Source organism: Leptolyngbya sp. FACHB-1624 (assembly GCF_047649235.1).
GTDB classification, from domain to species: domain Bacteria; phylum Cyanobacteriota; class Cyanobacteriia; order Leptolyngbyales; family Leptolyngbyaceae; genus Leptolyngbya; species Leptolyngbya boryana.
Genome location: NZ_CP180258.1, coordinates 5,629,006 through 5,736,868 on the forward strand (window position 1 = coordinate 5,629,006; position 107,863 = coordinate 5,736,868).

Consider the following 107,863-nt stretch of genomic DNA (forward strand, 5'->3'; position numbering starts at 1 on the left):
AAATTGTTGGATACCTATCAAAACTCGGCATTACTGAGCTATACGCCTCACCGATCTTCAAAGCAAAATCTGGTAGCACTCACGGATACGATGTCGTTGATCCAACCCAGATTAATCCTGAGCTAGGAGGACAAGCAGCCTTTGATCAATTAGTTTCAAAGCTTCAGTCTTACGAACTCGGATGGCTGCAAGATATCGTGCCGAATCATATGTCCTATGACGCTAACAATTTCTATTTAATGGATGTTTTAGAGAATGGCTCAGATTCAGATTACGTACAGTATTTTGATTTGGCTTGGAATTCGCCGTTTGGAAGTAGCCAAGAGCCAATCTTAGCGCCTTTGCTTGGAGATTTTTATGGGTCTTGTCTAGAAAATGGCGATATTCAAATTCAATACGATCAAAACGGTTTAACTGTAAATTACTACAGCTTAAAAATTCCGCTCAAGCTTGAATCCTATTCAACTTTTATAGCAAGCAACTTAGGGAAACTCGCAAAATCTCTAGGTCGAAGACATCCCGATTTTGTCAAACTTCTAGCAGTTCTTTTCGTATTGAGGAGTTTGCCATCTGAATCAGGCGGCAAACAGCGACAAGACCAATCCGAATTTGTCAAAGGAATGCTTTGGGAGTTGTATGAAAGCAATTCAGAAGTCAAAGCTTTTATCGATGACAATATTCGATTCTTTAATGGAGAGGCTGGAAATCCTCGAAGCGTGGATCTCTTAGACAAACTACTTTCTGAACAGTTCTTCCGCTTGTCTTATTGGAAAGTTGGCGCAGAAGAGATTAACTACCGGAGATTCTTCACAGTCAATGAATTAATTTCTGTCAAAGTTGAAGAGCTAAAAGTCTTTAACGAGACGCATAATTTCCTCAGCCAGATGGTAGAACAGGGCAAATTTACAGGGTTAAGAATTGATCATATTGACGGATTGTATAATCCCAAAGAATATTTAGATCGTCTGAAAGAAAAGAATCCAGCAGCTTATATTGTCGCAGAGAAAATTTTGCAGCCTGGAGAAGATATCCCGAAGAATTGGAATATTCAAGGCACTTCAGGCTATGACTATTTGAACTATCTTAATAGCGTTTTCTGCGATGTTGAGAACGAGAAAGAATTTGACAAAATTTATCAGACGATTCAAGAGCGATCGCTTGATTTTGAGCAAGTCGCGCTTGAGAAGAAACATTTAATTCTCGATAAAAACCTGGCTGGAGATCTCGATAATTTAGCAGCACTTTTGAAAGACATTTCGCTCAAAGATCGCTATGGTAACGATTTCACCATTAATGGATTGAAACGAGCGATCGCCGAAGTTCTCACTCAATTTTCAATCTATCGAACTTACACAACCGAGGCAGGCGTATCCGACTCTGATCGCACTTATATTCAAACTGCGATCGAGACTGCGAGAGAAAACGCACCCTTCTCGCAAAAAGAGCTAGATTTCCTTGAAAAAGTACTACTACTTGACTATGACGACTCGCTAATTCAAACCGACAAAGACAAATGGCTTTACTTTGCTATGCGTGTACAACAGTACACTGGGCCACTGATGGCGAAAGGTGTTGAAGACACAGCATTCTATGTCTACAATCGCTTAATTTCACTCAACGAAGTTGGCGGCGATCCAGGTCGCTTTGGCATTAGTGCAGCAGAATTTCATCAGTTCAATCAGTATCGCCAACAGCATTGGCATACTGCCATGAATGCAAGTTCGACCCATGATACGAAGCGAGGTGAAGACATTCGCGCCCGCCTCAATGTGCTATCCGAAATTCCGGATGAGTGGCAAGCTCAACTACAGAAATGGCGCGATCTAAATGCAGAACATAAGGTACGTGGCAAAAGAGGTAACATGCCTTCTGCAAATGACGAATATGCTTTCTATCAAACGATTTTAGGAGCATATCCATTTCAGGAAAGCGAGATGCCTGGATTTGTCGATCGCATCGAACAATGTGCAATCAAATCGATTCGAGAAGCAAAAGTTCATACAGCTTGGCTGCGACCGAATCAACCTTACGAAGAGGCTTGCTCGAACTTTGTCAAAGCTATTTTAAACAGCGATCGCTTTCTCACAGAGTTTCTACCCTTCCAACAAAAAATCGCGCACTACGGACTGTTTAATTCACTGTCTCAAACCTTGATTAAGCTGACTTCACCAGGGATTCCCGATATTTATCAAGGATCTGAACTGTGGGATTTAAGTTTAGTCGATCCAGACAATCGTCGCCCGGTTGACTTTGAGCTACGCGCATCTTTTCTCGATGAGATTCAAGCCTCGACCGATCGTTTGTCTCTGATTCAGAAACTACTCGCAACCCGTCAAACTGGGCAAATCAAGCAGTTTCTCATTACCCAAGTTCTCAAACTTCGGAATCAGTATGCCTCGACTTTTCTCAACGGCGATTACCTTCCCCTTGAGGTAACTGGCAAATTCAAAAATCACATTATTGCATTTGCCAGAAAAGATTCAGAAAAAACGATCGTCACCATTGCTCCTCGATTCTTCAGTCGCTTGATTCAAGTCGAACAACTCCCGATCGCGGAAGTTTGGGAAGATACTGCGATCTCACTTCCGGGAACAAGTTGGCGAGATGAGATCGCCGATATCGAACATAATGGAGAAGCTGTATTCGTCAAAGATATCTTGAAGTATTGCTCGATCGCATTACTGCATGATTAGAAGAGGTTGGTGTGGATAAATGGCGGCTCATTCCTTGCATTGAGGCTTCTGGACAGGTGCAAATGGCGATCGATACCTGGTTACTCGAACAACATCGAATGCACCGTCATCCGCCAACTCTACGCTTCTATACTTGGTCGCCTGCTGCGATTTCTTTGGGCTATCATCAGCGTCAGTTTCCTGAATTTTGGAAGTCTTTAACTTGGCAAGGACAAGCGATCGAGCTAGTTCGTCGTCCTAGTGGAGGCAGAGCCGTTTTACATCAGGGAGATCTAACTTATGCCGTGATTACGTCTGGACTCGGCAGCAATCGAATGCAGGCATATCAAGCGATTTGTGAGTTTTTGATCCAAGGATGGAAGCAGCTAGGAATTGAACTCCAGTACGGCGAAGCAGGGCGCGGCTACATTCACAATCCAAATTGCTTTGGCACTGCGACTGGAGCCGATCTAGTAACTAAAAATGGCGTGAAATTGATTGGTAGCGCTCAACTGAGAAGAGATAACACGATCTTGCAGCATGGCTCAATGCGGATTAAACCGGATGCAAAATTGTTTGCTCAAGTGTTTGAACAAGAGATTGATGTGATTGATGTGGAAATGACGATCGAAACTCTGATAAATACGCTAAGTAAAGCTGCAAGAGAACACTTCAACATCGATTTTGTAGTGCAACCTCTTACCGATTCCGAATGGTCTGAGATCCTGACGACGTGAGAAGCCAGAGTGGGGGAATGGGGGAATGGGGAGAACTTAGCTCAGATTGCTTCCTATCTCCCTACTCCCTATTTCCCTACTTCCTATCAGATCGCAGTAACTTACTACAGACTACAGCGCAGCTACCAGCGCATCCCCAATCGCCTGACATCCCACCAGCGTATTGCCTTCCGACATAATATCGCCCGTCCGATAGCCTTGGTCTAGTACCTTCAGCACAGCTTGCTCAATATGAGTTGCTGCATCAGCTTGATTAAAGCTATAGCGCAACATCATTGCAGCACTCAAAACTTGAGCTAATGGATTCGCTTTATCCTGACCAGCAATGTCAGGCGCAGAACCATGAACAGGCTCATAAACTCCTGGCGATGAAGCCCCTAAACTCGCAGAAGGCAACATTCCGATACTGCCCGTCAGCATCGCTGCGGCATCAGAGAGAATATCGCCAAATAAGTTACTCGTGACAATCGTATCAAACTGCTTTGGCGCACGAACTAATTGCATTGCAGCATTGTCAACATACAAATGCGAGAGTTCCACATCCGGATATTCAATCGCGAGTGCAGTCATGCGATCGCGCCAAAGTTGCGACACTTCCAAGACATTTGCTTTATCGACTGAACACAAACGCTTCGATCGCTTTTGCGCCGTTTCAAACGCTACTCGACCAATGCGATCGATTTCTGATTCGGTATACGCCATCGTATTCACACCCCGTTTCTCACCCGTCTCCGTTGTGAAAATACCTCTAGGTTGACCAAAATAAATCCCACCCGTTAATTCGCGCACAACCATAATGTCAACGCCTTCAACGACTTCCCGCTTTAAAGTAGAAGCATCAATCAACTGCGGCAAAATCGTTGCAGGACGGAGATTTGCGAAAAGGTGTAAGCCCGATCGTAATCCTAATAATCCAGTTTCAGGGCGTAAATGGCGGGGTAAAGTATCCCACTTGTAGCCCCCGATCGCAGCGAGTAAAACCGCATCACTTTTCTTACAAGTTTCTAGAGTTGCAGCAGGTAAAGGTTCTCCAGTCGCATCGATCGCTGCTCCACCAATCAGTGCTTCTTGAAACTCAAAACTGAGATCAAATTTTTCAGAGATCGTTTTTAAGACCCGAACGGCAACTGCCATAATCTCAGGACCAATGCCATCACCGGGCAGAAGCGTGATGCGATACTGCTGTGTCATAGTGCGCGTTTAAAAGAGTAGCGCAAAGTATCATATCGCAAGACCATCAACTACTTGTCAGATTGATCTTTTTTCCAAGGATTTTTTGTCCCCATTTCTGTCCAAGCAGAAAAGATAAGATACAAAATTAGAACACCCGCACCAATCAGAAACGAAATTATTTCATCATTCATGGTTTAAAAGGTGTAATTTTCCCGCCCAATGCTTCAACGATCGTCGTTGTATTCGCTGCCATCATTTTGATATAAGTCTCGCCCTCACTACCCCGCGCTCCAATTGAGTCAGAATACAACTGGTTTGGAGCCAGTTTCACGCCCGCTTCTTGTGCCACTGTTTGAATCAAGGCAGGATTAATCGTAGTTTCTGCAAAAATGGCAGGAACACGAGCAGACTTAATCACTTGCACCAGTTTTTGCACAGTTTGCGCGCTCGGCTGTTCTTCGGTACTGATGCCGATTAAAGTGCCCATGATCGTTAAGTTGTAAGCTTTGCCATAATACTGAAACGCATCATGCGTCGTCACCAACCGCCGACTCTGCGCCGGAATGGTTTGCACCTGCTGCTTGATCCAAGTATCTAATCGATTCAGATCAGCAATTAAGCGATCGGCATTTTGATTGATTGTTTCTCGATCGTTCTGAGCTAATGGAATCAACGCATCTCGAATTGCAGCAGCCATTTTTGCCACATTCTGAACGTCTCCCCACACATGGGGATCTGGAACTTTCTGGCCTTCTTTTTCGAGTTGCAACGGCGGCACAACTTCCCCGATCGCAACTTGTTTGACATTTGCACCAGCCGCTTTCATCAAACGAATTAGGCCCGGCTCTAAGTTATACCCGTTGTAGAGAATTAAGTCCGCCTTCTCCATTGCTGCGGTGTCAGCCGGAACAGGCTCATACGTATGGGGATCGGCTCCGGGTTTGAGAATGCCGATGACCTCAATCGCTTCAGTTGCGATCGCTGTTGCCAAATCCGTCAAAATTGTACTCGTCGAAACGACGCGCGGTTTTTGATTTGCGGGACGTTCTGATTGACCACACCCATGTAGCCACGTTGCTACAAGACTGCTTACCAACAAGGCGTTAAACTGCCGCCGACCGGAAGTTCTCATAAACTAAAGCGAAAAATTTTCTTCGTCGTCAATCTGCACATCTAGGCTAGCAGACAATACTTCAGCAACCATTGCCTCAAGTTCTGCCACATTAATGCCGCGATTCGATTGCTCCTGCATCGGATTCGACAAAGGAATTAAGCGCAGTTGGCGATCGTCTTGAATTAAATCAAAATAGGAGTCCGCTTCAAGCTTGCTCAATTGCAAATAGTCAAAACTATGGACATTGAGATATAGCGCATGATTCGCAACCATGGTCGCGCGATGCGGATCGGCAAAAACTTCTAGGACACAGCCTTCTCCTTCGCTTCTGGTTTTGCCGTCTTGAATGTGGATGTAGCGAACCCGATTAAGATCAGTCAACACCCGTTGCATATCTTGCTTATCGACGATCGTGCCGTCATCGATAATACAGGGAGCGGGAATTCGAGATGGGCGGGAAAGTGAATCGTGACTCATGACAGCAACATAGTCGATGGGGGTTGGGTCGCACTCAACAAACCAAATCAGGCAAATGAAACCAGGCTCGATCTGTAACTTCAGTTAGATGCTTCCTAAAGCAATTATGGCTGTAAATCGCAAATGCGATCCTGCCAGAAGGTATTAGAAGTTTACGTTATGTAAATTAATTCTGAACAATGTTTACGAAAGTATTAAGTCAATGCCTTGCAGCGCTTACCTTTTATACATGTTTGCCGCTCCCAGTCTCTGCCAACTTAGAGTTTCGGGGGATTGCAAGATTCTCGCCTTTGGTCGGATTGACAATTGGTGGATTGATCGGCGGTTTAGATTGGGGTTTGGCTTGGCTCGGGATGCCGGTATTGACCCGCAGCGCGATCGATGTTGCAGCTTGGGTGGCGATTACAGGCGGATTGCATCTAGATGGCGCAATGGATACTGCCGACGGACTCGCCGTGATGAATCCTGAGCGCCGTTTAGAAGTGATGGCAGATAGCGCTACGGGCGCGTTTGGTGCGATGACTGCTGTGATTTTGTTATTGCTCAAAACTGTGGCATTGAGCGAAATTGCAACGGGTCGAGTTTGGATTTTAATGGCGGTTGCAGGCTGGGGACGTTGGGGACAGTTGATCGCGATCGCGAAATATCCCTATCTCAAACCCACTGGAAAAGGTGCATTTCATAAAGAAGCGATTGAGTCAATTTGGGAAGCGGTTCCGACGTTGCTGATTTTGATGGGATTTAGCTTGATGGTGCGTCCGGGCATGGTGATCGGTAGCGCGATCGCTGTTGCAGTCGGAGCTTTGCTCAATCGGAAGTTAGGCGGTCAGACCGGAGATACATATGGAGCGATCGTCGAATGGACAGAGGCTCTATTACTCTGCACGTTGACTATGCTGTAATTGAGTCCCACATTTTTTGCAGAAATTTGCATCAGAATCGTGAGATGCTAACCCACACTTTGAGCAAACCGTTTCAATTTGATTCGTTGTTTTGACGAGGCGTTTGATCAACTCCCCAAGCTGCCAAGGCACTAAAATTAGCCCTGTGAGAATCATCGAAATCGTGAGAAGCCGCCCAGTTTGAGAAACAGGTGTAATATCGCCCAGTCCTGCAGTTGAGATAGTCGAGATTGAAAAATAAACTGCATTCAGGAAAGTTGAAAACTGCGGATTTAAGGTGTGTTCGACTTGGTAAATTAAGCCAGAATAGACAAAAACAATTGAGAAGACGGTAAATAGAATTCGCGTGTAAATTGCGCTGTCTTCACTGCTGACATATCCGAAAATCGTTTTCCCTTGAATAAACCGAATTAGCCTCAAGATTCGGAACCAGCGGAATAATCTTAAATAGCCTGCATTTGCGCCGATCAAGAAAGGCGCGATCGACAATAAATCAATTATTGAATAAAGACTAAATATAAATTCTAATTTCTTTTCTGCACACCATATTCTTAAGCCGTATTCAATCACAAAGATCGCAAGAATTATGTTCTCAATTTCCGAAAGTGCTTCTCGAATTTCGCTCGGAATTGAATAAGTCTGAGCGACGAAAATGCCCGAAGAGACTAAAACAAGTGCTGTAATAAAAAGCGTGACGGCTCGCCCTAAAGGTGTCTCAATATCTTCTAAATAGAAAGCGACTTTCTCACGCAACTGCATCATAGTCATCAAAAATGCTGAAACTGATGCTGAATAACTTTTTTCCTGTTACACATTTTCAGAGATCCTCCGAGCTTCTCAATTTCACGGAGAAGCAGGAGAATCAAATTTGTGACCTGAGAAAATTATTCAACATCAGCCATTGTGACTTAAATTTCAGCATTGAGCCGTGCAAGGTTTTCAATGATCAACCAAGGATCAAAGCGCACCTTTGCCAACATTCAGCAGTTCCGCGATCGCGCGATGCTCCTCAGTTGGATGGCTAGGGAACTGATGTCGTGCATCCGTAATCAGCCAATCGAGCGATGCAGCTTGCACATCGATCGTCGCTCCCGTCTTATCAACACAATACCGACCAAACACCAATTTATCGACCAAACGCACGCCCGGTCCTAACCGCGAATAATCGAAAATCACACTATTATCGACCGTCGCTCCGCTGCACACCCAGCAGTTTGGTCCAATCATCGCCGGACCGACAATCTTTGCCCCGTCCTCAATGCAGGTCATACTGCCAATATAAACGGGACCTTGAATATCCACCTTGTCCCAGTTCACACAGACATTCAGACCCGTATAAACGCCCGGTGCAACTTCCTTGCCCGGAATCGGAACATTTTTCACTTCGCCTTGCAGCACGCTGCGAATGGCATGCCAGTAGTCTGGAACCTTCCCAATATCAACCCACTCAAACTCCATCGGCAGCGCATAGAACGGCGCATCCATTTCGACGAGTTTCGGGAACAGTTCGCCCCCAATGTCGTATTCCTGATTGGAAGGAATATAGTTAAAAATTTCCGGCTCGAAAATATAGATTCCAGTATTGATATTCGTACTCAGTGCTTCTTCAACCGAAGGCTTCTCCTGAAACGCCTTGATCTTGCCAGATTCATCGGTGACGACCACGCCATAGCTTGATACTTCTTCGCGCGGAACAGGTTTGGAGATAATGGTTGCGATCGATCCTTTTTCTCGATGCCACTTCACTGCCGCAGTCAAGTCGAGATCAATCAACGCATCGCCACACAAGACCACAAACGTATCATCAAAAAACGGCGAAAAGTCTTGAATCTTCTTCATTCCGCCCGCAGAGCCGAGCGCTTCCCCGATCAATTCACCATCGACAATACTGCCTTCAAACGAATAGGCAATCTCGACGCCGAAGCGTTGCCCATCGCGGAAATAATTCTCAATTTCATGGGCGAGGTGGCTCACATTGACCATGATTTGGTCGAAGCCGTGTTGCCGGAGCAACTCCAATAAAAATTCCATTACAGGCTTTTGCAGGATCGGAATCATGGGTTTCGGAGTCGTATAGGTAATCGGTCGAACTCTCGTGCCCTTTCCGGCTGCCAGAATCATGGCTTTCATAAATCGTTATTCTCCAACCCTACGCCATCAATTTTCATACGATCGCTTAACAAACTGGACAATTTGTTGCCTGATTCGGACTTAAATCAAGCCAGTCCACTCGCTGGAGCACGATCACTCCCCAGAGGTTTGTGCCAGACCGTCCCAATGTCAACCCTAACGTACCCAAGTTCATCTTGAATTCATCTGAAAGCCCAGTTTCTATCAAGATGCGATGAAGCATACAGTTGACCGATCGCTGACATTCTTGCATTATCGCTGATAGCTTCCGGAATCTATCAGTACGGATGATTTCTAAGCCTGAGAATCCGATGCAGATTCGCCCCATAAGCGTGACAAGTGTACGAGAATAGATATCCGGGACAACCGTCCTACCTGTCGATTTGCTCAGAGAGAAGAACACTGTGTCTCATACGATCGTTACAAATATCTGCGAAGGCGTTGCCGATTGCGTCGATGCTTGTCCAGTTGCCTGCATTCATGAAGGGCCTGGCAAAAATACAAAAGGCACAGATTGGTACTGGATTGATTTCACGACCTGTATTGATTGCGGGATCTGTCTCCAAGTCTGTCCGGTTGAAGGCGCGATCTTGCCCGAAGAACGCCCTGATCTGCAATCTACACCGCAGTAAGCGGCAATTCAAACCGCGCAATGTTTGAGTTGTAAAGGCTAAAAGAGTGGGGAGTGGGGAGTAGAAAAAATTACCCCCTACTCCCTACTCCCCACCCAATTTAGGACTGCCACAAGCCCTCAAGTCATCTGCAAACTTCCGCGAATGCCGAAGGATGTTAGAGTTGCTAATTGATCCTTCCGCATTTCGGTTCTTATGACCTCGCCAATTCTTGATGTCCAAAATGTTCACGCAGGCTATATAAAAGATCTCGACATTTTGCAAGGCGCAAACATGCGGGTGTATCCGGGTGAATTGGTGGCGATTATTGGACCGAATGGAGCCGGAAAGTCAACGCTGGCAAAAACCGTGTTCGGTTTGCTGACTCCCCATACGGGCAGCATTCATTTCAAAGGTCAGAATATTACTGGCTTGCGATCGGATCAGATCGTCCGCCAAGGCATGTGTTACGTTCCCCAGATCGCAAATGTATTTCCGTCGTTGTCGATCGAAGAAAATTTGGAAATGGGTGCATTTGTCCGCGATGAGCCTTTACAGCCGCTCAAAGATGAAATCTATATGCGATTCCCTCGCCTCGCAGAACGCCGGAAACAACGGGCAGGAACCCTATCGGGCGGAGAGCGGCAGATGTTAGCGATGGGAAAAGCGCTGATGCTGAAACCGAGTTTGCTGTTGCTCGATGAACCTTCAGCAGCATTGTCTCCCATTCTCGTCAATAGCGTTTTTGAGCAGATTCGCCAAATTAATCGCGATGGAACGGCGATCGTACTGGTCGAGCAAAATGCCCGGAAAGCTCTAGAAATGGCAGATCGCGGCTACGTTTTAGAAGCAGGACGCGATCGCTTTGAAGGCGCAGGCTCTGAGTTATTAAACAATCCCAAAGTGGCAGAACTCTATCTAGGAGCCGGAAAAGCTCACTGAGCGCAGCGCCTCGATAATTTTGATGTTCGCTTTCGGGAAAGGATAGTCTGATAATTCATCAACAGCGACCCAGCGAATCTCATCACATTCGATCGCTTGGGGTTCGCCTGCTAAATATTGACAGTGATGCACATTCAAGGTGACTCGAAAATGAGTGTAGGTATGATCAACGACGATAAGTTGTTCGCCTACTGCAATGTCGATCGCTAATTCTTCTCGGATTTCTCGCTGAATACATTCCTCGATCGTTTCTCCGGGTTCTAACTTTCCGCCCGGAAATTCCCACAATCCCCCGAGTAAGCCTTCGGGTTTTCGGCGATCGATTAAAATGCGCTGATCCTTCCAAATCACCGCAACACCAATAACTTTATGAGGAATCGCTGTACGAGTTTCTGACATAGGTAGCTCCGACTGAACTCCTAGATTGTAAGCCTTGCAGTGCGATCGCCAAGGACAAACCAAACAGGCTGGATTTTTCGGCGTGCAAACCGTTGCCCCTAAGTCCATCAATGCTTGGTTAAAATCACGCCCGTTTTCGGGATCAATCAATTGATCGGAAATCGCCCAGAGTTGCGTCAAAGCCTTATTTGGAACCTTGTCTAATGCAATCAGTCGCGCTAAAACTCGTTTGACATTGCCATCGAGAATCGAAATCGGTTGATCAAACGCCGCACTGAGAATTCCCCCTGCGGTCGTTCGTCCAATTCCAGGCAGTGCTTGGATGCTATCCAAATCAGTTGGAAACCCAGTTTCAGCAATTTGCTTTGCCGCCCGATGCAGATTGCGAGCGCGAGCATAGTAGCCTAAACCTTCCCAAGCTTTTAGCACTGTTTGCAATTCAGCATCAGCAAGACTCTGCACTGAAGGAAATTGTTGTATCCAGCGATCGAAATACGGGATCACCGTTTTCACCTGAGTCTGCTGAAGCATAATTTCCGAAATCCAGATCCGATAAGGATCTCGTGTCTCGCGCCAAGGGAGAGAACGCCCCGATGTTGCATACCAATCCAGTAAGCGCGATCGCAATTCAGACACCAAAAAATTCGGCAGAGAGAAACTCCCTGCCGAGCTAGAGGACTTTATCGATTTCTTATTGGACATCTGACCATGATTTTTCCAATGCCAACCGCTGTTCAGCGCTTTTCAGGAAGTATCCGCTCATCATTGCCGACGCGAGCAATCTGCCTAAAGACTCGCGGTTCGTCGTAATCATCACATCAAAACTTTCAGGAGGCAGACCGCCCAACAGCCCGATAATGTTGCGCTCCATCACTTGCAGCACTTCAGGTGAGGACGGCTTAGAAAGTTGAGCGATCGTTTCAGGCTCAAGCGACTGTACATATTGAAGCAGCTTACCGCTAGCATCGCCCGCACCTTGAAGAAACTCAGGAAGTTGATTAGAAGTATCGTTCACAGTCTGTACCTCGCAACTGAGGATCAAATTTCAATCTCGATTAACCTTACTTTAGCAAAGCACTTGCTGTGCCACAGTCAGTAGAACCGTACAGCCCAAGTTCGGACATAACGATGTTGAGAGTAGAAACTCGATCGCTCAACCAGCATCTACCCCGAGGTAGACAAAAATCCTTGCAAGATTCACCCAAAACAGCATTATGTATCCGTTGCTACATGAGAGTTATCAGGATTGTTTATGAGCAACAGAAACCTGGGAAAAATTAGCTAAAATTATTCATACAGTGAAATGTATTTCTCTGACCTGGGTTAACTAGGAAAGAATCAGGGCTTTCCTGCTGAACCTTATTGAGTTGGTTAAAACGCTCTATGCACATAGGTAGTGAGGCTACCGCTCCGAAACGATCGCATCCCGTATCTGCCAATTTTGTTGTCAATCTTGTTGGAACTGCGATCGCATTGATTACGTTGATTTTACCGATCGTGGTCATTTCCCACTACGCGCCAGAGAGTCCCCAACCCATACCCACCAAACTATCGAATTAATTGAAAAGATTCGGTTCGCACGACTTGCTTGATAAGACTTTTATCAGGCAGAATGAATTCACCTATACCCATCCTCCGTAGAATCGCTAAGATCGCAATATTATGAGGATAGGCGTTCATTCTGAGGCTGAAGTCCATGACATCTTATGCAACCTCGTCCGCTAGAGCCGACATGAGCGAGTTACGTCGCTTGAAGACCCTGCTACCCCCGGAACTGCAGAGCTGGGTCACGATCGAAACAACGACCGCGGTCAATCCTCCACTGATCACCTGTGAGGAAATCGGTCGGGATGAGATCGAGATCCAAATTGATATGCCGAAATGGGATCAGTTGGCGATCGACCAACGAAATCTCTTGTTTTGGCATGAAGTCGCGCGAGTTCAAGCGGACACGATCCCGAAAGACGGTTGGGAGATGGCAGCATTAGCGATCGGGCTTGGCGGCGCAGTCGGGGAACTGTGGGTACAAGATGGATTGTTATTGCTGTTAGCGATGGGGTTATCTGGTGTTGCTGGCTGGCGGCTCTATCAGAAGAACAACAGCGAGAAGAATGTCAAAGAAGCGATCGAAGCCGACGAGCGCGCTATCCAATTAGCAACTCGCTTTGGCTATACTTTGCCGAATGCTTACAAGAGTTTGGGCAGCGCGTTAAAGACTTTAATTGATCAAACTCCCAAAAAGAGACAGCGCGCAAAATATCAGGCGCGTCTGGATGCACTGAAGAAGAGTGCAGCAAAAGCCAAAGCGAAGATGCGATCGGCAGCTCCGGCAGATTTTTAGGGATCTTCTATCGCCCTACTCCCCCCCCAAAAGAATCAATCCTTCAAGGATGTAACGTATTTTGACCAACCGTTACATCCTTTTTTTCAGCCGCTCAGTATGATGGATCGCGAGGCGATTTACAAACGCCTGCATTGGTTTCAGGAGAGAGTATGGCATTTAATATCAATGCTTTAAGATTACCCGTGATTCAGCGTGGCTCGACTGGGGCAGCCGTTGGTGCATGGCAGCGATTTTTACAAGATCAAAATTTCCCGATCGGGGCTGTCGATAATGGCTTCGGTAGTGTGAGCGATCGAGTTACAAAAGATTACCAGCAAAAGAACGGTTTAATCGCCGATGGAATTGTGGGCAATGCGACCTATACCAAAGCGCTGAGTCAAGGATTTATCTATCGCGTCGCCGATCTAAGCGCAGCCATGTTGCTGAGTTATTTGAACTACGGTGCAGCAGAAGTGCGGGATTTACAGCGGAGCCTTAATGTCATTGGGCGGCTCAATCCAGCTTTAACCTTAGATGGAAATTTTGGGCTAGGTAGTACGAAAGGCATGACCGAAGCCTACAAAATTTTGGATGTGAATTTTCGACCTCGATTAGATGCTACGCTTTCAGCCGCAACAAAACAGAAGCTAGGTAGCGATTATGCGCCGGGGCTAGCAATTCTGACAGAGTATGCTCGACGGCAGAGAGCGAGGCTAAGCGGGGCGCAATGGGTACGATTTTTTCCCGCGAGTCAGTCGATCGATGATTTGGCATCTCCATTCCGTCAAAGAGTGCGCGCATTTGAAAAAGCGCTGAAAGATGCAGGAGCAGAGATCGAAGTTACGAATACCTACCGACCCCCTCAGCGGGCTTACATGATGCACTATGCGGTGCAATTGAACAATCGAGACTTTGCTCCGTGGGATGTGCCGCCGATGGTGGGAGTTGATATTGATTGGGTGCATTACACGGATGCGGCATCTTACCAAGCGGCCCGAGACATGGTGAACGCATTTGGCATTGGAGGCAATCCAGCCGCACTCCAGTCTCGACATACTCAGGCTTTAGCGATCGATTGGATCGTCACTTGGAAGCCCCCACTACGAATGCAAAATGGGAATGGACAAATGGTGACTGTTCCAGGAACCGGAGATGCAAGTCAGAATGCCACACTCTGGGAGGTTGGGGCAACGTTTGGGGTGTACAAATTAGAGTACGATCCGCCGCACTGGTCAGTGGACGGATTTTAACGAGTCTGCAAGATTCCCCATCGGCGGATCGGACTTCACTTGAGGCGATATCGCTCCAGGTAGGCTTGAATCCGCTGCATCAGATCGCGCCCATTGTTGTGATACACCACAGTGTGGTGCGTTCCGCTGACCCGCTCGATCGAGAAGTCCCCCTTGAAAATATTGTCCCAGAAGGCTCTTGGAGCTAATCTCGACTTGAGCGAACTCAATGCTGCCTCAAACATCACAACCCGCCCAGAGTAAGGCTGTATCTCATAGCTTTGAACAGCACGTTGAATGGGTTTAGCAGGGGGTAAATTGACTTTCACTACTCGACCCCCGGTTTTCTGAGCGATTTTTTGATCTTCGATCGCGTGCCAATGTCGATCGAAGGCTCCGAGAATGCGACGGCGAATACTAGTTGTGTAAAGAACTACATTGCGTGCCGTAAGTTTTTGGTGCTGATATTGAGGGACACCCGGTCCAAAGGTTTCTACTAAAATCAAGAGTGCAACCTCTTGACCCTGCGATCGCAACATTTGAGCAATCTCTAAGGCAACATAGCCCCCAAAACAATAGCCTCCAATAAAATACGGCCCTTCAGGCTGAATATCCCGAATGCGACCGACATAACCTGCCGCCCAATCTTTAATATGAGTCTCTGGGTTTGTGACTTGCTGATAGCCAGATTCCAGCGCAAAAAATGGCTGCTCCGGATCAAGATGCGGAAGTAAATCGCCATAGTTCTGACACCAGAAGAGCGGTGGTTTTTTCCCATTGAGCGGATTGATTTCGATAATTGCCCAGGGATCGATTTCTTGCCCATCTCGAATAATTTCGGCAAATTGGGCGATCGTAGGCGCTTGAAATAATGCAGCAACAGAAAACTGTCGCCCAAATGCTTTTTCCATCTGGTTGATCAGCTTCACCGCCGTAATAGAGTTGCCCCCTAAATCAAAGAAATTGTCCGTGGTCGCGATCGGTTGAATGTCTAATGCTTTTTCCCACATGAACATTAACTGCCGTTCCAGTGGATTCTGAGTGAGTTCAATGACATCATTACGCTCAACCCGAACGGCTTCCGGCATGGGCAAAGCTCGTCGATCGACCTTCCCATTTTGAGTCAAAGGAATTGCATCTAAAAATACGATCGCAGACGGAACCATGTACTCTGGCAGCTTCTCGCGCAGATGTTGTCGAACGTCATTTGCATCAAGTTTGGCTTGAGCCACAATATACGCGACGAGCCGTTTGTCTCCAGGTTGATCTTCTCGTGCCATGACGATCGCATCGGTAATCGATCGATGTTGTGAAAGCACACCTTCAATCTCACCTAGCTCAATTCGATAGCCTCGTACTTTGACTTGATGATCAATGCGTCCCAAAAATTCGATATTGCCATCTTCAAAGAAACGGGCGAGATCTCCAGTTCGATAGATTTTTGTACCGGGCACAAATGGGTTTGGCAGAAAGCGTTCTTCGGTTTTAACCGGATCAGTGTAGCCAACTGCTAAACAATCTCCTGCAATGTACAGTTCACCTGTCACGCCAATTGGGCAAGGGTTTAACTTGGCATCTAAAACATAGTACTGAGCATTCTGAATCGGTTTCCCATAAGGAATACTTTTCCAGTGCGGTTCAACGCGATCGATGCGATAGTAATTCGACCAAACTGTTGCTTCTGTTGCACCTCCCAATGACACGACTTCAACACCTGGAAATGTCGTTTGCAATGCAGTTGGGAGCGTCACTGGAATCCAATCTCCACTCATAAACACAAGCCGCAGTGAAGAGGGACAATCGAGCAGGGACGGGAAAAACGATGAAAGCTGCTGTAATGCTGGCGGAGCAGAATCCCAAAACGTAATTGGCTCTGTTTTGAGAAGATTGATCAATACTTGAGGATCGCGCACATCATCACTCGAAGCAATTTGAATCGAGCCGCCTGCTGCAAGCAATCCAAAGATGTCATAGACCGAGAGATCAAAGCAGAGGGAAGTAATGAATAAAACTCGATCTTGATGATTTACATTAAAGGTGCGATTCACCCATTCGATCAAATTGATCACAGGCTGATGCTTGACCACAACACCTTTTGGCGTCCCAGTTGAACCAGAAGTAAAAATTACATAGGCTGTATCTTCAGAAGTACAATGCAGCGGCAAATTCTCGATCGAGGATTGTTGAATGTCTGCTTGTGTGGAAACTTTGACATCTGAAAAAACTGGATAGTTCACATCTAAACAAACAAGATGCTGTAAATTCCGCAAATACAATGACTCAAGTATTGCAACGTAGCGCACTTGAGTGATGACAACTTGAACAGCCAGCGATTCCAGAATCCATTCGATTCGAGCAGGTGGGAAACTTGTTTCTAATGGAATATAAGCAGCTCCAGCTTTGAGAATACCAAGCAGCGTAGGAATCATTTCCAAGCCGCGATCGAGAAAGACTGCGACAAACTGTCCAGCCCCGACTCCTAGCGATCGTAGATAGTGAGCAATCTGATTTGCTTGCTGATTCAGCTCAGCATAAGTTAGCGATTGTTGTCGGAAGACTGTTGCGATCGCATTGGGTGTTTTTTCAACCTGTGCCTCGAAAAGTTGATGTAAGCATTGCTGCGCTTGATAGTCTGCAGCCGTTGCATTCCAATCAAACAACAGTTGATGGCGTTCAGCAGCTGTAATTAGCGGCAGGTCGGACAAGGATTGCTGCGGATTGGCAATCATTCCATGCAAGAGCACCTGAAGATGATCTAACATGCGTTTGATCGTCTCAGGGGTAAATCTTTCTCGATCGTAAGAAATCTGCAACTCTAAAGCTGTTCCTAAACTTGCAATTAAGACTAATGGAAATGAAGGTTGTTCAATCAGCTTAAAGGAGCGGTGTTTACCTTGTTTCAGGCGATCGTTAAAGTTCTCATGTTCAAAGACGACAATACTTTCAAACAATCCTGTTCCACGGGGGACATCACTCCAATCCTGCACCAGAGACAAAGGTGTATTTTCATGAGGACGGACAGCAAGATGTTGCGATCGCAGTGCTTGTAGCCAAGGTAAAACCGTTGTTTCGTCTGTAATCTCTACGCGCACAGGCAGCGTATTCATTATTAATCCAATGATCGAGTCGCCATCGGGAAGTAAAGATCGGCGACAAGCTCTTGTTACTCCAAAAACAATAGATGTTTCATTGCTATAGCGATGTAAGAGTAATGCCCAAGCAGCTTGAACTAGAGTATTTGGCGTGATGTGATGTTGCTGAGCGAATGATTTCAGTTGTGCTGTCAATGAGATCGAGCAGTTTAATCGAGCAGTTCCATGCCCAGATTGGGTCTGTGTTTGATGCAGTGATGGAGCATGCAGTAAAGGAGTCGGAGTTGTGAATCCCTTGAGCAAGTCTTGCCAATACGATTTGGAATGCGACCAGTCTTGCTGATGAAGCTGCTCAATGTAATCTTGATAAGAGCGACGTGCAGGAAGCGGTTGTGCTGGATTATCGTACAGAGCAAAGACTTCTTGCAGAATCTGCGTGATCGATCGCCCATCTAACAGAATGTGATGGAATGTCCAAACGAACTGATACACATCAGGGGCGGTTTGGAAAAGCACAAATCGCATTAATGACCCAGAGAAATCAAATCCATTTTGGCGATCGCAGCGTAGAAATGCTTTGAATTTCCGAATTTGCTGATCTGCTGTGTTCGATCGCCAATCGTGGTACTGGATGGTGATTTCATCGGCTGCTAGGACTTGCTGAATCGGCTCATTTTGTGCGTTCCACCCGAAGCGAGTTCTGAGAATGGGATGTCGATCGATTAGTTGCTGCCATGCTCGGGCGAAGCGATCAACCTCCAGATTCTCTTGTAGCCTGCAAACCACTTGTTCAATATCTACGCCAGAATTCGGTTCGTATCGGTGATGAAACAACATACCCTGCTGAATTGAAGAGAGCGCGTAAGTTGCTTCGACATGGGAAACTCTAGGTTGATCAACGGAATGATTTTTAGTGTGGGCAGAGGGAGAGATTGAAATTGAAGAAGCTGGGTAGGTTTGACTAGCTTTCGCTGTAAACATCGCATTTTCCGGATAGGGGTCAACTTGCGCTGTCTCACCCGATCAGACATGAGCGGGCTAAGCAGAAACGGCAAATAAAAGCAGGTTGAACTTGTCAATGTCTGAGTTCTGAGCAGTTTGTAAAATCGCTCGCAAAATACGTGTTATCACTGAGGAATCAGTCGATGAGCAGCAGCGAGGATTTACGATAAGTGGAACATCAGTAATTTATTACACGCAGGAAGTGATACTTACGTAAGTTCTGTTCTTCTTCACTGAGTCTTATTTAGGTTCGGTCGTTTCTTTACCAATTTTGAATAATTATTTTCAGCTCTTCATCAAGATGCGTCCGACTTAAAGAGTAGAAAATTGGAAGTGATCTTGTGTCAACGCGATAGAAATGAGTCTCAAATTTAGAATAGTGACGCAAAAAACGCGATCGAATCTTCCATTCGATCGCGCAGCAGCAAATCTCAGACTTCAAACCTTAGTACTCAAGAAACAGCATGTTCAAAGCTGAATCGGGAGCAGAATTTTTCTCAACAGAGACCAACTTAGGAGTAGACACTTGAGCGGATTGCTGCATCTCAGCAACTTGGCTTTCGAGGAAAGACAGGCGCTTTTGAATACGATGACGACGTTGTTCAATCGAATCCAGTTCACACTGGAGACGCTTTTTCTCGATCGATAGTTTGTACAGATTGAGATAAGCCGTTGCTTCAGTCTGGGGACGTGGCATCGTGCTGATCTTGGGGCGGGAGTCAGACAAAGAAATAGGACGCATGTAAGAAGACCACCTGATATGTAAGTTACAGAACTTACGCTAATATCTCGTCATCGTATTCGGACAGCAATTCACGCTCACGAGGGCATTGAGATCGTTACGTAACTTCCTTATTTGTAGAGTGCCTCAGCGTTTTTATTTAATAACAGATCCGCTTCATGATTTTTTTATAATCACTTTTTTAAAAAGCCGTGTTAGCTTAGTACATAAATACTGATATTTGTCTAGGCTTCAATCCTGGACAAGATGATTTGCGATGCGAACACCATTGTCTATTGAATCTGTTTTAGTCGATCGCTATTCCATTCTCAAGTTGCTTTACCTAGGAACAGTAGGCTGGGTGTATTTGGCGATCGATCAAACGACGAATAAGCTTTATGTTTTAGAAGAAACGACGACAGATTTGAATGAGCTTCAGGAGATTCTGACCAAATTAAACCTGCGGCATGTGGCGCAATATCAAGATGCGATCGTCGATTTTGATCGAGCCTATTTAATCCGAAATTATATTGAAGGACGCTCGTATCGAGAATTATTAGAACAGCAGCGCATCTTTTCTGAAACGGAAGTGATGCGTTTTTTGAAACAAGTCTTGTCGATTTTGCGATCGCTGTACCGTCTGAAAATTGCTCACTGTAGTATTTCACTCAATTCAATCATTCAGCGTGAAGATGGTTCGCTGATTTTGACAGAATTTACACAAGCTCATTTTGCGGAAACATTTGATCAGGATCTTTACTACTTAGCAGTAATCGCAATCGTGCTCTTAACCGGATGCGAACCCAAAGATCTCTATAATGAAGCGACAGGACAATGGGAATGGCAGGATTGGGAATCGGTTGATCCGCGCATTGTAAAAGTTCTCGATCGAATGTTGTCTGATCATCAACGCTATTCTTCTGCTGCAAAAGTGATGCAAGCATTGTTTACACCTGATCAGAAAGATATTGCTTCAATTGTTTTTACTTTTGTGTTGATCGGGCTAGCAGCAATTTCTGCATATCGCTTGATCAATCACCTATCTAATTTACAGCCTGAACTCGTCACACCTCCGATCGCAATAAAAGCCGACTCAGCACCACCTGAAACAGTGGCGCAACGTTCTAAACGCTTGAACGTTTCACAGCAGTTGCTTTCCCAAATTACCGAAGAAACTTCTCAATCTTCAGAAGCACTCCTCAAGCAACTAGAGCTACTCAGCAAAGAAGCTCGTAGAGGGATGGGAACTTACAAGAGAGTAAACTATGATGCTTGGCAATCTAAGCGAAGTGTTAACCTTAGCAATCGCGCTATTGAAACACTCACCGATGCTCAGTTTGTCGCACTTTTCCCTGACCAGCAAGGTAAGATGCTCAATCCAAGAACTTTCGGACAAGTTTGGTATGCGATCGCATTCGATCAGACAAAGCAAGCTAAATCCGAACTGATCTCGTCTCAAATGAGTGGAACACTCAAACAGGGAGTAGGTAAAGTTTACCGATCGCAATTCAAACAAGGGCAGACTATTGAGCTAAGCCTAAAAGCACCTGCGGGTCAAATCGCAATTTGGATGTTCTCAGCAGAAGCATCGCTCATTAAAAACTCTAACCAATCGACCTGGAGTGGAAAGATTCAGCGATCGGGAATCTATGAATTGATTGTTGCACCAACAAGTACAACCCCAGTTCAATACGAGCTACAAATTGATGCTGTTGCTCACTGAGCACCCTAGCAAATTTGCTATGTACACCAGTAGAGGCATTGAATAACAGCCACCTGATAGCTCTAACTAAACTTCCGAATTCTCGGACGATCAGTAATCTTATCCTGCGTAACTTGACGGGTCGCCTTAGCAGCCCGAACAACTCGAACATTTGCCCAAGCGATCGCGCGATATCCACTGTAAGTCCAATCATCTCGATAAATTGAAATGAGAAACGGGGCGCTAGTAGCCTTCCTAGCGTAAGTAATAAAGCGATTCATCGTACTAACTACCATCAACAGGGAATAACTTACAGACCGAGAGCTAGCTGCAATTCGGGAGATGCGCTAGCTGTCGTCGGCAACGGAGCCGGATCAAGATTCACAGCTGAACAATAGCGAGAATACGCACAGCGATCGCATTGTTTACCGGGTGTTGGTTCCCACGTCTGGTCTTGACGCAGGCGCACAGCTAAATCTGAAATCACAGCCTGTACTTGCTTCTTGTGGCGATCAGTTGCCTTAAAGCGAACCTTCTCAGCCGATCTCAGAAACAATAAGCTTAAGTACTTCAGATTTTGGTGGTAGGTCTGCTCCAACGCCAGGTAATACAATCCGATCTGCAAATCCATTTCATCAGCTTCCGGCACTTTCAACTCCCGGCTGGACTTGTAATCGATTAGCTCTAAACCATCGTCGAGATAGTCAATGCGATCGTAGCGTCCCGTAATGCAAAACTCGAGACTTTCTACTTGCAGAAAAGCTTGAATTCGTCCTTCAACCGCTAATGGTTTACGCAACGAAGGCTGATTTTGGATGAACGTCTCATAGTAGTTCTCCAACATCGATCGACCATCTTCAAACTGATTGGTCGTTAGGCCTTCGGAGGCTTCATCCCAACAGCGTAGCACCCATGCTTGATCCGGGACTGAATCGTGGTAGTGCCAATCCCGATGAACCATTGCTAAGGCTTGATGCAACGCTGTTCCCAATGCGGCTGAACCGAAAAAATCGTTACTCGTCAGTCGTCGCTCGTACCGCAAATAGTACGCATAAGGACAGCGACTATATGCCTGGAGTTTTGTGGCAGAAATCTGATAAGGCATGGCTAAGGCAAACAAGGTTAAAAGCTGAAAACACGAAACTGAAAGATTGAACTAGAGTTGCTCAACCGGACGCTTAAAAATCGAATCGAGATAGATCCGTGCAGTTTGTCGATCGTTCTGACGCTCGTTTGCAGGACGGTTTTGCAACAAGAACAATGACAATGCCGCCGACATCACCCGATCTTGATCCCAGTCAGGACGGGTATCAAGAAAGGTTTGAAACGATTGATGCAAAGCTTCAGGAATTTCAACGAAAAGACTAATGTTGCTATCCATATCAAACCTCAAGAAGTGAAACGAGTGAAGAAACTATCCGTTTTTCTGAAAATTTTCATCAGAAACTTACGCCAGTCCGACCCCCTGCTTGATTTCCCCTCTCAAATGTGCGTTGTGGAAATCGTGTGTTTCGGTGCGGCTGTGCGCTCTTCGGTTAGTCGCTACATTCTGCGCGATCGCTGCAAGAAGATCAACATCAAGAAAAGTTAAGTTCGTCGGTTAGATCAAAGTTACTGGACGGCAGAATCGGTATTTCAGCCATTTTTTCGTTACATGGCTTCACAAAATTGAGCAATTTTCAGCCCAGTTCGCCGGATTCGATGACTTATCCACAGTTCGCCGAAAAATGCCGATCTTAGCTCGATCTCCTGTGGAAAACTTTCAGTTTGGTGTGGAAAAAGTGTGGAAAAGAACTTGAAAACTTGTGGATTGTCTGTGGAGAGCGTGGGGAAAATCAAATTAATTGTAAAGTTTTGTAAAGATTTTCAGATCTTAGACTTAGGGCTGAGAGATCGACTTTTGATCCGGGAACCATGCAAAATTGATCGTTCCATTTCCGTTTTAGCAGCTAAGATCTGGAATTTGTCATCTCTGAAAAGTTGGCAAAATTGCGTCTTACCCAGTCCATACCAACTTCATTGTTGAGTTTGATATGTTGCGGACTGTCAGCGTAGAGTTTGCCCAAAATATCTGCATCTTGTTCGACAACGGTTGCAGCTAATTTCAGAACATTGTTTTTCAACAATCGAAACACAGGATTTTTGAATCTGCCATAAGCTAAGACATAAGTTCGTGTGTGCGTCTCAAATTCAGGCACAAAGATATGACACTGTTTAATGGTTCCGATGGGTGCTTCACCATGAAAGATCACGATCGCTGGAACGTAGTTTTCTAAATGTGCCCGAATGACTTTTGGCATTTCGAGTAACGCAGGATTTTTGAGAAGGTCTTGCCACTTGGGTTGAGCTCTTGGCATGTCATAGTACGAATGAGAATGCAAGCGTTGATCAATGAACCGCTTAAAGTCAATCCGTTCAATCTCAAATAAAGGTCGATGCGTTCCATTTTGATGGTTGTAATCGTGCATGTTTAACAACATGCTGAGCAAATCTGTTTTGACACTGCACTCTCCTGCAACTCCAGCAAATTCATAGTCTGCTGTAAACTCATTCAAGACATTTGGAATTGGCATTTTCGGCTCCACTCCGCCATAAGACCAAATCAAATCTCCCTGAATGATCAATTCCAGCGGTTTTAACAATGATTTCGTTGCTTTATTAGAACCTGGTAGCACCATTGAGCCAGTCTGATCAAATTCCAGTGCATGAAAAGGACACGCAATCGTACTACTGCCATCAGATTTCGCCACGCACCAGCCTTCAGACAGCATTGCACCCATGTTGGGCAAGCATTGGACAAGGCATGAATTTCGCCTTTGTAGTCTTGCCAGAGGACATAATCCCGACCGTACAGCGATACCTTTTTCGGCTGATTTGACTTCAGCATCGATCTATGAGCCAGCAACCAAGGCGATCTTTGCAGCATGTTCATAAGATTTTAATTAATTAATTTTTTAGTTAGTTTAGAAATCCGGTCTAGAAAAGTCAACTAATGATCGCTGTATCATGATGAGAAAGTGTAAGTCGAGATGATGGCCATGGCATTGAACTCTGAACAGCAAGAATTTATTCAAGCGAGAGTTGAATCTGGACAGTATAAGAATGCCGATGAGGTAGTTGATGCTGCATTTAAGCTGTTAGAGAAGAGAGAACAGTATGATCGATGGCTTAAAGATGCACGTGAAGATGTCCAAGTTGGACTCGCAGAATTGCACAGAGGCGAAGGCGTTGATGGCGAAGTTGTGATCGCGCAACTGAGAGACAAAATCGCTAAAGCTCGTGGTACAAGAGAATGACTCGCCGCTATCAGATTGCTCCTGCTGCGAGTCGAGACCTTAACCGCATTTTGGATTATTTCCTTGAACGTAGCATTGACGCTGGTGAGAAATTCGTAGACGAATTTGAGCGAAAATGTCGCAATATTGTTAGCTTTCCAAATATCGGGAAAAGCTATGGATATCTCGCGCCCAATTTACGAGGCGTTTTACTGAACGATTACATCGTTCTCTACATCGTTACGGATGAATTAGTTGAAGTGGTTAGAATTCTGCATGGTCGCCAAGATTTAGAAGCACAATTTCCTGAATCATGGCAGGAGTGATGGATGGCACAATCTCAAAAACGGCAATTTCGAGATGCAGAAATCACTCAAAAGCAAATTCTAGATGCAGCAGAAATTGAGTTTTCTCGGCATGGATTGAAAGGAGCAAGAATTAGCGCAATCGCAAAACAAGCCAAGATTACGACCGCGATGATTCATTACTATTTTGAAAATAAAGAAGGACTTTATCGCGCCGTTCTACAGCGCCCCATGGAAGAAAATCAGCAGTTTGTAGAACAGTTAGAACTCGATCATTTATCGCCTGAAGATGCGATTACTTTTATTATTCGAGTCGCGATCGCAAACGAATTTCGCAATCCTTATCGACAAATGCTGTGGTTTCAAGAAGCAAGCCAAAATCAAGGACTTTATTTCAAGCAAGGAAACTGGTCAGGCATATTTGAACGCGTGATCAAAGTTCTAGAACGAGGCATCGAATCCGGTGATTTTCGCCCTGTTGATGATTCAATGTTGATGCTGACTCACATTCTAGGCGTTTGCATTTTCTACTTCACAGTGCAAGAAAATTGGCAGCATTTAACGCCAGATGTCGATCGCTTAAGTCCTGAGAAGGTTGAAAAGCACACAGAAGACGCGATCGCGTTTGTTTTAGCCGCGATCAAAAAGCCGTAAGCAAATACGGCTTGATCTACTTATCGTCCCCCGATCGCAGAATCTGTCTGTACGACTGGAGTCAGCAAGGTTAGGCGGCGACCGCTCACGAGCATGGCGGCAAATCCGCGATCGTTGAGAATTTGCATAATGCGATCAGCACTACCGCGATCGCGCGTGTGGACAGCTAGCAGAAATGGACGCTGCTCAAACGAAACGAGACCAATATTGCGATTCAAAACTTGCTGCATTTGAGCAGCAACTTCAGGGCGATTATAGTGATTTACAATCACCGCAAATCCGTCTTCCAAAGCCCGAGGATTGTAACCCGATGGATTGGGATTAATCGGCTCAGGAGAAAGCGTTGCAGTCCGTACAGGCTCTCTAGAGAGATCGATCGCTTGAACTGGAACTTCTGGCTGACTGGCAACTTGCCCACCTGCGGGTAGCGCTACAAACGTCCGAAGTTTCACCGTCTCGTTGAGGTAACCTGCCCAAGAATTCGCTGTATCCGTATCTCGGTAGCCCCCGATGCGCGTCACTGTTTCGCCAAAGTAATTACAAACTGAGACTTCTGCATCCCGAGAAATTACACTTCGGAGGCGCGCTTGGGCTTCAGGAGTGCGCGTCACAACCAGAAGAAGAGGCTCATTTGATCGCGGCGCTTGGCAATTTGCAAGTTGGGCAGAAGCAGGCGGAATCACATTCAATACAAGTGTCATTCCGGCGATCGCTTTAAAAACAGTTTGAAAGGGCATCTGGGGCATAGAAATTTCCGGGTTTAAGGGACAGGTTCAAGAGATGCCAGGGGTTCGGGAATGGTTTCCGATTGCTGGAACTCTCCAGTGATGACATATTCTAGTCGCAGCTTGAGCCATGTAATAAATTGTTTCTTGGTCGAGACGATCGCGACTGCCGGACGAGGACATTTTGCTTTGTTTTCTGCCATTTCTGGTGCTTCAAGAAACGCGGGTTCTTTGATCACCCAGAAATCAATTTCTCGGTTCTTTTCTGCATAGTCGCGATACCGTTCTTTGAGAACTTCTTCGATCGGTTCTTCTTGTAACAGGAATTTTTGGCTGGCTAAAACGTAATAGTAGGTTGTCATGATGGTCTGTTCTTAAGTTCAAAAGGGTCAGGACAGGCGTTAAAGTTGCCCACGAATTGCTTGTTTCATTTCTCTCACCGCTCGTTCAAATCCAACGAGAACAGCTCGACTAATGATCGTATGTCCAATATTCAATTCTTCCATGCCAGGGAGTCGCGCGATCGGGTAAACGTTCCAATAGGTCAATCCATGTCCCGCATTAATCCGCAATCCGGCAGCGATCGCGATTTCACATCCCTGAGCCAAAATCTCCAATTCCTTCGCCTGTCCCTCTTCTGAGTAAGACCCGGCATATTGTCCGGTATGCAATTCGATAAATTTCGCTCCAGTTTCAGCCGCAGCATCAATTTGGTCGTGTTCCGCATCGATAAATAAGCTGACTGGAATACCAGCGCTTTGTAACGTCGTCACTACATCCGTCATCCGGTTCAGTTGCCCCGCGATATCAAGTCCGCCTTCAGTCGTCACTTCCTCACGTTTTTCGGGAACGAGGGTCACGTAGTCGGGCTTGATATCGAGCGCGATCGCCACCATTTCATCGGTAGCTGCCATTTCTAAATTCAAATGCGTTCGCACGGTTTGGCGGAGCAGACGGACATCGTGATCCTGAATGTGACGGCGATCTTCTCGCAAATGGACGGTAATGCCATCTGCACCTGCAAGTTCTGCTAAAACTGCCGCTGCGACGGGATCGGGTTCGACAGTACGGCGGGCTTGGCGAATGGTCGCGATATGGTCAATGTTGACACCGAGAGTAGGCAATGTTCTGTCCCAAAGCTTCAGGCAATGATTTTATCGCGTCCGACCGAGTTGCTGCGATGGAAAAATACTGAATTCTGGACAGTGGAGGGGAATTTTTATCAAATACATTAAGAATCATTTCCGATTCTGAGAGACTTCGTTACAATTTAGTTAACAGAACTATACATATTACGAATTTCCGTCATGCTTACTCCAGCCTTCATTCTGCGACGGTTATCCACGATTCTTGCAGTGTCGATCGTAACGTTAACGCTTCTCGCTGCGACCTCTGGAATTCTGATTGCGTTTTACTACCAACCTGCGGCGGGTGCAGCTTACGACTCGTTACAAGCCATTGATCAGACCATTCCTTTTGGTTGGCTCGTTCACACCCTGCACAATTTGTCTGGAAATCTTGTGATTGTAGTCGGTCTGATTCAAATTTTCGTCATGTTTTTGGGAGAGCGATTTCGTCGCAGTTGGCTGACAGCTTGGGTCAGTGGAATTCTTTTTACCTTAAGTGCGATCGGACTCAGTTGGACAGCGATGATTTTGAACTGGAATCAGATCGGATTCTGGCGGTTAAAAATCGAATTGGGAACCATCGAAGCGATCCCATTCATTGGTGCAACCTTACGTGAGATTTTGACAGGCGGAAGTGTCGGCAGCCTGACCGTGGCTCATATGTACACGCTGCACAGCTATGTCATTTCGTTAGCAGCGCTTGGATTATCGATCGTCCATTTGACAGGCTTAGTCTTCCAAGAACGAGAAATGCAGAGCGAAATGCCCGCAATCCAGCCTGTGCCCCAGGAAGTTGAAGCGATCGCTGAACCCAGTTCAGCACAAGTTTCGATTTAAATTAAACTTCGATTTCGCTTTCATCTTCAACAAAGGGCAGCTTTCTGAACTGCCCTTTACTTTTTCTTCTTATCTTCATTCTCAATACGGGTCAAGATTTGAATTCAATAAAATTTAACGATTTTGAGGGCAAAATTTCGCACTTCGTCCCCAAATTTATCAAAATCCATTCGATGACCCGCCCCGTCTTTAATTCATAACAATTCTTCACAACAGTACAGAAACCTAACGTAGTATCAATCTCGTCACGAGAGACTATGTAATCAACGCATGTTGGTTACTACAACCATTTACGAACGCGATTGGCTTTGCCAAGATCTGCAACATGGGAAAAGCAGGAAAGGCACTAAGACAAGTACTCTCAACCTACGGGATTAGCCAAAACCGATTGGCGGTCACGATGGGGATCAATCGATCGACTGTTCATCAGTGGGTCAACGAGATCAGTGATCCCCTTGCCGAAGCTGTGACGCATGTGATTAAAGCCTTGCGAGAGCTTAACACCACCGCAGCCGAAGACTTTATTGATTTGTATCTAGAGCGTCAAGCGCCGCCATCTGCACCAGAGCCTGAAGACAATCTGTAATTCGTCGTTGCATCCCGATAAATAATGCTACAAAACGATAAGCCAGGTCTGATGTTCAACGGGGTACAATCCAAAACACACGATCGCCGTTTCACAGTGCGTAACTTCGCGCTGTCCAGGAACACATACGAAGCTTCTGGGAACCCAGATTAAGCTGCAAAAACGCCCCAGAACTTCGATTCCTATCGTTCTAAGAAAGCAAAGAGATCTTCAAATCTATGACTTATACTTCAACTGTCAATCCGGCTGACAGACTGAGTGCGCGTTTACCCCAAGCCTTGAAGCCTTTGGCGGAAATCGCATACAACTACTGGTGGTGCTGGACTCCAGATATGATTTCGCTGTTTCAGTCGATCAATCCCGACGAATGGGAGCGCTGTGGACATAATCCCATCGTGCTGCTCGAAACCGTGAGTTTCGATCGCTTGACCCAATTGACGGTTGAGCCAAACTACATGGCACGGCTGAAGAAATTGTCAGAGCAGTTCACGCAATACATGGCATCGAGTGATACTTGGTCAAGCCGCGTCGCTCCACAAATTACGGCTCAGAACCCGATCGCTTATTTCTGTGCAGAGTTCGGCTTACACGAATCGCTCCAAATCTATTCCGGTGGTCTGGGAATTCTCGCTGGGGATCACTTGAAATCTGCTTCAGATTTAGGGGTTCCGCTGGTTGCCGTCGGCTTACTTTACCGTCAAGGTTACTTCCGTCAAAAGCTCAATCAAAGTGGCTGGCAGGAAGATTACTACATCAACAATCCTTTCGAGCGGTTACCGCTGCAATTGCTGAAAGATGAGAACGACCAGCCTTTAGTGTTTGAAGTTCTCGTCCGGCATCGCCATGTGAAAGTACAAATTTGGAAAGCGCAAGTTGGACGAGTCAGCTTGTTCTTGATGGATACCGATCGAGAAGATAACGATCCCATCGATCGCTGGCTGACTGGGCACTTGTACGGTGGCAACCAAGAAACCCGGATCGCTCAAGAAGTTATTCTGGGCATTGGGGGCGTTCGGGCGTTAAAAACTGTGGGGATCGAGCCTGCGGTTTATCACTTGAATGAAGGTCACGCGGCGTTCTGTCTACTAGAAGTCTGTCGTCAGGAAATCCTGAAAACTGGAAAATCCTTCTACGACATTGAGAAAGGCGTGCGCGATCGCTGCGTTTTCACAACGCACACGCCCGTTCCAGCGGGGCACGATGTCTTCTCCGCCGACTTGATGGATTCTTTCTTCGCAAAATACTGGGGAGAATTAGGACTGTCTCGTGAACAATTCCTTGCCTTGGGCGCACGTCGCTTAGGCGATCCTTGGGAACCGTTTGGCATGACTGTTTTAGCCTTGCGGCTTTGTCGATCGGCAAACGGAGTCAGCGAATTGCATGGCGACGTTTCCCGCAAAATGTGGACAGTGCTTTACCCAGAAAAGAGCGAAGACAATGTTCCGATCGGCTACATCACCAATGGCGTTCATGCTGGAACCTGGACTTCTGCAATGATGGCAGACTTGTACAACCAGTACTTGGGCGAAGATTGGACAACGAAAGTGCTTGATCCTCAAACTTGGGCAAAGATCGACAATGCGCCCGATGAAGAAATTTGGTGGAGACATCAAATCCTCAAAGAGCGTCTCGTTGCTCATACGCGCCAGAAAGTGAGAAATTCACGGCAGAACCGAGGCGAAGATTGGAGCCAAGTCGAAGCAACGCAGCATTTACTTGATCCGAAGATTCTCACGATCGGGTTTGCGCGGCGCTTCAGTCCTTACAAGCGGGGTGATTTGCTGCTCAGAAATGTAGAAAAAGCGCTACAAATCTTTAGCAACGATGAGAAGCCCGTTCAAATCATTTTCTCGGGTAAAGCTCACCCGGCTGATGAAGAAGGTAAGCGAATCATTCAGCGAATCATGGAATGGTGTAAGACTCATCAGAATGTTCGCGATCGCGTTGCTTTCATCGAAGACTACGACATGCACACCGCTCGGAAATTAGTCCAGGGTGTCGATGTTTGGCTCAATAATCCACGTCGTCCGTTGGAAGCTTCGGGAACGAGTGGTCAAAAGGTCTGCTTTAATGGCGGTCTAAATTGCAGCGTGCTCGATGGTTGGTGGTGTGAAGGCTACTTGACCGATGCCAATGGCAAAGCATTGAACGGTTGGGCGATCGGAGAAGATGCTCACACGAGCGATCAAGTTCTCCAAGATAAGATCGATTCTGACTCACTCTATGACCTGTTGGAAAATCAAATTATTCCGCTCTACTACGAGCAGGATGAGAATGGGGTTCCACATGGTTGGGTGCAGATGATGAAAGCATCGATTAAGACGAATTGCCCTGCATTCAACACGCATCGGATGATTGCAGACTATGTCGCGCAGGTTTATGCGCCGGGCGTGAAGTCTGATGTACCGTTGACTTTGGCGAAAGTACCTCAAACTTAAGTTCAAAGTTAAATTTGGCGATCGCTGAATTTTGACTCCACCTAGTTCCAAGTAATTGGGTGGAGTCTTATTCGTGGCAATTTGTTCAGGGATTGCTCACGTCAAATCTGTCTATACCGAGGAAGAAATCTCACTTAATTTGCGAAACATACCGTTACATATCCCCCGACAAGGCTGTAAAATAGCCGAGCTACCTACTATTGTTTCGTAAAAAGAAATCGTGCAAGTTTACCCCAGTCCATCTGATGCTTTCTCAATCAAGACTCCGGCTACGCGGTCTCAAGACCTTCCATTCACTCTAAAAGACGTAAGAGACGCGATTCCAGACCATTGTTTTGAACCTTCAACAGCGCGATCGCTGTCCTACTTTTTCCTCGACATTGGAATCATTGCAGGGCTGATTGCGATCGCAGCATATCTCGATTCTTGGTTATTCTTCCCCATCTTTTGGTTTGCTCAGGGCACAATGTTCTGGGCATTATTTGTAGTTGGACATGACTGTGGACATGGGTCATTTTCCAAGCACAAATGGCTGAATAATCTCATTGGACATTTGTCGCATTCTCCGATTCTTGTCCCATTTCACGGTTGGAGAATCAGCCATCGGACGCACCACTCGAATACCGGAAACATCGACACGGATGAAAGCTGGTATCCTGTGACCGAATCGAAGTATGCAGAAATGGGATTTCTAGAAAAGCTAATGCGGTTCTACCTGCCGCTGATCGCATATCCGTTGTACTTGTTTCGGCGCTCTCCTGGAAAACAAGGTTCTCACTTCATGCCGGATAGCTCCCTGTTTAAGCCTTCGGAACGAAATGACATTATTGTTAGTACGATTTGCTGGCTAGCAATGGTTGGTTTTCTTGCAGCATTAACATTCCAGTTTGGCTTCTTGTTTCTGCTGAAGTACTATCTGGGTGGATATGTAGTGTTTGTAATTTGGTTGGATTTAGTCACCTTCTTACATCACACGGAAGATGATATTCCTTGGTATCGGGGCGATGATTGGTATTTCTTGAAAGGTGCTTTATCGACGATCGATAGAGACTATGGCATCTTTAACCCAATTCATCATGACATTGGCACGCATGTAGCTCATCACATCTTTTCAAACATGCCGCACTATAAGCTCCAAGAAGCAACAGAAGCAATTAAGCCTTTGCTAGGAAGTTACTACCGCAAGTCAAGTGAGCCGATTTGGAAAAGCTTCTTTAAGTCTTATCTAGCTTGTCATTTTGTAGCAGATAATGGCTCCAAGATCTATTATCAGTCTCCGCATGTTCGGTAATTAATCGTAAGTGCAATTTAAGATGAGCTGGATTTGTTTGTTTCAAATCCGGCTTTTTTATTGAATTCAGATTTTTGAGGGTCTAAAGCCACCTATACCCACGCTAAAATCCTATAAATTCTTAGGTAGAAGCACCCTCATCTTCAGCAGCTTCTAGAGCATTCTCGGATTCTAGAGTCTCAATCAAAAATCGTTTAGCTAAACGATCGTAGACTCCTGCTCCCACAAACTGCGGAAATTTATGCGATCGACTATAGACCCAGACTAAATTCCCTTTCTCAAAAATCCGCACATCCTGAAACCACTTGCAGTCTGGCATCAGCGACTTGGCAAAGTCCAGCGCATCAATCCAGCGATCGAAGTCTCGATCGACATTTCGAGTCACAACCTTAAACACCATTCAACCTCTCACTTACAGATGCTAGAATCTAGTCTACAATTTCTGAAAGTCTCATGGATGCCTGGATTCCGCAATTGACTCAAGATGGCTCATTTACCTTCTTCTCAGAAGAATTTGGCGAAGCATTTCATAGCTATCAAGGTGCAAAAACAGAAGCATTTCAGAAATTCTCAGATGCGATCGAGCTTCACAAAACAGCAGAGCAATCTACGGTTAAACTCTTAGATGTCTGCTATGGACTGGGCTATAACACAGCAGCAGCGATCGAAGTCATTCACAAAGTCAATCCAAACTGCATCATTGAAGTTTACGCTTTAGAACGAGATGCAACCGTTCCCATTGGCGCAACGCATCCCCAGCTACTCGAATACTGGTCGCCTGAAGTACAGACAGTTCTCAAACAATTAGCACATAACCATGAATGCATCCAAGATGATATCAAAGCAAAATTACTGATTGGAGATGCAAGACAAACGATTCGGCATCTCTCTGATTTTCAAGCAGATGCGATTTTTTTTGATCCATTTTCTCCCCGCAAATGTCCACAACTTTGGACGATCGAGTTTTTCCAACTCGTTACTCGCGCTTTAGCCCCAACGGGGAAGCTTGCAACCTATTCTCGATCGGCATCTGTACGCGCCGCTTTAATCGCAGCAGGCTTAAAGATTGGCACGATTCCGCTTGGTGAAGTGCATCTACCGCATGAATGGTCACAAGGCACGATCGCGGCTTGGACTGCCGAAACCTTGCACCCTTTATCTCAAATGGAGCAAGAGCATTTAAATACCCGTGCCGCCGTGCCCTATCGCGATCGCACTTTACAAGACTCAGCCGAAGAAATCTTGGCGCGACATGCACAAGAACAACAATCCAACCAGAGCGAATCCACCTCAAGCTGGCGACGGCGATGGAACATTCGATAGATTCCCCTCACTTGTCAGCTTTGGCAAAATCCATCTGAAAAGTATCCGGCAATATCTTACTCAACTTTGAAGTATGGAAAAATACAGGTCAAAGTTAGACAGTTATTGAGCAGGTAATCTTCGATGTACAATCTAACAGCCTTCACCAAGGAAGATATGAACCACTGTGCGATTAAACTTCGCAACATGGAAGAGCGATCGCATAGTATGGAAGAAACCGCAAATCGTATCGTTCGATATCTGTATGAAAATCTAGTAGATCCGCGAACTGGCGAAAGTGCTTGCACTCTAGTTCGATTTTTCAAAACACATCCATACGGCGATTTAAGTCCCGACCTGCAAGAAGCCGCTCAAGCTATTTTGAAAGGTCGCTCTGTGATGCGGGCGACAAAGTGTTTGACTTTGCTTGCAACAGCAGGCGATGAACCGTACTGGAACGATCGTCAAGAATCGACTGGACATCAAGCCATTCCATTAATCGATGAAGATTTTGTCTACCGCGCGCCGATGATTTTGCAATTGATTCAGCAGTTTGGACTAGAAGTAAGTGCGGTGATTGATACTGCACCCACTTTAATCACAAAAGCATCAAACAAAGCATTTAATGTGTTTTATGTTGCTGATGCAGTCGGGAGTCCTCATATTCCAGCTCAAATGCAGTTTGTACTTCCTTACAAAGTACAGTCCGTTCTAGGATTTGGAGGAATGTTACCTTCTGGAAACCTTTTTGCTGTCATTTTATTTAGTAAAGTCTCTATTCCTCTGAGTACTGCAAACCACTTCAAATGGATTTCTGCTTATGTTCGGATTGCGATCGAGAATTTCGATCGTACCAATGTGTTCGCACCCAACGCCCAACCCCTGCAAATGCGATAAAATCGGCATAATTGTTGATGCAGGAATCGTATGATCACACTGATCGCGAATGAAGTTAGTCTTGCACAGTTGCGCGATCGCTTCGGAGTTGTGCGGTCAACTGACCCTGATTTCTTCAGGGCAAAGTTAGCCTCTGTCCCAGAAATCACATCAGCAGAACAAACTGCGCTCGATCGCGTTCAGCAAAATTATCTCAGTCAACTCGAAGTACAGTCTCTGAACGAAGAAACCGTAAAAATGGTCGTGGTCTCACCACTCTTGGATCAAGCTGGATTTTATCGCTTTCCTTTCACGATCGATTCCGAAGTCAGCATCGAAATTCAAGAAACGGATGACAATGGCATGGCGCTCATTTGGCGGATCGATACGTTGATTGTTCGGAATCAGCTTTGGATTCTGGTCGTTGAGTCTAAGCGATCACGATTTTCAGTGCAAGCTGCGATTCCACAAGCATTATCTTATTTACTTGCTCGACCTCAACCAGAGCAACCCGGATATGCTTTGATGACAAATGGTGGTGAGTTTTTGTTTGTAAAATTGCTCCAGCAAGAAGCTCCAACCTACGGTTTTTCTGCAACCTATTCTCTGCTAAATCCTGGCAATGATCTTTACAAGGTTTTAGCAATCTTGAAACAGATTACCGCTTAATTTTGTTGACAGCGATCGCAGTGACCACAAGTAAAATTCAAAGCATCTTGCTCGAAGCCAAATGACCTTAAAATAAACTGCCATCGACAGTCCTTTGTCTTCAGATAGTTCTGCATCGACTGAGTAGAATTGAGGCTTGAAGCCTGCGCTAGCCTTCGCCTCGATTGAATTTGATAGTGAAATGGATCAGTCCAAACTAACTGCTGAGCACTGTAAAGCAGAGAAAGTGCGATCGCGGCTCCTTTGAACTCTCTCGACACCTGATCGACATTGCCCTGCTGCGGAAGCTTTTGAATTAACGTTTGAGCCTTCTGAATTTGATTTTGCTCTTGAGTTGCAAAGAATTGCCAACGTTGGCGATCCTCTGAATCAAGCCAGCTACTTTTGAGGAGAACTGCTGTCGCTTTTTTTCCATCTCTCCCTGCCCGCCCAATTTCTTGCACATACTCACTCATCAGAAACGGCGCATGATAATGCACCACCCAACGAGTTTCAGCTTTGTCAATGCCCATCTGACTGAACGATATCAAGTGCAAAAAAAGAGAAACTTAACAATTGGCTGGATTATTTTTTCAGAATGAAAATTAGTTTAGATAAGCCATGATACGGTCATATTATCAACAAAAAATCCCCTGCCTTGGCAGAGGATTAAAACTAGAGACGGTGATTTCTCTCAAAGCTGTTTAATCGTCGTTCCAAGCAGGTCGTAAATCTTCTGCATCTCATCCTGAGTCGCATATCGAATCGCAAATTGAATCACAGTTTTTGCACTCCAGACTTTACAAGCTCCTTCAATCACTCCTTGCTCATATTCTGAAAGCTGGCTAGTCGGATCAGTCTTTTTCACAGGTGCAACCAGTTTCTCACTCAGTTCCTCAGTCCGATCTTTGATCATCGGCTGAGCGATCGGTTCGATAAGATCTCGGCTCACTTGAGGTTGAGAAATTGGCTCGGCAAGATTGCCATTGAGTTCAGATTGAAAAGGTGATTTTGGGCGATCGCTGTTCTGCTCTAATCGAGAAACAGGCTTTTGACTCTTCTCCTCTGAACTATTCGACTTCTTCCCGATCTTCTCAGTATTGAGTTTGCGTCCACTGCGATCAACCCGTTCACTCGAAATATTTACAGTGCCTTGCTGCTCAAACTCTTTCCGCACATCCCCAACCAAAGGAGCCGAAACGCCCAAATAATCTGCAATCACCCGATCGCTCGGAATTGTCCCCGGTTGTCCCAATTCGGTCGCTAATGCCTCCAGTAATTCAGGATCAGCAAAGATCATTTCGCATTTACTCCGCTTATCTTTGCGTGTCAGTTTTAGTCCGTGGAATCGATTTGCCTGGGCAGAATAAAGTTTTGCTCTGAGTAGTCCACCAGGTCTGATCTCCGCATAGATCGATTCTTTCTGAGCCAGTCCTGCTGCTTCAGTACGGTGATGCCCGTCGCCTGGGTAGAGCGTGCCGCTACCGTCATCAAACAGAATCGGTAGGGGTTCACGTTCCCAGTCCCATTGATCCGCTTCCATTGGTTCGGCATAGTCGGCGATCGTCGATTCGCTCCGGCGTGAAGGAAGTTGAGTACCAGTATCCAGTTTGATCAGTCCTAAATTGACCCATCGTTTAGAAACAGTGCTGGGGGGTCGATCTTCTTTCTCATAGTCCACATACAACTTGAGTCGAGGATCAGAAATTGGCTGCGGTTCTGCCTCTTCGATCACCTCATCATCCAGCAGTAGCCAATCTGGATTACCCACAATGAACAGTTCAGATTTCGATAGGGTTAGTGCCATATAGAGGAAATTGCGTTCCTGCTCGTATTGCCAGTCCTGTTGATTCTTCCATTTCATCGGCATGTCTTCAGCCTTGTGGATAAAGATGCGCTCTCCTTCTAACCCTTTGGCACGGTGGCAGGTTGAAAGCGTAATTGGGCTGGAATCATCGCTGAACATGGAATCGATGTAGAGTTCCAAATCCTCAATGCTTTTAGCGTTCGGACGATTAGTATAGATGGTCTGAAGCGCTTCCAATTTATCGGTTAGGTTTTCCTTCAGTTGTTCCTCGCTATCAAGTCCCTCATACCTGCTGAACATCATTTGACGATAAGCGTCGATCGCTGCATTAAATTCTGAGTAAACAAATCCCGGCATTTGGGCGATTGCTTCTAGGTCTGTCTTGATCTGATCTCCGATCGCTTTCCCTTTCACTGTGGCTTTGATACCTCTAGCAATGAGCCGGATACAGAGCGAAACAAGTGGTGCAGTCTTGCGAGAAATAACGCGATCACCCGTTTTGAGAAAGGTTTCTAGCTCATTCTCACTGCATTGAACAATCGAGCCTTGTGGAGCATTGTCACGCGCTTCAATTGGAATTGAGGGAAAGATTCTTTGTACTAATTTGATATGTTCTGAGGGGCATCGGTAACAGGTTGAGAGCGGCAATTCGACGCACTTAGCGCGGTCTACAATTTTCTGATAGGAACGATTATCGCTACCACTGAAGCCCATGATCGCCTGATTTGGATCTCCAACAAACAATAAGCGCCCTTTCTTCCCTGCCAGCATCAAAGCGAGTTCTAGCTGTGCGGCATTGAGATCTTGGCATTCATCTACTAATACAAATTGATAAGGCTCAAACCACTTCTGAGATCCTAAATCCCACTTCACAGGCAACCAAATCTGATCGCAGTAGTCGAACGCGACTTTATTCAGTGCTTGCTCCTCACCGATTTTCAGAACGAGCTTGATTGCCTCTGCCACGATCTCAGGTCGCCATACGTCAGCGATTTCAAAATGCTCACAGATTTCTCTGACTGCTGTTTCAGTGGGTTCTGAATTCGTCAACCGAATCAGATCAACCAACGTGAGAAAGTCAGCATCTTTGTCGATCGCTCCCTCATTTCTCAGCGTTCCTTGTCCCATCGATCGAGGTGGGCTGATCAATCCCTGCTCTTGAGCAATCTTTTTGTACTTAGTTGGCTTAATCAGATTGAGCGTATTCTTGATGCTCAGTTCTTGTTTGATCAGGCTCCATCCCGCACTGTGAAGCGTTGAAATCGAATCTTTCCAAACGGTTCCAAACTTCTTGATCAAGTCCTGAGCATTGGCTTTCCCAAACACCATGATTCTGATCTCGCTGGGTTTAAATCCAATCTGCTCTAAAACGATCGCTGCCATCTGAAGCGTAGAACTCTTTCCCGCACCTGCGACCGCATTACAGGCTGCATTCCCTTGACCCTTGACTAAATGTTCTAGAATGCCTCGCTGATAAGAACTAGGAGAATAGCCAAGCTTGTCAGAAACGATCGCAATGGCTTGATCAAGACTGAGTGAGGTTCGCATTCGAGTTTCACCTAAGAATTTATATTTTATTATAATTAATTATATTAAAATATAATCACTCAAAACGAATTACAGTGAAAACTTGGCTCAGGATTCCGGTGAACTGTTCGGACTGGAGCGAATTTCTCGATCGATAGCCCCCTCTAAATTGCTTCCTTCGGTCGCGTGGGAGACAGGTTTTTCTCCCAAACCCTCTTTCAAAACCAACGCAGGCGGGGCTATTTTACGCCTTCTGATCCCGTGTCAAGGGCTGCGCGAGTGCGAATAGAGGTGCTTCGCTCAAGTTTGTTGGGTCGCTCCGCTCCCAGTTTCGCACCCTTGACACTCGTTCGTCGGGTCAAGAAGAAAGACCGCTAAAGGCGTTTTGGGGTCGCGTTGCGTTTGGTTTTTGTTTATGCTTTCTGTTCCATTTGAGTTCGTTGCGGGTTTGGCGGTTGAGTTCGGTGCGGTTGAGTGTTTCTGGCGTGAGTCGGATCGGTCGTTCACGGGCTTTGTTGCTGAGGTGTGGTTTGACTCGCTGCCTCGTGAGTTCGCGGTTCGTTGGGCGCGGGTGGTTGGCTACTCGGTTGTGGTTCGTTGTCCGTCTTCGGCTCCAGGTCGGTTTGCGGTTTCTGTGCCTTGTGTGGTTCCTCTGGGTTCGGTGTCTCTCTCTGCTGTGTCTCGTGGCTCTCGTGTGCAGTTGAGTGAGTTGTCGCTTGAGGAGTTGTTCGCTCTGGCTGAGGAGGTTGGTTCTCAGTACTAGCGTTCTGGGGGCTTCGGCTCCCTTTTTTTGCGTTACCGACCTGTCCGCCGAACACTTCACCCAACAATAAAAAATCCCCCATCTCTGGAGGACTGAGCATTATGCTGAACGGTCTCAAACAGACTGATCTAATGAAGCCATAATTTCTTTACTCTGAGCGATAATTTGCTGAAGATGCTCACGAACAGTTTGATCAACATTGGGATTTTTGTACCGGGTCACATCCAGTTCGAGAAACGTGAGGAGATTATCAATCTGTTTCTGAATGAGTTTCGATCTCCCAACGATGTCGCCATATTCCCAATTCGGATCAGGTTCTTCACCTGCTTCATACACTGGCGGATAGGGAAAATTGGGATCGTATTGTTCGGGTAAATCGCTCATCATTCCTCTGCATTACTCAATTGCCACAATTCCGCCGCTAATTTCGTATTCACAAAACTAAGAATCTGATTTAGTTCCATGAGTTCAGTCATTTCAGCTTCTTCATCAGTGGTTAAGGATCGATTCTTCCGGTCTGTGAGAAGGCTCTCTAAACGTTCCTGTAAGCGATCGCTGAACTGAAAATGTCTCGCCTTATCGTTTGGATCAAACTGAATGTCGTTGTAGAGATGGGCTGAACAGGTCATAAATCTTCTATCTCATAACAGGCTAATTGAAATCGACATTGAACCGCAGCCGCTAACATGATCAGCGTATCAGCCGTACATGAGCCAGCGGTAAAAGCACGTTCAATTTGAGGTCTACGGTTTATGGCTGTAGCGTTCTTATCCTTCTCACTTCCATGTTCACGCGCGATCGCCACATATTCTCGTACTAAATTTGGTAGCCATTTCTCACCCCATTTTTTCTGGGCGCGTTGCTGAATTCGCTCTAGAATTGCGCTACACGTCGTAATCTCCAAGTTTTCAGCCAAACTCATCAGCATAAGATTCTAACTAAAATTAGTATTACTGAGCATCGTACATTTGTTTTAGTTCGTTGTTGAGTCCCATTTCTCGGTTCCCTTTTGAAGGGTTGCCGCTCCCAAGCCGCGAGGCTTACCTTCTCATTGAGCGAATCGGTCGCTATCGCTCCCAAGGCACTCAACGAGAAGGTCAAATCTATTCGATTTCTTCAAACATCTCGATCAATTCATCGACTTGTTCAGAAGTCAATTGAGTCGGATCTGAAGCTTCAAAATGGTTTTGCATGAGCAGCTTGACCGACTCGACATCCAGACCGATCTTAGTTCTCGCCACTTTCACGCGATCTCGTTTCGATTGTCCCGTTTCGGGCATCTCAACGCCATCGGCTAACCACATCAGCAGCAGTTCCGCCAATTCGCGACCGGGGTTTAAATGAGTCGTATTGCTCAAACCAGGACAACGAGATTTAGAAATCGTAAGCAAATGATCAAGGCTCAACTCTCCAGCTAAATCAAACTCATATTCGATTCCGGCTGCCTGCATTGGTGCAGTTCCCACTTTAGTTGGGGTCAAGACCTCCTTACCGCTTTTGTTTATTGTTGTAGTCATGACCCATTCAGTTTTGCTCCGCATTGTTCCGATCAAATGAGCGGAACTTGAAAGCATGGCATCGATCAATGCACGTTCTAAAGGTTTGATCTTTGCCCAGTTGCTAAAATTTCCTCCTGCCATATCTAATTCGGCAAACCAAGCATGAGAAAGAGAATCAACGATAATCACATCGTATCCGGCTGCATCTGCCGCTTTGATCGCTTCGACGTATCTACCTGGGTGAAACTCTTTCAACTCGCACACATCAAAATTGAAAAGGTCGGCGTATTTGCTGGCTGATCCGCGTTCAGTATCAATCACTGCGATCGATTGTCCGAGATGAGAAGCGATCGACAATGCCGAATAAGTCTTGCCTGAACCACTTGCGCCAGATAACGCTAAACGTAACCGTGCTTGGGTTTTTGTCGCTTTTTGAAACATGATGCCTCTTAAGTCTGAAAGAAATGCGGGGCACGACTCCCGCGATCGTGCTGGCTCTGCCAATATCGTTAGAGTTCTCGCCACAGGTGAGCATTGTCGTAGCTAAGTAGAACTCATGTTCTGGCGGATTGGGCATCTTCACCGCTAACTGTTCCCGTGTCATATATTCGGGAATGTTGCAAATTTCGTAAGTCCTCAATCCAGTGCGAGAAGTGCCCAGTTTGCGATACTGTCGAGGGGTTTCAATCTGCCATCGATTTCTAGATGGATCGAAAGTGAAGCGATAGGTTTTGAGTTCGTGAATCATTTCTGCTCCTTTGGTGCATTTTTGGAAGAATCTTTTGGTGTTGCTGCTCGTCCGGTTCCCTTGCACCTAGGGCAGTCTGCCAAGGTTTCGATCAGCGTCTCGTAATAGCCGCGACCGTCACAGTATTTACATTTCATCGTGTGGTGTAGGGTAAATGTTTTCAGTGAGGCAGTTTTGCGGCACTGCCTGAGCCGGAGTCATCAGAGGTTTAGAAGCTCTTGTCCTCGGTCTGCCCAAGCTTCGAGAATCAAATCGAAGTTCTCAGGGTGCTGTGATTCGTACCAGCGAGACGGAGTGAATAAGCAATCCTCTCGATTGATTGGGCAGGTTTTGCCAATCAGTACTGTGATCGAATGTTTGCTTGGATTCATAGCGATCACTCCTTAGAAGTCTTCGTAGTAACGGCAAGGATTCGGATCGTCGTAAGCTCCGTCCCTAAAAGCTTTTGAGCGATAGAGAATTTCTCCTGTACATGGATCGCGATCGAAAGTTTTGATTTTGTTTACATAGCCTTCGATATAAGCTGGCTCCACACTTTTAGGCAGTTCGGCAAATGCGGCATCTGTTGCACCTTGCTGGAAAAGCTCGGAAGCAATTTCATCTTGTTGTAGATCGCGTTTTTCGAGTAGATCGCCATGCGTCAATTGAAAATCAGACATAAAATGGAGTCTCCATCGTTGTTGTTGGATGCCCTCGCTGCAATGTTTCTCAGGCAATCAGCGAGGGTTTTGAATTAGAGGAACTTCGGATCAGAAACCAAACCTTTCTGGGCACAAGCAGCGATATAAGCATTGAAAATCGGCTTAACTGTGCTGAGATCGCCATAGGAACTGGCTCGAATGGTGTCGAGTAGTTCTTGATTCATTGAGTCGAGTTTTGAAAGTTTCATGTGTCGTCTCGGTTGCGGGGTTGAGCCTTTTATCGACTTGCTCAGGTCTAGGACTGCACCTACTTTGCACTTATCCCCTTGTGCTACCGGGTCACTGTTAGGTGAGATGGTCACGCGCCTTACGTCCTGGCAGTTTAACGACATGCCCAGGTCACAGAACTAAACCTTTTTCGAGATCTCTAGTAAGAATGTCTCGATGCCGTTGAACTCCCACAACTTCACCTCATGGGGCGTAGAGAGTCGCTTACTGGGGCGAAGAAGCGCTTTAGCATCAGGGAAAAGCTCACGAAGTCGAACAATAAAACGCTCTGCTGAAAGCTCATTATTGAAGCCGACATAAGCTGTTTGCACTTTCGCCAGCCGTCCACCTTTGCCGGGACGTTTCAGAACTCGCGTAATCACCTGAACGCGATTGCATAGCCTGACCTGTGCGTAACGATCTTTGAGCAGTTGAACGGAAACTTTCATCGCTAAAACCAAATCTCTATACTTATAATTATACTATTTTTAGTATATTAATGTACTAATTTTAGTATAAAAAGAATGAAGTTTAGATGAAGGATTCCGACACAAAAAAAGCCCTCCCAAAACTGGAAGGGAAGCGGGTACGCTGTCTAAGCTCACAAGCTAGAACCGAAGTGAATTAGCTGGATGAGCAGAACCACCGCCCCCAGTCGGAAACTTAGAAAGAACCGCAGCAACCGCAGGCGGAACGCTCAGAAACACAGCTACACCAGGCGGAAAACTGCGCCACTGCGCGACAGGAGCGACACCCAAGACAGAAACGCCATCAGAAGCACACCAGTCAGCAAAGCCCATCGGCGCAACGGTCGGGAAGAAGAGAATAAAGCGATCACTGCCACGCGAGACAACCCAGCTAGGGGAGAAGGGAAAGAGTAAAGACAACTGCATAAAATCTACTAAACCGACATCTCAATTATACTAAAAATAGTATAAAAAGGCTATGCACGCGAAGTGTCACAATGACTGTCACAACCCTGCTTTCCCTTTCTCTTTTCTCTCTCTTCTCACTCTCCCATTCGAGACAGCTACCCAAGTCGAATCAGTCAAGAGGAGAGAGCGCCCCAAGAGTGGCAAGTAGCATGGCTGTAGCGGAGCGCTATGCTAAACTTGCCCGATGGCGCGAACGTAGCGTGTTAAAGGTCAGAGATTTCATTGAGTCGGAAGTGTTGAAGTTCAGATCGATCGTGATTCGAGGTGGAGCGAGACTCGATCGACAAATCTTTGGCGCTGGCGAATGCCGAATGGCAAATGAGCCTGCGCGAGTCTGAGCGAATAGCTAGCGCTAAGACGCGCCAGCGGCAAGTCTCACCGATCTACGAGCAATTTAGAGTCACCTGCTAATCTCCTGCACTCATTTCGAGCAATTTTACGATCGCTTATCAAATTTCCAAAGTGAAGCAGTTTTGAGCCAAGATGAAACGCGATCGCATTCTGAAACTTCTCTATTGCTAACTCTTGCCCATGCGAAGCACACAGGTTATCAGCAAAGGCACAGACGAGCAGCTTTGTGCTGTCCTCTTCTTACAGAACTCGCCTTTTCCATCGCGTAGCCTCTCCACGCTATAACAGTCTTATCAAGTAGGAGAAATTGATTATGCAGACCCAGAGTGAACACCTAACATCCGAAGCTGCTCAAGCTCTGATAGCAACTCTTCCAGAAAAAATTAGATTAGGGCTGCTGACTTGTGCGGCTCAGCTTGACTATCCCGTTGAAGCGGTAATCGAAATGGCGATTTCTGGATTCTTGGACGAAGATGCGGTGAACTTCCCTAGCTGTAATCCGGTAGATGTGGATTTTGGTAGACCGGATATTCGGAAAAGCGCTTAGTGAACAGTTCGCCGGACAAACTGAATAAAAGCCACAACCGCGATGGAAATGCCAACCCTGCTGAGACAAGACGGATTCTCGTCCAAGAAATGAGTATGAAGGATGCAAAGAAAGCGATCGCAATCGCGTAACCGAAAATCAGCGTAAATTTTTAGAGAAATGGGAGGAGATTCATGGCTGAAACAGCATTTGATGATCAGAAATTCCAGCAAGAGTTTGAGCAAGCTCAGGCAGCAGCAGTTCAAGCGAATCTTACAGAACCTAGAGCGATCGCAGCTTACTATGATGCTGAAGCAAAGCTAATCGTTGTAAAATTGCGAAGCGGCGCAAGTTTTAGTTTCCCTCCAGACATTGCTCAAGGACTGAGAGGTGCGAGAGCAGAAGATCTTGCTCAGGTTGAGATTACACCAATGGGCGATGGACTTCACTGGGAGGTGCTAGATACAGACTTCAGCGTACCAGGTTTACTATCTGGAATTTTTGGGACAAAGCAATGGATGGCAACCCTTCAACAGCAATGGTCACAGCAGGCTTCTTGAAAATTCAAGCCAATCGTTAACATCGGATTCGGAAGCCAATGCGATTAATCCCCCATCAATTCATAGCAAACAGCCCAACTCGTTCAGATGAATCAGGAACCTTTGCTAAAACTGCTTTCCTGTCAAAACTGTTCAAACTATTGGATTATGATGGGTTCCGTGATTGCCCCATGCAGCCACGACAATTCCTGCTCTTGCCGCGTACTCAAGTAAATATTGGTCATTTTCTAAACCGATTGAATCGACTGAGGCAATCATCTCTTTTGGGTCGGTTGCTCGGTACGCGAACAAATTGGTCATACAAAGACCCGAATATCCCCAATCTTTCGCAAATTTGGTGCAACGACGAATTGTAGGATCATCGTGTGTTTCATCTGCCGTAGACGGGTTCAAGCCAACGAACATGGCGTAATTAGAACTCCAATCATTCGCCCACCTCCGCCACAGAAGATAGCGATATTTGCGGCAAGGAGAAAATATTGCATCACTAGAGGGTGTTTCAATAACAGAAAGGAATGACGATTGATTCACGAAGCGGCTACCTGACTGCGACATTGGAATCAGCGTATCTATAAACAAACTAGGGAGGCAACACTTGCTGGAAAAGGTCACTGCGTTTCTAGATCAGCATTCGATGAATTTCGACGATCGTGATCCGCTAACTGCAATGACTTTAAAGCGAGTTATCGTAAGTTCGAGCCAGGTTTAGAGAAGCAGAATAAATGCTGAAAACAAAATATTTGTAATCACGTAAGTTTTGCAAATTTGATTTGACAAGCCCAGCAAACGTTGTTACCGTTTAGGTCAATTCTAAAAATCCTCCAGATTTCCTGAAAATTTCGCCACATTTGCATAACTTCCTCCCATCTATATAGCTCATCGTCTGATTGTCCTTAAAAAGCTCAAAAATCTAATGGAGTTTAGAACTATAACTGACAGGAACAAGTTAAGAACTGTAGTTAGATTGCAGATCAACATTCAATACCTGTGAGGTTGATCGATTCAGATGAGCTTTGCTAATCCATTCCAGACAAACCTACTTGGGATCGTCTATCTGAGATAGGATTTCCTTGCGGAGTTCCGCTCTAATTTTGCCGAATCTACCCCATTTTGTTGAGTTTCTCAAAGACAACTGATTGAGCATACCTTTACACAATCTCCACAGCAGCAAGTTCATTTTTGGGACTAGACATAGCTCTGGGATTATTTTTGCTGCATCTTCTGCATGGTGCTAAAAGGTTGTTCATTTAAGAACCACAATCATAAGGAGAATTCATCATGTATTCGACACAAGCTGACAAGAAACTTGAGCCAGTAAAGATTGAAGAAAAAGCAGCCAAACTGAAAGAGCATTTTAACGGAGTGCTATCATTCATAGGCACAGATAAAGAGAAAGCTCATCGCTTAGTGCAAGATCACATCAAAGAGCCAAGGAACCTTAATGATTTGCTAGTCTTTACTAATGTGGCAAATCAGATTTATGGAATGATCAAAGATTTTGGTCTAGCAAACAGCCAGTCTAAGCTAAGTCAACAAATTAGTAAATGGCGCGATGAGATTACTGGTTTAATTTACGATCTACGCGACAGTTTTCTGGCACAAGATCCAAATGCCCTTAAGCGATTTAGCCTGGCTGAGCAATACAAAAACATAAAAAACATAAAAGAAGTAAATAATGTACCACAGCTACTGAGCGAGATGGATCAAACACTAGGAGTCCTGATATTCAGCAATGAAATTCCGAATGACTGTTCAAAGTTTGCATTGAGATTATTCACGAAGCGGATCAGTGTTCTAGTTGCTAGATTTTTGGAAGGAAAAGACAGTATTACACAATCACAATATAAGGAACTGCATCAGAATGAAGCCTTGAAGCAGACTCGAAAAGTCATACTTGAGTACAAAGCTGATCCATCTTTTCCATGCCCTTATCATGCAAAGACATCCATTGGACAAATTGCAGGAGAGATTGTGACGCTCGAAGCTCATGCTGGCAAGCCTTTTCTTTTAGCCCCCGAACTACATCTCTACATAAACGAAGAGGCATTTATTGATAGCATCGACACTTATGTAGAGAAGCGAAGCTTTAGTGAAGGCATAAATGAAGTGAAGATTCAAGACGTGGAAGAGAAGACTGATTTTCAAAGATACACAGAACTACAAGCGGTAGCCTCTCAAAGTAACATAATCACAGGCAAGTTCTTAACGGACTACCAGCCAAAACAGCAAGAAAACAAGCACTATGACTACGGAAGCCTGAATAAACATCAAGTTGATCCTTTTCTGAAAGATTTTTGTGTGCCGGACTCTATGATAGACAGGGTTATTGCATCCTTGCTCAAGGAAAAGAGCAAGGCAAAAGAATGGGATATCATGACATTTGAATGGGAAAGCTGGACAAGCGGATCAAATCCCTTCTCGCAAAAGTTCGATGAAGAGAAGTACACCCAATGGGAGAAATCGCGACTTTAGTATGAACTATGCAACCAAGAATTCGATAGACTCTTGGGCTGTAATTCCGTCGGTGTTGATTTCAATTGAAAGCAAGTTCATTGTGCCTAGCAAATAATTTAGGGATGTAGAGGAGAAGCCGCAATCGCGATCATGATTGTGGCTTTTTCAATAGGAGAGTTGAGATCGAATTGTTTCCAGGTTCTACCTAATAACAAGCAGATGCAGCCTCATACAGACGAGAATAAGCGGATTGTGCGCCCTAGCTTCAACATCCATTATTCGATAGGTTCGCCATCTTCTAGCGTGTAAAGATCTGGTTCATCATGCCAAAAATCAAAAGCTCCACCCTGTTCAGCGAGTTGCATTAATTCCAAAGTGGAAGGCTCAGGGATCGATGCCCATAGCTTCTCTTCTAACAAGACTTGCTCAGCAGGAGAGAGCGATCGAATCGCCTGGACAAGAGATTCGACCAATTGGGCGTTAATATTGTTCTCACTGCCTGATTGCATATAGCTCTGAACAAGGATTTGACGTAATAAGCGTATGGTAACTCAATGCTAGATTTCTCCAAAATTGAGAGCGATCGCTATTTATAACAAGCAGGTGCAGACCCACCCGGACGAGAATAGGCTGATCTTCTCCCACAGCTTCGACCTCGTTTATCGGTATCGTAAGGACATTCACAACTTCCAGACACAGGCTCTCGAATTGGGTTCAGCCCTTCAGAAGTGGGAGAAGGTGACACGGCTGGCGATGATTCTGTTGAACTCTTTCCAGCGATCGCCACAAATTGACCATTTACCCAACCTGTTGCCCCAGATGGGAATTTGACTTGATACCAGGTCTGACCGTCATCTCCTTGTTTCTCGCTCAAAACTTGAACGACATCGCCCACAACACCATAATGCTGAGCAGTAGAACGAGTACTTGCATCTTCACGGACATTAATTTGAGCGTTTGGATCTTGAGCGGTGAGTGTTACTTGCCGATCGCTTAAGGATGGAACGGTTGGACTCGGCTTCTCGATCGAGGGGGTCGGGGAAAGTGTGACGGGCGTTGGAAGCGATGAGGGAGTTTCGGAAGGAGAGGGAGCGGTAGTTTCACTAGCCGAAGGCAACGCAGTATTTTGAGGCGGAGCAGAACAGGCTGCTAAAAGAAGCAAACCTGCAAGAAATGAGATTGAGAGCTGCATCGCTGGTAATGGGTGCAAGGATAAGAACCAGCTAACCGCGAGAATTTAAACTTCGTATCTAGCTGTAGAAACAATTGCAGTCTTTCGAGTCATTCGTTTTTCTCAGTGGGAGTTAGTGTGAGAATTTCAAAAGGCTTTTAGATTGCTTCAATCAACAAGGTGTTGTTACAGCGTCCCACAACTCGGACATGATCGCCGAGATTAAGCGCGAGAGGACGATATGATCGCGCAGTCCAATAAGTTGCTTGAAAGGCAATTTGCCATTCTTCACCTCCATCGAGAACATCTACAACAGTTCCTTCATTATCGACTTCTAACGTATTAGGCACAGAATAAAGCCAGTACAACATGGGAAAGGCTCCTAATCGTAAATGATATCTACACCTAATAAGTGAATGAAGGAGAAATAGTGTGACACATTTAAGGTGAATACCTGAGCTAATGCTTGACGAGTTTAATATTTTTCCAAAACAAACATTTATAAACCAAAAACTTACCGTGTAAATCACACAAATTAAACTAATTTAGTCACTAAATCTAGGTCTATTGCACTAATACTCAGAACAACACAGTTTAGCGTAAACAAATAACCTCTAAGTTAATAGTGATAGTGAAATGATCACAAGTTCTTAGCGTTCCTAGGCGGAAAGACTGTAGCCCTAATATAGGACTTGCCATGAATGACTTCACCTTGCTCGATGATTCAAGCACGGCTGTATCTCCTACTTCAATTAGCAGCAGCATAGACCAAAATACCGTTCTCCTTGACCCTGCTACACTCAAAACTTTAGATGAGATTAGTTCTCTAACCTTGATCTTCATTACGGTCTGGCTGTGCTTATACAGCACTGTTCAAGTCTTTTCTCACAGCGTCCGCCTGATGGAGCAGATCAACCGCTTCATCGAACTGCTGATCAAAAAAGATTAAACTTTACATTAACCCCTTGTCTTGTATAGATGAGGGGTTAGGGGAAACATCCTTTAGTGTCGGCGAAGCGGCTCATACTCGCCACCTAATTCGTGAAATAAACGGCGCAATTCGCGTTTGGCACGAGTTGCCTTCTGGCGTAAAGCTTCTTCGCTAGGCGCTTCACCATCGCGCTCAAGGAGACGTTTCCGAATCGCAGACCAAGATAACTCCTCTAAAAATCGCCAATCCATTAATTCTGCAACTTTTGGATTCTTGGCTCTGTGTATCTCAAGCGCTTGCAGAAAAATTGCAATATTGCGATCGCAGCTCTCTTCGCAGCAATTATCAGATTCAGATAATGTATCCAGAACCGCTGCTTGTGGATCAGTCGGAAGTTCTCTGCTTCGCTGTCGAGAGCGCTCATAGACAATGTAACGAGCCGTTCCTTTGATCCAGGCTCTACAGCTAATAATTCGAGTTCCTTGATCGGTTGCTTTCAATCCTCTTAAATAAGCCTCATGTAATATGTCAGCAGGTTCAGTATGAGAGTCTAGCTCAAATTGCTGAATATAACGCCTCACCGTCGTAATGATCGAGTAAGCATGTGGACTATCTTGGTTAAGAATCTGATCCATCACTTCATCAAGCGCTCTTCTTTGACAATCCTTTTCTGAGTCATTCATAAGGGTTCTAATGTGAGGGCTTCATAAATTTAGTGTTCTTTAATCTAAAACTGTGACATTTTGCGTGACGGCAACTATTGGCTTTTACGGTTCTCAGCTAGATAAAAATTTGTAGTCGAAAATTTTAGAGTGGATGGGTGTCACATTCTTCGACCTTCTAACACCTTATGTATGGAGGCGATACAATCGCTATCACCATTACCCTCATTTTCTAGGGTTTGAGCCTAAATTATTAGGAGCCAGAACTCGAAGCTTCATTCGCTTTTGAACAAGGTAGCGGTGCTGGAATTGTCTTGTCTTAGTAACGCGCAGCAGGAAAAAACTATGGACAGCTTCATTCAAGAATCACAGAAACATCTGGCTGTACTTCAAGAGTACTACAAGCTGGAATGTCAGCAAAGGTTAAATGATACAGAAGTAAACCGAGTTCAGGAAATTTTGGAGCAGGCACAGAAAGATCCATTGCTTGACTTTCTGATCGATGAAGTTGACCACATCTTAGCGCACGAATTCGGATTGATCGATGAACAGTTCATCCAGCAGCAACAGCAAAAACTTGAATCATTGATCAATTCAACCTGGCTGGAGCATTTATTGAGCAGCTATACCCGCGAATCAGATTTACCTTCGGTGCAAGAAGCCCAAACTCGCCTAAAGCAAGAAGGACTTTACAACGGTCAAATCGATGGCATTTTCGGACCAATTACCAAGCAAGCATTTCGAGCACTGCGACGTAGAATTCAGGAGCGACTTGAGAAACAAGAACTTCCTACAGACTCAATTGATGGAATTCTAAAAGAGGATCAAAGTGTGACTGGGACAGTTCATCGAGAAGGAAAAAAGCTTGATTTTCAAGAGGTTGAGTTACTCAATCTAGAGGCAAAGTTTTCATGAATAGTAATAAAAATTTCTGACTGCTTTCTGAGTGTAAATTTTGGTGATGAGGAGTTCCAGAGCAAGGATTACATTCTTTAACTCTTGTTCTGGAACGCAATTCTGATATCTCCATCAGCCCTTAATCACGTTTGATAGACTACTGAGATAGATGCTGGCTTCGGAAGCCGAGAAGCTCACTTATCTTCCTTCGCTTCAATCACTTTCTGAATGTCTTCCGGCACATCCGAAAGAAAGTCATATCCTGTCAGCTTTTCAAGCTCATCTACCGTCGTTAGATAATCTTTATAGCTCTTTCTCTGAATGCCCGTCACATTCGGCATGTTCACCGCAATCACGCGAGTCTTCTCAGTTACGCCACGATTTCCTAAGCCAGGACGATCGACAACTACAACGACTTTCCACAATGTTGCTGGAACAGACACTTTACTTTTTCCGATCTCAGTGGCAAATCCCTTCGTACCCGTTCCACCTTCACCGTGTCCACCTGCAATGATATAGAGTTCTTTTCCTGCTCGTGCTAAATCTTGCGATAGGTTTTCGAGTTCCAACCACGGACCACCATTATTATCTTGAGTCTGCGGCAGAATGTTAGTCATGAAGAAAGTCGCGCAATTGTCGGTTTGGTTTGCTGATCGATCGCCCGATCGTGTCATGTGCCCTCTTGAGAAACCACTTCCAGCGTAGTCATTGGGTCGCACGGCAACAAAATTCTTCGGCAGGTCAGGATCAGGTCTGAAACTAGAACAGCGATCGACACTTCCAATCCACGATTTATTCAATTGCCAGCTCACCCAATTCGCGATTCGCTTGCTGTTGTTGTAGGAGAGCGCATATTGGCGTTTTAGCATCAAGTAATCATCTTCGTTCGTGGGATCAGGTGTTGCAGAACTGGGAGTCCCCATGATCAGATGAATGCTGCCATTATTTCGGGCTTGTGAAACGCCGCTATGAATTACGATGAGCGAGAAGATTAAAATACTGAAGATCCAATAGTATGTCTGCTTTCTGATCTTTGTCTTCTGGAACACATTGGTAAACATCTGAAACTCTCTCAGAGCAATGGTTTTCACCAGCATTGTACGAGGATATGTATCAAACTATGCAAAAAAATAATCAGACTTCTGAACTCGTGGCGACGTTCCAAAAACTCACAGAGAATCTAACGTGGATGAGTGAGACTGATGCACCGATTCAGGTATTTTGCTGGCAGGATTGCAGTGCGATCGAGACTCCTAAACAGCTTCTAGAACAAACGCATCATGAAGCAGATACACTCGTTGAAGAATTGGAATTAGAGACATTCTTCGAGCCAGTTGTGACTGAGCAGGATTGGTTTGGGGATGAAGAGAAAGAAACGGCTGAAAAGTATCGATCTCTGTTGTCTGCACTCAAAGACAACCTTACTGATATCAAGGTTTATCGAGTGGGTGAGGTTGAGATTGATGTGTATGTGGTGGGACAGATGGAGAGTGATGGAATCGTAGGAATTTCAACTCAGGTAGTAGAGACTTGACGTTTGAGGTTATGAAAATTCTTATTGACCTCAACTTCTAGCGATATATTCTCCAGAGACGGGCGTAAGTTGCAGAACAAGATTTCGGATATCGTCATTGGCTTCGCTGCATAAAAGTCAGAAGCCCGCCGTGTAGGTTATTGGGTAGCAACATCAGACGAGACAGGATCTATCTAAAAGGCTCAATCCTTTGTTATCTGGAGCCTTCTTTGGGTGGGCTGTTTCGTCCTAGTCACTATCCAGTTGTCAACAACATCTAGTACCAGAAGGAGAAAGATTCATGGCTATCTGCAACACGCAATTCAGAGTTGATCCGCTCCAAAACGCTACCCATCGCCGTGTACTAGTCGCACTCACTATGACGCTGGCTGTCATGTTTGGCGCTACAGTGCCATTCGGCGCTACGTCGCCAGCTACCGCAGCCGGGGTCAAATGCCAACCCAGTGTGAAGGTAACAAATAAGAAGGGAGCTTCAATCAAAGTGCTTCGATTTCTGTACAAAGTCGGTGGTAGCACAGTGTATACCGAAGGGCTAGTTAACAAAGTCCTGACCCCGAACGAAACTGAAACTTGGTCAAGCCAAACGCTAAATAATGCGGCGACTGGCGTTGTCGTCACCTCCACTGCTGTCGAGTACAAGGACGACACTGGTAGAGGTTACGGATCTCCGCGCACCTCGGCATGGTTCCCGCATAGCTTCACTTGTGCCGCAAACCACAACTACATCCACGAAATTCAGTAAGGCGCTGAGAGTGCTGCAACTTTGCTCAAAGTTGCAGCACTCCCAATAGATTACCGATGAGGCAAAACTTTGCGTGACAATGATTTTAGTATTCGAGTGTCGATGTTGTGAGATCAGGAAGTTATCGGAAAGCAGGCTGATTTCACTTCATCTCCATCACCTGCCAATTAATGCGATCACACCGAGCAGGATTCGCAGCGTTTATCTCGTCGGGTGCTGAATGTTCACCTTACTTCTTCCACCGAATTTCTTTAAACCGCTCTGGATTCAGCGTTGTGTACTTCACCGTATGCTGAATGTTTTTATGACCCAAATAATCTTGAATCAATCGAGTGTCATGTCCTTCATTTGCTAACCAGTAGCCGCATGAATGTCTCAGCATATGAGCATGAACCTTGATTCCCAAATTTGCTGCTTCACCGATGCGTTCCACAATACGAGAAATCCCCGTCGCTTTGTCTGCTCGACCTGGAACGGTAGCAGGAATAAGAAACGATCGCTTTCGTTCATTCACAAAAATCTGAAACAGATCAGTCTGTCGAATCTTCAGAATAGCTTCCCGCTCATCCGGTTCTAGGGGATGCACTCCGGATCGACTCCCCTTCACTCGTCGAATGTAAATATTATCGTGGTGCAGATCGACATCTCGCCATTCCAACATTGCAGCTTCGACCGCTCTCAATCCGTGACGAAACATCATGAGGATCAGAGCGTAATCGCGATCGGGATAGCGGCTTTGGTCTTTGGCAGCTTCTAACAAGGAATCAACTTCATTCGGTAGCAGATGTTCTCGACTGCGAAATTTTGGGTTGGGCAGTCTGCGAGATCGACCCCCATCTAGAACTCGTTTCGACTTTGGCATGGCTAAAAATTGAACTAGTCATAAAAGAGTTGTTCTATGACCAGTTTATCGCCTGAAACTCCCATTCTTTCGTAGAGTCCAGAAACTGCTCAAAAAAATTGCCTTTTATTGAGAATAGCTCTCATCTTGTTACGACTGACCCCATAAGGGTCAACTCGGTTAGCTGAGTTAACGATCGCGACTCTACTTTTCAACCTGGGAACTCTAACCACAAACGGTTAACCCTGTTTTCGCTGTAAACAATTACAGTAACGAGACTGAGATGAGTAAAGGTCAACAGCCGATGGTCGGGGCTAGAATTCCCCATGCTTGGAAAGATCAGATCGAAGGTATTTGTCACGAGACAGGCAAAACCGAGAGTCAGATTTTGAAGGAAGCGATCGGGCAATATCTCGATCGGACTGACCTCGATTCTGTTGAGTCGCTGATGAAACGGGTGGCGAGTCTGGAGCGACAGATCAAGAAACTAGCTCAGTTAGTGACGAGTTGAGGTGGAAGCATGAACTTTGTAGAAGAAATTGACTATCTCATCCTCAAGGGAATTGTCGAGGGTAATGCGCTCTCAACTTTGTATGACCTATTGAGATCGCATCAGGAAGGGTTAACTTCTGCTGAAGACATGCAGGGTGAAATTGATTCTTTGAAGCTGGAGTTTTATCAAAAGATGATGCAAGCCGAATAGTAATTAATGAGCTAAACTCGAAAGAATTATTGAGTATGATTGAATTTACTAGCATCACTCCAACACTTGAGGATCATTGGCGCTCCATCATCCTCTTTGGTCGCAATTCTGCAACCTATAAATTCGCATTAGCAAAGGCTCTACTTGATCTTGCTCCATCAGGACAATCCTTCATCACTTGGGAAGAACTAGCGTTTCCATTTTCTCAAAATATTTCCGAGCATCTTAAACAATGCGACAAGCAAGGAACTAGCCAATCGAGCAAATTTCTACAAGCCTGTCGTTGTTTCAACCAAGGAAGTTTGACTCGACAAGAGCTGATTGAGGCAACAGTAACCTACGGATTTCAGAATGTCATTGATGCGTTTCACATTGTTGGGACTGACGATATTCCAAAACGATTTTTTCATGGGCAAAGACAAGGCAGCAAAGGAATTGATATCAGCGATAATTTGTTCCAGCTTCTGGAACGCTATCAATCTCAGAACTTGCCGAATGAAGTGGAAGCGCGTTGGTGTTTGGTTGAAACTGCATGGCAGCTAGATTTAGCAACTCATTTAGTCGATGTTGAATATGGAAAAAATAGTGAAGTGCGTGTTCCTAAAACACTCATCATGCGACGCAAATCTGTCACATCCTGCCGTAGTGCCCTAAATGGGTATCAAAAAGGAAAATGCTTCTACTGCTTTAGTGACATATCAATTCTTGAGGGTTCGCCCGACTTGGCAGATGTAGATCACTTTTTCCCTTATGCTTTGATGACTCGCACAGATGCAATTCCTAATATCAATGGAGTTTGGAACCTCGTTCTGGCTTGCCAAACCTGTAACCGAGGGCAGCAAGGCAAGTTTGATCGTATACCTGCACTGCATCTTCTAAAAAGGTTGCATCGGCGCAATGAGTTCTTGATCGACAGTCTTCACCCACTACGAGAAACCCTAATCGCACAAACTGGCAATAATGAGTCACAGCGACGATCATTTCTTCAAACTCACTACAACGAGGCGAAGCGGCTCTTAATTCACACGTGGCAGCCAGAATGTGAATATCCCCCTGCATTCTGAATATGATGTTTGATTATTACAATCAGCGATCGCAATCTTTCTTTGATCAGACTGTCGATATTAATATGAAGGAGCTATACGAGCCATTTCTAAAGTTGCTACCCCCTAGCACACATATTCTTGATGCAGGCTGTGGCTCAGGGCGAGACACCAAAGCATTTCTCGAACTCGGCTATACGGTAACTGCGATCGATGCGGCTGAAGCAATGGTAGCTCTCAGTTCAGAATTTACAGGACATCAGACTTTATGGATGTCATTCAATGAAATGACTTTTGACACTTGCTTTGATGGAATTTGGGCATGTGCATCATTGCTGCATGTTCCATCAGACCAAATCTATTCAGTGTTTCAGCGATTTGAGAAGGCACTGAAACCGAATGGAATTTGGTATCTATCATTCAAACTGGGAAGTGGGGAACGGTGGCACGAAGGGCGATTCTTTAACGATTTTGATGAGGATCGATTTAGCAAGGTAATTAGCGCTCATCCTGTCTTAGAGATAATGAAGGTGTGGCAAACCTCGGATCGAAAAGTAGATCGGAACCATGAGCGCTGGCTGAATGCTCTCGTTGCTAAACGGCTTTATGATCAGTGACTTGCTGAGCTAAGACGACAGAAATTTCCAAGGTATCCCTGTCTCAATACGATTTAGAAATCGTGTGGAATATGACCATAGTTCAAGATATGCGATTTGAACCAAGATAGCTGCTGACCGATTCCAAATCCTTCTAAAGGGACTTCGACTATATATCCAGCTTCCTTGAGAAGAGGAACTAAATACTGCCTGTAATGCTTACCAGCAAACATATGAATCAATTTCGCATTTGAATGGGTTTGAAGAATCTGATCAAATACCTTTTCTGACCATTGCCTACGCTGATCTGCTGACAGAGAGTTTAACGTTCGTTCATAAGGCTCTATGATCGCATCTTGATGTAACAACCCATATTTTGCTGAGAGAATGCACCAGTTCCATTCTTGCTGTTCAACATACGTTCTTGCCTTCAGAAACCAATTGGATTGATACAAGTCTTTGGCAGCACTGGGTTCCGTACTTTTCTTATCAACACACGAGATCAGAGCAAGATGATTGTACTTCCTCATCGGCGATTTACGCCCTCCGCATTCAGGAGATATTCAGGAAATGCCGCACTCGCGATCGCAATAAGTTGATATTCTAACGAAGTCAAAGGAGTAGAGCCAAAATCCTTCCAAACACCCACTGTTCCTGTTTTCCAAGCATGAATCCAAAAATAAGTTTTATGTTTCAGGACTGGCTCAGAAGAGGGAAAAGACTCAAACAGTTTCGATGCCCACTTCTTATATTTTGGAGCCATCTTTTGATGCCCAGGGCATACAACCGCACTTAAATCGCCAATGTGATAGTCATACCCATTGCCCCATCGACAAAACTTGTGCTTGTTACCAGCAATATTCTTGATGTTGACAGACAAGTTGCTATCTTGCTTACCATATTTCTCAGATTTTCCTATGTAAAGAGGAATTACATGATGATCGTTTTGCCAGAACATCATGTAAATTAGTCCCTCATAAACGTTTTCACCCTGCTCAAAGTCGCGCACTACCTTACTGACTTCATCAATTATCAGGGCTTCCATCTCAACGGAACGTTGAAGTAACAGCCGTCCCTTCTGACCATAAGGCATTGTTTTGACAATATTTCCATGAGCATTAAATAACGGAACTCCCGTTTCTCTTATCTCGTAATCACAACAAAATTGCTGCCACAAGTTGAGCGACATATTCACATCTGGTAGTTAGCAGTTGCCATTCTAGCTGGTGTTTTCATCTGGGATTACTTAACTTGCACTTCTGAGGTTTGCAGAAATATACCTGAACTAAAGACCAAGCACTCTTTCTTACCTAAGTTATGGGAACTAGAAGCCGCCGCTTAGATATAGGTGGGTTAGTGATTAATCCTATTCAGGGTTGGATGAGAGAGGAGCAACTAGCATCATTGAACTATCACTCGATGTTTACAGGGAGATGTCCGAATTGTAAGCGAACTATAACTGCAAACTCATCCGGCACGAGTTCATGACCTTTGGCAAAAGCTAAGCCAGTCGTTTCAGTATCAACGATTAGAAAATTCAAGGTCATCTTGGTTAAAGTTTCTCAATCTACTAGAGATCGGCACTACTATTGAAACTTCTGCACTGCGTACATTTTGCCACTTGAGGAGTCTGAAACAATACCATATCCAACTTTTGTATAAGAAGCAGTAAGCAAATTCTTACGATGTCCATTGCTATACATCCAAACTTTCTGGAACTTCTCAATCAGTGCCCAATTCAGCGTTGAGTCAGATCCAAAACTTCCAGGCTGAAACATGATATTCTCTCCAACTCCACCCTGACCCCCAATTGCAGCAAATCGATCTGTTGGTGTTTTTCCTTCAGGAGTAACGTGATTGTAGTAGTTTCGAGTTTTCATATCTTCAGCATGAAGCTGAGCAGCTTGCGCCAGCAATGGATCTTCAACTAGGGGAGATAAGCCATTGATTTGTCGATCGCGGTTAATGAGTTTCAGCGCAAAAGCTCTTAATTCTGGAAGTTTTCGAGGAGGACTAGCGTTCCACATCGTAGCTTGAGGCTTTCCAATCCTCCAGTCTGCACCACCAGAACCATTATCAAGGTGAAATCCGTCTTTATGGGAGTAAAGGAAACTTATCAATATAAGCACTACCAAGCTTGGAAGGAATCCAAGCCAGTGAGGAATAGGACGACGAGGGTAGGGACGCTTATAGTGGTGGCGGATTGGTTTCCTCATGACGATCGCGACTGCAAAATCGACAAACACTCAGCCACAACTGCTTGAGGACGATCGAGACAATCCCTTCCAGTGAATCGAATCGTGGGCAATCCTGCGCGGAGCAGCATCCGATCTCTTGCATAATCTCTAACCGTCTGTCCTCCCTCAAGATGATGCTGTCCATCAACTTCAAGAATGAGACATCTGCCCTTATGAAACAGCATGAAGTCCGCTTCTACTCGACCATTGGATTGATTATTGCTGACAGGCGCATCTAGCAAACCGACTCGACCACGAGCGTTAGCAAAGAATAGAACCTCTTCTTGGTCAAGGATTTTAGCAATTCTCAGTTCTGCTTCTGAGCGGAACTGCAGCCCTCCCCATTCAATCAGCTTTTCTCCACCACCACCCCCTGGTTGCTCTGGTGAGATGTAAGGCTCTAAACGATCTCTTAGTCGATCGTCATAAAACAAACGCCAGTAATGCTGTTTCCCATGTCCGCCTGGTTGTCCTGCATATCCTAAATGCAAAGCTTCATTTAGTTTTTTATAGAAACCGGGACGTGTCCAAGGATAGAGCTTGTTTTTGAGTTTGGTTCTCCATTCTCTCTTTGCTGAGGCACTAAGCTGCTGAAATCCTGGCGATAAGGAGGTCAGAATATCAAGAAGTTTGCTAGTCGAGATTTGGATGTTGTAGGGTAGCTCCCCTCCGATCGGGACAATACCACCACTTCCAGTATCAGTATCGAGATCATCTGGATTGAAGTCGAAATTACTTGCATTGTGAGCATCATTGATAGACATAGCCTTAACCTCTAGGACGCTGCTCAACTAGCCCTTTGAGGATTCTGATCACACTAGGATAAGAGGACTTCTCGACCTCAAATCCTTGCTGTGCCATGAGATTCAGAATCTCTTCTTCGGGCAATCCTGCAATCACCGATTCAAGAATGCGATTCGCATCGCTAACGTGAGTTTCTTTCGTCTTTTGGGTCAGTTGATTTTCATCACAAAACTTAGACAGCGCTTGCAGAATCAGCGGATATCGTTTCATTAGATGCACCTCAATTTTTGGAAGTTACGATCGCAGTTCAAGGCTTACAAGATGAAAGCTTCTATGTGCAGTAGATTTCTCCCCACACTGGCTTCTTCGCGCCTATTCCAGGTTCCAAACACTCGAAACCGTCAACTCTTCCACCTGGAAAGATTCCATAGGTGACGGCATTTCCAGAGTTTGCTAGGGCAAACGTCACCATTCCTGTCGAGTTACAGCTTTGAATGATGTCAGTCGCGATCGCTTTCATGAATTGCCCTGAATTCAACACCGAAGTTGTCGCCGCTCCTTTCATAAGCAGATAACGATGGGTTGGACGACCCGATGGAGCATCAGGATAATTTGAGATATCGCGGCTGGTGATTTCAACGACTTGGACTGCTCGACCCGTTTCAATCCGCCTACGAGCATTTCCCAAAGCTGTCGTACATTTATCAGATGGATTCTGCGCTCTGAGTCCAGGTTTAGGTGCTGAAGATTGCGGCTCGCCTTTCTCAACCATCCATCGGTATAGCACAACTGGTTTCTCAGCCCGTCGATTATTGCTGGCAGTTGACACGATCAATTTACGTCCATCTGCTGCCGCAAATTCAAATCGGCACAGCCCTAACCCTGTCCCTGAGCAGTTTACGACCTCGTTGTAGCCAAGGTCTTTGATAATGTACTCCATCGCACCAAAGTAGCGATCGCCTCGTTGCATGATAGGAATTTCGATGGCTTGCCATCCTGCGTTAATTAGAATCGCTCTCGCTTCTGAGTAGGGCATTTTCTGTTTCAGGAGCGGGACTTCTTGAGCCTGTACTGTTCCACTGAGAAGCGTGATGGCTCCGGTGAGAATTGTAGCAATCGGAAGAATGATTGTTTTGAGGTTCATATGGGAGATTGAATTATGATGCGTGACTTCAAAGACTACAGTATTCCTGTCCCCAGGTAAGTTTTCTACCAGGTCCTAAATACTCCAAGCATTCAAACTCCTCTATGCGCCCGTCAGGGAACAGACCTGTTGATTCCTGCCAACCTGTACCCCAAGCACCGAAAATGACTGCACTTACAGAACTGCAATTTTGGATGATGCTTCTCGCGATCGATTTGTGAAATTGAGGTGATCTCATGATTGCTCTATTTGAGCCTCCCTTCAAAATAAAGAGGTAGCTCATCGGACGATTCTCAGGATGATCAGGGTAGAGTTCAGCAAGGTTTTGGACTCTAACCATGACTTCCACTTCTCGTCCTGTTTCAATTTGAGTTTGAGCCGCAGCGATCGAGGTCGTACAGTCACGAATCTCTTCTGACTTGAGTGAAGTAGGAGCATTTAAGAACACGAAAGTATTCAGCGTGAGAATACTAGTTACTGCAAATCGGTGGAAGCGAGATCTTGAATCCGTAAAACTCATAGCTATTTTCCTTGTATTTATCTAGTCTCTACTTCTTCACTCGTTTGAGAATAATTTCATAGGCGAAATCATCAGTTGAGGAGTCCTTGGCGCGACGAGCGAACACCAATTCCCATCCTTGACTACCCATCGTGTTCATCGTTTCAGTGAAAATCAAATCGTTCACGCTCTCGATCTTGTACTCATACACTGCTGCTTGAGTTTTCTGACCTGCTAGTGTATTGAAACCAAGCAGGGCTAACAGTCCCAACAAAGAAGCTGCACTGATGACATTCGAGTAATGGCTGAATTGCTCTAAGTAAGTCTGAAACTTGGTCTTCGGCTTATGAGATATCGTGGGATTTGCGGCATTCGGAGGACTCGCGATCGCAGAATTTGCAGCAGGATTAGAAGCCTCAAGCGTCTGATTTAACTGCCATTCAATTTTCTGAGTGTTTGCCATTCTGCCGTACAGTTTGACTGAATTGACGTTAGGCAAATTGAGCGATCGTAGTTTGGTCAACAAAGTATCAGAGATAGCCTGGTAATCTACTTCAGCTTCATTCTGCGGTCGGTTGATCATAATCGATAGCTGACTGCCCATTGTCTTCACTTGAAGCTGTAGGTTGTCAGGCAGGCATTCACTGAGAGTAGATTGCAGGTCTGGGAAAGTAACTGTCATGGTAGTAGATGGAATGAATGGAATTTGAATTAACTCAAAGCTTTGAACTCTCTTTCAAAGACTCGTTTAGACGATACCGGAAAATCTGTACTCATTAGCCAGTCATAGTAGCCAGGATCATCCTTGAATACTTCAACTAGAACTTTCCCCTTATGCTTGCCAAAGTTAAAAATAATCCTCTGTTGTTCGTCATAAACTACCTTTTTCTCAGGATCGAGAAAGTTGAATGGTGTGAACTCGCTCAGAACCTGCACATTATTTTTGATAGGAAAAGATTGACTTCCATCTGCCTCAATAAATCCTGTCTCCTCATAACGCTGTATTTGAGCCTTCAATACTTCATAAGTTGCACGAATATCAGCTTCAGCGTCATGAGCATTTTCTAGACGTTGATTGCAGTAGAACTGATATGCAGCCTGTAACGTGCGGGGTTGCATTTTGAAGAAGATCTCCTGAACATCAATGCAACGTCTGCCCTCAAGCTTGAACTCTACATCAGCGCGCTCGAACTCAGCCATAAGAAGGGGAATATCGAATTTATTCGAGTTGTACCCTGCCAGGTCGCTATCCTCAAGATAGGTTGCTACACTTGTAGCGATCTGGCTAAAGATTGGTGCATTTATGACATCTGCATCAACGATTCCATGAACTTTTGAAGCTTCTGGAGAGATAGGGATTGTTGGATTAATCTTCTTACTCCGCATCTCCTCACTGCCGTCAGGGAAGACTTTCAGCACTGCGATCTGCACGATACGATCGTTGCTGACATCTTTTCCAGTTGTCTCTAAATCAATGAAAGCTAGTGGACGGTCTAAGTTCAGCATCATTTCACAATTACCTCACACGCTATGCTGTTTCGGAATCGGTCTTAAGTCAGCAGAGAACTATACTGCCCTCGTTCAGCTTCGCTCCCTTTGAGCATTCGATAAGTCATTTCATTCGCTTCCGCCATCTGTTCCGCGAATTCTTTCTTCGCCTGTACGATCGGATCATCAATTTGGTGATCGCCCTTCACCTCGACAATCACATAGGTCTTGTCTTCTCGCTGGAACAGAAAGTCAGGATAGTAGTTCTGCACCGTATGAAAAGCGCGAGCAATATTAGCTTTGCTGGAAAAGATGCTCTGAGACATGGGGGCTGACTGCCTGAGACGCAGTAATACAGGACTACGGGGGCAAAGGTGAAAAAATAACTAAGACAATTTGATTCAGAACAAAGAATTTACGCAGAAATTATTGATAAATATGTGATCTATTTTCCAGAGAAATATTTGAGCAAATCTTCTCCGCTGTCACCCAACTCTCTCACCTTGCCTTCAATTAGCATCATTGCCATCTTGGAAGGTTTCGATTTTTGATTTTCCCAGCGGTTAATTGTCGGAAAGGTCACACCAAGCTTGGCTGCAAACTGCTCTTGGGTCAGTCCCAGCCTTTGGCGCAACTCCCGAACTAGATCTGATATCTCTAGCGGTTCGGTCACGGTTTTAGGAGAATGTAATTTAGTAAGCGTATAAAGCGCTTCTTAGCTTGTTTTATTTCACTTGTTATAAACGTGCCCAAAAATACCCGTATCTTTATCACAGCAATACTGAATTTTGAAGGTTCGATAAAGCACGCAACTTTTTCCTGAAAATTGGGTGCGTCGTTGATGTAAACCGAATTGCCTCTCGTCACCGCTCTTTAGAAGGATTTATAAATCAGTAGGTACAGTGTATTTTCGCCTTGTAGCTTCATCCGGTTCTAGGGAGAAAATCATGTTTTGGAACTCAAACGATGAGCTTAGGCAAGAAGTAACACGGCTTAAGCAGAAGATCGAGGAGCTTGAGAATTCATGCGAGTGTAATTCTTCAACTGAGGAGCAAGACAGAATCCTTGACTTCGAGCAGATTAGAAAACAGATTGAAGAAAGTAGACAAGAACGAGACTTGAATGACATCTGGGATGGCGATCAAGAAAGGCGAGAACATCTGGAAAATTTGAAGAATCAAGACTTTCTTCTGAATCGAACCGACTTATACGATTTTGAGCAGGAAGACACTACCTCGGAAGATCGCAGAAAAATAACGATTAATTGGGAAGGCGTTTCCTTTGTCCTAGTGATGATTCTTGCCTGGTTTTGGTTCAATCGCCCAGTAGAACCACGCTTCGAGAGCCAGTCTGATCGTATTCAGACTACCCAAACAGTGCGCTGATAAAGCCAAATCAGTTTATTGAGCCTGCTTCTCTAACCCAGTCATCAGATCGCTCACCCCCTCAAAATCGACCAATGCTTCTCCTTATTCTTCCAACAGTGGCAGGGATAAGGCGGCAATGCGCGAATTCATAGCGAATCTCTACATCTCGAACATTAATCTGATCCTGCTACAGAATAAGATTCAGGAAGCGTTTCACCTGAGTCCAGCAGAAAGGGAGAATGTGACTGATGGGAAAAGGAAGATTAGAAGCCTTCAGCGATGGGGTCATTGCCATCCTGATTACGATCATGGTGTTAGAACTCAAAACGCCTCATGGAACTGACTTCGCCGCTCTGCGTCCTCTGATTCCGGTATTTCTAAGCTATGTGCTGAGCTTTATTTACCTTGGGATTTACTGGAACAATCACCATCACTTGCTCCAAGCAGCGCGGCACGTCAATGGTCGAATTCTGTGGGCAAATCTACACCTGCTGTTTTGGTTATCGCTCATCCCCTTCGTCACAAGCTGGATGGGAGAACACTTCGCCCCTGTCCCTGTGGCTTGTTATGGTGCAGTTCTTTTATTGAGCGCGATCGCTTACTTCATCCTCACCCGTGTTTTGATCACGCATCACGGTCAAGATTCCACGTTGGCGCTTGCAATGGGTCGCGACTTCAAAGGCAAAGTCTCACTTTTGATTTACACGATCGCGATTCTATCCACCTTGATTAATCCGTTAATCGCCTCTGGATTGTACGTTGTAGTTGCGATCATGTGGCTCATCCCTGATCCTCGAATTGAGAAGAATCTGACTTCCTGAAGTCGCATTGTCTATGAACTTTAATGGTTTTGTAGCCATGCTGTTAGGTCATCTAATTGCTCAAAATCGACTAGCGCTTCTCCCAGTTCTTCTAATTGTGGTAGAGCTAGAGCGGTAATGTGTGATCGCATCTCTTCAGAAAGTTCTTGCTTCAAGCGGCGAGGCAGCATCCGTAAAACAAGCTTTACCGCTTCTTCTGTCTGAATATCGCGATAAACCTGTGTCTCTTGAATCGTAATATCTAGCATCGCTTCAACCTCCGATCGACTTAAAGAACTGAACTTGTAGGACATGATCGTGATTACCATTTCCATTATGAAGGTACTCACCTCAGATTCCATCCCCTGTTGCTGAGATTGAGTCAGTAAATATCGTGCTTCTGAGGGAGCTTGTTTCGGGGTCAGAGTTGTCAGAACCAGGAGCGCAATTCCTAGCGGCAGTTGGCGAAAATCGCCCAATTCATTCAAATAGACTCGATGCACCTGATCGCTGTTGAGCAAGGCACGATAAGGGTGAGAATCACTCTGCTCAACACTGCGAGATGGGTAAATGATCACCGCTTCCCAATCAGAGAAACGAGATCGATTGCGATAGAAATAAAGCAAGGATTCGCCAAACAGCCGTTCGTAAAGCTGCTCGTCCTTCTGGAACTGAATTTCGGCAAAATAGACAACGCCAGGACATTCGCTGTCGGGTGGCAAGAACACCCCATCGATTTCAAACTTGGGTTCTTTGACCGCAACAGAATCAAAGCGATACTCACTGGCATTATTGGGTGGCGACTCTAATAGCTCAAAGAGCAGGCTTGGAGACTGAGCAAACAGGCGATAGAAAATGGAATCTCGACGCATCAGATCAGGAAATGCAGGGTAGAGCGATTGTACTAAAAAACTGCACAAAAAAAGACCCGTTTCCGAGTCTCAAGAAATTTGGTTTCTGTTCAATCTACTTTGCCACCTTCTCGCGTTTCAGATAGGCGAGAACTGTACCATTCGAGACTTTTGCCTCTTTTCTAACTTGCTTCATTGTCATTCCAGGCTTGATCACATCTGCGATCGCACTAAAAGCGGTTTGTTGCATATTACCTCCAAAGCTGAGGAAAGAGCAATTGTACTACATTATTCTTCGTGGCTCTCTTCTGGATGATCAAGCCTTGTAATCTCGACTTCTTCGCGTCCGATCGCATCCAGCAGATCTGAGCGAGATTTATAGCCTAATCGTTTCGCAATCGCGTCAAGCCCTGCCCATCCAGACGGACTTACCATCACGTTATGACGGGTCTTAATTTCATCGCGATCAGCAGGAACGCCTTTAACTCGTGGCATTTGAGCAGTAGATATAGACTGACTCATGATCACATACACTCGCCTTCATAGGTATACACACACTTTAGATTGTTTATTGATAAACATCAAATATATACACATGCTTTCAAAATCTATTGATCTCTCCTGAAAGTGTGTGTATGCTTTCAATCATCAGATTTTGCAGGTTGAACAGCATACATATGAAGAAGTCCTTCCTTGCGATCGGGATTCTGCTTCTCGCTGGCTGTGGTGAGAATGAACTTTATCCCGTTCCAGCCGTTCCGATTGGCGGAGGTGGCAGTTATTCTGCTCCTAGTCGTCCCGCTCCTCGATCTACGCCCCTTGCACCGTCCTATCATTCCTCTACTCAAGATCCCGGCAATGTGGAAGGACAGCGTGAGACTCATGCAGTATCAAATCGAGTAGATTGCGACACGATGCTGCGTAATTTTCAGAGGCAAGGACGACAATTACGATTAGTCGAGCGGCGTTATGTAGGAGGAGATTTACCCTATCTCTGTATTTTTGAAGGAGCAGACGCACAGCCCGGATATTTCGACGATAATCGATACAGATGATCTAGGAGAAGCCATGAACTTCATCATTTATTCCTGTTGCCGAGAGAGCGATCGAGCAGTGGACGAAGACCCGATCCGAGTGGAATGGTCAGATACAGTTCCCAACATTGGAGAAACAATCTCACTCGGTTCAGAACGACGCTGGTTTCAGGTCAAAGTTACGCCCTACAAGTCGCTCAAACCTAGCATTGATGTTTACCTCGTTCACGTTAACAGAACCCTCTCAGCGCCTTTCAAATGGGATTGTGAAGGTCATGAGAATGAAACCATTCATGTTGAGCTTTCAGCAGTTGGCGAACCAACTTTAGGCTTTGCATTTAATGTATTGGGAGAAGCCCCACAAGTCGGTAGGCAACTTCTGGACTATGAGCGGACTGCTCATCCGACTCTGATGAAAGAAACCCCGAATAGCTGGGTTATTGATCGCTATGATGAGTTTCTACCAGAGGTGAATGCACCTTACAAAGCAATATATTTGGCTTACTGCAAAATGACATCTCTGATTGCAGCTTAACTCAGTTGCTTTCTTCAGCCCGATCATTGTTCATGGTCGGGTTTTTCATGCCTATAATAGTTCGGTGAACAGTCCAGTGAGTAGTATGGAAACAATCACAGCAGAGCTAGACGGACTAAGCATTGAGCAATTGATGGAACGGTACAATCTCGGAAAGACCCAGTTCTACGAGCGTAAGAATCGACTCAGACTAGAATTTGATAAGCCAAAAGGTAGTAAGAAAGCGATGGCATCCTTAGCCCAAATCCAGCTTCTAGATGAGCTAGACGACTATTTGAAACTCGATGGTACAACGATCGATCAGTTCTGCATCATGAAGAGAATTGACGAACCTGGCGAACAGTCCGGTGAACTATCCACCTACAATCAGTCTCTCTCTGATCCATCGACAGCAATGCTTACTTTATTGGATCGCATGGTGCGGATCATGCCAGCAAATTCAGACCCAATTGGGCACATCAGATTATTAGATGAAGCTTGTGAAAAAGGATGGCGTTTATCAACTCCTGAACTTGCTCAACTCCTGAAACTGCACACCCTGCGAGGCAATGAGATCAGACGTTACGGATTCATCTGCATTCGGCAAGGTAAGAATGGAACGACCTCAGCTTGGAAGATTCAGCGAGATGACCTCTAAGTTGTGTGCGCGCAAAGCTTCGGTTTTTATTAGGATTCCTGACTGTAAATATTAACAGTGCAATGAGGAACCAGTATTTCATGTTCGATAGCGATCAAATGGCTGTATCTATCGAACATGAAACTGATGGGATAGTTATCGTCGTTTAAGAGAATATTATTTGGCTTAGACAGACAAGAACGATAGCAGGCAATTATTTCTACCGATTCTGCCGCCTAAAATCCCAAGGACGCTGATAGTTCCCTTTCCAAACTCCTCGCTTCTTGGCTTTAGCCCTACTTTCAGCATCGGGAAAGAGTGACCCATTCATACAGTTTTTCGCATATCGCTCATACAGATAAGCCATACCTGACTGCAACTGCTCGATATTCAGCAAGGCTTCATCATTGGCGCGTTTGACAAAGACCTCACCGATAATTCTTCCATATCGATCGCGTTCCATCTCCGTCACGATCACTTTTCCGCCAGCCGCATCGATCAACCGCTTCAAATTTGCCGTCGATTCGGCTCCCAATGGTTGTGAGGATTCCGGTGCATCAATTCCACAAAGCCGAACCTTCTCGCCATTATTCAGGACGATCGTATCTCCATCGGAGACGCGCTTCACTGAATGATATTGAGACATAGACGGACTTGCTCTAAGAGACATCGCCATCGGAGCCGAAGGATTATCATAATCGGGCAAAGCTGCATCGCTTTGATATTTTTGATGGGCAATTCCTCCGAGAATTACCGCGATCGCAAATAAAGGCAAAGCATTGAGAAGAACTTTCCCTGATTTCAGTAGTTTCATGGATGTGCTGATTGGGCGTTGGTTAATACAGGTTCTAGAATTCCCAAATGATTCACGGGAAGGGTAACGTTACTCAGTTGATTCAAGTTCATGAAACTCAGAAAAATCGCGGCTCTTACAGGGTTAGTCCTTTCCACCCTGCCTGCTTTTGTGTCCGGTGCATCGGCTCAAACTTACAACGGCAACAGCACTTTCAAAGTCGAGCGAAATGGTCAAACCACTGTCTACATCGGTGAACAAACCCCGAACGCAGATGTGCCCGTAACCTTGATTGGTGCAGATCGGACTCGGCGCGTTTCCGCAAATGCCTGTGGGTTAATCACGTTGCGAGATTCCAGTACGGCTCCTCTCTCAGGATTGAAATCAGTAGATGGCAGCACAATCAACATTGCAACCTTGCCGACTCGCTTGATTCCTCGTTGCGTGAATGGTGTCCTTGAAGAAGCTCGAACGGCTGACTTCAAAACGGGTGCTGGCGATGTCGTCATTGTGAAAACGCCGAACACTTCTTATGAGGCGATTTTCACGGCTGATGCGACTCGCAACGTTCGTGCCAATGCGTGCGGATATGCCACCTTCCGAGGCAGCACGACTGCTCCATTGCTCAACACTACTCAAGTGAGAATTGGGACAGGGGCAAACACAACGATCGGAGCAATTACAAGTGCGATGAATGAACCGATTTGTCGCACTGGAGTCCTGTTTGTACCGGAGGGAATGGAACACTAACCCATCGATCACCACATCATTTCCGCCCCTGCCGTCAGGGGTTTCTTTTTTGTGAGGACTTGTAAACTTCCCCGCCCATAAGGGGATGCGGTTTCCCGGAGAATCTTATGAACCGATGGCTTAAATTCATTGCGATCGCAGTCTCGATCGCATCACTGATCATCACCGCAAATCCTGCACAGGCATCTCAACAAGGACGAATCTACAAAGACCAATCCGGCGCGATTTTTATCTATGGTCTGCAACCGGGCGAGACGATCGAGACAGGGAGAGACTTCGCTCCGGCAAGGTTTATTACTTCAAATGCCTGTGGACTCTTAATTGTCAAACCTTCCAAAACTCAACCCGTTGGAAGAATTCGAGTTGAAGGACAGACGATCGATACAGCGACTTTACCAACACAGCTTCTCCCCACTTGCAAGGATGGACAGTTAGCAGAACCGAGATCGCAACCTTTCAGAACTGGAACAGGTGATGCAGTTATCTCACTCACACCCAATCGCCGTTATCAAGTCTCAATGCTGGATCGCAGACAGCTTAGAGCCATTAAAGCCAATGCCTGTGGATTTGTGAGACTGCCCAGTGATTCATTAGGAGAAAAGCCCTTATTGACAACCACATCCGGTACAGTGGCGAGATTCGCGATCGCAGATTTACCAACCGGAGAACAGATTCTTTGCCAACGCAGACAGCTCTATAAACCTGCCAGTTTTCCGCCTCCATTGGCATCAGCGCTGAGCAATCAAACAATCCTAGATGAAGGAGGAACAACACCGACAACGCCAAGTAATTCGGCTCCGACCATTAGCGCGATCGCAATGCAAACCGTGAATATGAACTCATCAATTACGGTGAATTTTACGATCGGAGATGCGGAAACCCCAGCGAATCAATTAACGCTGTCGAGTAGTCAGCATCAGCCTCTTGTCCCGAATTCAGGCGTTGTTTTTGGGGGGAGTGAAGCGAATCGATCCGTCACAATTACTCCGGCTCAGAACTCTCATGGCGTTGTGGCATCCTTCACAATTTCCGTCAGTGATGGTTCAAGTACGACCTCGACCGAATTCATGTTGACTGTACTCAATCAAGCACCTGTAATTTTGCCATCCAAGGCGTATATCTCAGAGTACGGAAAACTAGAGATTACCAGCCTTTCGCCCAATACCTTCTACACGGTCTATTTTGAGGAGCCACGAACCATCCAGACGAACCAATGCGGCAGGCTGATCACCTGGGATTGGCAGGGCAATGAAGCAAGGCTGTTTAGTGGGACATCGATGGAAGATGACTGGAGCAACATGATCAAGCACTATACCCAAGGCAACGATCTTGAGTACGGTGATGCTCCTCCCTGCAATTAGAAGGAGTTTTGAAGGGTGAAGAACTGGGCAATTGGATTAGCAACAGCAATGAATTTAATGGCTGTTCCTGCTTTGGCTGAGCAAGGAAGGATTTTCAAAGATCCGTCCGGTGGGGTCTTCGTGTATGGGCTGCAACCGCATCAAGCGATTCAAGCGGCGCGAGATGAGATGACGACTAAAACAATCTCTACAAATGCCTGTGGAGTCTTGATAATTCGCGATGCAGCCGGAGAAATCCTCGTTGAACGAATGCTCATTGATCCGGCTCAACTTCCTGTGCAAATGCTGCCAGCTTGCAAAGATGGTCAACTGGCAGAGTCCAGGACTTCACCATTCAGAACCTCAGATGGCATCGTTGCACTGCCTAAACTGACCAAGCGCTGGTACACCGTTTCTTACTTGAATCAACGACGGCAAAGGAGCTTAAAAGCCAATGCCTGCGGATTTATCCGGCTCTCTAGTAGTTCACTGGGAGAGAAGCCATTCTTACCCACGCTCAACGGGGGAATAGCGCGATTTGCGATCGCAGATTTGCCCACATCAGAAAAACTTCTCTGCCAACGTGGACAACTCTACAGACCGCAAGACTTTCCGCCTCCTCTAGCTACGGCAATGAGTGAGCAGACCATTGATGATCGACCCAAACCACCGACGATTGCAGTGGGTCAGCCTGCACCCTGGAATCTTGCCCCTGCTCCAAAGGGTGACGGATTGAATGAGCGGATCATCACGTTTACGATCGCTGATCCAGATACCGCACTCAATCAGTTACAGATTACAAACAATGCCTCAAGCTTCTCAGCCTTTGAATCAGTAAGACTGTCGGGGTTTGAGGGCAATCGGACTTTAACAATTAAGCCTAAGAATGTCAGCGCAATTATTCCAATTACGATTACAGTCAGCGATGGAATGAATACGGTTCAGGAAACAATATTAGTGGAGCTAAGAGAGTATGCCAGCACTTGTAAACAAGCCAATGGAAATATCGTTGTGAGTAATGCACTGAGTCAGACGAATTACACACTTCGACTATTCAACAATGTAGGTCTAAACCTGCTCACACGAACGACTCGAACCGACAATAGCGGTAAAGTGACTTTCACCGTTTCAAACTATACAAGTGGAACGCTTTCACTTGGAACCAGTTTGATTAAATCGTTTACTGCTGCTGAATTACCGCTCTGTAGATGAGGCTTCTCATTCATCTGCACGGATATAGGAACGAATTACTTGATAGTAGATTCTCTGACCATTCTTGAAAATGGATGCGGAAACATATGACCGCTTACTGAGTGGGTTAAATTCAGCAACTTGATAGGTATATGAGCCATTTCGAGCTTTCAGCAACCAAGGATTAGCACCACGATAGGGATTGTTTCTCTCTACGATCGGTAAAAAGAGTTTTTGAGTCTTATCTTGCTTGCTCTGACTGACATAATGATAGGCATCGCCAAACTCCTTGCAGATCGCAATGTCGTGATCTTCAGCACTTACAGCAATCATGGTGATGAGATTTCTGTTCTTGCACAAAGCAGAATCCCCAGTGACCGTTTTAGCCACAGCCGTTTCTCGCCCTAGCAGAACGGAAATTAAGACAAAAGACACGTACAGCAGTGGTTTCATATTTCAGAATTAGAACGCTACTGCATAGCTTCTCTACAGAAGTGGCAGAATCCAGGATTGTGTTCACTAAGATTTACGAGGTATAAACCCTCACCTACTGCTCACCTGCACCCAGCACGATTAATTTAATTCGCATCATCTGCGATCGCAGTCTTGCCCATTCTCGAAAAGTTTGGGCTTTTTGTTTGTCCAATGCGCTGAGATTGCCTAAGAACTGCGTTGTTTCGCCGTTTCCTAATCTGTAGTCCAGTTCAATTAACTTGTGCTGTAAAGCCTGCCTACGAGCGATTTCTTGAGAAATTTGAAACTCTCGACGGGTTTGATCAAAGTCGAGAACTTGAAGGATGACATTCTCACGCAACTTTGCCGCAATCTCACCCCGCTTGTTTTGAATTTCAGCAAGTTTGACCTGCAAATCTCCGATCGCGATCGCTCGACTTTGAGCAGCGGCATCACCACCTGTTGCATTCCTGAATAAGGGCACACCTACCAGGGAAAGAATCTCATTCACTGAACTGAGCGTATTACCAAAAAACAAATCCCCAATGCGATTGAGAATGCCTTTCTTTCTCGCTGGCTGACCTGGAACAGTTGGAACGTCTTCGACTTTGAGCCAGGATTGCACCAAGGGTTCAAACACACCAAGTTGAACCGTTTTGATGTTGTTGCGCTTTGCTTCCTCGACTTTCTGTTCGATCACCCGCACTCGTTCATCGATCGCTTTCAGTTCGGGGGAAGTCTCGATCGCTTTTTGCTGCAATTGCTGGATACAGGCATCAGACATATCCAGGCAGGGCAAATCACCGAGCATTCCTTTCCAGAGGTCATCATTGATGCGGATTTGGATTAAGCGATCAAGCGAGTCTCCAGCCGGATTAAGGGGGTTCTCGTCGGCTTTGAGTGCGTCGGGATCTTCGGTCTTTTCCTCGCTCGACTCTTCCGGCTCTGATGCTTCATCTTTGAGAATTTGAGGATTGGAAGGGGGGCGTTTCTGGCTTTGATTCGTCTGAGTCGCCGGAACTGGCTTGCTTTGAGCGAGGGGTGTTTCGCAGATCGCCCACAATAAGAGTAAGTTCAACAGTGAGAATTTGATTATTCTGACCTTTCCATTTAACCCGTTGAACTTTGGCATTGTAGGCACTCTTGACGATCGATAAGTTGGTAAGTTGTGTTTCTAAGTTTTGAAGTTGCACATTCACTTGAGCGAGCTGGAAGACGCGATCGCGCTCTTGCTGTTCATGTTCTTGTAGCTGTCGCTGATATTCTTGCTGCTGACGTTCCAGGTCGATGCTGCGCTTACTGATTTCTAGCGAATGCTCGTATTGCCGATATTGATAGTTTTCCTTTGCGCGATCGAGTTTGGCTCTTGAGAGTTCTAACTCTGCCTTGGCTTGTTTCACATCTCGCTCCCGTTGCCGCAGTTTCTCTTGTTCGTGGGGCAGAGTGCTAGGGGGAAGTTCTTTCGGATCAAAACCTTGCAGTAAATCGATTTTGCGCTGCTGTCGGTTCCAGTCCTGCTCAACTTGCTGAAGGGCAACTTGTTTACGATCGATTTCTGCTTCTTCCTCTAGAAATGAAGGGGTTGGAAGGTTGGCAACGGCTGATGCAGATTTAGGCGGAAGTGGTTTGATCGGTGCTTGTTTGAGTCGATCGAGTTGGATCAAGACTTGGGCTTTCTGCGCTTCTAATCGTTGGCGTTCACGAGTGCGATCTGAGAGAACTTGCCCTATTACAACGATGTCGCCCTCTCGGACTTTCAGATCTTCGGGTGCGGAGAGGCTGAGTTCTAGGGTGAAGCGCTTCGCTCTAGTGTTAGGAACTGAGGAAGCTGTGGGACTGGGGACGAGAGAAGAGCTTGGGGTAGGAGTAGGGTTTTGGGCTTGGGCGGTACAGCTTGCGAGGAGACAGGCTGTGAGGATTATCGATCGATTCATTGACGACGAGGGCAATCACTTTGGGTTAGTGTGCCCTTGATGAAGAGTCCGGTCATAAGAACAATCCCCATCATCAGCGATTACCAAACCCAACACCCACCTGATCGCCGTCTTCAGTCTGCTGCACGAAGCTTATTGCTCAGCGGTATCATCATTACCAGGCTTCTTAACTTTTACAATCTCCATTAGAAGCTCTCGCAAACGCTCTATGGCTACCTCAAGCAGAAAGCCTGATGCAAGTCCAATGATTGACATAATTACTCCTACGCGCGTTAGGTCTGAAACTTTTAGAAAGTCATCAGGGTTCCAAGATCCAGTGACGATGAATCCCCCTATTAAGTAGAAGAGAGCTAATCCAAAAGCTACCACCATTCCTACACTAGATTCTATAAGAACTGTAGCCCAAGAAAGATTGATCCCAGGATTGAGAAGATGTCCCAAACTTGCTCTTAAATTTACACCAAGCATGACCGCTAATGCTAAAAGAGCAAAAAAGTTATAGAGAGGCTTTAGTGGAGTTGAGCCAAGTAGAATTAGCCAAATTGCAAGTAATAAGATAGTCCAAATTAGAATAATACTTGAGTTAACAGCAGCATTTCGCCGATAAGGGTTTTCACGCTTCAACTTCTCTAAGGCTGAAACAACATACTTAGAATCACCGAGGTTCCAACTCTGCCCAAGATAGTTATAGAGATTTTCTAAGGATGATGAGACTCCTTGAAAATCACGCTTCAAATCTGACCATACTTTCTGAGATGCGCCTCCGAAAGATGGAATGGCAAGGACAGGGCGTTGCAATGCAGTTGCAGTTCCTGCAATAAGAGCTGTGCCAGCAGTGCTACCTCCTAGAACTAAAACTACATCTGCTTCTAGGACTTGATACACTCTAATTTTTGACCAAGAGTCCGCAGGATGTCGATCAACTCTCAGCTTTTGTGGAAGTTTTGCAAATAAAATATCACCCTCTTTTTTCTTGTCCTCGTGTTTTACCCCTAGAGGTCTAATTATGTAGAGGCGAGGATGGTTTTTCACTGAAATGAACCCATTAAAAATATGTTTATCCGCTGTGTTATCGCTTCCAGAACCAATAACTAACTCATGCCCTGCTTGAGCTAGCGCAACACCGATTTCATTACAAGCTTCTACAAATGAAGCTCGTACATCATTAGAGTTCTCAAAGTGGAGCGATCCTGCAACTAAAACTTTCATATAGCTTAACGATAAATATTTTGTTCTCTATAACGGCGCAGTTCAGTGCATGTATATCAGATCCCAATGCTAGACGCAGAGACCTGAAACAGTCCGTTGCAACGTAGTGTTAGGGAGCTACTTCGCACTTAACGAATAACACTCCGCGTACCACTACGAAGAATACTCGTAACAACGCGATTAACGCAAGAACTGACAAAGCGCACCGACAAAACGCGAATCTATCGAACACACGATGAAGTGAGGGAACTAAGCCTTCTTGCGCTTCTAGCGAGAAGCTGACCAACTTTTTATTGAACTGAAAGTTTCTATCTAAGATCCCAAATCCAGAGGCTTATTCCGAAACTTTTTGCCTAAATCCGAGTTAAGCGAATTAGCCCGACAACTTTCCCGCATAATACCGCTTGGTAGAAATCTTAGCCTAAAATCTTCCGTATTTCTTCCACTAGAGAAGACGCTTTTATCCGTCTAAGATCCGCAATTAAAGGATTAGGCAGACACCTTTACATGACCTGATCGAGAAAGCAGCTTGACCAAGTTTCAGAGATCGCTCTAGCAATCCTATGCCCAAAATCTCACATTGGTCGCGGACTAATCACCTTCACCGTCAATGTCCCTGTCACATACTGTTCACCCAACTGCTGTAGAGCCGCTTCAATCGGGTGAAACGTCATCGTGACCGTCTTATCCACCACTTTCGCCGTTTGCAGTCGATTCGCCTCGATCGGAATTCTCACATTCTCAGGCAGGTCAACCACGATCGAGCCACTGAGCAAAATCAAAGCATTGGGCTGTGATGCTGCAACCTCCTGAAGCTTCGGCGCGATTTCCTCATCCATAAATGAGATCGTTTGTAATTGAGTTGTGGCAGGGTTGCCGATCGTCGCTGCAATCCGCTCAGTCAAAATCTGCTGACCCGTTTTGAAGAATCCGCCCTTGCCATCCGTCACGATGAACGAATCACCTTCATTGGCAACGATAAAATAACGATCATCGGCACGGGTGCGATCGCTTGCCCAAATCCCTTTTACATCTGCCCAAACGTGATAACTCGCTGACTTTTGGTTATAGACCTCGACTGCTCCATCGACCATACCGAGAGAAGCAGTAAGCTTTTCTGTGATCCCGCCAGCGCTGCCGATATGGAGTCCCACAACTAAGAGCAGTCCAGCGATCAACAGCACCCAATATTCACCTGTTCCGCCCGTGGTTAATCGCCGCTTGGGATTGGAAACACTGATACACCAAGCGGGATAGGGATAGAACAACTGAACGCCTTGTTTAGTGAAACAGTCTGAGAAACAGGCGAGGAGATGTCCGAGGGGCAGTGCGATCGACGTTGTAAGATGTCCCGACCAATAGCCGAAAGGAAGTGCGATAGCGGCTAGAAGACCAGTTGCGAGAAAGCTATGAGTGATCGTCCTATGTGGATATCGTGACTCTAGCCAGGTTGAGATAGGAAAGCAGATTTGCCCGATCGTGCTGGTTGTGGTGTCGAGGTCGGGGAGTTGTGAGCCAATTAGGGCGAGTCCCAATGTTAAAGGGTCTGCAGTGCTGAGGATGAGGGAAGTTCCGGCGACTGCGATCGTGGCATGAGTCAGGGACATCATAGAGTGTGAAGGTTCTAGAAACTGCTTTTAGATTGCCCTTACTGTTTCTAGTCTGCATATCTATGATTCTTGTTTAGGTATTAAACCTAACTGTTTTTGGAGATGTTCATCGTAGTGGGCTTGTTCCCAGTTTTTACCAGCCTTGACTTGTTCTAACGTCAACTCTCTAACGTTTCTCAAATCAGTTCCGATCAAATTAGCTCCTTCTAATTCAGTTCCACTCAAATTTGTATTACTTAGGTTTGCTTGCCATAAAACGGCGTTGCTTAAGTCGGCTCCACTTAAATCAGCCCCAGCGAGATTTGCTTGCCATAGTCTGGCTCCGTTCAAATTAGTATGGTTTAAATCAGCCCCAGTCAAATCCGCCCAACGTAGATCAGTCTCACTCAGATTTGCGGCTCTAATAATGGATTGATGTAAATTTGTCTCTTTGAGATCTGCTCCCTCTAGATCAGAGTGAGATAGCTTTGCTTCTTGCAAATTTGCTCTCTTTAAATTCGCACCAATCAAAATAGCATTACCTAAATCTGCTCGATGCAGGTTTAAATCTTGCAAATCTGCCTGAATCAGGCAAGTTCCTCTAAAATCAAGGCATTTATCTTTTGGATCATTAGCTGCGTCTCGCCGTCCGATTACAGTAAGGGCAGCCTGAAGATGTCTTGAAATAGGTTGTCCAGATTCCATTGAAATTGGTGCTTCTTTTATGCAAGAAACCAACACCTCCATGATTGTCCAATGATCTTTAGGAGAATTCTTGGCAATTCTTTCTAGAGCATAGATGCCACCAAACCGAGCTTCAATTTTGTCGCTACCTAACTGATTGATCGCTTGAGTAAATCGTTCTGTAACCTGTTTGTCTTCAGCAATCAATACATTGCGTTGAGTCGCCTTCAAGTTCTGCACTGAAACATAAGCAGTAACAAATAGAAGAATTCCGCCAACTGCTTGAATCAAACTCCCATTGATCGTATTCTCCAAAGCGATACGATCTTTCACCAAAGATACCCTATCCTTACCATTTGGCAGTTGATCAATTTGCTGCTGAAGGTCATTCACTTTCTGCTGTTGAATGTACCAATATCCTCCTAAAAGCGTCACTACGCCAAGAGCGAGAGCAGCAAGACTAATATTTTGCAGAGCCTGATTTCTACGCATTCTCGTATAGCTTCCTAAACCCTAACTCTGTCCCGATACAACAGCAGAGATACGAAAATCGGCAATCTGTCAGGAAATTATCACAATTCAATTCTTTTCGATTGACGATCAAGCAGTTCAAGAATTTCATTCCTAACCGACTCCGGTAGCTCATCCCACTGATCGCTATTCGCAAACAAAACAGCGCGATCGACAAAATCCCGAAATCCTCAAACCCATACTCCTCAAACTTCTTCAGCAACAGGTCTAACGTTCTCATTGCCCTAACTTCCTCCTCGCACCCTGCACCCGTCCCAATTGTTTCAGTCCCATTCCTACGGTCAAACTGATTCCGCCCAGGATGTATAGCCCCTTATTGTTCGTGCCCAGTCCGATGAAGCGCACGATCGCGAAACTGAACAGCGCTGCCAAAATAATCGGCATGATCACCATGTATTGAGTGTGCTGCACTTCCTGTCTCACCCCCAACTTCTCACGCTGAATCACCTTCCTTGCCAGCATCGGGTTTCTTCCCGCAAGTGGCTGTAATTCCGCGATTCTCGACTGATCAATCTGTAATCCAAGTCTTTGTGCCTCCGATGTCATCACATCGCGGATATGAGCATCTGAGGGCAGTTCTAATTCAACTTCCAACATTCGCAGAAACATATCACGACCGGGATTGATCGGACTGAAGGCGACGACTCTCACGCTGGATGCGATCGCATCTTCCAACCAGTACCGAATACTTGCAGGAAGTCGTTTCGCTTCAGGCAGGATAAAGAGCCAATCATCAGAAGCATTCGAGAGAATTTCATCCTTCATCTCATCGACGCTCATCGGCTTGAATTTGCCCTCGCCGACCTCGATTTCAGTCGGACATCCAACCTGTTCAGCCAACGACTTGAAGAAGGTTTTCGTCGTGCCCTTATAGGTTTCAGTCGCGCAGGTGAACTGACCTTCAAAGCAATCGCGCACAGAAACAGCGAGATCATCGACTCCTGATCCCGCTTCACCAATGACAAGAACGCTGTGACCGGATTCGATCACAGCACACACCTTATTTAGAGCATCGTCATTTACGCCGCTTGTCGGCTCTGGCGCATTTGATCGAGTAGCTTGTCTGCGATCACGCTGGGGTGAAAATTTGGGCGAATTGCCTCCTCAGCTCGTTTCACCTTCTGTTTGAGATCTTCCGGCAAATCTTCTAGCGTCATGCAATCTGCGACTGTCCGCACCACTTTAGGAATCATCGTCAGTTCTTCAGCTTTCAATTCAGCAGCTTCCCGATAGATCCGCTTGCCCAAACCATTCTCGATCGTCGGTTCCTCCACTACAGGGATCGGTTCTGTCAGGTCGCTACCTTCTACTGCTGCGAGGTTAGTAGAATCTAATGGTGCAAGTTCTCCACCTTCACTATCAATAAATCCGTCCATTTCGCCCGTTTCTCGAATATGTTGATCGAGTCGCTTCATTCGATCAAATTGTGATTGGTCGAGGTAAGCCTTACCTTGTCCATCCTTGTGAGCTTTGATGCCGAGAAACTTTAATCGCTCGTAGTATTGAGCAGATTTAATATCAAATTCTCGTTGGACTTCGTCCGGTCGATACTGCATCTCAGTAGCGGAATTCTGGTCAACAGCGGCGGAATTCTGGTCAGTCATAGCGAAAAACTTTTGAATCAACTGTGCATATTATGCGAGCTTCAGAAAAAATTTCCTGTCCGAGACTCTACCGGAATTCCGATCAACGATCGTAAAGACTTGATGAAGACCAGAAATCGGAATGTTCCAAAATTGAATTGATTCGGTTCAATCTTTCTCACTGTAATTATTTACAGTTAATTCTCGATCTCAATTAGGAATCCCGCTGATCATAGGGAGATATCTTAATAGGCTCTACCTCGATCGTTGAATGCAAAATTGGCAACCATACGAGCAGAAGCAACCCGATTAATACGGGCGTATTAGAAGACTTTTTCAGATAATATCGTCGCTCTCCCTCAACTGAGCGAGACTCAATCACTCCAGCGACATGTAAGTTTTGGGTCTGTCGTCGTACCTGTTCATAGGTCAGTCTAGATCGCTTAACTAATTCGTTGCGGGTAAGTCCGTCTGTCTCATTGAGAATTGCCAGAATGCGCGATCGCGTTCCTCGTCCCTGTTTGGTTTGTTCGTATATCGACAGCATGAGATAGTACAAAACTGCTGCTGTCAAAGTGCCCGATGGGTGGGAAGCGATCGACAAACGAGAAGCAATCGCGCAGATTTCCAAACTGGCTGCATAAATTTCAGAACTTCATCGTGGAAATAGTCAAGAGAGCGATAACACCCTCTGAGTTTTGCTCTCTTTCATTCCTCTACTTACCCCCAAGGAGATCTATCATGCAATTGAAATATCGCGGCTGCTCTTACAACTCCAACACTACCAGCGCTCAAGTAGCTCCCTCCAACCCAACCCTTATTTACCGAGGAATCAAATATCAGCCAAAGTCCGTGGCTCCTCAACTTGCAACATCGCAACGTCAGCCCTTGACCTATCGGGGAACAGTTTACTTTGCTGGCTAGTGCTTTGAAACAATCAGGAGCGCGATCGCACCCTCACTTTACCCGAGATCGCGTTCCTCAGCAGTAGCATGATGGATTTCAACTCTCAAAGGGCTGGATCACAATCCCACCAAATCGCGCTTCATCTGCCCAGCACTTTACGCCTTCGATGTAGCAGATGTGGTTTTCGTTCTCCTCGCCAGTTTCCTCGACTACTGCTTTGAATCCACCACTGAATGAGACGTTATAGAAGCCCAACTTTCGCCCTTGATCGTCACAAGCTTTATCGAAACAATTGTTGCAAACTGATTTTGGGTATCGCGCCCAGTGTGGTACTGGAGTTGAACAGATGGGGCAGGGATGAAATTCGGTTTCGCTCATATCGTTGGGATTGCTAATTGTGCTAGGGTCAGCAGTCATCAAAGCTCATTTCTTAGGTTTGAGTTTGTCACAATCGCGATCGCTCTTTGTACCATCGGGCATTATGGTATTGCAGAGAAGCGCCCCATCTAGAATTGGCTCAGACAGAATTGCGTCCTTCAAGTTGGCGAAACTTAGATTTGTATCTCTGAGATCCGCCATACTAAGATCTGCTTTACTAAGATCTGTTCTACTAAGATTTACTCTTCTTAAATTTGCCGCACGTAAGTCTGTTCCGCTCAAATTTGCTCCATCTAAATTTGTCTTTTCCAATCTTGCAAGATTCTCATAAGACCGAAAAATCATCACTCTAGACGGCTTCTTATTCCCCATCTTGCGCTCGGCTGACAAAATTGAATCCGTATCAGGTAAATTTAGATCAGATAGGTTGATGCCAGCTAAGTCAACCCCAGCTAGATCGATTTCAGATAAGTTGCTTCCACTCAGATTTGCTTCTCTTAAATTGGTTTGTCTAAGATCGAGGACTGGCTTTTTCGCTTGAAGGAGTTTCGCTTTATGTAGAAACTTGATGAGTTGTCCTTGTCGCTCTCCATCCAGTTCTCTCAAAGCTGTTAACGTTCGTGCCTGTGCAATAATGCGAGATTCATCCTCTGCCTTCGCAGTCCGCAACCCTCGATCGAATAACAACGTCGAGATCTGGTCAAAATACCGATTCAGCATCTCTTGTTTCGCTCGATCGTCCGCAAGTTCCAAATCCCTCTGTTTCGACGTTTCCTGTAAATAGAATGCACCGATCGCTAAAGCAGTCGGCACAATCAACAATTGCAACACATCCCACAGCTTCTTCTCTCCGAATCCCGTCCAGCTCCAAACTTTCTGAAGGAGCGATCGACGACTTTGAACCGTATCAGGAACCCAAAGCTTTCCACGTTTCACAAAAGAAGGTGATTCTATCTCAGAGCGATGATTATTTGACGATTCTGGAGGCGTTGGTTGCGTCATCGTTGAAATGGAGAAATCAATATCTACAGTATTGATACAGCGCTTCGAGCAGAATTTCTAATTTTTACGGTAATGCTTGGGTGTAGCTTAAAATGAGGTGTCTGTTTATACTGGACTGCTCTGAGGTTCTTTCATGAAACTAATAAGGCTAGTAATTTTGTCTGCTGCACTTTCATTTGGCTTAAAACTATCCCCAGGACTAGCAGAACCAGTTACCGTAAATTGCTCATTCCAATCCGATAAAGCAAACCTCCGCGATAAATGTCAATATTCCAGTTCAGGACGACTTTCACGATTTATTCCTAAAACCATTGTCCTTCGCTGGAGCGATAAGGTGCAAACTGGTATTGAGATTCTAACGATCGAATCATTGCAAAACGGTGTGGCAGAAGGAACAGCTCAAGTAGATGGTGTAGATGCAACATACATTAAATTTGGTGATGGAGGGATGTGTTTCAAAGTCACGAAGAGCGGCAATTCTATCTGTTATCGCTGATTTCTGTAGACTTAGGGTTGAGCAGTTGTCTCTAATCGCGCTCAATCTATATCACACTCTAAACATCGCCCCTCACAATTCCGACTGCTGCGAATACACCCCGTTTCCGCGAATCGCTCTCCATGCTTCCTCACCGTTGGATAAGCCAACCACTGAAGCGGAATACCCGTCAGTTTCCACACCAAGCGACCAAAGGAGTGCAATACATCTGAGGCTTCGTCTAAACTCGGCTCAGCGATGAATTCTTTCAGTTCTGCCATGAATGCTGACCATTGGGAGCGAATTGTGGGCAGGTGACAGCGATCGTAGGCTGCCATCCCAGTTCTGTAGTACTTGAACATTCCCATCATCACTACGCTCTTTATCCTGTTGGATGCTGTAGTTATTGGAATTTATGGCTCACTCCAAGTTCCACGCTCTTCCATGATCAGTTTCTCGTCTTCATAAACCTGTAAATCTCCTGATCGAGAGACAAAATAGTGGAAATTTCCGTTATGAAATACGTAGCCCAAAAACGCGCAGGGTGTGACACCATCAGCACAAAGCGTATGTTGAGTTTGACCCTTTAAACGAATTGATTGCTTGGTTTGACGATTGATCCCTATGTAAGTGACATCATTGCAAGTTACATATCCTTCTGGACAGTTTCGCGTGATTGTCACGGTGAAATTAGGGGTGGTTAAAGTTTCGGCTGAAACTGCTTGCTCCAGAACGAAGAAGATTGAGATCGGGAGAAGCGCTATTTTTGCAGTCTGAGTAATGTACTTGAACACCTTGCTTTTCATCGGGAATGTCCTGAACTCATCAAAGAGAAGCACCTATTCAGAGACAGGCTAAGTTCAGATTGTAAAAGCTGCGCTGCCCCCGGAGTCGATTCTCTCATTTTGTCTTCAGATATGGTTGTCGATCGACTGCCTCTAATCTTTGTTACCAGTTGTTTAGTTCTTCGGCTGTGAATTGTCTCAGAATTTCTGACATGGCGCTAAAACAAGGCTAACTGCACTAATGATGAGCGCGTCTCAGACTCCAAATGGGAACTCCCCAAATTTGAGAGCGAAATCCCCAACAGCCGCACACTTCGCCCTTCTAAATCAATCGCTTCAAACAACTCCTGCGCTAAAGAGGTAACGATTCCCAGCTCACAAATCGGACTTAAGAGCGTTCGACTGCGAGTAATCTGCTGATAGTTGCCAAACTTCACCTTCAGCGTAAGAGTGCGTCCCTTAGCCTGATGTTGCTCTAGACGGTGACACACATCCTGAGCGATCGTTTCGAGTTCATGAAGCATCACGGCACGATCTGTTAAATCCTGAGCAAACGAGGTTTCTGCACCTAACGATTTACGAACCCGGTTCGCTTCCACAATGCGATCATCCTGCCCTCGCGCAATTTTGAAGTAGTGATGTCCCATTTTGCCGAACTTCTGCACCAATTCCGTTTCAGAGCGTTGCTTCAAATCTGCTCCGGTACAAATGCCCAGTTCTCGCATTCTCGTTGCACTCACCTTGCCGATCCCGTGGAATTTCTCGATCGCAAGTTGCTCAATTAACTCCTCGGCTTGATCTGGCAGAATCACGGTTAATCCATTGGGCTTGTTCATCCCCGTTGCCATCTTTGCTAAGAACTTGTTGAAGGACACTCCCGCAGAAGCAGTTAACCCTGTTTCTTGTTGGATAGAAGCTCTGATCTCTCTAGCGATCGCACTCGCATAAGGCAAACTTGATTTGCTTTCTGTCACATCCAAGTAAGCTTCATCCAATGCAACAGGTTCGATCAGGTCGGTATAGCGCTCAAAGATGGCGCGAATTTGCTCAGAGACGGCGCGATAGACTTCAAAGCGAGGTTTGACAAAGATGAGATGAGGACAACGCTGGATCGCAAGTTTAGACGGCATTGCAGAGTGAATTCCGAAAACTCTCGCTTCATAACTTGCAGCACAGACGACCCCACGTTGAGTCGGAGAACTGCCAACCGCGATCGGTTTCCCTTGATATTGGGGATAATCTCGCTGCTCGACCGAAGCGTAGAACGCATCCATATCGACGTGAATGATTTTGCGAATCCCGTCCATCGCTTGAGGGTAGTACAAGATGACTATTACTCTATCACCCCCCAGCACTCTTTTTGAGGATCTTTAAATTACTTCGAGTGTGGCTGGATCAACTCAATACCAAGTTTATTCCCGATTTCTAATACGTTATTGCTGAAATCAGTAGTTGCTGCAACCATTCCTGCGATTGCGAGTAGAGCAGCGAGAGCAGCTTTGACACGATGAGGTTTGACCTTATCGGGTTGGCGAATTCCTTCTTCTACATCTCCCAAATGCTCTAACGCTTCTTCTCGTTGCGCCTCCGGAAAGGTTTGCGCTGCGTCGCGAAGAGCAGTAATCAGTTTAGTGATGTCATCGATGTTGCTATTGATGTTTTGGGTGAAGTTGGTAATGTCGCCGCTTCCGGTATGGGTCGCGCCAATCGTTTGAGCATTGATGATCGTTTGATGAGTCGGTTGGTTCTCTTTCTCAGCCATTGTTTTGACAACCTCCATTAAATTTGTGTTGTTTTGCCGATGAAATTCGAGTTGTTCCTGGTACAGGGAAATCTGTCCGTCTTTGGCTTGTAATTCGGCTTGATAGCGTTGTTCTTGGAGTTGTAGCTTCATTTCATATAGTTCTTTTGCATGACTCTCAATTGCCGCCTTATCCGCTTCTGGTGGCACTTCTAATCGAATAACGAATGCACCACCGCTTTTCTTTTCGATTGCTTGGATGGAGAGATCGTCGTATTGCTGCAGTTCTTGAAAGGATTGGAAGAAGGCTTGCCAGTTAATCCCATCAGCAAAGATTAGGTCAACAGTGCTAATTGCTTTTTGAACCAGTTTCGTGAATTCACCTGGTGCGAAAATTTGATTGGGATTGCTAGGGCGGCGTTCTTGATAGTAATAGCCCGCCCGAAGTCCATCTCTATAACTTAAATAAACGTACTCACATATCACCTTATCTAGCCTTGTTTCACTGTTGATATTCCAATCCTGTAAGCAAGCTCCAGTAAATATTGCATTAGTGAAGTTAGCCTTAAGTGCTTGAACGCCATTGAGCATAGCTTGATAAAGGTTAGCCTCGTAAAGGTTAGCCTCGTAAAGGTTTACTCCACTGAGGTTGGTATTATGTAAAGTGGCTCTGCTAAGGTTGGCACGATATAAAGTAGCCCTGCTAAGGTTAGCATAGCTAAGGTCAGCATAGCTAAGGTCAGCATAGCTAAGGTCAGCATCACGGAGATCAGATCCCTGAAGGTTGACTCTGGTAAAGTTAGCACCATAAAGATTGATTTGGTTGAACCGGAACCATGTTTCACTGAAGTCAATTTCTGCGGCAGGATTCTTCTTTCGCCATCGGTTCCAAACCTCTACTCCCTGCATCAGCAATTCTATATGTTTCTGATTCGCCACCGTCTTCCCCTCAACGCTACGACATTCACTACTTCACTACGATCGCACTCAATCCCTAATTTCCCTTCCACAATTCCAAAGTAGCACTGATCAAACGTTGTCTGTTTCTGAAGTGGGCACTTTAACAATAACCACTGCTGTTCAGGAAGCACACCATGAAACGCACTCTTCTTGTCACACTCACGATCGCGATCTCATTCTCTTCTCTCGGATGTGGTGCAGCATATGGAGACCGTTCAAGAGGTTGGCGCAGTCGTCCACCAGTCAATCAAAGCTTGTAATCATCTGCCTCACATCCCATCGGCGTGTCTGGATAGCATCAATTTTCTCTAATCTTGTTCGGTGAACTGTTCACCGAATTTAATTTCCCTGCTCATGTCCCCTTCTCCAACAATCTCAACGTCTCCTGAATCGGAGATCGCATTCCATAAACCGAATTCTCCACATCGGCATACTTCGCCTTGGGAATATACCGAGATCGCTTCTGTCCCTTCTCTTCCCAGTGCAACCAAGCCTGTTTCGTCTCCCAAATATCCCCATTCTTCCGTTTACGTCGCACCGTATGAAACTCGATCCACCCACAAGAATGTGTGCTGGGGGGTCTTTTCTTAATACCTGTAGTGTCATCCTCACCCCCCAGCACTCTTTTTGTAGCGTGTCCATTTGGGGACGATTCCGACTCCTCCTGATCAAAGAGATTCAGTTGCAACCGAGTTGAATCGCGCTGATGTCCAGCGAGTTCAACCGACTTCTGATCAGGCTGTGATTCATATTCCGCAAGTGATTCGCACACAGAAGAAAGACGATAATTCATACCGCTCCCTCTGGCTTTTCAGCTTGATCGACATCCGGTTCTAGAATCACCTGCTGATGATCTTGTTCAGCCTTCTGAGTTTCTTGCCAAGTGCGATCGCGCTTCCTCAAATTCATTTGCTGAGTCAAGTCCTGAATTTTCGCTAAAGCCTGCCGTCTCGCCTCAAACTGATTCCGTAACGTAATACGCCACTGTTCTCGATTGATGCGATCGAGTTCGGCACAGATCTCACGTTTAAACCGCCAATCAATCGTTCCCGAAACTCCTGGCGATGATCCCTGCACCCAGTTCCCAGCCGAGCAGTTTTGGCAAAGCGGTAACTTATCCTCATTCGGTTTGTAATCCGGGACAATCAGCGGCATCAAACTACTTGCAATAAAGCCACTGTCTTCACAGCAAAAACAAGTCCATTCAGGTCGCCACATTTGACGATCGTGCTGTTGCTCTGGAGAAGAAATCGGTTCTCTAGGAAATTGAGGGAGTTGAGACATGATGAATCCTCCCTAGTACAAGCCTTGTTGCTGCGCCCATTCATAGAACGATCTGCGCCTCCGCTTCTCAGCTTGATCAACGCATAACCCGATCCAACCCAACCCCTCATCATTTAGGGCTGCAAGGTACTCGTTTTGGAGCGGATGTACTGACCAGTCAATATCGGGCACGGGCGCGGCGGAACGCTCAATTTGGAACTGATCCCACAACGTTTTGAGGTGGGCTTCGATCCATCGCTTCGGTAGAGTTGGACGCTTTGGTAATTCTTCTATTTTCTTCAAACAAAACTTTTCAAATTTCTCTCTCTCTACTTCTGGGATCTGAGAGAGAGATGGATCAGTTTGATTAGTTTGAAGAGTATGAGGAGATTCAGAATCTATATCTGGTGAAGGTTCTAGCTTCTCAATGTTTCCTCTGGTGCAATCAGGTTTCCTATCATGCTGCAATGTTTCCTGTGATGCGTTTAGGTTTCCTATGGTGCGTTTAGGTTTCCTACAGGAAACTTGGTTTCTCACAGGAACCTTTTTCACATGAATCCGAACTGTCACCATTTCTAAATCGATGAAGCCTTTGTCAGATAAAACTTTTAATGCCTTGGAAACAGTTCCTTTCTGAAGCTTGGTTGCCTCAGCAATGTCGATTACTTTGAGGTTGAGTGCGCGATCTCCAAATGGATCAAGCGTTCTCAAGTGAAATAAGACGCGCAATTCTGCCAGTTTGAGTTCTTGACTGACTTCTAACCATTCTTCGTTGGTAAGTCGGTAGTGTGTTCGATTTGAAACAGATAGTGAAGATTTCTCACTCTGGATAGATGCCGGGTGAGTAGGCGAAGATTGAGTATTCATAATTTAGAAAACAAGTTACTTGTGCCCTATCTGCTCCAAACAGGTAGGGCGTTTACTTTCTGAAGGTCAAACGCTTGAGAGATTAAGAAGCTGCTTTCTCAGGCTCAGTTGCAATGAGTTGCTTGATCCGTTCCTGCACCTTTCTTGCAAGTGCAGCATCTTGTCTTCTCAATTCCAGCCCTTTGAGCAGGTCTGTTTTCTCCATTCCTAGCTGTTCAGCAAGCACGTTTAAGCTTCGTTCTGATAGCCCTCTCGATTTCGTCCATGCCGCAAAATCACTCGCTCCAAACCCAGTCAGAGCGGCAAGATCAATATGACGGGCATAGCGAATATCTTCGATCGTCAATTTCACCGAAACCTCTTGAGAAGTCTTCATGTGATGAGTTTCCATTTAGAATGAATAGATTATAAGAAGATATAATCTATTATACTTTTGTATAATCACGGAAAGGGGAAGGTGACAATGGCACAATAAAAAATCCCCTGCCGATGACAAGGGACGAGATTCGGATTGATCGTGAATTGAAGCTAAACCTACTCTTCTTCCTTTGCAGCTTCAGAAGCAATGGTTTCATCCTTGTAGGCTTTAGCGACCAGATTGAGCATAAATTCGCGCTGCTCTTGGGTGAACACCTCAAGAATTTTCTCTACGCTGTCTATTCTTGGGTTTTTAATTCCATTACGGAAGTGACTAATTTGTGTAGTAGTTAACCCAGTTTTCTCAGCAATTTCAAGTCCGGTCAGATTAAACCGAAACATTGTTTCCTTAAACGCATTCGCGAACTTCATTGCCAATAGACCTACTTTAGATGAGTCATCAATAAACGTCTGGCATACCAACCATACCCAGATTCAACAATCTTCTACTTGAACCTTTAATAAATTACAAGATCGAATAATCTTGTAGTTATATTTTCGTATAATCTATTATCTAATAATATAATCTTGGTTAGAAAGTAAATAAGGCTATGTTAGCCCTATTTGATCTTACAGGCATATAGACATCAGTGCTTTATCGCACACTTTGTTCGCCAGTAAATTTCCTCTATTCTAATCTGGAGTTCCAATTGAGACTTGCTTCTCTTCTACAGGAAACCGCAGCCCGATATTGCTCAGCCGTTCATAGGGTTTTAGAAGATTGGTCGCCCGTATGTGGATGCGCTCGACCTGGTTCTCACCCGACATGTGAAGCCTGTCCATGTCTGCCTGTCTTTGAAAGACTTTTAAGAAAAACAATTCATGAAAAGACGATTGAGACAGGAACTACCCCTTCAGCCAGCAATAAAAGCACCCATGCCGCGACCGACCCGACCTCTATTTCCAGATCACAAGTTTGATTTTGGCGATCCGGCTTGGGTGGTTCCGATTCAGCAGGGAGGAACGATCGAAGCGATTTGGTATCGACAGAATGATGACGCTTGGCTATATCGTCTCACTGGGCTGAGTCAACCTGAAAAATGGTGGCACGAAGAAAAGCTAGAGAACGCTTGTCCAGATTGCGGTCAGTCCTGGAGCAGTATGAGAACTTGCCAGTGTGGACGATCTCCAGATGAGTGAATCAGAACCTACAAAAGAAGAAATGATCCGCTTCACTGCGGATCTACCTAAATCCTTACACCGTCGTTTTTCGATTTATGCAGCGAGAGAAGGTAAGGATAAAGTTGTACTGTTGCGGGAGTGGCTGGAAGAGAAGCTGAGAAACAGTGAATGTTGATTTCAGCCCTCTCTCAATTAAGAATTGTAAATTAAGAGAACCTTATTTGGATTTCTAAGTCTACAACCTCAAATCTCGCGAGGGTATTTGATTATGAACCGCAAACTTGCTATCGTGCTGTTTGCTCTGCCCTTCGGAATGTCTGCTGCATTGACTAGATCTGCATCGGCAACTGATCAACTTGACAGACACCCCCCTGTAGTCGTAGCCCAACGATACGACGATCACGACAAGCGGTGGAACAACGACCCACGCTACGATAACCAACGTGACCGCAACCAGCAATACAAAGATCATCGGAATCGCAATCAACGACACGAGGATCGACGAAATCGCGATCGACGAGAGGCGATTCGGCGTGAGCAGCTTCGGAAGAATGAACTTCTTCGGCGGCAAGATAATTCTCGACGGAATGATTCCCGTTGGGAGCAGAATCGACGTGATAATGTCCGCTGGGATCGGAATCGCCCTAGTGATTCTCGCTGGGATCGAAATCGCCAAAATATTCGTAGAGTCTGGATTCCTGGACACTACGAACGCGGCTTTTTAGGCATTGGTCGTCGCTGGGTTGAGGGTCACTGGGAAAACCGTTAAATTGCTTCAAAGCCTGCGGAGAGATCGCATCTACTACTCCACAGGCTTTTTTGTTGAATTATCTTAGATTCGGTTTATGGCAACCTGAACCCTTTGAACAAATTCTGACTCTCGATCGCACGTCATCACCAATTCATCGATCGCTCTTGTCATTGCTACATAAAGCAATCGCGCCTCTTCTTCAGGGGAGCGATCTCTGGTTGGCATAAATCCCACACCCGGAACGAAGACCACCGGAAATTCTAATCCCTTACTAGAGTGCATTGTTACTAATTTGATGCTTTGAGCAGTGGGAGCGTAATTGCGGCTCTCGCTGTCACGATTCACCCATTCGATCGGAATGCCGACCTGTTCAAACTCACTGTAAATATTTTCACCCATGAATTTAGAGCGGTAGACGATCGCCATTTCGTTCCAGGCGATTCCTTGAGCATTGAAGCTTTTCGCGCGATCGATCAAATATTCTGTCTCTTTTCTAAAACTGGGAAGTCGAATCAATTGAGGTTTGCTGCCTCTCCGACCTGCACTTTCAGGCTCAACCAGTACAGGTATATCCTCATCTGCGTTAGAAGTCGGCATCATGACTTCTCTGGCAAATTCATAAGCGAGATTCAGAACATCTTGAGTATTGCGGTAATTGACTTTAAGGATCTTTGTTCTACCTCTTGCTTCAACCCCAACACTGCTTAAACTAAATTTTTTACCTGGGGTTTCATAGATATTTTGAGCATCGTCATAGAGCAAGAGCAATGATTTAGTTTCGGGATCAACCATTTGTACTACTAACTTTAACCATTCCGGCTCAAAGTCATGTCCTTCGTCGATCATCACTGCTCCGTATCTGCCAGCAGGAATTCTGCCTTGATCGACTGCTTCAATCACTCGACGCACTAATTCTTTTGGATAAGCTTCACCACGGAACTGATTGTAGCTAGGTTTCTGAATCCGATGTTGCCAAAGTTGATCACTGCACCAGCGATGAAAATGAGAGACTGTGATGCGATCGCTATCAATCCCCTTCTCATGCAGCATTTGTCTGAGTTTGGCAGCAAGTGAGACATTGAAGCAGAGAATTAGAATCGGCTTCTCGGTTTCCTGCACGAGAATTTCACAGCGATAAGCAAGGATTAAGGTTTTACCAGAACCAGCAACGCCATGAATGATTCGATGTCCTTCACCTAAACTGCGAGCAATCTGCTCTTGCTGAATGTCCATCACTGCGAGAAGCCCAGGGATACGGACATCTGGAAAGAGATGCCATCGGATGCGATCCATTTGAACCGGAGTTAAAGGCTCTCCAAACTGGTAGGTACACAAGTCCCATAAGCGCTGCTGAAACTCACCTGCATCAACGCTTTCATATATTTCGTCTTGGCAAATGACTAGATTAGATTTGAAGCCGAGCCGTAATCCCTCAGTCGCTTCAAACTGTTTCCGAGTAATGTTTGTGAATACAACACCGTAGCTATAAGGAAAAGCTAAATTGCCTTGATATCTCCCATCAACTTGCCTTAGAAATGGGTCTTCTTCTAACTCGCTTGCGATCGTGAGAGCGTAATTCCTCGCCTGCTCTAAAGGATGTTTAACCTGCTTCTCCCGCCCTTTAGTGAGAATTGTCACTCGATCTGGTGCAACATTTCGGATTGTATCGAGTTTCCAGTCCTTCACCTCCAGCACAATCAATCCTCGATTCGGGTGCAGGACGATGAAATCTGGATGCAATCGCTTATTTCCGATCGGTACGTCATACCAGAGCAAATAATCCTCATCCAGCTTCTCTTCCAACCGTTGAGCAAATCGTCGCTCACCGTTCGTCATGCGTTGTGAACAACTGCTGAATGAGGGAATGAGAATCGCCATGCTGCAAAAAACTACTTTCTCTAGGTTTAGGCTTCCCAAATATGATGCAGTAATGCAGTATAAAAAGATACGATTATCTAAGCTGAATGGTTTCAGTATCTAACCCTGGCGAATCTTATGAAGTCAAAATTTGCAATTTTCATGAGCCTAGCGATGCTGCTGAGTATTGCCAAGCCGACTTTCGCAGCAGAGCGCTATCCAACTGCTCAGGAAATGCAGTCTCTGATCCAACAATTCAAGAAAGATATTCCAAAGCTTCTGCGCTCAAGTATGTACAGTGATCGGCGCACTCCGGAGCAAAAACAGCAAATATCAACATTCAGTCAGGACTGGTCGAATATCGATCCTTCTGTTGCACCCTTTCTAGGAGTATGGGTGGCGATCGAAGAATCTAAAGCCATTTATCCATCTAGAACAAAAGGGAAGGTCTGCATCGTTGATAGTTTTCTGCCTGAACGAGATGGCTCAGGAGGATACTCATTCACAATGGGCACAATCTCGAAGGGAATGATTCGGACAGAAGACAAATTGGTGCTAGTGAAGCAAGGTAATTTCTTGCTATCTAGCTTTGTTAGCAAAGGCAAGGCACATGGTTATGAGTATGCTTATCCTAGACCACTTAAGCATCCTGCCAGCCTTTACTCTTTGGAGAAAGAACCCGAAATCATTCAGAAATTTAGGCAAGCAGGCTGTATTGCCGAATTTACCACATGAGCATTGCTGAATTAGAACAATGACCGACGAGCCATCCTTCTACGCAGGAGAACCCATCTCTCAACCTCCAGACCGCTTCACCAAAGCCGAAAAACTCGAACTGCTGATGTGGCATCCTCTCTTCACTGGGAAATGTCCTCGCTGTGGTCAAAAGCTCTCTGAGTCGATCGCTGAATGTGAGTGCGGCTGGAAGGATGAAACTCAGACAAAGAATTGAATTTTGTCCTGCAAGCTATGAGTTGTAATCGTGAATAATAGTGTTTTCATCCCCATAGTCTTATGATGAGTATTCTCAAATCCCTCACCCTTCTGAGTATTCTGACAGCTTCTCTTCCCGCGATCGCCCAAACTAAACAGGTTCTTGATGCGGGATGTCGTCAAGGTACTTGCTGGGAATCATCGCTGATCAGCAAGAAATTGGTTCATCAAAATCAGCTTGGTGGAGAGCCAAGTAAGCTCTACAAACTTGAGGTTGAAAATAAGCGCACAGGCAGATCAACCCAGATCGAACGAACCTCACGATGGGTATATTGCTCAACCAGTGAACCTTTTGTAGCATTCAGCCCTTCACCCAAGGAAGATTTGATTTATTTTCACTACCTGAATCCTGGTGGCGATGTATTCGGTGCTAATTCTGGTTCCAATAGAACCTACTGGGCAATCTGCCACGATGCCTGGAATGCTAATGTTTTTAGACCAGAAGAAGGACTAGCTCGAAAAGTTAGACAATTAGGATATTCCCTCACACTGCAAAGTGTTCAAAGAGAAATTCCTAAGCAATTATTCCAGCCCTAAACCTTCAAAATAATCTGTTCAACTTCTCCATTACGAACCACAATTTTCTCAATCAGTGCCCGATAGATCTGCTGCTTCTCTTCATCATTGAGAGTCTTCCAATAGAGCGGATCACTAAATACCTGAAGTAATAAATCACGCTTGGTTAGAAGCTCAGAAGTGACATTCTGTTGAGCTTTCTGGTATTGCTCAATCTGTTGCTTTAAGTCTTCTACAATTCCGGCTGCTCGATCTCCTGGTGCAGATTGATAGAAGGAAAGCTCTGCACGTAATGATAGGATTTCCGGAGAATCAGTAGTAGTGCTGGGAGGTAGTTCGGCAAGTCGAGTAACCTCTTCAGTCCGTTGAATTAGAGCCTCGATTACGAGTGGTTCGATCGCATCATGGCGGATACTTGTTTTCTGAAGACAGGTTCGCATCCGGTAATTTTTACATTGAAATGAGAACTTTCTAATTGTTGGATCAGTTCTAAGTCGGTAATTTTGAACTGAACATCGTCCTCGACACTCTCCACAAATGATCAATCCCGTGAATGGGTGAATTAAATCGGTCTTGTAAGCATATCCTCCATGTTTTGAATTCCAATCCAGAACCGCTTCAATCTCCTGATACTCCTCATCGCTCATTAAACGATGATCGGGATGAGTGTTATAGCGAATATCCCAGAGATGCTTATGACGCTGACGTTGATGATATGCCCGACCATAAGCAATATGTCCTCGTAGAATTGGATTATTCAGCCACGAAACAAAGCCAGCAATACTAAAGCTGAGACTATGCTTTGGTTTGCGATTTGCTTTAACGCCTTCTGTTTTAGCTTTAATGAAAGTTCGGATTCCATATCTATCGTTAAGCCAGAGAATAGTCCGGCGAACAGTTCGGTATTCCAAAAACTTTTCAATTAATTCCCGCGCCACTTCAGCCTGACTTAGCTCGGTTTGAGTCTCAATAATGCAAACATAGGGTCTGTGGTCAAGTTCAAACCTCTCACCTATTTTTCGATATCCAAATGGAGCAAAGTAGGCTGCATTGCGATCGCGATGATGTTGATGTCCTTGCTTCACTCGTTTGGACAATCTTGCACTGTATGCTCGTGCTTGGATTACTGCTTGCCCTGCCATGACACGTCCATCAGGGTCAGATAAATCAATGTAGGGTTGGTCAAGACTAACTAACTTAATATCCTGCTCTTCTAGCAATTCAAAAACCCAAAATGATCTAAGCTCATTCCGCGCTAGTCGATCGATATCAGTAACACAAAGACGCTTGCCTCTTGCGGCTCCAGTTTGAATATAAGCAAGCATTGCCTCAAAATCTGGACGCACCACACCTTTTTTATAAGCTGATTCAGTATCCGCCCAAATCTGAGTACATCCGAACTTTTTAAGCCGCGCAATCTGATTGTCAACGCTATGTCCCTTTGCCTGTTCATCGCTGGAAACCCTTGCGTAGCCTAGATCGCCATCCACGAAACTCACCTCGATTTAACGTACTTGCTATCGTACATTGAATCCCATGCCAAATGCACAGGTACAAATGACGAACCTTAAGCGATCGCTGATCCAATCCTGTTCAATGCATCGGCGATCGATGGATTTCAATCCAGCATGATATGCCCCGGTTCGATGCCCTTGTTGTGTGAGCCATTCTGCAAGCTCCTCACTTTCGCTTCGCGATCGCACATAGACTAACCCCGATCCAACCTGAGAATTAATCACAGCAAGTAATTTCTGTCTGCGCTGTCGCGGAGTCGAAACCGATTGAATTTGCAGATTCAAATTCGCACGATACGGGCTGATTCGGAAGGTTTGTGGCTTTTCAAGTTGTAAAATCCGTTCAATCGTTGCTTGAGCCAATGGATTCGCAGTAGCAGTGAAAGCTGCGATCGTAATGCGATCGCGATTGTTCGATAAGGCTGCTCGCACTGCTCCAAGCCGATAGTAAACAGGTCGAAATGTCTCACCCCACTGGGTTAAACAATGCGATTCATCCACAATCAGAGTGTTAATTTTAACTTCGAGCAATCGTTGCCAAACAGATGCGCTGAGTAACGTTTCAGGAGAAAGATAAAGCAAACGGTAACGTGCGATCGTGCTCAAAATCCGCTTACGCTCTGCGGCTGGAAGTTCACTATGTATCAATGCGGCTGGAATTCGGCGCTGTTGCAAATCTTGAACTTGATTCTCCATTAAAGCGACGAGAGGAGATACCACGATCGTTAATCCAGATCGCATCACTGCTGGCAGTTGAAAACATAGAGATTTACCCCCGCCTGTCGGGAGAACAATCATCGCATCTTGATTATTCAAGATTGTTTGAACAATCTCACCTTGAGGCGGACGAAATTCAGAATAGCCCCAGAACTGTTTTAAGCGATCGTGTAAAAGCATAGATAACTGAGGCAAGAACTGAGAAGGCGACTCAGTTTACCCAGCTTCAGCTACACGATCGCTAAGACAAAAGTAGCATTAGTTACCGACCAACATATTCATCATTTCTGCATGTAGAAATGCAATATCGGGATCACGTTGAATCGCTTGGTCATACTTCTGCTCAAGGTTCGATCCCGTTACAGCGGGACGAAGAAGCTGTTTTGTCTGCGCTAACAATTCGCTTGCTTGCTCCATCGTAATCGGTTCTTTCGCATCCAACGCTTCATCAATCTGCACAATGAACTGCGAAATCGGTCGTAACCAAGCAAACCGCTGGTCTTCCAGCACTAAGCGAAAAAACTCAGTATTCGTGACTCGTCCATGTTCTTGCTCATAGCCCATCCGCTCTCCATCCAATAGGGCTTTATGCAGCCGTAAGAGCGCGAAACGGACTTGTCCCAAGCGTTGTAGCGTCGCATCAAACTCAGTCAAAGACATCCGGCAAACTCTGGTAAACACTGTCTTCATCTTGGCATATTCACGCGATCGTGGAGTAAGCCTCAGCCGCCGATTCGCGCCCCAAAAACTCTATCAAAAGTTCATACAGGCAAGCGATTTATTAAGCTTCTGCTGGAATATCGAGAGTCTCAAGGTCACCGCATTTGCGATTTGGGAATCTTAAGGTCACCGCGGTGACGATGCGGAAATATCTTTACTCAATCTCAAAACTATGCGCGCTTCTCAATCTCTCTCTCGCTTCGTGATTGCTCTAGGCTTGATGACCGCATCATTTGCACCGATGCACAAGGCAAACGCGGAAAATGCAACGGCTTATCCGGCTGAAACAGTCGCAGCTTTCACGAGCACTTGTACTGAACAAGGCAGCAGCAAAGGAATTCCGGCTGAAGTTATGCAACAAATTTGCGCTTGCAGCATCGAAGCCCTTCAAGAACAGTATACCTTTGAGCAGTTTGCGAAAATTGATGCGGATTTAGGCGCTGGCAAACCTGCACCTGCGGAGATGGACATGATTGTTCAGGGTTGTGTTAAAGAATTTATTAGTAAATAGACAAATTCTTCTGATTTAAAATTAACGGGAGCATAATTATGCTCCCGTTTTTTGTAAAGAAATTCCGCATCTGAAAATTCTGAGGTTAAGCTATCGTTCAAATGACTTACGTTGACGTATGGCAAGTCCGCAACTCTCTGCGCCGATTCAGCGATCGCTGGCAATTTCTACACAATCTTTAACGAAACGATTCGATCGTCGTCCCGTCGTGAGTGATGTCCATCTCGACATTGCGAGCGGCGATGTCTACGGATTAATCGGACCGAACGGAGCCGGAAAGACCACCTTAATTCGGATGCTGGCGCTGATCGAAGAACCCACGATCGGCGAAATTCATTTCAACGGTCAGTGCTACGATCGCCATAATACTGCTGAGATTAAGCGCTATCTCGGTTATCTTCCCGACGACTTTCCGCTCTATGACGACCTGAATGTCTGGGATTATTTAGATTATTTTGCACGGCTATATCGACTGCGTGAACCGCGACGCTCCCGAAGACTCTACGAAGTGCTCGAACTCGTTCAACTGACTCACAAGCACAAGGCTCCGATCTCGACGCTCTCACGGGGAATGAAACAGCGCTTAGGATTGGCGCGTACCGTCCTGCATGAGCCGATGATTTTACTTCTAGACGAGCCAGTTTCAGGGCTTGATCCCATCGCTCGAATGCAGTTTCGAGAAATTATTAAAACCTTACAATCTGCAGGCATGACGATTCTGATTTCCTCACATGTGTTGAGCGATCTAGCAGAATTGTGTACGTCGATCGGCATGATGGAATTAGGTTATCTTGTGGAGAGTGCATCACTTCAAGATTTATTTGCTCGTCTGAGTCAGCAGCAAATTCTGCTTTCAACTTTAGGATCATTAGATGATCTCACACGAGAACTTAAACATTCACCCTTCATTCAATCTGTTGAACCTGTCTCAGAGACTCAACTCAAAGTCGCATTTTCTGGAAATCAAGAAAATAGTGCTGAATTACTACGATCGCTGATTCAAGCCGGAATTCCGCTGACCGAGTTTCACTGTACACAAGAAGACCTCGAAACGATTTTTCTCAAACTTGGACATCAACAGGCATCATGACTATGCTGGATCAAATTGGTAATCTCAACCCCCAACTTTTACGAGAACTGAAAGGGCGACTGACTTGGCGCAATATTCTAATCGTGGGCGCACTCTCGATCGTGGCTCAAGTGCTCGTCTTTCTCTGGTTTTATGGTCAACTTCCAACCCCAGAGGCCTATCAATATAATCCCTACTGTGGGCACATGGTCGGCGGTGAGTTTATTCAAGGTTGCACCGAGAATGTTTCTGCCAAGACTTTCGCGATTGATTGGATGCTGTGGTGGCAGCACTTTGCACAAGCGTTGCATACCTGTATTCCCTTTGTCTTAATGCTTTCAGGAACGTATTTCTTACTCAGCGATTTGCAAAATGAGGAACGTCAAGGCACGCTTGATTTTGTGCGATTAAGTCCACGATCGGCATCAAGCATTTTACTCGGTAAAATCTTGGGTGTTCCGATTTTGGTGTATTGTGCGATCGCATCTCTGCTGCCTTTACATATTTTTGTCACCTCAAGAGCGGGAAATCTCAGCTTTTTGCCCAGTTTCTACATGATGCTAGCAGCAGGCTCATATCTGATTTTTAGCTTTACTTTGCTCTTTGGCTTTTTTAGTAAATCGACTCTCAAGCGATCTGCTCAGGCGCTAGGTGTGACCATCTTCTATGTGTTGATGGTTGGAGCTATTTTTGTTCCAGGATACATCATGTGGAATTCAGAAACGGTCTGGAAAACCTTACTAACAGCGCCAATTTTATATATCACTTCTCCTGATTCAAGTTGGTTTTGGTTTAGCTTACCAATTAGCAACAATACAGCGATCGCACATCTGTTTACGCTTTTGAATATTGCGATTCTCAATGGATGGGTGTGGCAAGGCTTAGCGCGATGTTTCCATCAACCTAGCACCACAATTTTGCACAAGCGTCAAAGCTATGGATTAGTCTTTTATCTGCAAAGCTTAGTGCTAGGTCTGAGCTTTCAGACTTATGTGAGTAAAGGCACAGATGCACCCCAAGCATTCGGAACCGTCTTGCTCCCAATTGTCCTGAATCTGCTGATTTTTCTACCTTTGGCTGCAATTCTCTCCCCCCAACGTCAGGCGGTCATGGATTGGGCGCGATACCGTCACACTCAATCGCCGCGATCGTCACTTTTGAAAGATCTGTTGTTTCATGACCACAGCCCAGCCGGCCTCGCAATGATGGTGAATTTAGCGATCGCTGGAATTCTTTGGCTTAGCATCTCCACATTTGGAACCGATCGAATCTGGAATGGCACACAACCCAATGCACTTTTGGTCTTGATTAGCCTCACAACGCTTGCACTTTATGCTGCAATCATGCAATGGCTGGTCATTCAGAAAACGTCCAAACGGAATTTTATTGCGATCGCGTTGATTACCATCTTGCTCTTGATTCCGCCTGCATTCGCTGCGCTCCTCTCTTCTAGAGGATTAATTTCGATCCCGCTTAGAGACATGGTGCTCCTCACATCGCCTTTTCTTTGGAGTGTATCTCCCGAGGTTGTATCCCCCCTCGCAGTTTTGAGCGCGCTGCTAGGTCAACTCAGTTTCATTGCTGGAATTAATGCACTGATTGCTCGCCAAGTTCGTCAAATTGGTGCTTCTGAAATGAAAGATCGATTTGCTAGACTGCAACCCAGTGGTTCAGCGCAATAGCTCTGATGGGGAGATAGGGAGCAGCAATCTGAGTCTGATTTATTTCTCCCCATCCCCCCACTCTCCACTCCGCAAACTTCATAAGGTATCTATGCTTTTCAGGTCGCGACGCACCTTGCTCAATCTTGCGATCGCAATTTTCACGATCGTGCTTTCCCTCAGTTTGGGAAGTCCAAATTTTGCAACGGATTTACTCACTGCGGATGTACAAGCTTTAGTCAAAATGGGAGCGCGGGTCACAGGATCGCCTGCTGCTGAACGAGCTAGCGAATTTTTGGTCAATGAGTATCGCAAAGCAGGCTATCAAGTTGAAATCCAACCCTTCAGCTATCCGAAATTTGCAGATGTCGGCTCTGATTTGACCGTCAATGGAACTGCGATTCGAGTTTGGGCAATGGTGCGATCGCGATCGGGTCATCCTTCTGGAAAGCTCGTTATAGTTCCAAATTATGGAACATCTGAAGACTTTCAAACAGTGAATGTCAAAGGCGCGATCGCGCTGGTTCGACGGGGTGGAGGACTAACATTTGCTCAGAAGATTGATCATGCAGCAGCAGCAGGCGCGATCGGGATTGTGATTGTGAATAACCAACCTGATAATGTTCGCGGCATGTTGATGCAACCTTCGCCAATTCCTGCTGCCGCGATTTCTGGAAAAGATGGTGCACCCTTACTTGCCCAAACCACTGAAGCACAAGCGACACTAAATGTGCAATCTCGCCCAAATGCAGTCGGACGCAATATCATTGCTCATTTGCCGAATGTGAGGCAGCCCAAGTTGATCATTGGTGGACATTTTGATTCAGTAGAAAACTCACCCGGAGCCAATGATAATGCCTCTGGAACTGCGGTGATTTTGGCATTAGCACGTCAGTTTGCTCAGTCTACTGAAGCGCAGCAAATTTGGTTTATCAACTTTGATGGCGAAGAAGATGGACTGAAAGGTTCAGAGGCGTTTGTCGAGCAACTAGACTCGGCGGTGCTCAAGAGCTTGAAAGGAATGATCAATTTTGACATGGTTGGCGTGAACGATCGCTTATTGATTGATGGTTCAGGAGCCTTAAGCGCGGTAGCGACGCAATCAACGCGCGAAGAAGTGAGATCGAGTCGATTTGGCAGAAGTGATCATGCTTCTTTTCAGGCAAAAGCAGTTCCAACCTTGTTCTTTTTCCGAGGCAAAGACCCAAACTACCATTCGCCGAGTGATAAAAGTGTCGATCCGCGCTTACTCAAAGAAACTCAGCAAGCTGCTAGTAAAATTATTTCGCAGTTGCTCAAATAATCGTTGTCTAATTGCGACTTTGCTAAAGGCGTACCATCGAAACCTCGACCTTTGTGCAGCTATTTCACATTTGCCCGCGCACCCGATTGGGCAGCAAACGCGATCGCTAATCCGTCTGCCGCATCATCTGGCTTAGGAATTTCAGATAACCCAAAAATCATCATCACCGCTTGCTGCATCTCTGATTTCTGTGCGCCATATTTGGCAACGGAAGCCTTCACTTGCGATTGATGTAAAAAAATTGGCTCATTTAGCCCATATTCTCCCAAAGCAAGTTCAATCACTCCTAAGGCGCGCAGTACCTTGTTTGCAGAGGTTGTCTCACGCGTAAAAAACGGCATTTCCAAAGCAACTGCATCGGGTTTGATCAACTCACACAGTTCGCGAATATCATCGTGAATCTGCTTTAAGCGATCGTAAATGAGCGAAGTCGAGGCGGTCTTAATTACGCCGTAATCGATGACATGATCATCTTGAATTGCACCATATCCGATCGTTGCGATCGCAGGGTCGATTCCTAAAATAACTTTGCCTTGTAATGTGAGCATTATGGTTCGATGGACTATCGGCTTCCATAATACACCCGCACTATCAAAACATGTCGAAACAACCGTTTGAGATCGATCAGGTCATAGCTCGAATTCGTGAGGCAGTGCAAGAATTTCCCAAAGCTGCCATGTTTGAACTCTACGAAGATGGCTATCAATCGTTGTTTGAGCAATTGATTAGCTGTTTGATTTCTGTTCGGACTTACGACGAGGTGAGTTTACCCGTTTCGCGGCGATTATTTGAGCGAGCGCGCACGCCTGAAGAGATCGCTCAATTGTCGATCGCAGAAATCCAAACCTTAATTCAAGACTGTACCTACCCAGAGCAAAAAGCCCAGCAGATTCATACGATCGCCCATCAAATTCTCACAGAGTACCAGGGGGAACTTCCAGCCGATTTAGACGTATTACTCAAGTTCAAAGGAATTGGGGTGAAATGCGCGCATCTGGCACTAGGAATTGCCTGTCATCAGCCTTATATCAGCGTCGATACACATGTGCATCGAATTACGAATCGCTGGGGATACGTGCAAACTAAAACGCCAGAAAAAACCACGATCGCACTCACGGCAAAGTTGCCAAAACAATACTGGATCGAGATCAATCAACTGCTGGTTCCATTTGGTAAACACATTTGTACTGGAAAACGCCCTCACTGTGCGACCTGCCCGGTGCTTGAATGGTGTGAACAAATCATTCAGCCGTAGGGAACTCTGAGTACGATCGCTGAATCCATATCAATTAGTTGGTTATGCCCTCGCCATGCAAGTTTCTCGAATTCAATTTCTATTTACGTTCGTTGTCGCTTTGACGATCGCGCTGTTCCTTCACAACCCAGTTGGAGCAGTTCAACTCAATCCAACGGTTCTCGTTGACATTCGATCGATTAATCCTCGGATTGCGCTCGACATTCGCTACGCAACAACAAATAATTTTGTCAAACAAAAGCTTTACCCTGAAGCGCGATGTATTTTACGCGCGGCAGCGGCACAACAGTTATCCCAAGTGCAAACCGCTTTAGAAGCACAAGGATTAGGGTTAAAAGTATACGATTGCTACCGCCCTTTAGCGATTCAAAGAGCACTTTGGGCGATCAAACCGGACGATCGCTTTGTGGCAAATCCAGCCTATGGATCGCGCCATAATCGGGGGATGGCAGTTGATCTTACGCTCGTCGATCGCGCTGGAAACGAATTACCAATGCCGACCGGATTTGATGATTTTAGCGATCGAGCGTCTCGCAGCTATAAAAATCTGCCCGCAAACGTGCTCAAAAATCGTCAAACGCTCGAAGACGCGATGGTGAAAGCGGGTTTTATCCCGCTTGCGACCGAATGGTGGCACTTTGACGCAAAAGGCTGGCAGAATTACGCAATTCGAGATATCCCGTTTAGCGCCATTCCTTCAACTGCGCTCAATAATTCCACCGCCAAGTAGCACTTCACCGTCGTACCAAACTGCCGCCTGACCGGGTGTAATACTAAATTGCGGTTCATCAAACACAATCCGCACGCGGTTTCCTTCTAAAGGAATCACCGTTGCAGGAGTCGCGGTTGAGCGATAGCGAATTTGTACTTCTGCTTTAATTGGGGCTGTTGGTTGAGCGATCGACACCCAATTAATCCGCGAGACATTACATTCAGGGTTTTGCGCCTGCGATCGTTCTCCGACAATCACACGATTCATCACCGCATCTAGCCCGATCACATAGAGAGGTTCACTGTGCGCGATTCCTAAACCTTTGCGTTGCCCGATCGTATAGTGATGCACCCCTTCATGCTGACCGAGAACTTTACCCGATTGATCGACAATTTCGCCTTGGCGAGGCGCAATGTATTTATCGAGAAATGCCTGCATTGAGCCATTCGCTTCGACAAGACAGAGATCTTGACTTTCTGGCTTATCGGCAGTGTGCAATCCGAACCCTGCCGCAATTTGGCGCGTTTCAGTTTTGTGCTTCTCACCCAATGGGAACAGCACTTGAGACAGGACGGTTTGATCGAGATCGTAGAGAAAGTAAGATTGATCTTTGGATCGGTCGATCGCTCTTAACAGCTGATATCGTCCAGTCGTTTCATCGAATCGAATTCGCGCATAGTGACCTGTGGCAATTTTCTCGATTCCCAAGGTTTCCCGCGCATACTTCAGCATCGGAGTAAATTTCACGGCTTTATTGCACTGCGAACAAGGCAAGGGCGTAATGCCTTCGCCATATCCTGCGACCAGATAATCTACGATGTTTTCTTGAAACACATCCCGACTATCCACAATGTGATGCGGGATGCCCAACTCCTCACAAAGTTTTGCAGCATCGACCATGCCTTCTGAGCAGCACTGACCTTTCCCTTTCATCAACCAAAGGGTCAGCCCCACCACGTCATAGCCTTGATCGTGCAACGTGGCAGCAGCAACAGAACTGTCCACCCCACCGGATAGACCTACCACAACTTTGTTCATCGGAGTGTCATCATCAAAAATCCCTTCTAGGCTAACATTTTGCTGTGAGATTCGGGGATTCGGCACATTCAATTAATCGTTGAAAACTGACGCAGCAATTCTTCTCGTGACGCGGATAAGAGGATTGGCGTAAATTCGTTCGGAGGCAAGGTTGCAATCCGATCGACAATTCCAGCCAGTTCTGAATCTAGAGCGTTAAACCGCGACATGAGCAGACTCTCGATCGTCGATCGACGTTCCTCCTCTCGTCCTTCTTCTCGCCATTCCTGTCTGCGCTGTAGATAGATTGGGGACAAATTCATAAATAGTTCCTCCTCGTCTTCAGTCAGATTGCGCCGTAGCTCTATCATAGTGCGCCATTCAGTTAACAATTCCAGAACGATCTCTTTCATTCGGTGATCATCTGGCAGAGCATTGAATTCCTGAATCGCTTTTTTCTGCGATCGTCCACGACCGAGAATCCGAAGCCATAAAGTATCCGGAGTCTGTGGAAGTTGATGCAGGACAATTAACCCAGTGCGATAAGCATTTGGGTGATGATAGATGCCACTTTCCCAGGTCCGTTTTCGGCGATTGGCTCCAAATTCACGACGCAGTTCGACAGAAGCAGAAGGAACCAGAATCCAAAGCCGAGGCATGAACTCTGGGGGAATCGTTCGTTTTTCGCGGTTGGCTTTGCGGAGCAGTTCTCGACGGAGGGAAATGAGTTTGCCCACACAGTCGAGAATTTGGTCTTCGTCAGCAGGATTTCGGAAGGGTTCGATCAAACAAGGCGTAGTGGTCAGCTTTCCAAGTAAGCCGAGGTAGGCTCGTTCAGATTCCTCGACGGATTCAGGAACGAACCAGATATCGGCGTAGCGAGTTCCGCCTCAATTGGGAGATCGGGTGTGACTTGCCCGATCGGAGAAAGCAGTTCTTCCAAATACGCCTTGGCAAAATGATCGTGAGGCGTTTGGGTCATGCAGAGACTTGAATTCTCTGAGTTCCTGCCAGTTCAAATGCGGCATGAATCGCTTGCAGTGCTTTCACACCTTGGTCTTCTGACACGACACAACTGACTTTAATTTCAGAAGTCGCAATCATTTGGATGTTGATTTCGTGCTTGAAGAGTGCCTCGAACATTCGAGCGGCAACTCCGGGCTGTCCGACCATTCCAGAGCCGACAATGCTGACTTTTGCGATCGCGCTATCGACCACAACCTCGCCATAGCCAATTTCCGATCGCGCAGCTTCAAGCGTTTGTTTCGCTGCATCCGCATCCATTTGCGCCACGGTAAAGGCAATATCACGTGTCATCACACCATTCACCATGCGGCAGCGCTGCGATTGAATGATCATATCGACGCTGATGTTCTGACCGGCAAGAAGCTGGAAGATTTTTGCCGCCATGCCCGGACGATCGGGAATGTAGCGGACTGCAACTTGTGCCTGCTTCACATCTAACGCAACCCCTCGCACAGCAGCAGCAGAACTCGGTGCAGCTTGTGCCGATGCTTTGACTCCAGATTGTGAGATTTCAAAGACTTGGCAGAGGGCAGAAATTGCGCGATCGCAATCCACTTCATCCACCACACAACTGACTTTCACTTCAGACGTTGAAATCATTTGAATATTGATTCCAGCCTCTGCCAAAGTTGAAAACATTTGAGCTGCAATCCCCGGACGACCAATCATGCCGGCTCCCGCGATCGTGACTTTGGCAATATTTTGCTCAATCATCACGTCAGGAGCGGATTCTGGATTGATCGCATAGCCTGCGGTTAGAGCCGGAATAATTGCGCTGGCAACCGCTTCAGCCCGAGTCAGAGAGTTTTTGACCACTGTGAAGGCAATATCATTCGTATTTCCTTCGTGAATCGATTGAATAATCAGATCGACATCCAGTTTTTGCGAGGCAATCTCGCCAAACAATTTCGCGGCAACACCCGGACGGTCGGGAACTCGTAGCAAGGCAACTTTGGCTTGATCAGTGTCGAATTCAACCGCATCGACCGGACGAGCGATTTCTAAGCCTTCGAGCGGGCGCGGCTGCGGTTGAGGCGATCTCACCCAGGTTCCAGGATCATCTGTCCAGCTCGATCTCACAACTAAGGGAATCCCATAATTTCGAGCAATTTCAACAGCACGCGGATGCAGAACTTTCGCCCCCAGGCTCGCGAGTTCTAACATTTCATCGCAGGTAATCTCCGTCATCAGTTGCGCGTCTTCAACCAATCGGGGATCGGCGGTGAGAATGCCTGGAACGTCGGTGTAAATTTCGCAGAAATCAGCTCTGAGAGCAGCAGCCAAGGCAACGGCTGATGTGTCAGACCCGCCTCGACCCAGCGTTGTAATTTCCCAATTTTCAGTACTGCTGATGCCTTGAAAGCCTGCAACAACGACCACTTCGCCTTGATTGAGATGGCGTTCTAAGCGATCGGTAGCAATTTTCAGAATTCGGGCGCGGGTATGATGCGTTTCGGTAATGATTCCAACCTGCGCGCCTGTGAGCGAAACGGCGGGCTGTCCGGCTTCGTGGAGTGCCATACTCAAAAGCGCGATCGACACTTGCTCTCCAGTGGACAGCAGCATATCCATCTCTCGACGATTCGGAGTGGCAGAAATATCGTTTGCCAGTTTGACTAATCCATCCGTCGTTTTTCCCATCGCTGAAACGACGACCACCACAGAATTTCCAGCCTCAACGGTTTTCTTTACTCGTTGCGCGACGGCTTGAATTCGTTCGACCGTTCCGACCGAAGTTCCCCCATATTTCTGCACAATTAACGCCATGTGTCCCCACTCCCAAAGCTTCGCCTTGCATCATCAGTTTGATTTTATCGCTCTTATTGCAGGGAACGGCGAGAATTTTTGATCGGGTCAGGGGTGAGGACTTGTGCTTGAATCCACTGCATCAATTCAGCGTTAACTCGCTCTGGGCATTCATCATGGGCGCAGTGTCCGGCATCTTCTAATTCGATGAGTTGCAGGTGCGGATTGTAGGTAAGAAATTGCTGCGCTGATTTGATCGGAATCATCCGGTCTTGTTTGCCCCATAGGAGCAGTAACGGTGCGCGAATATTGCTGAGGATCGATTGCAGATTCGGACTAAATTTTGGATGAGTCATGGCTTTGAGAATGGCACAAAATGCCCGCGCAGAATCGCGCTCATGAGCAGGCTTGGATAGAATTTCTAGCAATTCATCGGTGACTGCTTCTCGACCCGCGTATGCTAACATCACCCAACGGCGAATAATCTTCGGGTGTCTGAGTAAGTAAAACAAAGGATATAAGACCCAAGAAGAAGCAAAAATCGCTTGAATGAGTCTGACCAATGGACGCATGATCGCAGGAATAATCTCGTGCTGACTTGCGGGATCAGGCAAGCTAATCATCGCAATGCCGCGCACCATTTCAGGATATTTTCTAGCTGTGACAGAGCAGATGAGCGACCCGATCGAATTTCCGACTAAGACGACCGGCTTATCAAC

Annotated in this window: 139 protein-coding genes (2 of these 139 running past the window's edge); 54 read left to right on the forward strand and 85 right to left on the reverse strand. The window is 45.7% G+C overall.

Going from position 1 to position 107,863, the window contains the following annotated elements; all coding sequences use genetic code 11:
• Together treY and ACMUEV_RS26660 are read left to right on the forward strand one after the other, a co-directional pair.
• On the forward strand, positions 1-2,693 hold the 3' portion of the coding sequence (gene treY / locus ACMUEV_RS26655; RefSeq protein WP_190653779.1) for a malto-oligosyltrehalose synthase. It extends 67 nt beyond the left edge of the window; only the last 2,693 of its 2,760 coding nucleotides appear in the window; the start codon falls outside the window, past its left edge; the stop codon is at positions 2,691-2,693.
• An 11-nt stretch (positions 2,694-2,704) separates the two neighbouring features.
• A complete protein-coding gene (locus tag ACMUEV_RS26660; protein WP_347277639.1) occupies positions 2,705-3,409 on the forward strand; it encodes a biotin/lipoate A/B protein ligase family protein in 705 nt (234 codons plus the stop codon).
• 111 nt (positions 3,410-3,520) lie between these two features.
• On the opposite strand, the gene leuB is transcribed toward ACMUEV_RS26660, so the two are convergent.
• The 3 genes from leuB to ACMUEV_RS26675 form a co-directional block, all read right to left on the reverse strand.
• Positions 3,521-4,600, reverse strand: coding sequence for a 3-isopropylmalate dehydrogenase (gene leuB, locus ACMUEV_RS26665; RefSeq protein WP_190653780.1), 1,080 nt, complete (start codon positions 4,598-4,600; stop codon positions 3,521-3,523).
• A gap of 169 nt (positions 4,601-4,769) precedes the next feature.
• A complete protein-coding gene (locus ACMUEV_RS26670) occupies positions 4,770-5,714 on the reverse strand; it encodes a metal ABC transporter solute-binding protein, Zn/Mn family (protein WP_190653781.1) in 945 nt (314 codons plus the stop codon).
• Positions 5,715-5,717: 3 nt separating this feature from the next.
• Positions 5,718-6,173: a hypothetical protein gene (locus ACMUEV_RS26675; protein ID WP_017286063.1), complete on the reverse strand. Its 456-nt coding sequence runs from the start codon at positions 6,171-6,173 to the stop codon at positions 5,718-5,720.
• A gap of 179 nt (positions 6,174-6,352) precedes the next feature.
• On the opposite strand from ACMUEV_RS26675, the gene cobS reads away from it, so the two are divergent.
• Complete coding sequence (cobS, locus tag ACMUEV_RS26680; RefSeq protein WP_190653782.1) at positions 6,353-7,075, forward strand: adenosylcobinamide-GDP ribazoletransferase; 723 nt, start codon at positions 6,353-6,355, stop codon at positions 7,073-7,075.
• Here cobS and ACMUEV_RS26685 read toward each other — a convergent pair.
• The 3 genes from ACMUEV_RS26685 to ACMUEV_RS26695 form a co-directional block, all read right to left on the reverse strand.
• The gene (locus tag ACMUEV_RS26685) at positions 7,049-7,843 is read right to left on the reverse strand and encodes an ion transporter (RefSeq protein WP_415354702.1); all 795 of its coding nucleotides are present in this window, start codon (positions 7,841-7,843) and stop codon (positions 7,049-7,051) included. The genes cobS and ACMUEV_RS26685 overlap by 27 nt on opposite strands.
• Positions 7,844-8,032: 189 nt before the next feature.
• A complete protein-coding gene (locus ACMUEV_RS26690; RefSeq protein ID WP_017286060.1) occupies positions 8,033-9,205 on the reverse strand; it encodes a sugar phosphate nucleotidyltransferase in 1,173 nt (390 codons plus the stop codon).
• A 46-nt stretch (positions 9,206-9,251) separates the two neighbouring features.
• Complete coding sequence (locus ACMUEV_RS26695) at positions 9,252-9,428, reverse strand: hypothetical protein (RefSeq protein WP_190653783.1); 177 nt, start codon at positions 9,426-9,428, stop codon at positions 9,252-9,254.
• A 181-nt stretch (positions 9,429-9,609) separates the two neighbouring features.
• Between ACMUEV_RS26695 and ACMUEV_RS26700 the strand changes: the two genes are divergently transcribed.
• The gene (locus ACMUEV_RS26700) at positions 9,610-9,837 is read left to right on the forward strand and encodes an indolepyruvate ferredoxin oxidoreductase subunit alpha (RefSeq protein WP_017286058.1); all 228 of its coding nucleotides are present in this window, start codon (positions 9,610-9,612) and stop codon (positions 9,835-9,837) included.
• Positions 9,838-10,032: 195 nt separating this feature from the next.
• Positions 10,033-10,758, forward strand: a complete 726-nt coding sequence (locus ACMUEV_RS26705) for an ABC transporter ATP-binding protein (protein ID WP_190653784.1) — start codon at positions 10,033-10,035, stop codon at positions 10,756-10,758.
• Here ACMUEV_RS26705 and mutY read toward each other — a convergent pair.
• Together mutY and ACMUEV_RS26715 are read right to left on the reverse strand one after the other, a co-directional pair.
• Positions 10,735-11,793, reverse strand: a complete 1,059-nt coding sequence (mutY, locus tag ACMUEV_RS26710; protein ID WP_017286056.1) for an A/G-specific adenine glycosylase — start codon at positions 11,791-11,793, stop codon at positions 10,735-10,737. The two genes, ACMUEV_RS26705 and mutY, sit on opposite strands and share 24 nt — an antisense overlap.
• A 55-nt stretch (positions 11,794-11,848) precedes the next feature.
• Positions 11,849-12,172 carry a DUF760 domain-containing protein gene (locus tag ACMUEV_RS26715; RefSeq protein ID WP_017286055.1) on the reverse strand — a complete coding sequence of 108 codons (324 nt, stop codon included), beginning with the start codon at positions 12,170-12,172 and terminating at the stop codon, positions 11,849-11,851.
• Between the two features lie 368 nt (positions 12,173-12,540).
• Between ACMUEV_RS26715 and ACMUEV_RS26720 the strand changes: the two genes are divergently transcribed.
• The 3 genes from ACMUEV_RS26720 (at position 12,541) to ACMUEV_RS26730 (ending at position 14,730) form a co-directional block, all read left to right on the forward strand.
• Positions 12,541-12,717, forward strand: a complete 177-nt coding sequence (locus ACMUEV_RS26720; RefSeq protein WP_154660820.1) for a hypothetical protein — start codon at positions 12,541-12,543, stop codon at positions 12,715-12,717.
• Between the two features lie 136 nt (positions 12,718-12,853).
• On the forward strand, positions 12,854-13,498 hold the full coding sequence (locus ACMUEV_RS26725; RefSeq protein ID WP_051077757.1) for a DUF3318 domain-containing protein: 645 nt from the start codon (positions 12,854-12,856) through the stop codon (positions 13,496-13,498).
• Positions 13,499-13,650: 152 nt separating this feature from the next.
• A complete protein-coding gene (locus tag ACMUEV_RS26730; protein ID WP_017286053.1) occupies positions 13,651-14,730 on the forward strand; it encodes a peptidoglycan-binding domain-containing protein in 1,080 nt (359 codons plus the stop codon).
• Between the two features lie 35 nt (positions 14,731-14,765).
• On the opposite strand, the gene ACMUEV_RS26735 is transcribed toward ACMUEV_RS26730, so the two are convergent.
• A complete protein-coding gene (locus tag ACMUEV_RS26735) occupies positions 14,766-18,782 on the reverse strand; it encodes a non-ribosomal peptide synthetase (RefSeq protein WP_190653785.1) in 4,017 nt (1,338 codons plus the stop codon).
• A 466-nt stretch (positions 18,783-19,248) separates the two neighbouring features.
• The gene (locus tag ACMUEV_RS26740) at positions 19,249-19,500 is read right to left on the reverse strand and encodes a hypothetical protein (protein ID WP_017286051.1); all 252 of its coding nucleotides are present in this window, start codon (positions 19,498-19,500) and stop codon (positions 19,249-19,251) included.
• 301 nt (positions 19,501-19,801) lie between these two features.
• Here ACMUEV_RS26740 and ACMUEV_RS26745 point away from each other — a divergent pair, with 301 nt between their 5' ends.
• Entirely contained in the window at positions 19,802-21,247 is a 1,446-nt protein-coding gene (locus ACMUEV_RS26745; protein ID WP_190653786.1) for a serine/threonine protein kinase, read from the forward strand.
• A gap of 62 nt (positions 21,248-21,309) precedes the next feature.
• On the opposite strand, the gene ACMUEV_RS26750 is transcribed toward ACMUEV_RS26745, so the two are convergent.
• From ACMUEV_RS26750 to ACMUEV_RS26770, 5 genes are all read right to left on the reverse strand, one after another.
• Positions 21,310-21,522 carry a hypothetical protein gene (locus tag ACMUEV_RS26750; RefSeq protein WP_348251522.1) on the reverse strand — a complete coding sequence of 71 codons (213 nt, stop codon included), beginning with the start codon at positions 21,520-21,522 and terminating at the stop codon, positions 21,310-21,312.
• 14 nt (positions 21,523-21,536) lie between these two features.
• On the reverse strand, positions 21,537-22,331 hold the full coding sequence (locus ACMUEV_RS26755) for a RecB family exonuclease (RefSeq protein ID WP_190653788.1): 795 nt from the start codon (positions 22,329-22,331) through the stop codon (positions 21,537-21,539).
• 51 nt (positions 22,332-22,382) lie between these two features.
• On the reverse strand, positions 22,383-22,607 hold the full coding sequence (locus tag ACMUEV_RS26760; RefSeq protein WP_017286048.1) for a DUF2811 domain-containing protein: 225 nt from the start codon (positions 22,605-22,607) through the stop codon (positions 22,383-22,385).
• 568 nt (positions 22,608-23,175) lie between these two features.
• Complete coding sequence (locus ACMUEV_RS26765; RefSeq protein ID WP_415354703.1) at positions 23,176-23,976, reverse strand: Rieske (2Fe-2S) protein; 801 nt, start codon at positions 23,974-23,976, stop codon at positions 23,176-23,178.
• Entirely contained in the window at positions 23,862-24,158 is a 297-nt protein-coding gene (locus ACMUEV_RS26770; RefSeq protein ID WP_415354704.1) for a Rieske 2Fe-2S domain-containing protein, read from the reverse strand. The genes ACMUEV_RS26765 and ACMUEV_RS26770 overlap by 115 nt, the downstream gene beginning before the upstream one ends.
• A 106-nt stretch (positions 24,159-24,264) precedes the next feature.
• Between ACMUEV_RS26770 and ACMUEV_RS26775 the strand changes: the two genes are divergently transcribed.
• The 3 genes from ACMUEV_RS26775 to ACMUEV_RS26785 are packed head-to-tail and all read left to right on the forward strand — an operon-like array spanning position 24,265 to position 25,460.
• Positions 24,265-24,522 (forward strand): type II toxin-antitoxin system ParD family antitoxin, encoded by a 258-nt coding sequence (locus tag ACMUEV_RS26775; protein WP_017286046.1) that lies wholly within the window; start codon positions 24,265-24,267, stop codon positions 24,520-24,522.
• Positions 24,519-24,827, forward strand: a complete 309-nt coding sequence (locus tag ACMUEV_RS26780; RefSeq protein ID WP_190653789.1) for a type II toxin-antitoxin system RelE/ParE family toxin — start codon at positions 24,519-24,521, stop codon at positions 24,825-24,827. Before ACMUEV_RS26775 ends, ACMUEV_RS26780 begins: the two co-directional genes overlap by 4 nt.
• Before the next feature lie 3 nt (positions 24,828-24,830).
• Positions 24,831-25,460, forward strand: a complete 630-nt coding sequence (locus ACMUEV_RS26785) for a TetR/AcrR family transcriptional regulator (protein ID WP_190653790.1) — start codon at positions 24,831-24,833, stop codon at positions 25,458-25,460.
• Positions 25,461-25,480: 20 nt separating this feature from the next.
• On the opposite strand, the gene ACMUEV_RS26790 is transcribed toward ACMUEV_RS26785, so the two are convergent.
• From ACMUEV_RS26790 to ACMUEV_RS26800, 3 genes are read right to left on the reverse strand one after another with little or no spacing between them, the layout of a single operon-like run.
• A complete protein-coding gene (locus tag ACMUEV_RS26790; RefSeq protein ID WP_017286043.1) occupies positions 25,481-26,206 on the reverse strand; it encodes a hypothetical protein in 726 nt (241 codons plus the stop codon).
• 14 nt (positions 26,207-26,220) lie between these two features.
• Positions 26,221-26,547, reverse strand: coding sequence for an MgPME-cyclase complex family protein (locus ACMUEV_RS26795; protein ID WP_017286042.1), 327 nt, complete (start codon positions 26,545-26,547; stop codon positions 26,221-26,223).
• A 39-nt stretch (positions 26,548-26,586) separates the two neighbouring features.
• Positions 26,587-27,309: a pyridoxine 5'-phosphate synthase gene (locus ACMUEV_RS26800; protein WP_190653791.1), complete on the reverse strand. Its 723-nt coding sequence runs from the start codon at positions 27,307-27,309 to the stop codon at positions 26,587-26,589.
• Positions 27,310-27,492: 183 nt separating this feature from the next.
• Here ACMUEV_RS26800 and ACMUEV_RS26805 point away from each other — a divergent pair, with 183 nt between their 5' ends.
• From ACMUEV_RS26805 to ACMUEV_RS26820, 4 genes are all read left to right on the forward strand, one after another.
• Positions 27,493-28,149 (forward strand): cytochrome b N-terminal domain-containing protein, encoded by a 657-nt coding sequence (locus tag ACMUEV_RS26805; protein ID WP_190653792.1) that lies wholly within the window; start codon positions 27,493-27,495, stop codon positions 28,147-28,149.
• 325 nt (positions 28,150-28,474) lie between these two features.
• Positions 28,475-28,735: a helix-turn-helix domain-containing protein gene (locus ACMUEV_RS26810; RefSeq protein ID WP_017286039.1), complete on the forward strand. Its 261-nt coding sequence runs from the start codon at positions 28,475-28,477 to the stop codon at positions 28,733-28,735.
• 218 nt (positions 28,736-28,953) lie between these two features.
• Positions 28,954-31,173 carry an alpha-glucan family phosphorylase gene (gene glgP, locus ACMUEV_RS26815; RefSeq protein WP_017286038.1) on the forward strand — a complete coding sequence of 740 codons (2,220 nt, stop codon included), beginning with the start codon at positions 28,954-28,956 and terminating at the stop codon, positions 31,171-31,173.
• A gap of 220 nt (positions 31,174-31,393) precedes the next feature.
• Positions 31,394-32,464 carry a fatty acid desaturase gene (locus ACMUEV_RS26820; protein WP_190653793.1) on the forward strand — a complete coding sequence of 357 codons (1,071 nt, stop codon included), beginning with the start codon at positions 31,394-31,396 and terminating at the stop codon, positions 32,462-32,464.
• Between the two features lie 121 nt (positions 32,465-32,585).
• Here the strand turns inward: ACMUEV_RS26820 and ACMUEV_RS26825 are convergent, their stop codons facing one another.
• Positions 32,586-32,864 (reverse strand): hypothetical protein, encoded by a 279-nt coding sequence (locus tag ACMUEV_RS26825; RefSeq protein ID WP_190653794.1) that lies wholly within the window; start codon positions 32,862-32,864, stop codon positions 32,586-32,588.
• A 53-nt stretch (positions 32,865-32,917) separates the two neighbouring features.
• Here ACMUEV_RS26825 and ACMUEV_RS26830 point away from each other — a divergent pair, with 53 nt between their 5' ends.
• The 3 genes from ACMUEV_RS26830 to ACMUEV_RS26840 all read left to right on the forward strand — a co-directional run bounded on the left by ACMUEV_RS26830 (position 32,918) and on the right by ACMUEV_RS26840 (position 35,311).
• Positions 32,918-33,787 (forward strand): tRNA (5-methylaminomethyl-2-thiouridine)(34)-methyltransferase MnmD, encoded by an 870-nt coding sequence (locus tag ACMUEV_RS26830; protein ID WP_190653795.1) that lies wholly within the window; start codon positions 32,918-32,920, stop codon positions 33,785-33,787.
• Positions 33,788-33,910: 123 nt separating this feature from the next.
• On the forward strand, positions 33,911-34,663 hold the full coding sequence (locus ACMUEV_RS26835; RefSeq protein WP_190653796.1) for a hypothetical protein: 753 nt from the start codon (positions 33,911-33,913) through the stop codon (positions 34,661-34,663).
• 30 nt (positions 34,664-34,693) lie between these two features.
• Positions 34,694-35,311 carry a restriction endonuclease subunit R gene (locus ACMUEV_RS26840; RefSeq protein ID WP_190653797.1) on the forward strand — a complete coding sequence of 206 codons (618 nt, stop codon included), beginning with the start codon at positions 34,694-34,696 and terminating at the stop codon, positions 35,309-35,311.
• Here the strand turns inward: ACMUEV_RS26840 and ACMUEV_RS26845 are convergent.
• Both ACMUEV_RS26845 and ACMUEV_RS26850 read right to left on the reverse strand, forming a co-directional pair.
• A complete protein-coding gene (locus ACMUEV_RS26845) occupies positions 35,308-35,823 on the reverse strand; it encodes a RecQ family zinc-binding domain-containing protein (RefSeq protein WP_190653798.1) in 516 nt (171 codons plus the stop codon). The genes ACMUEV_RS26840 and ACMUEV_RS26845 overlap by 4 nt on opposite strands.
• Before the next feature lie 161 nt (positions 35,824-35,984).
• Positions 35,985-38,645 carry a UvrD-helicase domain-containing protein gene (locus ACMUEV_RS26850; protein ID WP_190653799.1) on the reverse strand — a complete coding sequence of 887 codons (2,661 nt, stop codon included), beginning with the start codon at positions 38,643-38,645 and terminating at the stop codon, positions 35,985-35,987.
• Between the two features lie 394 nt (positions 38,646-39,039).
• Between ACMUEV_RS26850 and ACMUEV_RS26855 the strand changes: the two genes are divergently transcribed.
• Positions 39,040-39,387: a hypothetical protein gene (locus tag ACMUEV_RS26855; RefSeq protein WP_190653800.1), complete on the forward strand. Its 348-nt coding sequence runs from the start codon at positions 39,040-39,042 to the stop codon at positions 39,385-39,387.
• Between the two features lie 114 nt (positions 39,388-39,501).
• On the opposite strand, the gene ACMUEV_RS26860 is transcribed toward ACMUEV_RS26855, so the two are convergent.
• The 11 genes from ACMUEV_RS26860 to ACMUEV_RS26910 all read right to left on the reverse strand — a co-directional run bounded on the left by ACMUEV_RS26860 (position 39,502) and on the right by ACMUEV_RS26910 (position 43,435).
• Entirely contained in the window at positions 39,502-39,774 is a 273-nt protein-coding gene (locus ACMUEV_RS26860; RefSeq protein ID WP_190653801.1) for a hypothetical protein, read from the reverse strand.
• Positions 39,771-40,016 (reverse strand): hypothetical protein, encoded by a 246-nt coding sequence (locus ACMUEV_RS26865; protein WP_190653802.1) that lies wholly within the window; start codon positions 40,014-40,016, stop codon positions 39,771-39,773. Before ACMUEV_RS26865 ends, ACMUEV_RS26860 begins: the two co-directional genes overlap by 4 nt.
• Positions 40,013-40,315 carry a hypothetical protein gene (locus ACMUEV_RS26870; RefSeq protein ID WP_190653803.1) on the reverse strand — a complete coding sequence of 101 codons (303 nt, stop codon included), beginning with the start codon at positions 40,313-40,315 and terminating at the stop codon, positions 40,013-40,015. Before ACMUEV_RS26870 ends, ACMUEV_RS26865 begins: the two co-directional genes overlap by 4 nt.
• Positions 40,316-40,490: 175 nt before the next feature.
• Entirely contained in the window at positions 40,491-41,243 is a 753-nt protein-coding gene (locus ACMUEV_RS26875; protein WP_242044950.1) for an AAA family ATPase, read from the reverse strand.
• A complete protein-coding gene (locus tag ACMUEV_RS26880; protein WP_242044940.1) occupies positions 41,200-41,634 on the reverse strand; it encodes a hypothetical protein in 435 nt (144 codons plus the stop codon). Before ACMUEV_RS26880 ends, ACMUEV_RS26875 begins: the two co-directional genes overlap by 44 nt.
• Complete coding sequence (locus ACMUEV_RS26885) at positions 41,631-41,771, reverse strand: YuiA family protein (protein WP_415354705.1); 141 nt, start codon at positions 41,769-41,771, stop codon at positions 41,631-41,633. Before ACMUEV_RS26885 ends, ACMUEV_RS26880 begins: the two co-directional genes overlap by 4 nt.
• Positions 41,772-41,834: 63 nt before the next feature.
• Positions 41,835-42,005, reverse strand: a complete 171-nt coding sequence (locus ACMUEV_RS26890) for a hypothetical protein (RefSeq protein WP_190653805.1) — start codon at positions 42,003-42,005, stop codon at positions 41,835-41,837.
• A 12-nt stretch (positions 42,006-42,017) separates the two neighbouring features.
• Complete coding sequence (locus ACMUEV_RS26895) at positions 42,018-42,293, reverse strand: hypothetical protein (RefSeq protein ID WP_190653806.1); 276 nt, start codon at positions 42,291-42,293, stop codon at positions 42,018-42,020.
• A 74-nt stretch (positions 42,294-42,367) separates the two neighbouring features.
• Positions 42,368-42,523, reverse strand: a complete 156-nt coding sequence (locus ACMUEV_RS26900; RefSeq protein WP_190653807.1) for a hypothetical protein — start codon at positions 42,521-42,523, stop codon at positions 42,368-42,370.
• 159 nt (positions 42,524-42,682) lie between these two features.
• A complete protein-coding gene (locus ACMUEV_RS26905; protein ID WP_190653808.1) occupies positions 42,683-42,991 on the reverse strand; it encodes a hypothetical protein in 309 nt (102 codons plus the stop codon).
• A gap of 159 nt (positions 42,992-43,150) precedes the next feature.
• On the reverse strand, positions 43,151-43,435 hold the full coding sequence (locus ACMUEV_RS26910; RefSeq protein WP_190653809.1) for a hypothetical protein: 285 nt from the start codon (positions 43,433-43,435) through the stop codon (positions 43,151-43,153).
• Positions 43,436-43,626: 191 nt separating this feature from the next.
• Here ACMUEV_RS26910 and ACMUEV_RS26915 point away from each other — a divergent pair, with 191 nt between their 5' ends.
• The 4 genes from ACMUEV_RS26915 (at position 43,627) to ACMUEV_RS26930 (ending at position 44,914) form a co-directional block, all read left to right on the forward strand.
• Positions 43,627-43,815, forward strand: a complete 189-nt coding sequence (locus ACMUEV_RS26915; protein ID WP_190653810.1) for a hypothetical protein — start codon at positions 43,627-43,629, stop codon at positions 43,813-43,815.
• A 326-nt stretch (positions 43,816-44,141) separates the two neighbouring features.
• A complete protein-coding gene (locus ACMUEV_RS26920) occupies positions 44,142-44,375 on the forward strand; it encodes a hypothetical protein (RefSeq protein WP_190653811.1) in 234 nt (77 codons plus the stop codon).
• Positions 44,375-44,506, forward strand: coding sequence for a hypothetical protein (locus ACMUEV_RS26925; protein WP_277880479.1), 132 nt, complete (start codon positions 44,375-44,377; stop codon positions 44,504-44,506). Before ACMUEV_RS26920 ends, ACMUEV_RS26925 begins: the two co-directional genes overlap by 1 nt.
• 42 nt (positions 44,507-44,548) lie before the next feature.
• Positions 44,549-44,914 (forward strand): DUF2442 domain-containing protein, encoded by a 366-nt coding sequence (locus ACMUEV_RS26930; protein WP_190653812.1) that lies wholly within the window; start codon positions 44,549-44,551, stop codon positions 44,912-44,914.
• A gap of 132 nt (positions 44,915-45,046) precedes the next feature.
• On the opposite strand, the gene ACMUEV_RS26935 is transcribed toward ACMUEV_RS26930, so the two are convergent.
• Positions 45,047-45,469 carry a DUF1643 domain-containing protein gene (locus tag ACMUEV_RS26935; RefSeq protein WP_190653813.1) on the reverse strand — a complete coding sequence of 141 codons (423 nt, stop codon included), beginning with the start codon at positions 45,467-45,469 and terminating at the stop codon, positions 45,047-45,049.
• A 723-nt stretch (positions 45,470-46,192) separates the two neighbouring features.
• Between ACMUEV_RS26935 and ACMUEV_RS26940 the strand changes: the two genes are divergently transcribed.
• Positions 46,193-47,386 (forward strand): hypothetical protein, encoded by a 1,194-nt coding sequence (locus ACMUEV_RS26940; RefSeq protein ID WP_190653814.1) that lies wholly within the window; start codon positions 46,193-46,195, stop codon positions 47,384-47,386.
• A gap of 257 nt (positions 47,387-47,643) precedes the next feature.
• Here ACMUEV_RS26940 and ACMUEV_RS26945 read toward each other — a convergent pair whose 3' ends face one another.
• The 3 genes from ACMUEV_RS26945 to ACMUEV_RS26955 form a co-directional block, all read right to left on the reverse strand.
• Positions 47,644-47,877 (reverse strand): hypothetical protein, encoded by a 234-nt coding sequence (locus ACMUEV_RS26945; RefSeq protein WP_199329764.1) that lies wholly within the window; start codon positions 47,875-47,877, stop codon positions 47,644-47,646.
• Positions 47,878-47,954: 77 nt separating this feature from the next.
• Positions 47,955-48,560 carry an SH3 domain-containing protein gene (locus tag ACMUEV_RS26950; protein WP_190653815.1) on the reverse strand — a complete coding sequence of 202 codons (606 nt, stop codon included), beginning with the start codon at positions 48,558-48,560 and terminating at the stop codon, positions 47,955-47,957.
• Between the two features lie 137 nt (positions 48,561-48,697).
• Positions 48,698-48,910, reverse strand: a complete 213-nt coding sequence (locus ACMUEV_RS26955) for an NfeD family protein (RefSeq protein ID WP_190653816.1) — start codon at positions 48,908-48,910, stop codon at positions 48,698-48,700.
• A 326-nt stretch (positions 48,911-49,236) separates the two neighbouring features.
• On the opposite strand from ACMUEV_RS26955, the gene ACMUEV_RS26960 reads away from it, so the two are divergent.
• Positions 49,237-49,488: a hypothetical protein gene (locus ACMUEV_RS26960; protein ID WP_190653817.1), complete on the forward strand. Its 252-nt coding sequence runs from the start codon at positions 49,237-49,239 to the stop codon at positions 49,486-49,488.
• A 53-nt stretch (positions 49,489-49,541) separates the two neighbouring features.
• Here the strand turns inward: ACMUEV_RS26960 and ACMUEV_RS26965 are convergent, their stop codons facing one another.
• Positions 49,542-50,153 (reverse strand): RNA polymerase sigma factor, encoded by a 612-nt coding sequence (locus ACMUEV_RS26965; RefSeq protein ID WP_190653818.1) that lies wholly within the window; start codon positions 50,151-50,153, stop codon positions 49,542-49,544.
• Positions 50,154-50,477: 324 nt separating this feature from the next.
• On the opposite strand from ACMUEV_RS26965, the gene ACMUEV_RS26970 reads away from it, so the two are divergent.
• On the forward strand, positions 50,478-51,047 hold the full coding sequence (locus ACMUEV_RS26970) for a peptidoglycan-binding domain-containing protein (RefSeq protein WP_190653819.1): 570 nt from the start codon (positions 50,478-50,480) through the stop codon (positions 51,045-51,047).
• 176 nt (positions 51,048-51,223) lie between these two features.
• Here the strand turns inward: ACMUEV_RS26970 and ACMUEV_RS26975 are convergent, their stop codons facing one another.
• Positions 51,224-52,126, reverse strand: a complete 903-nt coding sequence (locus ACMUEV_RS26975) for a DNA/RNA non-specific endonuclease (protein ID WP_190653820.1) — start codon at positions 52,124-52,126, stop codon at positions 51,224-51,226.
• Between the two features lie 23 nt (positions 52,127-52,149).
• Between ACMUEV_RS26975 and ACMUEV_RS26980 the strand changes: the two genes are divergently transcribed.
• Both ACMUEV_RS26980 and ACMUEV_RS26985 read left to right on the forward strand, forming a co-directional pair.
• Complete coding sequence (locus tag ACMUEV_RS26980) at positions 52,150-52,563, forward strand: nuclease A inhibitor family protein (RefSeq protein ID WP_190653821.1); 414 nt, start codon at positions 52,150-52,152, stop codon at positions 52,561-52,563.
• Positions 52,564-52,843: 280 nt separating this feature from the next.
• On the forward strand, positions 52,844-53,305 hold the full coding sequence (locus ACMUEV_RS26985; protein ID WP_190653822.1) for a hypothetical protein: 462 nt from the start codon (positions 52,844-52,846) through the stop codon (positions 53,303-53,305).
• Positions 53,306-53,534: 229 nt separating this feature from the next.
• On the opposite strand, the gene ACMUEV_RS26990 is transcribed toward ACMUEV_RS26985, so the two are convergent.
• Entirely contained in the window at positions 53,535-54,167 is a 633-nt protein-coding gene (locus tag ACMUEV_RS26990; RefSeq protein ID WP_190653823.1) for a tyrosine-type recombinase/integrase, read from the reverse strand.
• A 262-nt stretch (positions 54,168-54,429) separates the two neighbouring features.
• On the opposite strand from ACMUEV_RS26990, the gene ACMUEV_RS26995 reads away from it, so the two are divergent.
• The 4 genes from ACMUEV_RS26995 to ACMUEV_RS27010 are packed head-to-tail and all read left to right on the forward strand — an operon-like array spanning position 54,430 to position 56,509.
• Entirely contained in the window at positions 54,430-54,657 is a 228-nt protein-coding gene (locus ACMUEV_RS26995; RefSeq protein ID WP_190653824.1) for a hypothetical protein, read from the forward strand.
• A 9-nt stretch (positions 54,658-54,666) separates the two neighbouring features.
• A complete protein-coding gene (locus ACMUEV_RS27000) occupies positions 54,667-54,849 on the forward strand; it encodes a hypothetical protein (protein ID WP_190653825.1) in 183 nt (60 codons plus the stop codon).
• A 35-nt stretch (positions 54,850-54,884) separates the two neighbouring features.
• Positions 54,885-55,913 carry an HNH endonuclease domain-containing protein gene (locus ACMUEV_RS27005; protein ID WP_190653826.1) on the forward strand — a complete coding sequence of 343 codons (1,029 nt, stop codon included), beginning with the start codon at positions 54,885-54,887 and terminating at the stop codon, positions 55,911-55,913.
• Positions 55,914-55,915: 2 nt separating this feature from the next.
• Positions 55,916-56,509 carry a class I SAM-dependent methyltransferase gene (locus ACMUEV_RS27010; protein WP_190653827.1) on the forward strand — a complete coding sequence of 198 codons (594 nt, stop codon included), beginning with the start codon at positions 55,916-55,918 and terminating at the stop codon, positions 56,507-56,509.
• A 53-nt stretch (positions 56,510-56,562) separates the two neighbouring features.
• Here ACMUEV_RS27010 and ACMUEV_RS27015 read toward each other — a convergent pair whose 3' ends face one another.
• The 12 genes from ACMUEV_RS27015 to ACMUEV_RS27070 all read right to left on the reverse strand — a co-directional run bounded on the left by ACMUEV_RS27015 (position 56,563) and on the right by ACMUEV_RS27070 (position 63,273).
• Positions 56,563-57,018: a DUF6884 domain-containing protein gene (locus ACMUEV_RS27015; protein WP_190653828.1), complete on the reverse strand. Its 456-nt coding sequence runs from the start codon at positions 57,016-57,018 to the stop codon at positions 56,563-56,565.
• Entirely contained in the window at positions 57,015-57,677 is a 663-nt protein-coding gene (locus ACMUEV_RS27020) for a hypothetical protein (protein WP_190653829.1), read from the reverse strand. The genes ACMUEV_RS27015 and ACMUEV_RS27020 overlap by 4 nt, the downstream gene beginning before the upstream one ends.
• Positions 57,678-57,900: 223 nt before the next feature.
• Positions 57,901-58,035 carry a hypothetical protein gene (locus tag ACMUEV_RS27025; protein WP_277880480.1) on the reverse strand — a complete coding sequence of 45 codons (135 nt, stop codon included), beginning with the start codon at positions 58,033-58,035 and terminating at the stop codon, positions 57,901-57,903.
• Positions 58,036-58,074: 39 nt separating this feature from the next.
• On the reverse strand, positions 58,075-58,515 hold the full coding sequence (locus ACMUEV_RS27030) for a CAP domain-containing protein (RefSeq protein ID WP_242044941.1): 441 nt from the start codon (positions 58,513-58,515) through the stop codon (positions 58,075-58,077).
• 185 nt (positions 58,516-58,700) lie between these two features.
• A complete protein-coding gene (locus ACMUEV_RS27035; RefSeq protein ID WP_190653831.1) occupies positions 58,701-59,489 on the reverse strand; it encodes an endonuclease domain-containing protein in 789 nt (262 codons plus the stop codon).
• 4 nt (positions 59,490-59,493) lie between these two features.
• Positions 59,494-59,739, reverse strand: a complete 246-nt coding sequence (locus tag ACMUEV_RS27040) for a hypothetical protein (RefSeq protein WP_190653832.1) — start codon at positions 59,737-59,739, stop codon at positions 59,494-59,496.
• A gap of 61 nt (positions 59,740-59,800) precedes the next feature.
• Positions 59,801-60,613: a hypothetical protein gene (locus ACMUEV_RS27045; RefSeq protein WP_190653833.1), complete on the reverse strand. Its 813-nt coding sequence runs from the start codon at positions 60,611-60,613 to the stop codon at positions 59,801-59,803.
• A 28-nt stretch (positions 60,614-60,641) separates the two neighbouring features.
• Entirely contained in the window at positions 60,642-61,133 is a 492-nt protein-coding gene (locus ACMUEV_RS27050) for a hypothetical protein (protein WP_190653834.1), read from the reverse strand.
• Between the two features lie 28 nt (positions 61,134-61,161).
• A complete protein-coding gene (locus tag ACMUEV_RS27055) occupies positions 61,162-61,794 on the reverse strand; it encodes a hypothetical protein (protein ID WP_190653835.1) in 633 nt (210 codons plus the stop codon).
• Between the two features lie 29 nt (positions 61,795-61,823).
• Positions 61,824-62,621 (reverse strand): 3'-5' exonuclease, encoded by a 798-nt coding sequence (locus ACMUEV_RS27060; RefSeq protein WP_190653836.1) that lies wholly within the window; start codon positions 62,619-62,621, stop codon positions 61,824-61,826.
• A 41-nt stretch (positions 62,622-62,662) separates the two neighbouring features.
• Positions 62,663-62,926: a TnsA endonuclease N-terminal domain-containing protein gene (locus ACMUEV_RS27065; RefSeq protein ID WP_190653837.1), complete on the reverse strand. Its 264-nt coding sequence runs from the start codon at positions 62,924-62,926 to the stop codon at positions 62,663-62,665.
• A 119-nt stretch (positions 62,927-63,045) separates the two neighbouring features.
• A complete protein-coding gene (locus ACMUEV_RS27070) occupies positions 63,046-63,273 on the reverse strand; it encodes a helix-turn-helix domain-containing protein (RefSeq protein WP_190653838.1) in 228 nt (75 codons plus the stop codon).
• Between the two features lie 942 nt (positions 63,274-64,215).
• Here ACMUEV_RS27070 and ACMUEV_RS27075 point away from each other — a divergent pair.
• Positions 64,216-64,788, forward strand: a complete 573-nt coding sequence (locus tag ACMUEV_RS27075; RefSeq protein ID WP_190653840.1) for a TMEM175 family protein — start codon at positions 64,216-64,218, stop codon at positions 64,786-64,788.
• A 20-nt stretch (positions 64,789-64,808) separates the two neighbouring features.
• Here ACMUEV_RS27075 and ACMUEV_RS27080 read toward each other — a convergent pair whose 3' ends face one another.
• From ACMUEV_RS27080 to ACMUEV_RS27090, 3 genes are all read right to left on the reverse strand, one after another.
• Complete coding sequence (locus tag ACMUEV_RS27080; protein ID WP_190653841.1) at positions 64,809-65,639, reverse strand: Rpn family recombination-promoting nuclease/putative transposase; 831 nt, start codon at positions 65,637-65,639, stop codon at positions 64,809-64,811.
• Between the two features lie 94 nt (positions 65,640-65,733).
• A complete protein-coding gene (locus ACMUEV_RS27085) occupies positions 65,734-65,868 on the reverse strand; it encodes a hypothetical protein (protein ID WP_277880481.1) in 135 nt (44 codons plus the stop codon).
• Positions 65,869-65,906: 38 nt separating this feature from the next.
• Positions 65,907-66,140: a hypothetical protein gene (locus ACMUEV_RS27090; protein WP_190653842.1), complete on the reverse strand. Its 234-nt coding sequence runs from the start codon at positions 66,138-66,140 to the stop codon at positions 65,907-65,909.
• 155 nt (positions 66,141-66,295) lie between these two features.
• Between ACMUEV_RS27090 and ACMUEV_RS27095 the strand changes: the two genes are divergently transcribed.
• From ACMUEV_RS27095 to ACMUEV_RS27105, 3 genes are all read left to right on the forward strand, one after another.
• A complete protein-coding gene (locus ACMUEV_RS27095; RefSeq protein ID WP_190653843.1) occupies positions 66,296-66,673 on the forward strand; it encodes a hypothetical protein in 378 nt (125 codons plus the stop codon).
• A 13-nt stretch (positions 66,674-66,686) separates the two neighbouring features.
• Positions 66,687-67,187, forward strand: coding sequence for a hypothetical protein (locus tag ACMUEV_RS27100; protein ID WP_190653844.1), 501 nt, complete (start codon positions 66,687-66,689; stop codon positions 67,185-67,187).
• Positions 67,188-67,272: 85 nt separating this feature from the next.
• A complete protein-coding gene (locus ACMUEV_RS27105) occupies positions 67,273-67,824 on the forward strand; it encodes a hypothetical protein (protein WP_190653845.1) in 552 nt (183 codons plus the stop codon).
• 199 nt (positions 67,825-68,023) lie between these two features.
• Here ACMUEV_RS27105 and ACMUEV_RS27110 read toward each other — a convergent pair whose 3' ends face one another.
• Positions 68,024-68,617, reverse strand: coding sequence for a thermonuclease family protein (locus ACMUEV_RS27110; RefSeq protein WP_190653846.1), 594 nt, complete (start codon positions 68,615-68,617; stop codon positions 68,024-68,026).
• Positions 68,618-68,707: 90 nt separating this feature from the next.
• Here ACMUEV_RS27110 and ACMUEV_RS27115 point away from each other — a divergent pair, with 90 nt between their 5' ends.
• The 3 genes from ACMUEV_RS27115 to ACMUEV_RS27125 all read left to right on the forward strand — a co-directional run bounded on the left by ACMUEV_RS27115 (position 68,708) and on the right by ACMUEV_RS27125 (position 71,898).
• Positions 68,708-69,346, forward strand: coding sequence for a hypothetical protein (locus tag ACMUEV_RS27115; RefSeq protein ID WP_190653847.1), 639 nt, complete (start codon positions 68,708-68,710; stop codon positions 69,344-69,346).
• 107 nt (positions 69,347-69,453) lie between these two features.
• A complete protein-coding gene (locus tag ACMUEV_RS27120; RefSeq protein WP_190653848.1) occupies positions 69,454-70,707 on the forward strand; it encodes an Ig-like domain-containing protein in 1,254 nt (417 codons plus the stop codon).
• A 15-nt stretch (positions 70,708-70,722) separates the two neighbouring features.
• A complete protein-coding gene (locus ACMUEV_RS27125) occupies positions 70,723-71,898 on the forward strand; it encodes a hypothetical protein (protein WP_190653849.1) in 1,176 nt (391 codons plus the stop codon).
• Positions 71,899-71,904: 6 nt separating this feature from the next.
• Here the strand turns inward: ACMUEV_RS27125 and ACMUEV_RS27130 are convergent, their stop codons facing one another.
• From ACMUEV_RS27130 to ACMUEV_RS27170, 9 genes are all read right to left on the reverse strand, one after another.
• On the reverse strand, positions 71,905-72,330 hold the full coding sequence (locus tag ACMUEV_RS27130) for a hypothetical protein (RefSeq protein WP_190653850.1): 426 nt from the start codon (positions 72,328-72,330) through the stop codon (positions 71,905-71,907).
• A 94-nt stretch (positions 72,331-72,424) separates the two neighbouring features.
• Positions 72,425-73,462: a hypothetical protein gene (locus ACMUEV_RS27135; RefSeq protein WP_415354706.1), complete on the reverse strand. Its 1,038-nt coding sequence runs from the start codon at positions 73,460-73,462 to the stop codon at positions 72,425-72,427.
• A 934-nt stretch (positions 73,463-74,396) separates the two neighbouring features.
• A complete protein-coding gene (locus ACMUEV_RS27140) occupies positions 74,397-75,473 on the reverse strand; it encodes a hypothetical protein (protein ID WP_190649372.1) in 1,077 nt (358 codons plus the stop codon).
• Positions 75,474-76,048: 575 nt separating this feature from the next.
• Positions 76,049-77,083 (reverse strand): metal-dependent hydrolase, encoded by a 1,035-nt coding sequence (locus ACMUEV_RS27145; RefSeq protein ID WP_242044302.1) that lies wholly within the window; start codon positions 77,081-77,083, stop codon positions 76,049-76,051.
• Between the two features lie 60 nt (positions 77,084-77,143).
• Positions 77,144-78,238, reverse strand: coding sequence for a pentapeptide repeat-containing protein (locus tag ACMUEV_RS27150; protein WP_190649370.1), 1,095 nt, complete (start codon positions 78,236-78,238; stop codon positions 77,144-77,146).
• Entirely contained in the window at positions 78,231-78,497 is a 267-nt protein-coding gene (locus ACMUEV_RS27155) for a hypothetical protein (protein WP_190649369.1), read from the reverse strand. Before ACMUEV_RS27155 ends, ACMUEV_RS27150 begins: the two co-directional genes overlap by 8 nt.
• Entirely contained in the window at positions 78,494-79,267 is a 774-nt protein-coding gene (locus ACMUEV_RS27160) for a hypothetical protein (RefSeq protein ID WP_190649367.1), read from the reverse strand. Before ACMUEV_RS27160 ends, ACMUEV_RS27155 begins: the two co-directional genes overlap by 4 nt.
• Before the next feature lie 29 nt (positions 79,268-79,296).
• Complete coding sequence (locus tag ACMUEV_RS27165) at positions 79,297-79,881, reverse strand: hypothetical protein (RefSeq protein WP_190649364.1); 585 nt, start codon at positions 79,879-79,881, stop codon at positions 79,297-79,299.
• Positions 79,882-80,074: 193 nt separating this feature from the next.
• On the reverse strand, positions 80,075-80,491 hold the full coding sequence (locus ACMUEV_RS27170; protein WP_190649362.1) for a hypothetical protein: 417 nt from the start codon (positions 80,489-80,491) through the stop codon (positions 80,075-80,077).
• A gap of 110 nt (positions 80,492-80,601) precedes the next feature.
• Between ACMUEV_RS27170 and ACMUEV_RS27175 the strand changes: the two genes are divergently transcribed.
• Complete coding sequence (locus ACMUEV_RS27175) at positions 80,602-80,784, forward strand: DUF4278 domain-containing protein (protein WP_190649360.1); 183 nt, start codon at positions 80,602-80,604, stop codon at positions 80,782-80,784.
• 78 nt (positions 80,785-80,862) lie between these two features.
• Here ACMUEV_RS27175 and ACMUEV_RS27180 read toward each other — a convergent pair whose 3' ends face one another.
• Both ACMUEV_RS27180 and ACMUEV_RS27185 read right to left on the reverse strand, forming a co-directional pair.
• Positions 80,863-81,183, reverse strand: a complete 321-nt coding sequence (locus ACMUEV_RS27180; RefSeq protein ID WP_190649358.1) for a hypothetical protein — start codon at positions 81,181-81,183, stop codon at positions 80,863-80,865.
• Positions 81,184-81,189: 6 nt separating this feature from the next.
• Positions 81,190-82,146 carry a pentapeptide repeat-containing protein gene (locus tag ACMUEV_RS27185; protein ID WP_190649356.1) on the reverse strand — a complete coding sequence of 319 codons (957 nt, stop codon included), beginning with the start codon at positions 82,144-82,146 and terminating at the stop codon, positions 81,190-81,192.
• A 133-nt stretch (positions 82,147-82,279) separates the two neighbouring features.
• Here ACMUEV_RS27185 and ACMUEV_RS27190 point away from each other — a divergent pair, with 133 nt between their 5' ends.
• A complete protein-coding gene (locus tag ACMUEV_RS27190) occupies positions 82,280-82,642 on the forward strand; it encodes a hypothetical protein (protein ID WP_190649354.1) in 363 nt (120 codons plus the stop codon).
• A 41-nt stretch (positions 82,643-82,683) separates the two neighbouring features.
• On the opposite strand, the gene ACMUEV_RS27195 is transcribed toward ACMUEV_RS27190, so the two are convergent.
• The 4 genes from ACMUEV_RS27195 to ACMUEV_RS27210 all read right to left on the reverse strand — a co-directional run bounded on the left by ACMUEV_RS27195 (position 82,684) and on the right by ACMUEV_RS27210 (position 86,086).
• Positions 82,684-82,992: a hypothetical protein gene (locus tag ACMUEV_RS27195; RefSeq protein WP_190649352.1), complete on the reverse strand. Its 309-nt coding sequence runs from the start codon at positions 82,990-82,992 to the stop codon at positions 82,684-82,686.
• A gap of 42 nt (positions 82,993-83,034) precedes the next feature.
• Positions 83,035-83,427, reverse strand: a complete 393-nt coding sequence (locus ACMUEV_RS27200; protein ID WP_199329362.1) for a hypothetical protein — start codon at positions 83,425-83,427, stop codon at positions 83,035-83,037.
• A 197-nt stretch (positions 83,428-83,624) separates the two neighbouring features.
• The gene (dinB, locus tag ACMUEV_RS27205; RefSeq protein WP_190649350.1) at positions 83,625-84,713 is read right to left on the reverse strand and encodes a DNA polymerase IV; all 1,089 of its coding nucleotides are present in this window, start codon (positions 84,711-84,713) and stop codon (positions 83,625-83,627) included.
• Between the two features lie 68 nt (positions 84,714-84,781).
• Positions 84,782-86,086, reverse strand: coding sequence for a pentapeptide repeat-containing protein (locus ACMUEV_RS27210; protein ID WP_190649348.1), 1,305 nt, complete (start codon positions 86,084-86,086; stop codon positions 84,782-84,784).
• Positions 86,087-86,241: 155 nt separating this feature from the next.
• Between ACMUEV_RS27210 and ACMUEV_RS27215 the strand changes: the two genes are divergently transcribed.
• The gene (locus ACMUEV_RS27215; protein ID WP_277880239.1) at positions 86,242-86,367 is read left to right on the forward strand and encodes a hypothetical protein; all 126 of its coding nucleotides are present in this window, start codon (positions 86,242-86,244) and stop codon (positions 86,365-86,367) included.
• A gap of 92 nt (positions 86,368-86,459) precedes the next feature.
• Here ACMUEV_RS27215 and ACMUEV_RS27220 read toward each other — a convergent pair whose 3' ends face one another.
• The 5 genes from ACMUEV_RS27220 to ACMUEV_RS27240 form a co-directional block, all read right to left on the reverse strand.
• On the reverse strand, positions 86,460-86,900 hold the full coding sequence (locus ACMUEV_RS27220; protein WP_190649346.1) for a hypothetical protein: 441 nt from the start codon (positions 86,898-86,900) through the stop codon (positions 86,460-86,462).
• Complete coding sequence (locus ACMUEV_RS27225) at positions 86,897-87,391, reverse strand: hypothetical protein (RefSeq protein ID WP_190649344.1); 495 nt, start codon at positions 87,389-87,391, stop codon at positions 86,897-86,899. The genes ACMUEV_RS27220 and ACMUEV_RS27225 overlap by 4 nt, the downstream gene beginning before the upstream one ends.
• A gap of 12 nt (positions 87,392-87,403) precedes the next feature.
• Positions 87,404-88,237, reverse strand: coding sequence for a MarR family transcriptional regulator (locus tag ACMUEV_RS27230; RefSeq protein WP_190649342.1), 834 nt, complete (start codon positions 88,235-88,237; stop codon positions 87,404-87,406).
• Positions 88,238-88,319: 82 nt separating this feature from the next.
• Positions 88,320-88,613, reverse strand: a complete 294-nt coding sequence (locus ACMUEV_RS27235; protein WP_415354707.1) for a hypothetical protein — start codon at positions 88,611-88,613, stop codon at positions 88,320-88,322.
• A gap of 158 nt (positions 88,614-88,771) precedes the next feature.
• Positions 88,772-89,026 (reverse strand): helix-turn-helix domain-containing protein, encoded by a 255-nt coding sequence (locus ACMUEV_RS27240; RefSeq protein WP_415354708.1) that lies wholly within the window; start codon positions 89,024-89,026, stop codon positions 88,772-88,774.
• 504 nt (positions 89,027-89,530) lie between these two features.
• Here ACMUEV_RS27240 and ACMUEV_RS27245 point away from each other — a divergent pair.
• Both ACMUEV_RS27245 and ACMUEV_RS27250 read left to right on the forward strand, forming a co-directional pair.
• Positions 89,531-89,794: a hypothetical protein gene (locus ACMUEV_RS27245; RefSeq protein ID WP_190651397.1), complete on the forward strand. Its 264-nt coding sequence runs from the start codon at positions 89,531-89,533 to the stop codon at positions 89,792-89,794.
• A gap of 250 nt (positions 89,795-90,044) precedes the next feature.
• Positions 90,045-90,545: a hypothetical protein gene (locus ACMUEV_RS27250; protein WP_190651399.1), complete on the forward strand. Its 501-nt coding sequence runs from the start codon at positions 90,045-90,047 to the stop codon at positions 90,543-90,545.
• A gap of 63 nt (positions 90,546-90,608) precedes the next feature.
• On the opposite strand, the gene ACMUEV_RS27255 is transcribed toward ACMUEV_RS27250, so the two are convergent.
• Positions 90,609-92,405 carry a DEAD/DEAH box helicase gene (locus ACMUEV_RS27255; protein WP_190651401.1) on the reverse strand — a complete coding sequence of 599 codons (1,797 nt, stop codon included), beginning with the start codon at positions 92,403-92,405 and terminating at the stop codon, positions 90,609-90,611.
• A 117-nt stretch (positions 92,406-92,522) separates the two neighbouring features.
• On the opposite strand from ACMUEV_RS27255, the gene ACMUEV_RS27260 reads away from it, so the two are divergent.
• From ACMUEV_RS27260 to ACMUEV_RS27270, 3 genes are all read left to right on the forward strand, one after another.
• Entirely contained in the window at positions 92,523-93,119 is a 597-nt protein-coding gene (locus tag ACMUEV_RS27260; protein WP_190651403.1) for a hypothetical protein, read from the forward strand.
• 19 nt (positions 93,120-93,138) lie between these two features.
• Positions 93,139-93,336 (forward strand): hypothetical protein, encoded by a 198-nt coding sequence (locus ACMUEV_RS27265; protein ID WP_190651405.1) that lies wholly within the window; start codon positions 93,139-93,141, stop codon positions 93,334-93,336.
• Positions 93,337-93,398: 62 nt separating this feature from the next.
• Positions 93,399-93,914, forward strand: coding sequence for a hypothetical protein (locus ACMUEV_RS27270; protein WP_190651406.1), 516 nt, complete (start codon positions 93,399-93,401; stop codon positions 93,912-93,914).
• On the opposite strand, the gene xisF is transcribed toward ACMUEV_RS27270, so the two are convergent.
• The 3 genes from xisF to ACMUEV_RS27285 all read right to left on the reverse strand — a co-directional run bounded on the left by xisF (position 93,911) and on the right by ACMUEV_RS27285 (position 96,784).
• Positions 93,911-95,383 (reverse strand): fdxN element excision recombinase XisF, encoded by a 1,473-nt coding sequence (gene xisF / locus ACMUEV_RS27275; protein WP_190651408.1) that lies wholly within the window; start codon positions 95,381-95,383, stop codon positions 93,911-93,913. The two genes, ACMUEV_RS27270 and xisF, sit on opposite strands and share 4 nt — an antisense overlap.
• A gap of 27 nt (positions 95,384-95,410) precedes the next feature.
• Positions 95,411-96,304, reverse strand: coding sequence for a RecQ family ATP-dependent DNA helicase (locus ACMUEV_RS27280; RefSeq protein ID WP_199329498.1), 894 nt, complete (start codon positions 96,302-96,304; stop codon positions 95,411-95,413).
• 78 nt (positions 96,305-96,382) lie between these two features.
• Positions 96,383-96,784, reverse strand: coding sequence for a hypothetical protein (locus ACMUEV_RS27285; RefSeq protein ID WP_017286031.1), 402 nt, complete (start codon positions 96,782-96,784; stop codon positions 96,383-96,385).
• A 232-nt stretch (positions 96,785-97,016) separates the two neighbouring features.
• Between ACMUEV_RS27285 and ACMUEV_RS27290 the strand changes: the two genes are divergently transcribed.
• The 4 genes from ACMUEV_RS27290 (at position 97,017) to ACMUEV_RS27305 (ending at position 101,388) form a co-directional block, all read left to right on the forward strand.
• Complete coding sequence (locus ACMUEV_RS27290) at positions 97,017-97,355, forward strand: hypothetical protein (protein WP_190651410.1); 339 nt, start codon at positions 97,017-97,019, stop codon at positions 97,353-97,355.
• Between the two features lie 118 nt (positions 97,356-97,473).
• Positions 97,474-98,445 carry an ABC transporter ATP-binding protein gene (locus ACMUEV_RS27295; RefSeq protein ID WP_199329500.1) on the forward strand — a complete coding sequence of 324 codons (972 nt, stop codon included), beginning with the start codon at positions 97,474-97,476 and terminating at the stop codon, positions 98,443-98,445.
• A 2-nt stretch (positions 98,446-98,447) separates the two neighbouring features.
• Positions 98,448-100,106 (forward strand): hypothetical protein, encoded by a 1,659-nt coding sequence (locus ACMUEV_RS27300; protein WP_190651412.1) that lies wholly within the window; start codon positions 98,448-98,450, stop codon positions 100,104-100,106.
• A gap of 91 nt (positions 100,107-100,197) precedes the next feature.
• Entirely contained in the window at positions 100,198-101,388 is a 1,191-nt protein-coding gene (locus tag ACMUEV_RS27305; RefSeq protein WP_190651414.1) for a M28 family metallopeptidase, read from the forward strand.
• 59 nt (positions 101,389-101,447) lie between these two features.
• Here the strand turns inward: ACMUEV_RS27305 and ACMUEV_RS27310 are convergent, their stop codons facing one another.
• Positions 101,448-101,936, reverse strand: a complete 489-nt coding sequence (locus tag ACMUEV_RS27310) for a crossover junction endodeoxyribonuclease RuvC (protein WP_017286026.1) — start codon at positions 101,934-101,936, stop codon at positions 101,448-101,450.
• A 50-nt stretch (positions 101,937-101,986) separates the two neighbouring features.
• On the opposite strand from ACMUEV_RS27310, the gene ACMUEV_RS27315 reads away from it, so the two are divergent.
• Both ACMUEV_RS27315 and ACMUEV_RS27320 read left to right on the forward strand, forming a co-directional pair.
• Positions 101,987-102,643, forward strand: coding sequence for an endonuclease III domain-containing protein (locus ACMUEV_RS27315; protein WP_190651416.1), 657 nt, complete (start codon positions 101,987-101,989; stop codon positions 102,641-102,643).
• A gap of 55 nt (positions 102,644-102,698) precedes the next feature.
• The gene (locus tag ACMUEV_RS27320) at positions 102,699-103,373 is read left to right on the forward strand and encodes a M15 family metallopeptidase (protein WP_190651418.1); all 675 of its coding nucleotides are present in this window, start codon (positions 102,699-102,701) and stop codon (positions 103,371-103,373) included.
• Here ACMUEV_RS27320 and mnmA read toward each other — a convergent pair.
• The 5 genes in view from mnmA to ACMUEV_RS27345 are tightly spaced (at most 53 nt apart) and all read right to left on the reverse strand, a layout consistent with a single transcriptional unit that may run on beyond the window.
• Positions 103,341-104,459 (reverse strand): tRNA 2-thiouridine(34) synthase MnmA, encoded by a 1,119-nt coding sequence (mnmA, locus tag ACMUEV_RS27325; protein ID WP_317135180.1) that lies wholly within the window; start codon positions 104,457-104,459, stop codon positions 103,341-103,343. The genes ACMUEV_RS27320 and mnmA overlap by 33 nt on opposite strands.
• Positions 104,460-104,461: 2 nt before the next feature.
• Complete coding sequence (locus ACMUEV_RS27330) at positions 104,462-105,160, reverse strand: hypothetical protein (RefSeq protein ID WP_190651420.1); 699 nt, start codon at positions 105,158-105,160, stop codon at positions 104,462-104,464.
• 14 nt (positions 105,161-105,174) lie between these two features.
• The gene (locus ACMUEV_RS27335; RefSeq protein WP_190651422.1) at positions 105,175-105,354 is read right to left on the reverse strand and encodes a hypothetical protein; all 180 of its coding nucleotides are present in this window, start codon (positions 105,352-105,354) and stop codon (positions 105,175-105,177) included.
• Entirely contained in the window at positions 105,351-107,165 is a 1,815-nt protein-coding gene (locus ACMUEV_RS27340; RefSeq protein ID WP_017286021.1) for an aspartate kinase, read from the reverse strand. Before ACMUEV_RS27340 ends, ACMUEV_RS27335 begins: the two co-directional genes overlap by 4 nt.
• Before the next feature lie 53 nt (positions 107,166-107,218).
• Positions 107,219-107,863: the 3' portion of an alpha/beta fold hydrolase gene (locus tag ACMUEV_RS27345; RefSeq protein WP_017286020.1), read on the reverse strand. It continues 588 nt past the right edge of the window; 645 of the gene's 1,233 nt are visible here — the last part of the coding sequence; the start codon falls outside the window, past its right edge — the gene reads right to left on this strand; its stop codon occupies positions 107,219-107,221.

Bases quoted from the DNA above. Each gene is read 5' to 3' on its own strand.
- leuB (WP_190653780.1), bottom strand. From the start codon at position 4,600: ATGACACAGCAGTATCGCATCACGCTTCTGCCCGGTGATGGCATTGGT.
- ACMUEV_RS26670 (WP_190653781.1), bottom strand. From the start codon at position 5,714: ATGAGAACTTCCGGTCGGCGGCAGTTTAACGCCTTGTTGGTAAGCAGT.
- ACMUEV_RS26675 (WP_017286063.1), bottom strand. From the start codon at position 6,173: ATGAGTCACGATTCACTTTCCCGCCCATCTCGAATTCCCGCTCCCTGT.
- cobS (WP_190653782.1), top strand. From the start codon at position 6,353: ATGTTTACGAAAGTATTAAGTCAATGCCTTGCAGCGCTTACCTTTTAT.
- ACMUEV_RS26685 (WP_415354702.1), bottom strand. From the start codon at position 7,843: ATGACTATGATGCAGTTGCGTGAGAAAGTCGCTTTCTATTTAGAAGAT.
- ACMUEV_RS26690 (WP_017286060.1), bottom strand. From the start codon at position 9,205: ATGAAAGCCATGATTCTGGCAGCCGGAAAGGGCACGAGAGTTCGACCG.
- ACMUEV_RS26695 (WP_190653783.1), bottom strand. From the start codon at position 9,428: ATGCTTCATCGCATCTTGATAGAAACTGGGCTTTCAGATGAATTCAAG.
- ACMUEV_RS26705 (WP_190653784.1), top strand. From the start codon at position 10,033: ATGACCTCGCCAATTCTTGATGTCCAAAATGTTCACGCAGGCTATATA.
- ACMUEV_RS26720 (WP_154660820.1), top strand. From the start codon at position 12,541: ATGCACATAGGTAGTGAGGCTACCGCTCCGAAACGATCGCATCCCGTA.
- ACMUEV_RS26725 (WP_051077757.1), top strand. From the start codon at position 12,854: ATGACATCTTATGCAACCTCGTCCGCTAGAGCCGACATGAGCGAGTTA.
- ACMUEV_RS26730 (WP_017286053.1), top strand. From the start codon at position 13,651: ATGGCATTTAATATCAATGCTTTAAGATTACCCGTGATTCAGCGTGGC.
- ACMUEV_RS26735 (WP_190653785.1), bottom strand. From the start codon at position 18,782: ATGTTTACAGCGAAAGCTAGTCAAACCTACCCAGCTTCTTCAATTTCA.
- ACMUEV_RS26740 (WP_017286051.1), bottom strand. From the start codon at position 19,500: ATGCCACGTCCCCAGACTGAAGCAACGGCTTATCTCAATCTGTACAAA.
- ACMUEV_RS26745 (WP_190653786.1), top strand. From the start codon at position 19,802: ATGCGAACACCATTGTCTATTGAATCTGTTTTAGTCGATCGCTATTCC.
- ACMUEV_RS26750 (WP_348251522.1), bottom strand. From the start codon at position 21,522: ATGGTAGTTAGTACGATGAATCGCTTTATTACTTACGCTAGGAAGGCT.
- ACMUEV_RS26755 (WP_190653788.1), bottom strand. From the start codon at position 22,331: ATGCCTTATCAGATTTCTGCCACAAAACTCCAGGCATATAGTCGCTGT.
- ACMUEV_RS26760 (WP_017286048.1), bottom strand. From the start codon at position 22,607: ATGGATAGCAACATTAGTCTTTTCGTTGAAATTCCTGAAGCTTTGCAT.
- ACMUEV_RS26770 (WP_415354704.1), bottom strand. From the start codon at position 24,158: ATGAACATGCTGCAAAGATCGCCTTGGTTGCTGGCTCATAGATCGATG.
- ACMUEV_RS26775 (WP_017286046.1), top strand. From the start codon at position 24,265: ATGGCATTGAACTCTGAACAGCAAGAATTTATTCAAGCGAGAGTTGAA.
- ACMUEV_RS26780 (WP_190653789.1), top strand. From the start codon at position 24,519: ATGACTCGCCGCTATCAGATTGCTCCTGCTGCGAGTCGAGACCTTAAC.
- ACMUEV_RS26785 (WP_190653790.1), top strand. From the start codon at position 24,831: ATGGCACAATCTCAAAAACGGCAATTTCGAGATGCAGAAATCACTCAA.
- ACMUEV_RS26790 (WP_017286043.1), bottom strand. From the start codon at position 26,206: ATGCCCCAGATGCCCTTTCAAACTGTTTTTAAAGCGATCGCCGGAATG.
- ACMUEV_RS26795 (WP_017286042.1), bottom strand. From the start codon at position 26,547: ATGACAACCTACTATTACGTTTTAGCCAGCCAAAAATTCCTGTTACAA.
- ACMUEV_RS26805 (WP_190653792.1), top strand. From the start codon at position 27,493: ATGCTTACTCCAGCCTTCATTCTGCGACGGTTATCCACGATTCTTGCA.
- ACMUEV_RS26810 (WP_017286039.1), top strand. From the start codon at position 28,475: ATGGGAAAAGCAGGAAAGGCACTAAGACAAGTACTCTCAACCTACGGG.
- glgP (WP_017286038.1), top strand. From the start codon at position 28,954: ATGACTTATACTTCAACTGTCAATCCGGCTGACAGACTGAGTGCGCGT.
- ACMUEV_RS26825 (WP_190653794.1), bottom strand. From the start codon at position 32,864: ATGGTGTTTAAGGTTGTGACTCGAAATGTCGATCGAGACTTCGATCGC.
- ACMUEV_RS26830 (WP_190653795.1), top strand. From the start codon at position 32,918: ATGGATGCCTGGATTCCGCAATTGACTCAAGATGGCTCATTTACCTTC.
- ACMUEV_RS26835 (WP_190653796.1), top strand. From the start codon at position 33,911: ATGTACAATCTAACAGCCTTCACCAAGGAAGATATGAACCACTGTGCG.
- ACMUEV_RS26840 (WP_190653797.1), top strand. From the start codon at position 34,694: ATGATCACACTGATCGCGAATGAAGTTAGTCTTGCACAGTTGCGCGAT.
- ACMUEV_RS26845 (WP_190653798.1), bottom strand. From the start codon at position 35,823: ATGGGCATTGACAAAGCTGAAACTCGTTGGGTGGTGCATTATCATGCG.
- ACMUEV_RS26850 (WP_190653799.1), bottom strand. From the start codon at position 38,645: ATGCGAACCTCACTCAGTCTTGATCAAGCCATTGCGATCGTTTCTGAC.
- ACMUEV_RS26855 (WP_190653800.1), top strand. From the start codon at position 39,040: ATGCTTTCTGTTCCATTTGAGTTCGTTGCGGGTTTGGCGGTTGAGTTC.
- ACMUEV_RS26860 (WP_190653801.1), bottom strand. From the start codon at position 39,774: ATGATGAGCGATTTACCCGAACAATACGATCCCAATTTTCCCTATCCG.
- ACMUEV_RS26865 (WP_190653802.1), bottom strand. From the start codon at position 40,016: ATGACCTGTTCAGCCCATCTCTACAACGACATTCAGTTTGATCCAAAC.
- ACMUEV_RS26870 (WP_190653803.1), bottom strand. From the start codon at position 40,315: ATGCTGATGAGTTTGGCTGAAAACTTGGAGATTACGACGTGTAGCGCA.
- ACMUEV_RS26880 (WP_242044940.1), bottom strand. From the start codon at position 41,634: ATGATTCACGAACTCAAAACCTATCGCTTCACTTTCGATCCATCTAGA.
- ACMUEV_RS26885 (WP_415354705.1), bottom strand. From the start codon at position 41,771: ATGAAATGTAAATACTGTGACGGTCGCGGCTATTACGAGACGCTGATC.
- ACMUEV_RS26890 (WP_190653805.1), bottom strand. From the start codon at position 42,005: ATGAATCCAAGCAAACATTCGATCACAGTACTGATTGGCAAAACCTGC.
- ACMUEV_RS26895 (WP_190653806.1), bottom strand. From the start codon at position 42,293: ATGTCTGATTTTCAATTGACGCATGGCGATCTACTCGAAAAACGCGAT.
- ACMUEV_RS26900 (WP_190653807.1), bottom strand. From the start codon at position 42,523: ATGAAACTTTCAAAACTCGACTCAATGAATCAAGAACTACTCGACACC.
- ACMUEV_RS26905 (WP_190653808.1), bottom strand. From the start codon at position 42,991: ATGAAAGTTTCCGTTCAACTGCTCAAAGATCGTTACGCACAGGTCAGG.
- ACMUEV_RS26910 (WP_190653809.1), bottom strand. From the start codon at position 43,435: ATGCAGTTGTCTTTACTCTTTCCCTTCTCCCCTAGCTGGGTTGTCTCG.
- ACMUEV_RS26915 (WP_190653810.1), top strand. From the start codon at position 43,627: ATGGCTGTAGCGGAGCGCTATGCTAAACTTGCCCGATGGCGCGAACGT.
- ACMUEV_RS26920 (WP_190653811.1), top strand. From the start codon at position 44,142: ATGCAGACCCAGAGTGAACACCTAACATCCGAAGCTGCTCAAGCTCTG.
- ACMUEV_RS26930 (WP_190653812.1), top strand. From the start codon at position 44,549: ATGGCTGAAACAGCATTTGATGATCAGAAATTCCAGCAAGAGTTTGAG.
- ACMUEV_RS26935 (WP_190653813.1), bottom strand. From the start codon at position 45,469: ATGTCGCAGTCAGGTAGCCGCTTCGTGAATCAATCGTCATTCCTTTCT.
- ACMUEV_RS26940 (WP_190653814.1), top strand. From the start codon at position 46,193: ATGTATTCGACACAAGCTGACAAGAAACTTGAGCCAGTAAAGATTGAA.
- ACMUEV_RS26945 (WP_199329764.1), bottom strand. From the start codon at position 47,877: ATGCAATCAGGCAGTGAGAACAATATTAACGCCCAATTGGTCGAATCT.
- ACMUEV_RS26950 (WP_190653815.1), bottom strand. From the start codon at position 48,560: ATGCAGCTCTCAATCTCATTTCTTGCAGGTTTGCTTCTTTTAGCAGCC.
- ACMUEV_RS26955 (WP_190653816.1), bottom strand. From the start codon at position 48,910: ATGTTGTACTGGCTTTATTCTGTGCCTAATACGTTAGAAGTCGATAAT.
- ACMUEV_RS26960 (WP_190653817.1), top strand. From the start codon at position 49,237: ATGAATGACTTCACCTTGCTCGATGATTCAAGCACGGCTGTATCTCCT.
- ACMUEV_RS26965 (WP_190653818.1), bottom strand. From the start codon at position 50,153: ATGAATGACTCAGAAAAGGATTGTCAAAGAAGAGCGCTTGATGAAGTG.
- ACMUEV_RS26970 (WP_190653819.1), top strand. From the start codon at position 50,478: ATGGACAGCTTCATTCAAGAATCACAGAAACATCTGGCTGTACTTCAA.
- ACMUEV_RS26975 (WP_190653820.1), bottom strand. From the start codon at position 52,126: ATGCTGGTGAAAACCATTGCTCTGAGAGAGTTTCAGATGTTTACCAAT.
- ACMUEV_RS26980 (WP_190653821.1), top strand. From the start codon at position 52,150: ATGCAAAAAAATAATCAGACTTCTGAACTCGTGGCGACGTTCCAAAAA.
- ACMUEV_RS26985 (WP_190653822.1), top strand. From the start codon at position 52,844: ATGGCTATCTGCAACACGCAATTCAGAGTTGATCCGCTCCAAAACGCT.
- ACMUEV_RS26990 (WP_190653823.1), bottom strand. From the start codon at position 54,167: ATGCCAAAGTCGAAACGAGTTCTAGATGGGGGTCGATCTCGCAGACTG.
- ACMUEV_RS26995 (WP_190653824.1), top strand. From the start codon at position 54,430: ATGAGTAAAGGTCAACAGCCGATGGTCGGGGCTAGAATTCCCCATGCT.
- ACMUEV_RS27000 (WP_190653825.1), top strand. From the start codon at position 54,667: ATGAACTTTGTAGAAGAAATTGACTATCTCATCCTCAAGGGAATTGTC.
- ACMUEV_RS27005 (WP_190653826.1), top strand. From the start codon at position 54,885: ATGATTGAATTTACTAGCATCACTCCAACACTTGAGGATCATTGGCGC.
- ACMUEV_RS27010 (WP_190653827.1), top strand. From the start codon at position 55,916: ATGATGTTTGATTATTACAATCAGCGATCGCAATCTTTCTTTGATCAG.
- ACMUEV_RS27015 (WP_190653828.1), bottom strand. From the start codon at position 57,018: ATGAGGAAGTACAATCATCTTGCTCTGATCTCGTGTGTTGATAAGAAA.
- ACMUEV_RS27020 (WP_190653829.1), bottom strand. From the start codon at position 57,677: ATGTCGCTCAACTTGTGGCAGCAATTTTGTTGTGATTACGAGATAAGA.
- ACMUEV_RS27025 (WP_277880480.1), bottom strand. From the start codon at position 58,035: ATGACCTTGAATTTTCTAATCGTTGATACTGAAACGACTGGCTTAGCT.
- ACMUEV_RS27030 (WP_242044941.1), bottom strand. From the start codon at position 58,515: ATGTGGAACGCTAGTCCTCCTCGAAAACTTCCAGAATTAAGAGCTTTT.
- ACMUEV_RS27035 (WP_190653831.1), bottom strand. From the start codon at position 59,489: ATGTCTATCAATGATGCTCACAATGCAAGTAATTTCGACTTCAATCCA.
- ACMUEV_RS27040 (WP_190653832.1), bottom strand. From the start codon at position 59,739: ATGAAACGATATCCGCTGATTCTGCAAGCGCTGTCTAAGTTTTGTGAT.
- ACMUEV_RS27045 (WP_190653833.1), bottom strand. From the start codon at position 60,613: ATGAACCTCAAAACAATCATTCTTCCGATTGCTACAATTCTCACCGGA.
- ACMUEV_RS27050 (WP_190653834.1), bottom strand. From the start codon at position 61,133: ATGAGTTTTACGGATTCAAGATCTCGCTTCCACCGATTTGCAGTAACT.
- ACMUEV_RS27055 (WP_190653835.1), bottom strand. From the start codon at position 61,794: ATGACAGTTACTTTCCCAGACCTGCAATCTACTCTCAGTGAATGCCTG.
- ACMUEV_RS27060 (WP_190653836.1), bottom strand. From the start codon at position 62,621: ATGATGCTGAACTTAGACCGTCCACTAGCTTTCATTGATTTAGAGACA.
- ACMUEV_RS27065 (WP_190653837.1), bottom strand. From the start codon at position 62,926: ATGTCTCAGAGCATCTTTTCCAGCAAAGCTAATATTGCTCGCGCTTTT.
- ACMUEV_RS27075 (WP_190653840.1), top strand. From the start codon at position 64,216: ATGGGAAAAGGAAGATTAGAAGCCTTCAGCGATGGGGTCATTGCCATC.
- ACMUEV_RS27080 (WP_190653841.1), bottom strand. From the start codon at position 65,639: ATGCGTCGAGATTCCATTTTCTATCGCCTGTTTGCTCAGTCTCCAAGC.
- ACMUEV_RS27085 (WP_277880481.1), bottom strand. From the start codon at position 65,868: ATGCAACAAACCGCTTTTAGTGCGATCGCAGATGTGATCAAGCCTGGA.
- ACMUEV_RS27090 (WP_190653842.1), bottom strand. From the start codon at position 66,140: ATGAGTCAGTCTATATCTACTGCTCAAATGCCACGAGTTAAAGGCGTT.
- ACMUEV_RS27095 (WP_190653843.1), top strand. From the start codon at position 66,296: ATGAAGAAGTCCTTCCTTGCGATCGGGATTCTGCTTCTCGCTGGCTGT.
- ACMUEV_RS27100 (WP_190653844.1), top strand. From the start codon at position 66,687: ATGAACTTCATCATTTATTCCTGTTGCCGAGAGAGCGATCGAGCAGTG.
- ACMUEV_RS27105 (WP_190653845.1), top strand. From the start codon at position 67,273: ATGGAAACAATCACAGCAGAGCTAGACGGACTAAGCATTGAGCAATTG.
- ACMUEV_RS27110 (WP_190653846.1), bottom strand. From the start codon at position 68,617: ATGAAACTACTGAAATCAGGGAAAGTTCTTCTCAATGCTTTGCCTTTA.
- ACMUEV_RS27115 (WP_190653847.1), top strand. From the start codon at position 68,708: ATGAAACTCAGAAAAATCGCGGCTCTTACAGGGTTAGTCCTTTCCACC.
- ACMUEV_RS27120 (WP_190653848.1), top strand. From the start codon at position 69,454: ATGAACCGATGGCTTAAATTCATTGCGATCGCAGTCTCGATCGCATCA.
- ACMUEV_RS27130 (WP_190653850.1), bottom strand. From the start codon at position 72,330: ATGAAACCACTGCTGTACGTGTCTTTTGTCTTAATTTCCGTTCTGCTA.
- ACMUEV_RS27135 (WP_415354706.1), bottom strand. From the start codon at position 73,462: ATGCCAAAGTTCAACGGGTTAAATGGAAAGGTCAGAATAATCAAATTC.
- ACMUEV_RS27140 (WP_190649372.1), bottom strand. From the start codon at position 75,473: ATGAAAGTTTTAGTTGCAGGATCGCTCCACTTTGAGAACTCTAATGAT.
- ACMUEV_RS27145 (WP_242044302.1), bottom strand. From the start codon at position 77,083: ATGATGTCCCTGACTCATGCCACGATCGCAGTCGCCGGAACTTCCCTC.
- ACMUEV_RS27150 (WP_190649370.1), bottom strand. From the start codon at position 78,238: ATGCGTAGAAATCAGGCTCTGCAAAATATTAGTCTTGCTGCTCTCGCT.
- ACMUEV_RS27155 (WP_190649369.1), bottom strand. From the start codon at position 78,497: ATGAGAACGTTAGACCTGTTGCTGAAGAAGTTTGAGGAGTATGGGTTT.
- ACMUEV_RS27165 (WP_190649364.1), bottom strand. From the start codon at position 79,881: ATGACTGACCAGAATTCCGCCGCTGTTGACCAGAATTCCGCTACTGAG.
- ACMUEV_RS27175 (WP_190649360.1), top strand. From the start codon at position 80,602: ATGCAATTGAAATATCGCGGCTGCTCTTACAACTCCAACACTACCAGC.
- ACMUEV_RS27180 (WP_190649358.1), bottom strand. From the start codon at position 81,183: ATGACTGCTGACCCTAGCACAATTAGCAATCCCAACGATATGAGCGAA.
- ACMUEV_RS27185 (WP_190649356.1), bottom strand. From the start codon at position 82,146: ATGACGCAACCAACGCCTCCAGAATCGTCAAATAATCATCGCTCTGAG.
- ACMUEV_RS27190 (WP_190649354.1), top strand. From the start codon at position 82,280: ATGAAACTAATAAGGCTAGTAATTTTGTCTGCTGCACTTTCATTTGGC.
- ACMUEV_RS27195 (WP_190649352.1), bottom strand. From the start codon at position 82,992: ATGATGGGAATGTTCAAGTACTACAGAACTGGGATGGCAGCCTACGAT.
- ACMUEV_RS27200 (WP_199329362.1), bottom strand. From the start codon at position 83,427: ATGAAAAGCAAGGTGTTCAAGTACATTACTCAGACTGCAAAAATAGCG.
- dinB (WP_190649350.1), bottom strand. From the start codon at position 84,713: ATGGACGGGATTCGCAAAATCATTCACGTCGATATGGATGCGTTCTAC.
- ACMUEV_RS27215 (WP_277880239.1), top strand. From the start codon at position 86,242: ATGAAACGCACTCTTCTTGTCACACTCACGATCGCGATCTCATTCTCT.
- ACMUEV_RS27220 (WP_190649346.1), bottom strand. From the start codon at position 86,900: ATGAATTATCGTCTTTCTTCTGTGTGCGAATCACTTGCGGAATATGAA.
- ACMUEV_RS27225 (WP_190649344.1), bottom strand. From the start codon at position 87,391: ATGTCTCAACTCCCTCAATTTCCTAGAGAACCGATTTCTTCTCCAGAG.
- ACMUEV_RS27230 (WP_190649342.1), bottom strand. From the start codon at position 88,237: ATGAATACTCAATCTTCGCCTACTCACCCGGCATCTATCCAGAGTGAG.
- ACMUEV_RS27235 (WP_415354707.1), bottom strand. From the start codon at position 88,613: ATGAAGACTTCTCAAGAGGTTTCGGTGAAATTGACGATCGAAGATATT.
- ACMUEV_RS27240 (WP_415354708.1), bottom strand. From the start codon at position 89,026: ATGAAGTTCGCGAATGCGTTTAAGGAAACAATGTTTCGGTTTAATCTG.
- ACMUEV_RS27245 (WP_190651397.1), top strand. From the start codon at position 89,531: ATGCCGCGACCGACCCGACCTCTATTTCCAGATCACAAGTTTGATTTT.
- ACMUEV_RS27250 (WP_190651399.1), top strand. From the start codon at position 90,045: ATGAACCGCAAACTTGCTATCGTGCTGTTTGCTCTGCCCTTCGGAATG.
- ACMUEV_RS27255 (WP_190651401.1), bottom strand. From the start codon at position 92,405: ATGGCGATTCTCATTCCCTCATTCAGCAGTTGTTCACAACGCATGACG.
- ACMUEV_RS27260 (WP_190651403.1), top strand. From the start codon at position 92,523: ATGAAGTCAAAATTTGCAATTTTCATGAGCCTAGCGATGCTGCTGAGT.
- ACMUEV_RS27265 (WP_190651405.1), top strand. From the start codon at position 93,139: ATGACCGACGAGCCATCCTTCTACGCAGGAGAACCCATCTCTCAACCT.
- ACMUEV_RS27270 (WP_190651406.1), top strand. From the start codon at position 93,399: ATGATGAGTATTCTCAAATCCCTCACCCTTCTGAGTATTCTGACAGCT.
- ACMUEV_RS27280 (WP_199329498.1), bottom strand. From the start codon at position 96,304: ATGCTTTTACACGATCGCTTAAAACAGTTCTGGGGCTATTCTGAATTT.
- ACMUEV_RS27285 (WP_017286031.1), bottom strand. From the start codon at position 96,784: ATGTCTTTGACTGAGTTTGATGCGACGCTACAACGCTTGGGACAAGTC.
- ACMUEV_RS27290 (WP_190651410.1), top strand. From the start codon at position 97,017: ATGCGCGCTTCTCAATCTCTCTCTCGCTTCGTGATTGCTCTAGGCTTG.
- ACMUEV_RS27295 (WP_199329500.1), top strand. From the start codon at position 97,474: ATGGCAAGTCCGCAACTCTCTGCGCCGATTCAGCGATCGCTGGCAATT.
- ACMUEV_RS27300 (WP_190651412.1), top strand. From the start codon at position 98,448: ATGCTGGATCAAATTGGTAATCTCAACCCCCAACTTTTACGAGAACTG.
- ACMUEV_RS27305 (WP_190651414.1), top strand. From the start codon at position 100,198: ATGCTTTTCAGGTCGCGACGCACCTTGCTCAATCTTGCGATCGCAATT.
- ACMUEV_RS27310 (WP_017286026.1), bottom strand. From the start codon at position 101,936: ATGCTCACATTACAAGGCAAAGTTATTTTAGGAATCGACCCTGCGATC.
- ACMUEV_RS27315 (WP_190651416.1), top strand. From the start codon at position 101,987: ATGTCGAAACAACCGTTTGAGATCGATCAGGTCATAGCTCGAATTCGT.
- ACMUEV_RS27320 (WP_190651418.1), top strand. From the start codon at position 102,699: ATGCAAGTTTCTCGAATTCAATTTCTATTTACGTTCGTTGTCGCTTTG.
- ACMUEV_RS27335 (WP_190651422.1), bottom strand. From the start codon at position 105,354: ATGACCCAAACGCCTCACGATCATTTTGCCAAGGCGTATTTGGAAGAA.
- ACMUEV_RS27340 (WP_017286021.1), bottom strand. From the start codon at position 107,165: ATGGCGTTAATTGTGCAGAAATATGGGGGAACTTCGGTCGGAACGGTC.